The organism is Vibrio superstes, from assembly GCF_003569005.1.
GTDB classification, from domain to species: Bacteria; Pseudomonadota; Gammaproteobacteria; order Enterobacterales; family Vibrionaceae; genus Vibrio; species Vibrio superstes.
In genome coordinates, this window is sequence record NZ_BCUR01000004.1 from 173,015 (window position 1) to 288,357 (window position 115,343).

Consider the following 115,343-nt stretch of genomic DNA (forward strand, 5'->3'; position numbering starts at 1 on the left):
ACGGGTCTTATAAAAGCGTGCTGCCCATAACCATTTGTCTAGTCTTACTGACTCGGTATTGGAACTCATAGTGATTTTTGCTCTCTAAGTGTTATCCAGCAGCTTGATTAATGGTGACAGATATATCATTTTTCAAGTAAATGCATTTATTTACATTCGAATTTCTTGCCTGTCTAATTTTGGTAATGTTATTTATGTTACCCTGCGCACCTGTTTAACCCAGTAGCCCCAATGCCTCAGTGGCATATACTATGGAAGTCGGTATATCAAAAGGACCTGTTTTGTCTAAGTTTTCCACTTACTCGCACAAAGCCAATCAACTACTAAATAGTGTAGTGAATCAGCAGGCGATAATTGCCCGAGGATTGACTTTTGTTCTACTAGTCACCTCCGCTTGGCTGTGTGGTCATTTATTCTGGCATCTAATGGGCTCTGAATCAGGAGTTGAGCGCTGGAGTCCCTCAGCCGCTAACGTTGGCAATACTACTGCTCAACAACAAGGCACCGATATTGCACCTTTGCTTAATGCTAATCTGTTTGGTGAAGAGTCTGAAGAAGCCACCAAGGTTGTCGAACAAGTGGTTGATGCCCCTAAAACACGTCTAAATCTTGTGTTGGTCGGTGTGGTGGCCAGTAGTAATCAGAAAAGCAGTTTAGCGGTGATTGCTAACAGAGGAAATCAGGATACCTATGGTATTGGTGAGACGATCGATGGCACGCGAGCGCAGCTGCGTAACGTGCTAAAAGATAGAGTTATCATCGAAAACCAAGGTCGTAATGAAACCTTAATGTTAGAAGGGATAGAATATAAGCGCGTCGCCGATGTACAAGAGATCGCGAAGCAGCAACCTCAATCGAATGTTCAAGGTAACAATCCAGAAGTCGATCTAGGTGACCTAGATTCTATCAAAGCAGCAATATCAGAGAATCCTCAGCAGTTCCTCAAATACATTCGTCTATCTCAAGTTAACCGCGACGGTAAGCTGGTGGGTTATCGGGTACGCCCTGGGAGAGAGCGTGCTTTGTTTGACTCTGTGGGTCTGCAAGATGGCGATATTGCTGTTGAACTCAATGGCGCGGATCTTACGGAGCCGTCAGCTATGGGCGAAATTTGGAAGTCTTTGGGCGATTTAAGTGAGATTAACCTCACCGTTGAACGAGATGGTCAACGCTACGATATTTATTTACAGCTATAGTTTGATAACGGAGTTGTTATCCGCTAGGAAGCATCGGCTTAGCTATGAAAGCCATGCTAGGCAAGGAATGCCATTGATTTTTTTGGGAGTATTAAGTGAAAAGTTGGTTTAGCAAGAGCGCATGGTTGTTGATGGGAAGTTTGGCGTGTGCGCCAGCCTTCAGCGCCAATGAATTTAGTGCCAGCTTCAAGGGAACGGACATCGGCGAATTTATCAATATCGTCGGACGAAACTTAGAAAAAACCATCATTGTTGACCCTACGGTTAGGGGCAAGATCGATGTACGTAGCTACGATGTGCTCAACGAAGAGCAGTATTACCAGTTTTTCCTCAGTGTTCTTGAAGTGTATGGGTTTGCCGTTGTTGAAATGGAAAACGGTGTACTAAAGGTCATAAAAGCTAAAGATGCAAAAACCTCAGCAGTGCCTGTTGTAGGGGATGCCAATGTTAAGGGCGATGCGGTAGTCACTCGTGTCGTTGCAGTGCGCAATGTTTCCGTTCGTGAACTGTCTCCACTTCTGCGCCAGTTAAACGACAATGCCGGTGCTGGTAACGTAGTTCACTACGATCCCGCCAATATTATCTTGATTACTGGCCGTGCTGCGGTCGTCAATCGCTTAGCTGAAATTATTGAGCGCGTTGACCAAGCGGGTGACAAGTCTATTGAAGTTGTTGAATTGAAGAATGCATCAGCGGCTGAAATGGTGCGTATTGTCGAGGCATTGAACAAAACTACAGATGCAAAAAATACTCCCGCATTTCTGCAGCCAAAACTGGTAGCCGATGAGCGTACAAATTCGGTCTTGATTTCAGGTGACCCTCAAGTGCGTAAGCGTTTGAGAACAGTCGTCTCTCAATTAGATAAAGAGATGGCAGTGAAAGGGAATAACCAAGTTATTTACCTTAAAAATGCCAAAGCTGAAGATTTGGTTGATGTGCTAAAAGGCGTTTCAGATAACCTCGCAGCGGCTAAGAAGACCGCTAAGGGAGGTGCTGCCGCTGTTAGAAACCCAAACTCAGAAGTGATGATTTCGTCGCACCAAGGCACCAACTCATTAGTGATCACTGCCCCGCCGGATATTATGAAAGCACTGCGAGATATTATTGCGCAACTTGATATCCGCCGAGCACAAGTGCTTATTGAAGCCTTAATTGTTGAAATGTCAGAAGGTGATGGCATTAACCTTGGTGTGCAATGGGGTAACTTAGAAACGGGCTCTGTGATTCAATACGGTAATACAGGTGCTTCAATTGGTGCGGTGGGAATTGGCTTGGAAGAAGCGAAAGATTCTACTCGAACCGAAACTAGATACGATAGCAATGGTAATCCTTATGATGTCACATACACGGATGCAGGTGATTACACTGCCCTAGCGACTGCGCTAAGTGGTGTAAATGGTGCCGCTGTTAGTTTAGCTATGGGCGACTGGACTGCGTTAATCAGTGCTGTAGCAACCGATTCAAACTCAAACATTCTGTCATCTCCGAGCATTACTGTAATGGACAATGGAGAAGCATCGTTTATCGTGGGTGAAGAAGTACCAGTACTGACTGGCTCCACTGCTGGTTCAAGCAATGACAATCCGTTCCAGACGGTTGATCGTAAAGAAGTGGGTATCAAACTGAAAGTGGTTCCACAGATTAACGAGGGTGACTCTGTTCAGCTTCAGATTGAGCAAGAGGTTTCCAATGTGCTGGGTGCCAACGGAGCGGTGGACGTGCGTTTTGCAAAGCGTCAGTTGAACACCTCAGTTGTTGTTCAAGATGGTGAGATGTTAGTGCTAGGCGGACTTGTTGATGAGCGTGCTTTAGAGAGTGAATCCAAGGTACCAATCTTGGGGGATATTCCGTGGTTAGGCCAGCTGTTCAAATCGACCAGCACTCAAGTTGAAAAGAAAAACCTAATGGTATTCATCAAGCCAACCATCATTCGAGATGGGGTGACCGCTGATGGTATTACTCAGCGTAAATACAACTACATTCGTGCTGAACAATTATACAAAGCAGAAGAAGGCCTGAGATTGATGTCTGACGACTTGGTACCAGTGATGCCTAAATTTGGTGATGAAGCTCGTCGCCCTTCTGAGCTACAAGCCTTTATCGAGCAAGTGGAAGCGAAGTAATGGAGAGTGGTGCGTTTTCAAGGTTTGAGACGAGTATGACTCGCCTGCCATTTAGTTTTGCCAAGCGCTTTAATGTGGTGCTTGAGCCCAACGCGGATGCCAATGCTAACCAATTGTTTTTCATTGAACCGCTGCAGACCTCAACCTTGCTAGAGGTGACACGAGTGTCGTCGCTGCCTATTCAGTTGGTTGAGCTTGATAAGAAGAGTTTTGACTCAAAGCTTTCTGATGCATATCAACGTGACTCGTCTGAAGCGAGACAGCTAATGGAAGATATCGGCGCCGACAGCGACGATTTCTTCTCGTTGGCGGAGGAGTTACCACAAAACGAAGATTTGCTTGAGGCTGAAGATGACGCGCCGATTATTAAACTGATCAACGCCATGCTAGGTGAAGCCATCAAAGAAGGTGCCTCGGATATCCATATTGAGTCCTTTGAGAAGTCACTGTCCATTCGTTTCCGTGTGGATGGTGTACTGCGTGACGTCCTAGCGCCAAGCCGTAAACTAGCTCCACTGCTCGTGTCTAGGGTTAAGGTTATGGCTAAGCTTGATATCGCCGAGAAGCGCGTACCTCAAGATGGTCGTATCTCACTGCTGATCGGTGGGCGTGCGGTAGATGTGCGTGTATCCACCATGCCTTCGTCTCATGGCGAGCGAGTGGTGATGCGTCTTCTCGATAAAAACGCCACACAGTTGGACTTAAACAGCTTAGGTATGGCGCGCCACAACCACGTCAATTTCCAAACGCTTATCAAGCGACCTCACGGCATTATCTTGGTTACCGGTCCAACGGGTTCGGGTAAATCCACCACCTTGTATGCGGGCTTACAAGAGCTGAACAGTGCTGAGCGCAATATTCTAACGGTAGAGGATCCAATCGAATTCGATATCGACGGCATTGGACAAACTCAGGTAAACCCAAAGGTCGATATGACCTTTGCTCGCGGGTTGAGAGCTATCTTGCGTCAAGATCCTGATGTGGTAATGGTCGGTGAGATTCGTGACCTTGAGACTGCCCAGATTGCGGTGCAAGCGTCTTTGACCGGTCACTTGGTTATGTCAACACTGCACACCAATACCGCCGTGGGTACGATCACCCGATTGCGGGATATGGGTATAGAACCCTTTCTTATCTCCTCATCATTGCTAGGTATCTTAGCTCAGCGCTTGGTACGTACTTTGTGCCAACAGTGTAAGCAACCCTTCCAAGCCGATGCTGAGCAGAAAAAGCTGTTCCATCTGCAACCTGAAGATGATTTAGTTCTGCATAGACCCAATGGCTGTGAGCATTGTAACCATAAGGGCTACAAAGGCCGAACGGGTATTCATGAGTTGCTAGTGGTGGATGAAAAAGTACAAGAGCTTATCCATGGTGAGCAAAGCGAACAAGAGATAGAACTGGCCATTCGTGCGTCTACCCCAAGTATCCGTCAAGATGGTCTGGAAAAGGTGAGAGCCGGCAAGACCACCCTTGAAGAAGTAATGCGAGTGACTAGGGAAGAGTAATGGCGGCATTTGAATACAAGGCACTGGATGTCAAAGGGCGCCAGAAAAAAGGTGTTATCGAAGGTGATAATGCTCGTCAAGTTAGACACCGCCTGAAAGAACAAGGGCTGATACCGGTTGAAATAACCGAAACCAAAGCCAAGCAAGAAGCCGCTAAGTCTAAAGGCTTTCAGCGCGGAATAAGCACCCCTGATCTTGCTTTGTTAACTCGTCAATTATCCACCCTAGTGCAGGCAGGAATGCCACTTGAGGAGTGCCTCAGAGCAGTCGCTGAGCAATCAGAAAAAGCGCGTATTAGCAGCATGTTGGTGAGCGTCCGCTCTAAGGTTGTGGAAGGATACACTCTTGCTGACAGCATGCGCGAGTATCCTGCTATTTTTGATGATCTCTTTTGTGCCATGGTTGCTGCAGGTGAGAAATCGGGACACCTAGATGCGGTATTGGAGCGCCTGGCGGATTATGCAGAGAAACGCCAACAGCTTCGTTCTAAGCTACAACAAGCCATGATTTACCCGATCATGCTGACCCTAATAGCAGTAGGTGTTATCGGCTTTTTGCTGGCGACAGTGGTCCCTAAGATTGTTGATCAATTTATTCAAATGGGACAAGAACTGCCCACCTCCACTCAAATCCTGATCAACGCTAGTGACTTTGTTCAAGACTATGGCGTGATACTGGTTGGCAGTATTTTAGCCTTAATTGTGGGTACTAAGATTTTATTAAGAAAGCCTGCGCTTAGGTTAAGCTGGGATCATAAAGTACTCAAAGTACCGGTTATTGGCCGAGTGGCTAGAGGGCTCAACACCTCTCGCTTTGCACGTACTCTCGCGATCTGTTCCGCTAGCGCTATTCCACTTTTAGATGGCATGCGAGTCGCCGCAGACGTAATGGGTAATAAATTTTTTAAGAAACAAGTGTTTGAAGCGTCTGATAAGGTACGTGAAGGGGCAAGTCTTCGACATTCTCTGCAGCAAAGTAAGCTATTCCCACCGATGATGCTACATATGATTGCTAGTGGTGAACAGTCTGGTGAGTTAGAACAAATGCTGACTCGCGCGGCAGATAACCAAGACCAAGACTTCGAATCGCAAGTGAACCTTGCTTTGGGTATCTTTGAGCCATTACTTATCGTATTTATGGCAGGGATTGTATTGTTTATTGTGGTGGCGACTATGATGCCGCTACTTGAGTTGAATAATTTGGTTTCGGGCGCCTAATGTTTTTGCCTGAGTGTATGGAGAAAAAAATGAAATATAACAAAAAACAACAAGGCTTTACCTTGCTAGAGGTTATGGTCGTTGTCGTTATTCTAGGTATCTTGGCAAGTTTCGTTGTGCCTAACCTTTTGGGTAACAAAGAGAAGGCTGACCAGCAAAAAGCGATTACTGATATCGTCGCATTGGAAAATGCCCTTGATATGTACAAGTTAGACAACAGTGTCTATCCGAGCACAGATCAAGGTCTAGATGCATTGGTAAGTCGTCCAACGGGTTCTCCTGAGCCGCGTAACTACCGTAATGATGGCTACATTCGTCGTCTTCCATCCGACCCATGGGGCAATGAGTACCAATACCTGAGCCCTGGTGATAACGGCAACATTGATATCTTTACTCTAGGTGCTGACGGTCAAGAGGGTGGCGAGGGTGCCTCTTCTGATATCGGCAACTGGAATCTACAAGATTTCCAATAATACGTATCAATAGTGAGACGTGATAAACGACAGCGCGGCTTTACCCTCCTAGAGATCATGCTAGTCATGGTCTTGGTGTCGGTCAGCGCCATAGCGGTAGTGGTTAATTTGCCCACTAGCAGTTCAGATGCCGCAGAGACTCGCGCACAACAGCTTTATCTGCGTCTCAACCTATTGCATCAAGATGCAATACTGAATGGCTGGGATCTGGGTATTCGCTTTGATCCCGCGGGTAACAAGTATCGACTTTTGCAGCTGACTCGAGAGGGTTGGCAGGCATTAGAGCATCGCAGAATCCCTGCAGATACTGAGCTTGAAGATGGCCTAACACTCGCCTGGGAACTGGGTGATGGTGTTTGGGGCAAGAAAGACAGCTTGTTTGAAGATGGATCGCTGTTCGATGAGGAAATGTTTGCAGAGGAAGAAAACAAAGACAAAGAGGCGCCGCCTCAGGTCTTTATTTTGTCCAGTGGTGAACTGACGCCATTTGAGGTCTACATCCACCCAAGCTCAGAAGCTCAAGGTGACCAAAACTGGCGCGTGATGGCGCTAGAAAACGGCAGCTTTCGATTGCTGAAGCCTGGTGAGGAGTTCGATGATGAAATCCTCTAGAGGTATGACTTTGCTAGAGGTTTTGATTGCTCTAGCTATCTTTGCAACGGCTTCTATTAGTGTGGTTAGGGCTGTTACTCAACATATTAATAGTATCGGCTACCTTGAGCAAAAGACCTTTGCTGGCATGGTAGTCGACAATCAAATGGCATTGATGATGCTAGCCGAGCCTCCTAAGACAGCACGTAAAGGCACCTCTGAATTAGCCGGTTATACTTGGTATTGGTCTATTACACCCATCTCAACGAGTACCGCTTATTTACGAGCAGTTGACGTCAGTGTGGCCCTAGATGAAAAAATGGATAGCCCCCTAGTTACGGTAAGAAGCTATGTACCGTTATAAAAAGGCGAAAGGTTTTACCCTGATTGAGGTGCTGGTGGCGATTGCTGTGTTTGCTAGCCTCAGTATGGCTGCGTATCAGGTGGTATTTCAGACTCAGCTGAGCAATCAGCAGTCTCAAGAAAAATTAGGTCGCCTACAGCAGTTGCAAGCAGCCCTGGTCTATTTAGATAGTGATTTTCGTCAGATAGCGATTCGTCGCTTTCGCAATGACGGACAAGAAGCGGGTGAGTCGCTCATTTATTGGCAAGACAATCTGCTTGATTCCGATGAAAAGGGTGTGCTGTTTACTCGTTTAGGTTGGATTAACCCACAGCAACAGTTTCCACGTGGGGAAGTCACAAAAGTAGGCTACCGAATTAGAGACAACAAGCTTGAGCGAGTTTGGTGGCGATACCCAGACACTCCGGTTGGGCAGCAAGGTATCGTGACTCCACTTCTTGATAAGGTCGAGGAGTTTGATATTCGTTTTTATAACGGAGAAAGCTGGCTAGAAGAGTGGGAAGACAATGGTTCATTGCCAAAGGCAGTTGCCGTGCATATAACCTTAGAAGATTATGGCAAAATTGAGCGTATCTACCTAACTGCTGATGGTCAGCTAGAGAGGATTAATGAAGATACGTCTCAGTAATTCACAGCGAGTTAAAGGACAAGGTAAGCAGCAGGGCGTTGCCTTGCTAGTGGTATTACTGTTGTTGGCTATTATGACGGCCATCGCCGCCACCATGTCTGAACGCTTGGTGCTGGGAGTGGATAGGGCAAGCAGCCAGGTAAATAACCAGCAAGCTTATTGGTATGCCATCGGCGTTGAGGCATTAGCCAAATACGGTATCGAGGAGAGCTTAGAAGACGGTGATACGGTCAACCTAAGTCAGCCGTGGGCGCTAGAAGAACAATCCTACCCATTGGATTATGGTGAGGCGAGGGGTGTTGTTAGGGATATGCAGGCGTGTTTTAACGTTAATTCACTGGCCGCAGTGAATATCGACCCTACTTCCAGTTCTCGCCCATACTTGTTACAGGTGTGGCGAACCTTGCTAGAAGAGGTGGGACTCGATAGCTATCAAGCCGAGGTCGTTGCGGACTCCACATGGGAGTATTTAGATAAAGACGACGGTGTGATGACTCAGTCTGGTGTGGAAGATGCCACTTATGAGGGATTGTCTCCCTCCTATATGGCTGCCAATGGCTTGATTGCTGATTTGAGTGAGTTGCGCAGTATTTATCAGATGGATGGCCCATCAATGAGACGCATCTCATGGTTAGCATGCGCATTACCTACCGATGACTTGCGCATTAATGTGAATACACTTAGGCCATGGCAATCTAAGCTATTGGTCGCATTATTTGAGCCAGCCTTAAGTGAAGATCAGGCCAAACAGGTTATTGAAGACCGTCCATATGATGGGTGGGAGAGTACTGATGATTTCTTAGCGGAAGGCAATATCGCCAGTATCAGTGCCGAGATAAAAAATAAGGCAAAGGAATATCTGTCTGTAGACAGCCGATATTTTGAGTTAGACGCCGAAGTATTTGTGCAGGATGCCCGAGTTCGCTTGAGGAGCCTGCTTTATAGTGAAAATCAAGACGAATCGCGAGTAGTACGCCGACGATTTGGAGGAATTAGTGAGCGAAATCCTGACAGTTCGGCTCAGTAGGCAGAATTTAAAAACAATCCCATGGTTGGTTTGGTCGTCGACAGAGAACGAGATCATTGCCAGTGGTGAACTCGGTGGCTTAGAGGAAGTAGAAGCACTCACTTCCTATGCTAGCGAGCGAAGCGTTGTCCTGTTATTAGATGGCCAAGATGTGGCTTTACGAGAGGTTGGCGTACCTGCTGGTGCTTCACGCCAATTCTCAACCATGTTGCCATTCCTCTTGGAAGAAGAGCTGGCTCAAGACATTGATGAATTGCACTTCTCGATACTCAAGCAAACGGGCGATAAGGCTTGGATTGCGGCGGTCGATAGAGGCTATCTTCAGCAGTGTATTGAGCGTTTTTATGAGGCGGGCATTGAACTTCATCGCGTCTTGCCCGATGTATTATCTCTGCCTTTGGATGGTAGCACTATCAGCATGCTTCCTTGGCAAGGCTACTGCTTGATTCGCCAAGACGTCTATCAAGGCATAGTGCTACCAGAAGCGCTAGTACCGTATGCATTGTCTCGTCCTCCTTTTACCCTTGAGAGTGAAGAAGAGGAAGAATCACCTTCTGAAGAACCTGTTCATATTCAATGCTTTGGTTCTGTTCCGGAGTCAGTGGCTAGCATTGAAAACCCGAAGATTGAGGCCTTGCCTGCAGAGCTACCTATGGCTCTACTGGCTAAGAATGCACAGCTTTCGACGATTAACTTATTATCGGGTGAATTCAAGCGACAGTCATCGTGGCTTAAAAACATCAAGCTTTGGCAAGCTCCGGCTATTGCCGCCTTAGTGTTATTGGTTATTTTCGGTATCAATACCTATACCCAAGTCAGCCAAATAGAGACTCAGGCAACGGCGTATCGAGCTGAGAGTGAGCGAATTTTTAGAACGGTCTTCCCTGATAAAAATCGTATTCCAACAGTAAGCTACCTCAAGCGTCAAATGAGTGATGAAAAAACGCGATTGAGCGGTGGAACTGTGGATGCACCCTTGATGGTTTGGCTACTTGAGGTCCAAGTTGCCCTTAAAGATAGCGATAAAGTTAAAATACAGAGCCTCAAGTTCGATAGTGATCGCGAAGAGCTGCGAATCCAAGCACAAGCGAGTGACTTCCAAACCTTTGAGCAACTGAGAGTTGCCTTTTCTGAGAAGTTTTTGGTAGATCAAGGGCAGATCAACCGTAATGGTGATTTGGTCAGCAGCAGTTACGTACTGAAGGTGAAGTAATGCGAGGATTACAACAAGCTATCCTAGGGTATTGGAGCAGTATTAGCCTTCGTGAACAGCGTATGTTGATTATTGCGATTGGCTTTGGTGTTGCAGGTTTGCTGTATTGGGGTGGCTTTGCGCCACTCAAACAGAAGAATGAATTGGCACAGGCCCGCTTGATCAGTGAAACACAACTTTTGAGTTGGGTACAAAAAGAAGCTAACGCTATTACTGAGTTGCGTAAAACCAGTGGTGCGCCTTCTATCTCCAATGAACCCCTAAATCAACTGCTGTCGACTTCTACAGGGCGATTTAATATCGAACTGATTCGCCTTCAACCTCGTGACGATATGGTTCAGGTTTGGGTTCAGCCAGTGGCGTTTAATCGTCTGATGAATTGGTTACTGTATTTACGCCAAGAAAAAGGGGTAGACGTCGCCTTTTTTGATATCAACGAAACCGAAAAGAACGGGATTGTAGAGGTGAAAAGATTGCAGTTTAAGAGAGCAGGTAGTTAATGTTTGGTGTCAGTCTAAAGAAGATTTTTGCATACGGCTTGCTACTGTTAGCCGTATTCTTGTGCAGCGTTATCGTTCACCTACCAGCCAAGTTTGCAATAGAGCAGTTGCCTCGAATCAATGGCCTGAGTATCTCTGGTATCAGCGGTACCTTTTGGCAGGGAAGAGCAAAGAGCGTCTCTTGGCAGCAGTATGGTTTTGGCGAAGTGAACTGGGATCTACAAGCCTGGAAACTGATTCAGGGAAAGGCCGAACTTAATATCCGATTTGGTCGAAATAGTGAGTTGGGTTTAACAGGCAGAGGAACCGTAGGCTATGGCTTTAGCGGCCCTTACGCCAGTAACCTGATGGCCTCTATACCCGCAGAACAAGCACTGAAGTATGTGAATATCCCAGCTCCCGTTACCGCGGATGGACAGTTTGAGCTCATCGTCAAAGATTATAAGTATGCGTCACCTTGGTGTGAAAGGGGTGAAGCGAACCTAGTATGGAATCAAAGTGTGGTTTCATCGCCATTGGGTAATCTAGATCTAGGGACTATTATTTCTGATATTAGTTGTACAGACAGTCAGCTGGCAGCGAAGGGCAATCAAGAAACCGCTCAGGTTTCTGGCGCGTTTACCGCTTCTCTACAGCCTAATATGACCTACGACTTGGATGCATGGTTCAAGCCGGGTGCAGAGTTTCCACAAAGATTGAGTGAGCAATTAAAATGGTTAGGTGAACCCGATGGACAAGGGCAGTACCCTTTTGTCTATTCAGGGAAGCTTTAACCAACCCAACATGTAGGAATGTTTAGCAGTTTTCATTGCGGGCTTTTTTCCATATAGTGGTTGAGGCTTATACAAATGAATGATTGAAGAGGCTAACTAGGATGGCAGGCGAGAAAAAGCCAAAGATTTTAAACAAAACTGAGGTTGCGCGTTCGCGCTTGTTTAGCATCGAGGCTTTGGATTTAGAGTTCTCTAATGGAGAACGTCGAACCTATGAGCGAATGCGCCCAAGTGGTCGCGATGCGGTTATGGTGGTTCCGCTCACAGCCGAGGGGGATCTTCTGCTGGTTCGAGAATATGCCGCAGGCACTGAAAGCTACGAGCTAGGGTTTCCTAAAGGGCTTATTGATGCTGGCGAAACTCCAGTTGAGGCTGCCAATCGTGAATTAAAAGAAGAGATTGGTTTTGGTGCCAATCTCTTTGTTCCTTTAAAGCAAGTTGTTCTAGCCCCTTCTTATTTTTCCAGCAAGATGACTCTGTTTGTTGCGGAAGACCTTTATCCTGAAACCTTAGTGGGTGATGAGCCAGAACCTCTTACTTTGGTTCGTTGGCCTCTTGCTCAAGCCGACGAACTGCTAACGCATATGGACTTTTGTGAGGCTCGTAGTATCAGTGCCTTAATGTTGGCGCAGCGCTACTTCTCTCAGCAAAAGGGTGATCAATAATGAGACAAGACCTTTCCCATTTACTGCCTAATGTTATAGAGATTGCCCGCTCTGCTGGTCAGCTTATTCTCGATATCTATCAAAAGCGCAACTACGAAGAATTTACTAAGTCAGATGATACTCCGGTCACTAGTGCTGACTTGGCTGCACATAAACTGATTATGGAGCGCCTGCCTGAGCTAACGCCTGATATTCCGGTCTTATCTGAAGAGGACGCGGACATCAGCCTTGCTGAGCGTGAGCAGTGGGAGCGTTACTGGCTGGTGGATCCCCTAGATGGTACCCAAGAATTTATTGCTCGTAGTGGTGATTTTGCGACCATCATTGCGCTTGTTGAACATAACAAACCCGTTATGGGGGTTGTGTATGCACCAGTGTCTGGGGTGGTTTATTACGCCTATCATGGCAAAGGCGCGTGGAAGATTCCCGATATGGATGAGAGCATTCGTATCAATACCCACTCCCATGAGCTGATCAAACAAAACGTTGCTATTGCAATAAGCCGACGTCAGGACATTAACCGCATTACCGAATGCATGAGCAATGAATGGAATTACGAGTTGATTCCGCTAGGTTCAGCGGCCTTAAAAGCCTGCTTGGTCGCGGAGGGAAGCGCCGACTGCTATCTACGTCTAGGACCGACAGGCGAGTGGGATACGGCGGCCACACAATGTATTGTTGAAGAAGCCGGTGGCACTATCTTGGATACCGGACTTGAGCCACTTTCATACAATTTGCGTGAAACCTTAGAAAACCCTAACTTTATTGTCATAGGCGATCGCGACCTTCCTTGGAATAAGATCCTGACTCAGGATTAATCCCACCTAAAGCTGTTTTATCAAATCACAAAAGGCCTGTTTCTCGCTCATAAACGGAGCATGGGAGGAGGCCTTAAATATGTGCGAGCTTGCCTCCAATTGCTTATCTAACACTGTTGCAACCTTTACCGGTACTAGCCCGTCAAGACGTCCATAGAGGCGATGGATAGGCATAGATAGGGCATTGAGATGCTCGCGGTAATCAATGGTAGCTAACAATTCAAGACCAAGATGAAGCGCGTTTGGGTTCGGCATAGGGCGCGATAGAACTGCACTCTTCAATTGTTTTACATCTTGCCTTGCCGATGGGCTACCCATTGCCTGCAGTGCCATGAAGCGCTCAATGGTGCCTTGAAAGTCTTCGGTGAGCTGAGAGGTAAAGTCATTAAGTACACTAGGCGCGATGCCTCTCCATGTACGACCCTCAGCAGAGAAGCGTGGCGAACTCGCTAGCGTTACCAGTTTGGTGACTCTCTGGGCTTGGTGTAGAGCAACATGCGTTGCGATAAGGCCACCTAGAGACCAACCAAGCCATATGGCTTTCTCTGGCGCATCTTGCAGAACCTTATCGGCGATGTCAGCGATAGACTGGCCATGTACTTGATGACTATGTCCATAGCCAGGTAAGTCAACCACATGAACACGAAAGCTTTGGCTCAGCTCTTCAACCACCTGATGCCAAACAGCTCCATTCATTCCCCAGCCATGGATAAGAATGAGGCTCTCGCCCTCTCCATAAACATCCCAATGTAGCTTGGTCTCTGTGCTCATATTTCACCTGTATTTCATACCCTTTTAAGCCCTTTAGTGCTCGATCATGGACTAAAAATAAGGGGTAGTAACTAAAGACAATGAGAGCAGATTATTGGAAATCGACGATTAACTCAATGCTTGCATCGTTTCTTAGGTTGGATGCGACATGCTGCGTATACAGTGCTTGGCTCTAATTGCTACGGTTGCGGGAAGTCGTTGCAAGGTGAAACAAACCCTACTTGGTGCCCTGAGTGCCAAGATCTTTTAAAGCCAGTTTTTCGCTGTGGGACGTGTGGCACTTTGATGGAAAGGTCTGTGGAACGCTGTGGTGGGTGTATAAGCGACCCTCCTCCATGGGACCAACTTTACTGCGTAGGGGAGTACACCGAGCCATTATCTCAATATGTCCAGGGACTTAAGTATCGCCGTCAGGTCTGGCACGCCAGAGAGTTGGCATCACTGCTTGCCGAACGCTTAGAATCGCCCGCGCTTATATTGTTACCCATTCCACTGCATTGGAGGAGGCAAAGTGTACGAGGATTTAATCAAAGTGATTATTTGGCCGAGTACCTTTCACAAAGCTTGAAAGAGAAGGTTGGTGTTGAGTCGCAGGTTTTGTCAAAAGCAATAAAGCGCATCAAGGTCACGAAGACACAGATGGGGCTTAATCGTAGGCAGCGCTTAGTGAACCTTAAACATGCTTTTTCTTTGTCACCTCATTGCCTAACTAGAATACAAAATCAGCCTCACATTGCGCTGGTGGATGATGTGGTGACTACGGGAAGTACGGTGGCAGAGGTGTGTTTGTTGTTGAGAGAGCAGGGCGTGCAGCGAATCGATGTTTATTGTATTTGCAGGGCATCAAAGCCCATTTCATGACTATTACATGTTCATCTGTGTATTTTGACTGTCGTGTCACATTTGTGATTATCAAATAAATAGCGTTAATGGTTCATTGCTATTACATGTTTGAAAAAAAAATCTAACGGAGTAGAATACCGATAATAACCTACAGAATTACTCAGGTATTTATCGTGTCTAATACAATTACTATTACAGAAAATGCGCAATCGCACTTCGCTAACCTGCTGGCACAGCAAGCAGACGGAACCAACATTCGAGTATTCGTGGTCAACCCAGGTACGCAGAGTGCTGAGTGTGGCGTATCTTACTGCCCACCAGAAGCGGTAGAAGCAACAGATACTGAATTCCCATACGACGCTTTTTCTGCGTATGTGGACGAGTTAAGCCTGCCATTTTTGGAAGACGCTGAGATTGACTACGTCACTGATAAGATGGGTTCTCAGCTAACGCTGAAGGCGCCAAACGCTAAAATGCGTAAAGTGTCAGATGATGCGCCGCTATTAGAGCGCGTTGAGTACGTTATTCAAACTCAGGTCAACCCACAGCTAGCGAGCCACGGTGGTCATCTAAGCCTAGTGAAAATCACTGACGACGGCATCGCTCTAGTTCAATTTGGCGGCGGTTGTAATGGTTGTTCAATGGTTGATGTAACGCTAAAAGATGGTATCGAGAAACAACTGCTTCAAGAGTTTTCTGATGAACTGATTGCGGTTAAAGACGCAACAGAGCACGAGCAGGGCGCTCACTCTTACTATCAGTAAATCAAATGCTTGAAGTAAAAAGCCGAATTTCATAGTGAAATTCGGCTTTTTTGTATCTGAGAATAGTTACTTACTGTGATTGGTATTATTTATGATAAGCATCAAAGGTGAGTTTAACCCTCAAGCCACCTTCTTTTCGGTTTGACATCTCTATGCTGCCGTTATGTTCAGTAACGATGCGTTTAACGATAGACAGGCCAAGACCTGTGCCCTCACTACCTCGAGAAGTATCACCGCGAGTGAAGGGTTCAAATACCTTCTGCATCTGCTCATCATCAATGCCGGGTCCATTGTCTTCAACGGATATCCATACTTTCTTGTTGTGGTCTGAGACGCCAGTCTTAATACCAATCCATTTATCACCGTAGCGCTTTGAGTTCACTAGCAAGTTGCTTAATGTGCGTCTGATCGGGATATAACTGGCGTAGATATCGGGCAGATTTTCTTTTAAATCAATATCAAAGGTGTAGTTCAAGATATCTTGGTCAAGACCACTTTCTAGGGGGCCACCTGCCTCGTAGATCTTAAGTGCGCGTCTTAGTTCTTCCACCATTTCATTGAGGCTGATGTTACTAAAATCGGCGCGATCAACGGGCTTTAGATAGTCAATAAACTGAGCAATGATGTCATTACATTCATCGATGTCTTGGATAATCCCCTCAGAGAGGTAGTTGTCTGTTTCTGACATCATTTCAGTCGCCAATCGAATGCGAGTCAGTGGTGTTCGAATATCATGACTCACGCCTGCAAGCATTAAACGGCGATCGGTTTCGAGCTCTTCAATACCTCTAGCCATCTTGTTGAAGGCAGTAGTCACAGCGCGTATCTCAGTGGTTCCTTTCTCGGGAAGCGGTTCTGGAATCACCCCATTACCAACACTGATGGCTGCCGATTCTAGGTTTTTAAGTGGCCGGTTTTGCCAGCGTATAAAGCCCCATCCACCCAGTATTAAGAAAATGGTGATCAGTAAGCTATTGATAAACAACGGCTTAAATTCATTGTGAGTAAGCTCTGTGAGAGGAACCCTTAGCAGCCAGTTCGGCATGGCGTCGAGCTTGATCCACAGCAGGTAGCTTTCACTGTCGCGGGCAAGTCGAGCTTCTGCGGGAGAGCCTATTTCTTCGGTGATTTCATCGCTCATGAAATCAAGATAAAAGGCTTTTTGGTATTCTTCTTCAATGGTTCCTGCAAGTGGATGCACGCTAACGCCTAGCCTAAGCAGCAGGGCTTGCCTAAGTGGAGTAGTGCGTTCACTTTCAGGGATACCAAGCTCTGATTCTTGACGAATTCGAGCATACTCTTCCATCACGAGGTTGATCTCGTAGGAGAGGATTCGGTTGAACTGCTTGAGACTGGGAAGTAATGCGTAGTTAAAAATCGCGTAGTAAGAGAAGGCCTGACTAGCAATCAAAAGCGCTATAAAGCCAATGATTGTTTGGGTTATCGAACTACGCGATCGCATTAATAAAACCTAGTGCTTAAACTTTACGACCGTCTGGAACAAAGACATAGCCTAAGCCCCATACAGTTTGGATGTAGCGTGGGTGGCTTGGGTCTTCTTCAAGAATGCGGCGCAGACGAGAGATCTGTACGTCGATTGAGCGCTCCATTGCTGAGTATTCACGACCACGAGCTAGATTCATTAGCTTGTCGCGTGACATTGGTTCACGAGCATTTGTTACTAGGATCTTAAGAACCGCAAATTCACCAGAGGTAAGAGGAATTAACTCTTCACCACGATACATTTCGCGAGTCCCTAGGTTTAGCGCAAATTCGCCAAATTCTACGATAGCTTCTTCTGAGCTAGGCGCCCCAGGTGCTTCAACAGATTGACGACGCAATACCGCTTTTGCACGAGCTAGCAGCTCTCTTGGATTGAATGGTTTTGGTAGGTAATCATCCGCACCGACTTCTAAGCCAACAATTCTATCGATCTCATCACCTTTAGCGGTAAGCATCAGAATAGGTAGCATGTTATTGGCACTACGCAAACGACGGCAGATAGATAGCCCATCTTCTCCCGGCAGCATAAGATCCAATATCATTAAGTTAAAGTTTTCACGGGTTAGCAGGCGATCCATCTGATCAGCATTGGCAACAGAACGGACATGAAAGCCTTGCTCAGAAAGATAACGCTCTAACAGAGAGCGGAGGCGTGCATCGTCATCGACGACCAAAATCTTGAAATTTTCTTGCATTATAATAGACCTACTTAATCCAATTTTTTATTCTAAAAGTGGGAGTTGGCGAGTGCGATCAAGTAGTCCGTCACTATTTGCAAATTCGCTCCTTATCACACCTGACTGATAATACCCGTGGAAATGTAACAAAATTGGACTAATTATAGACGGCAAAAGTGTTAGATAATGTTAATAACACCCAATAATCATCATTTTAACTGATGTAACCGGTGGGTTTTAATCAGTTTTGCATTGATCTGGTGATTGGTAACTGATTTTGTTAACAAACCACTCTTTATTACCCTCTGGTGTTCTCACCACGACTTCGTCGTCAACTTCCTTTTTAAGCAATGCGCGTGCCATCGGAGAATCAATGGAGATATAGTGTTTCACTTCTTCACCATAAATCTCATCGGGCCCAACAATGCGAAAGTGCTTGGTGTCGCCTTCTTCGTTTTCTATTTCCACCCAAGCACCAAAGAACACTTTACCGTCTTGAGCTGCAGCGTAGTCGACAACCTTAAGGTCGGGTAGTCGCTTGCGTAGATAGCGAATTCGTCGATCGATTTGTCGTAATAAGCGTTTGTTGTATTGGTAGTCCGCATTTTCAGAGCGGTCACCTAGGCTGGCAGCCCAAGTGACTATTTTGGTGACCTCTGGACGACGTTCGTTCCACAGGTAATCGTGCTCTTGCTGTAGCTTTTCAAAGCCCTCGCGGGTAATTAAATTTGTCTTCATCTATGGCTATTGTTCATGCGTGATTACTTACCCAATAGATAAGTATTGTCGCTACCGACGACAACACCATTCTTCAAAAAGTTCTTTCCAAGAATCATGCTGTATTCAAAGCGGCTTCTGTCCTGCAGGTTAACACGAACGGTTTTGCTAACCTCGCCAAGTGTTACGTCCATCATGACCACTGGGCGCTCATTAGGTTTTTCTCCTGCTTTTGCTCGGATGCGCATGATATCGACCACTTCCTTGGTAAAGCTCTGCTCCAAGCCTTCGGCATTTTCATAATCAAAGCTCACCATCTCCTTGCCATCTTTTTCGAAGCGTTTGATGTTTAGGGCATTCATTGAGCTGATATCAGCACCGGTATCCAGTTTTACTGAGAACTTAAGCCCTTCAACCTGGGCTTTCTCAATGTAACCAGTATGGAACAATGGACGAGGGTCTAGAAGGTCTTCGGTACGCGTATTAACAAGCACGCCATCCTTTTTAAAGGCACGACCGATGGCAAAGTGGGGTTCATCGCCCTTGCCAATCGCTTCAAGAGCAAACTCAAGTGTCATCTCTTTACCGCCAATAACCACTTGCTCTTTTAGGATTGGTCGAACGCTCTCACCCACACGGATTTTACGCTCTACCTTTTTAATGACTTTTTTATCATTGCCGTCGCTGCTTGGAATGTAGAAGCTAACTTGTTCGCCATTTTTGCCTTTGCTTAGCTCAAAACCATCAACGAATAGCACTGGGGTGTTGATGGCAAAAGAAGGCTCGGCATTCACAGGTGTGCCGTCTAGGTAAATGATTTCGTGGGTCGCAACAACCAGTGGATCCCGCTTACTGAGCAGAGTTTCCAGCGTCATGTTTTCTGCGCGCAGTACATTCTTATCTTTAGTATCGATAATGAAGTATTTATTGAGCGTATTTTTACCTAAACGCAATTGAGAGCTGTACTTAGAGCGATCCTTCAGGTACGCCAAGATAGGCTTCTCAAAGTCGCCCGCCTTCACTGGAATAAATACAAGAGGTCGTTCTTCGCCACTGACTCTTAGCATGCGCTCTAGCGGTAGAGTCAGAGTTGTTTTTTCGCCAGATTTATTTGCAGTATCAAAAGTCACTGTACGTTTTTCTTCATCAATTTTGATGTCCATTGCGTGCATTTGACTGTAGCTGTTAGCTAGGGAGAAGCTGGTTTTTAGTGAGACACCATCAACAAAAAACTCTTCGCTGCGTCCAACGATACGAGCGTCATTTTGTGATTGAAGGTAGTCGTAACCGGCAAACACCCACGCATTTTGTTTAAGGAAGGTTTTACCAATTAGGATAGGTGCCGAGAAGTTGCTGCGGTCGGTCAGGTTAACGTCGGTATTGACGGTAATGCCCGCTATCTTAAGAGGGATATTGATAACAGGGCGATACAGTGGGATCTCACTGGTGCGACTACGAATAACACTGGTGCGAGCCAGAGGGCGTTCTAATGAGATGACTTCACCGGTCGTGGGGTGGCGAATATCGAATTTAACCACTCCTTGAATATTTCGCTCAGGGGTATCAAAGCTCTCAAGCCACCAATTGCTCTTAGGGCCACCAAACTCATCGACAATCGTCTGCATTAGTTCGGTATCTTGCATCCCTTTGTATTTCTCATTGTTGCTGTAGACGTGGATGTTTTCAGCATGCATTGAGGTGGTGTCAGCGCCGGTATCTATTTTACCAATGAAAGGCTGTTCAGTCAGACCATCAATATCTTGGTAGTAGACGTTTTCCACGCGCCCCAGTATGACCTTATCTTGCCATTCAAGGGCGGGATCTGCAGTGGTGTAGGCCTGCTTGTCGTTCTTCATCATTACGGCAGTATCATTCCCGTCAGCCAACAGAGGTAGGCTGACCATAGAGGCGATGAGCAGAGAGAGAGACTTGGTTATCTTTTTCATTATCAACATCCATATCTACCCAACTATTAGCAGCTAGGTTTTTTGTCGGGTTACTGGTTTTAATTCTAACTAATAATCAGTGGCTTGCAGGCAAATGTTAGGTTAAATCTTCAAATTAACTCATTGATCGTTGTTTATTCGAGCCATTGCCCCTTTAGCTATCTGGTTTTTCTGACATTTGCCCCCATAGTTAGTTTCAACCCCAAGGAAAAACAAGTGAATTAAGATGAGTCAGACGATTTTTCAAATTATCGCCGCTGAGCTAAATGTTGCTACGCAACAGGTTACTGCTACGGCGAACCTGATTGATGAAGGGAATACAGTACCGTTTATCGCTCGCTATAGAAAGGAAGTCACGGGAGGGCTTGATGATACCCAGCTGCGTGCCCTAGATAGTCGTTTGACTTATCTACGAGAATTGGCCGAGCGTAGGCAATCGATTCTTAAGTCCATCTCAGACCAGGGTAAGTTAACCCCTGAGTTGGAAAAAGAGATCAATCAGGCCGATAACAAGACTCGCCTTGAAGACCTCTACCTTCCATATAAGCCCAAGCGTCGCACTAAGGGACAGATAGCCATAGAGGCAGGTTTAGAGCCTTTGGCGGATGCGATTTGGGGTAATGCTTCACTTATACCAGAGGTGGAAGCTGAGAAATACTTGAATCCAGAGCAGGGTATCTCCGACACCAAAGCCGCATTGGATGGCGCTCGAGCCATTATGATGGAACGAATTGCTGAAGATGCCGATCTGCTAGAAAAGCTACGAAACTACCTCAATAAGCATGCACAGCTCCAATCTCGAGTGATTTCAGGCAAAGAATCTGAGGGAGAGAAGTTCAAGGATTATTTTGAACATGATGAAGCGATAAGCCGAGTACCTTCACATCGCGCTCTAGCCATGTTGCGAGGACGCAATGAAGGCTTTTTGCAGTTGTCTCTCAATGCTGACCCTGCACAAGACCCATCCATTCGTAGCTCATACTGTGAAAGCATTATCGCGGATCATTACCGAATATCATTAAGCGATGCCCCTGCCGATACGTGGCGCAAGCAAGTTATTAGCTTTGCTTGGAGAGTGAAGGTCTCCATGCACCTTGAAACAGAGCTAATGTCTGCCATGAAAGAGCGTGCGGAGATAGGCGCTATTGAAGTGTTTGCTACCAACTTGAAAGACTTGCTAATGGCAGCACCTGCAGGGCCTCGCGCAACATTAGGATTAGATCCTGGACTAAGGACGGGCTGTAAAATCGCAGTGGTCGACGGCACCGGTAAGGTATTGGCAACGGATGTTATCTATCCACATCCACCACAGAAGCAATACGACAAGTCGATGCAAACCATTGAGCGATTGATAAAACAGCACAATGTAGATTTGGTGGCGATTGGTAACGGCACGGCTTCACGTGAATCTGACACCTTTATTGGCGATATCATCAAGAAGGGCATCAAGGTACAAAAGATTGTGGTCAGTGAAGCGGGGGCATCTGTTTATTCAGCCTCTGAATTAGCGGCCAAAGAGTTTCCGAATATGGATGTGTCTTTGCGCGGAGCGGTATCTATTGCCCGTCGCTTACAAGATCCACTTGCAGAGCTTGTGAAAATTGATCCGAAATCTATTGGTGTGGGTCAATATCAGCATGATGTGAGTCAGTCGTCACTGGCAAAGCGTTTGGATGCTGTGGTTGAAGACTGTGTAAACGGCGTAGGTGTGGATGTAAACACGGCTTCAGCTGCACTGCTTAACCGCGTTGCGGGCTTATCGACTACTCTTGCTCAAAACATCGTGGCGCATCGTGATGATAACGGACGCTTTGAAAGCCGAGCTAGCCTTAAAAAAGTCGCCAGGATGGGACCTAAAGCGTTCGAGCAGAGTGCGGGCTTTCTGCGAATCATGAGTGGTCGCAACCCTCTGGATTCTTCATCTGTTCACCCTGAGGCATACCCAGTCGTCAAAGCGATAGCGGAGAAAACCAGCAAGCCTATCTCAAACCTTATCGGTGATAGCGCCTTCCTAGGTCAGCTAAACGCTATCGACTTTACCAATGAGCAATTTGGTCTGCCTACGGTCACTGACATTATCAAAGAGCTGGATAAGCCAGGTCGAGACCCAAGACCAGAGTTTAAAACAGCGACCTTCGCCGAGGGTATCGATAAGGTGTCAGACCTTGAGGTGGGCATGGTGCTTGAGGGCGTGGTCTCTAACGTAGCTAATTTTGGTGCGTTTGTTGATATTGGTGTGCATCAAGATGGCCTTGTTCATATCTCTGCGCTCACAGATAAATATGTGTCTGATCCGCGAGAGGTAGTGAAAACGGGAGATATTGTTAAGGTTAAGGTGATGGAGGTGGATATCCAGCGCAAGCGTATCGCTTTATCAATGCGTCTTAATGATCAGCCGGGTCAAGATAATCGTCCAAGCAGGCCGCAAAGCAGCCGAGACAACAAGCGACCAGCGAGAAATGAGCGTCTCGATAATCGTTCATCCACAGATAATGGCTTGGGCGGCGCTATGGCAGCGGCCTTCGCGAATGCAGGTAAAAAGCGACGCTAATTCCCATTGCTAGCAAAAAGAGCCCTATATAGGGCTCTTTTTATTTATGCCTTAGCATACTCATCACTGTTGACTATCCAGCGCTGAATGATGGCTTTTGCATTCTCTGGATATTGCTCATGAATAAAGCGAGCCATTTTTTGTACTTGGGGCACCAGGTGTTGATCTCTTACTAAGTCGGCAATCTTGAAGTCGGCGATGCCCGTTTGCTTAGTACCGAGTAGCTCACCAGGGCCTCTTATTTCGAGGTCACGTTGTGCAATAACGAAACCATCATTACTTTCTCTGAGCACCCCTAAGCGCTTTTGCGCTGTTTTAGATAGCGGTGCATGGTAGAGAAGCACACAATGGCTCGCCACTGTGCCACGCCCCACACGTCCACGTAGCTGGTGGAGCTGGGCAAGCCCAAGGCGCTCTGGGTTCTCTATGATCATCAAGCTGGCATTGGGCACATCTACGCCCACCTCAATAACCGTGGTTGCGACCAAGAGCTGAAGCTCATTGGCCTTAAACTGTGCCATTATGGCTTGTTTCTCAGCCGGCTTCATGCGGCCGTGAACGAGTCCAACCTTTAATTCTGGTAGCTTGGCCGTAAGCTCTTCTGCGATCTCTGCGGCTGCTTGTGCCTCAAGCACCTCTGATTCATCAATCAAGGTACAAACCCAATAGGCTTGCTTTCCTTCATGGGCGCAGGCTGCACGAATGCGTTCAATAATATCGGCGCGCTTGGTATCGGGAATAGCGACGGTTTGTATTGGCGTACGCCCTGGTGGTAGCTCATCAATCACAGAGGTTTCAAGATCGGCATAGGCCGTCATAGCAAGGGTTCTTGGGATAGGCGTTGCCGTCATGATCAATTGGTGAGGGTAGTGACCAGAAGCGGCCCCTTTTTCTCTTAGCTCTAGTCGTTGATGAACACCAAAGCGGTGTTGCTCATCGATGATAACCAGCGACAGATTGTGAAACTTCACCTGCTCTTGAAATAGCGCGTGTGTACCAACGACCATTTGCGCCTCGCCGCTAGTAATGGCCTCTAACTGGGCTTGTTTTGCCTTACCCGTTACCTTGCCTGCTAGCCAACCGACTTTTATTCCTAGCTGTTCAAACCAAGTAGAAAAGTTAATGGCGTGCTGCTCTGCAAGCAACTCTGTGGGTGCCATCATGGCAACCTGATAGCCCTGCTCAATGGCAGTTACAGCGGCAAGAGCCGCAACTAGGGTTTTACCAGAGCCTACGTCACCCTGAACAAGGCGCATCATAGGGTGAGGCTTGATAAGATCGCTCTCGATCTCTTTAACAACTCTCGACTGCGCGTTAGTCGGAGAAAAGGGCAGTAATTCAAGCAGCCCTGTTTTGAGACGTGATGAAGCGGGCAAAGGGATTGCATTATCTAATTGTCCTTTGCTTCTTAATGCCAGCATGGAAAGGTTCTGTGCCAATAACTCTTCGATGATCAGTCGCAATTGCGATGGGTGACGGCCTAAATCAAACTGTTCTAGGTCGATCTCTGGTTCAGGACGGTGAACAATATGCAGCGCTTGATTGAGAGACAACTGCGCATCATAAAGGCCATTCGGTAGCAGTTCATTAACCGCTGACTTATCTAGCAGCTCTAACGCTTGATCAGTAAGAGTGCGCAGGGTCAATTGACGCAGGCCATCAGTGGTCGGGTAGACTGGAGTGAGGCTGGATTCAGTAGCGACTGTTTTGCCTTCGTTGAAGAACTTAAAGTCGGGGTGAACAATCTCTAGACCTTGATTGCCTCTTTTTATCTCACCATAGGCATGCACTAACTTACCTTCACTGAAGTTATTCTTCATTCCTGCAGTAAAGTTAAAAAATCGCAGAGTGATGGTGCCATTGCCGTCGCTAATCTTAACGGTCAGCATTTTTCGTCTAGCAAATACAGTATCGACTGACATTACCTTGCCTTGCACCCCAGCCCACAGCCCTGCGTGCAAACTGGCCATTGGATAGACGCGAGTTCGGTCTTCATAGCGGTGAGGAAGGTGAAATAAAAGGTCTTGAACGGTAATTAGGCCTATCTTAGCCAATTTTTCGGCAACTTTAGCACCAACGCCATTTAGGGATGTCAGTGGGATTGCAGATAGGAGTTGCGACATTCTGACTCCGATAAGTGAATGATTTATATCAATATGGTGGCAGGCTTTACGTTATCTTAGGTTATCAATTTAACCTAGCCAAACACAAATAATCGCCAAGCTTAATTAAATATAGGGCGGATGGAGAATTAGTAGTTGTAGGGTGTAGGATTTCTGGTAACATACGCGCACTATTTTTGAACAATAATCAGCTCTGCTAAAAAAAGATCAGCGATTTATGCAAAAAGGATCTGTTCGGGTCTTGAGCAATTGCGATCAACTTAGTATAATGCGCGACCTTTGATAGCCTTGTATGGGTTTTCCATAACGGTTTTTGACCTCATAAGAGAGGTTCGGCCACCAAGGTTGATATCGAGCTGAAACGATTTGGAGAAGACATTCATGTCCCGAGTATGCCAAGTAACTGGTAAGCGTCCTGTAACGGGTAACAACCGTTCTCACGCACGCAACGCTACTAAGCGCCGTTTTCTGCCGAACCTACAAACTCATCGTTTCTGGGTAGAGAGCGAAAAACGTTTTGTTAAACTACGTCTAACTGCTAAAGGCATGCGTATCATCGACAAGAAAGGCATTGATGCTGTACTTGTAGATATTCGTGCACGTGGCGAAAACGTTTAAGAGGAATTGAGCAATGGCTAAAGGCATTCGCGAAAAAATCAAACTTGTTTCTTCTGCTGGTACAGGTCACTTCTATACTACAGATAAAAACAAGCGTAACATGCCGGGCAAATTTGAGATCAAGAAATTTGATCCAGTTGTTCGTCAGCACGTTATGTACAAAGAAGCTAAAATCAAGTAATTGATACTTCTTTAAGCAGAACATGAAAACCCAGCACTTGTTGCTGGGTTTTTTTGTGCCTGAAAAACGCTACAATCAAATTCTCTATGATTAATTTGAGCCACTCATGCCTGAGTTACCCGAAGTAGAAGTCTCCCGAATGGGCATCAGCCCGCACATTGTTGGCCAAACCATCGATCGTATCGTAGTCCGACAGCCCAAGTTGCGCTGGCCAGTGGCTCCTGAATTACAGGACTTGTCTGGTGTTGTTATCGAAGCGGTATCACGCAGAGCTAAATATCTACAGTTAGAGACTGTTAGTGGCAACATTATCATCCACCTAGGTATGTCAGGTTCACTCAGAGTACAACACTCGGACCTCGCGCCATCCAAGCACGATCATGTGGATCTCATTCTGCGAAATGGAAAAATGCTTAGGTATAACGATCCTCGGCGTTTTGGCTCATGGTTATGGGTCAGTAAAGATGATTCATTAACATTACTCGATAATCTTGGGCCTGAACCCTTATCCTCAGAGTTCAATGCCGAGTATATTTTACCCTTGGCACAAAAACGCCGTATTCCCGTCAAACAATTTGTTATGGATAATAAAATTGTTGTAGGGGTCGGTAATATTTACGCGAATGAGTCACTATTCAATGCTAGAATTCACCCATTAAGGCCTGCTAATTCATTGAGTTATGAAGAGTGGATCTTGTTGGTCGATGAAATAAAGCAGGTGTTGGCGAGTGCCATAAAGCAAGGCGGCACGACATTGAATGACTTTGCTCAACCTGATGGCAAGCCTGGCTACTTTGCACAGCAATTGCAGGTATACGGAAGAGCGGGTGAGGCCTGTCCCATATGCCAATCGCTGATTGGCCAAAAAATGGTTGGTCAAAGAAATACGTTTTGGTGTGATAAGTGCCAGTTAAGAGAAGAATAGTATGAAGTATTTAGTGACCGGAGCTGCGGGCTTCATTGGTAGCGCTGTCATCGAAAGACTGACAGATGCAGGGCATGATGTTGTGGGTATCGACAACATGAATGACTATTATCAGGTTTCTTTGAAAGAAGATCGTTTAACGCGCATCAAGCATGAGAAATTTGTGTTTAAAGTGTTAGATCTAGCCGATAGAGAAGGCATTGCGAATTTATTTGCTGAAGAGAAATTTGATAAAGTTATTCATCTAGCAGCACAAGCCGGTGTACGTTACTCCATCGATAACCCATTAGCGTATGCAGACAGCAACTTAGTTGGGCATCTCACTATTTTGGAAGGTTGCCGCCATCATAAGATTAAGCATTTGGTCTATGCATCATCGAGCTCCGTGTACGGCTTGAATAAGAAAATGCCATTTGATACGGCTGATTCTGTGGATCACCCTATATCTCTATATGCCGCAACAAAGAAATCGAATGAATTAATGGCACATACCTATTCTCATTTGTACGATGTTCCGACAACCGGTTTACGTTTCTTTACTGTTTACGGTCCTTGGGGTCGTCCAGATATGGCTTTATTTAAGTTTACTAAAGCGATAGTGAGTGGGGAGTCTATCGACGTTTATAACAACGGTGATATGCAGCGTGACTTTACTTATATCGACGATATTGTTGAAGGCATCATCCGCATTCAAGATGTGATTCCAAAAACCAATCCTGAGTGGAACGTAGAGCAAGGTTCTCCAGCTACGAGTTCAGCTCCTTATCGTGTATACAACATAGGTCATGGTAGCCCTGTAAAGCTTATGGAATACATTGAATCACTTGAAGACGCACTTGGTATAGAAGCGAACAAGAACTTCATGCCAATGCAACCCGGTGATGTGTATGCAACCTATGCTGATACTGAAGACCTATTTAAAGCGACCGGCTACACACCTAAGGTAAAAGTGAAAGAAGGCGTGAAGGCCTTTGCTGATTGGTATCGAGCTTACTACAAGCTGTAATAAGTAAACTTGATTGAGAAAGGTTTAGCGTATTGCTAAACCTTTTTTTGTATTTGTTGGAATACAGCAGCAGGAACAAACCCTTCGACATCGCCACCATGAATCGCGACTTCGCGAACTATGGTTGACGAAAGAAACGCAAACTCTTCGGAAGGTGTGAGGAAAATACTTTCTAATTCTGGCACTAGCTTTCGATACATACTGGTCAAGCCAAATTCATACTCAAAGTCCATCGTTGTGCGAAGGCCTCTTACTAGTAGGTTCGCTTTTTTTTGTTTTGCAAATTCCACTAATAAGCCAGAGAACCCTTCGACTTCGACGTTACCTAAATGAGCCACTGATTCCCGTAACATAGACACGCGCTCATCTAAACTGAACATGGTATTTTTGCTTGGGCTTGCGGCCACGCACACGGTGACTTTTTCGAATAAGTTGGCTGCACGAGTAATGATGTCCAGATGCCCATTGGTGAGTGGGTCGAAAGTGCCAGGGTATAAAACGTGGTTTTTCATAGATTGTTTATCTCAATTTAAAATCTTCAACAACATTATCAAACATAGTAATAACCTGCTCTGCCTTTATTCTAGACATGGCATTTTCATCTTTTACTCTAGTTCGCCAGTCTAACTTTTCTATTGGAACATTCGTTTCGGCTTTGATGGCTTCTTCGTAAGCAGATACCACATAGCTGAGGTAGTTATACGGGCCTGTTCGCTTTGGATTATGATGGGCGTAAAGCCCAATTACTGGTGTGTTCATGGCATTTGCCATGTGAGTTGGTCCTGTATCAGGGGCAATAACTAGATCAGCTCTATCTAGAAGAGCTAGCATTTGCAATAAACTGCTTTTCCCAACTAAGTTCAATACATTAACGGACACAGCGGAGAGCAACTCTTCGGCGAGATCAATTTCAACCTGAGCCGAGCTGCCTGCGAGAATCACGTTCCATCCACTATTTACGGCATGTTTGACTAATTGAGCGTAACCGCTGACAGTCCAATTCTTGTAGGCCTTGGAGGCTGCGGGAACCACGACTAGATTTCGCTTGTTGGGATAAAGTTGCTCCTGTGCCCAAGCTAGATCATCACTAGAATACCTTAATTTCCAGAATGCCGATGTATCTTGAACACCAATTTCATGAGCAAAAGCTCTCAGCCCATCTAAGACATGCATTGTCTTTGGAGAAGGGACCTTATGATTTGTAAATAGTGTCTGGAAGTCTTGGCTTCTTACCTTATCAAATCCGAGCTTATAATCAGCTTTGATGCCAAGGGTTGCGATACTGGCTCGAATTGCATACTGCATGTGCAGCAATGCATCGAATCTGCGATCACCCAGCTGTGCCCAAAGTTTTGTATATGCTCGGTGCCCTTCGTTTTTATTAAATACGACCACTTCAATATCAGGCACAGCCTTTAACAATTGAGCCTCGATCTTTCCGGTAATCCAAGTGATTTTAGTGTCGGGCCACTGTGATTGAATGCTTTGCACTACGGCGATGGTATTGCAGACATCTCCAATAGCGGATAAACGAAGAATGCACAGTGATTTAGGTGCTGATTTGAACAATGACATGCAGTTAACCAGTAAATTAGATAGATAAATTATGCAGGTGCTAGAGTTAATTGTAAAATTGGGAAGCTATTGATTTATATCGGAGTTGAAGATTGCAAATCTTAGAGAGTTCAAACGAAGTGATTTGGTATTATCCTGAGTTACTCAATGTACCACCAGAAATGTGTTTTGAAGTTCCTTATTGGTTTGTTCAGGACAAAGTGGTCGGGAGCGCAAAAGGACGTGGTACGACGTGGTTTGTTCAATTGGAGCGCCTACAAGGGGCACTGCGTCACTATCGACGCGGGGGGCTATTTGGCAAGTTAGTTAAAGATCAATATTTATTCTCAAGCTGGGAGCAAACTAGAAGCTTTCAAGAGTTCACTCTGCTCAATACTTTGATAGAGAGGGGCGTGAACGTGCCCAGACCTATTGCTGCTCGTGCTGATAAATTTGGACCGATATACACTGCAGACTTGTTGAGTGAGCGTATTCCAAATGCTAAAGATCTTGTGGCTAAACTGCAGCAAGGCGCTCTCTGCGCTGAGATATATGAAGCTATGGGTTTACAAATAAGAAAGATGCATGAGGCTCAGGTGAACCATACTGACCTCAATATTCATAATATCCTACTTGATAGCAGTGATAAAGTTTGGATCATAGATTTTGACAAATGCTCAGAGCAAGATGGAAATGACTGGAAAAAAGAGAACTTAGACAGATTAAAGCGCTCATTTCATAAAGAAGTGAAACGCGTTTCTATTCATTGGAATGAGAATGATTGGAAAATCTTGTTATCGGGATATTACAGCTGAAAGTGCATCTAGTGTTTTTTGAACAGCACCTTGATTTCGAGATACCACTTTTGAGGCATTTTTTCCCATTTCAAGCCGAAGTGCTTCATCATTAAATAGATTAATCAGTTGCCCTGCGATCTCTTCACTTGACTTACAGATTAGAAGACCTTTTTCATCTATTAACTGTTTAGTGATGTCTGTAAAATTAAAATAGCTAGGCCCGTTAAGTATTGGCTTACCCAGCGCTGCGGGCTCCAGCATATTATGTCCGCCTACCTTGTCACCAACTAAACTGCCCGCCATAAAGCAGATGTCAGATGCGCTAATAAGCGTCAACATCTCTCCCATAGTATCGCCTAGATAAACTTGAGTATTAGCACTGACCGTATGAGTACTGCTTCTTGATATGGTATGCAGGTTACGCTCTAAAGCCAACTTACTCACAGCTTTGAATCTTTCTGGGTGACGTGGAACAATAATAAGCAGTGCATTTGGTATGGCGCTTAAGAGAATTTGGTGAGCCTTTAACAACTGTTCATCCTCGCCAGAATGAGTACTAGCGGCTACCCAAATAGGTCGCTCATTTCCTAACTCTTCGCGTAACAAAATGCCTTGCTCTGAATTAAACTCAGGCACAGACATATCAAACTTAAGAGAGCCAGTAATTGTTACTTTGTTGCTAGCTAAGCCCAAACGTTGAAATCTTTGTGCATCTTCGCGGTGCTGACAGAGCACCTGATCTAGGTTTGATGATATTAAGCTAAAGAAGCCTTGGAGTTTTTGGTAACGAGAACAAGAGCGTTCAGATAACCTAGCATTAAGTACGGAGACTGGAATATTGGCTTTGGCTACCGTATGTAAAGTGTTCGGCCACAGCTCAGTTTCCATGATTAACATGCATTTAGGCTTAGTGTTTTTTAAAAAACCTCTCACACACCATGCGAAATCGATAGGCATGTATCTATGTTCTACAAGATCACCCAACCTTTCAGCTTGTTCAGCCCCAGTAGTTGTGGTCGTTGTGAGTAGAATACTCTGTTCGGGGAATTTGTTTTTTATCGCCTTTATCAGGGGCGTAGCTGCAATGGTTTCACCTACAGAAACCGTATGAATCCAGATGGGGTTGGTGTTTTTAACTTTTGGAGTGAAACCAAAGTATTCCTTCCAACGAGCACCAACACTTGGTTTACCCTGTTTAGATTTCAGTAAAGTGCATAGCAATAACGGTGATAATATAACAAGGACTATACTGTAAAGTGTCTGAATCAAACTATTGATCTTAATGAGTTAAGCTTAAAGTGTAGTTTGAAAGATTATGAAGTAAAATCAAGATAATTATAAAAACTAATCAATTTTGGATTTATCTGTTGCTTGGAAAATGGAGCGGAAGTTTTGCATATATGTCACGTTAATTTAGCTTCGGGTTTTAGTGGGGGTGAGAGACAAACGTTAGAAATGATCAAGCAACAGTTGAGGCTGGGCTTGAGGCTAACACTTGTGGTGAACCCCAAAAGCCCACTCTTTGAAGAAGTAAAAGGACTAGGTTGTCGTGTCTATACAGCCAAAAAATTTTGGAACCTACATTTAAGCTTGAGAAGTAATACTTTTGATATTGTTCATGTTCATGATGGGAAAGCAGTACATTGGGCTTATCTTCAAAACATACTTTATAGAGTACCTTATATCATTACTCGGCGTATTGATAATCCTGTAAAGACGAAATCTTACCGGCAGTATCGTGCTGCATCTGCACTCGTGGGACTTAGCTCTGCTATTTGTGATTGTCTTAAAGTAGCGAGTCCCAATTCAAGGATAGAGAAAATTCCCAGCTCTCCCGTTACTTACCCTGTTAATGATAGAAAGGTTCAGGAGATTAGGCGCAAATTTGATAATAAGTTATTGGTGATTCAAGCTGCAAATATGTACGAACATAAAGGTTTCGATGTTTCTATTCGGGCAGCTAAGATAGTTGGTAGGACTCATCCAAATGTGCAGTTTGTATTTCTTGGTGATGGCCGGATGAGACAAGAACTAGAAAAACAGGCAAGCACATTAACAAATGTATATTTCGCAGGCAAACAATCTAATATGGGAGATTGGTTTGTTGCTGCAGACTTAATGGTACACCCTGCTTATTCTGAAGGTTTAGGTTCGGTAATCCTTGAGGCTTTAGAATGCGATTTACCCGTGATCGCAACACGGGCGGGTGGTATTCCTGACATTATTGAAGATGGTGTTAATGGTATACTAGTTGATGTTGGAGATGCCGATGAACTGGCTGAAAAGATTCTATCATTTCTAGGGTCAGAGGCGAAGAACAGGTTAATGGTTAAAAATATTGCTAGTAGTTTGAAAGAGTTTCGAATTGAACATACTGCGAAGAAATACAATGAAATCTATCAATCCTTGAGTTGAGAACCTGTAGTGGATAAATTAAACAAGAAAATACAAGCAGCGTCTCATTCTGGCGCTAAATTAAATTTGAATAGGCGTGATGGCCGGTTTGTTGTTACTAAGGTAATTTATGACTCTATAGCTAGAGCAAATAATTCATTGACCAAACAAGCTCAATTTAATGAAATGCGAACAGGTGCTTATAACATTTGTTCTGTTCCTGTGAGTGATATTAGCCGACAACCAGATTGCCTTGAATTTACCATGCCATTTATTGATGGTATAGGTGGTGATGTCATAACATACAAAGGAAATAAATCGGTAGCAGATAGCTTAAGAGTAACGTTAAATGCTTACTTACTAAACGTACTCTCTATGGGCAAAGAAGAGGTTGTGCTCGGAGATAAATTCTCAGAGAAGCTGCAAGAAATAAAGGCTAAGTATACGGGAAGTAGTTTAGTTGTGCCGTTAGCCATAGACAAGGCCTACGAACTTGCCCAGCACAATTTTATCTTTCCTATGGGAGATTGCCATGGTGATCTTACTTTATCTAATATTAAAGTTACACAAGACAATAAACTATTTTTGTTTGACTTTTTAGAAGGGTTCATTGAAACACCATTACAGGATGTTGTTAAGCTTAAGCAGGACTTTGATTATGGTTGGAGTTTTAGACATGAGAAAAAAAATTTAGCACTGAAAGGAAAGATGTTTTGTGAATCGGCATATCCGGATATGATTTCCACTATATCACGCCTATACAAATCAGAAGTAGAACTGCTAGAACTAATAAACCTTCTTCGTATTGCACCCTATATAAAAAGTACGGATGAAATAACCCAAAATTGGTTAGACAATGCTCTTTCCAAAAATATTCATAGTAATTAAAGAGGATATTATGTTTTCACTGTTGTTACCTGTAGCTGGGCGCTCATCAAGATTCCCGAACATGAGACCTAAATGGTTGCTAACTATGCCAGATGGAAAGTTGATGCTTGAGAAAGCTGTAGAAGGCTTAGATCTTACAAAGTTTGATAACATCTTCGTTATATGTTTGAAAGAGCATCTAGAGCAATATGTAAACGAAAAATTCATAATTGAAAGCTTTGAATCAGCTACTGGTTTTAAGCCTACTTTATGTGTCTTAGATGAACCGACCTCTTCTCAATCAGAGACTATTTATGCAGCATTAGAGAAGTCTGGAATAGAAGGTGGTATTTTCATTAAAGATTGTGACAATATCTTTACCTGTGATCCTCAACCGATGAATACCGTGGCTACGATGAACCTCAATGAGGTTGATTTAGTCGACGCTAAAAATAAAAGCTATGTTGATGTAAATTCACTTGGTGTTATATCAAATATTGTTGAGAAAAATGTCATTAGTAACTCTTTCTGCTGTGGAGGGTACAGTTTTGAATCAGCTAATGAATTTAAAAAAACCTTTGAATCAATTTCTAGTGAGGAAGAGGTATATATTTCTCACATTATTTATAAAATGCTTTTAAATGGAGAAGAATTTAGAGAAATATATGCTTCTCATTATACTGATTGGGGTACGTTAAGAGAATATCGTCACTACTGTAAGAAGCATATAACTCTATTTTGTGATGTAGATGGTGTATTGCTAAAAAATGGTAGCAAATTCTCTAAAGATGGTTGGAAAACGAAAGCTATTGAAGAAAATTTAAAGAAAATAGCAAATTTGCAACAAGCAGGTTTACTATACTTAGTTTTAACGTCCTCTAGGCCTCAAAGCGAAGAAGAGTATACAGTAAATGAACTAAAGAAGTATGGCGTAAGAACTGATCGCCTAGTATTTGGGTTGCCCCACACACGAAGATATTTAGTAAATGATTATTCACCAACTAATCCATATCCTTCTGCAGTTGCAATCAATCTTGAACGAGATAGTAAGATATTAGACTCACTTTTTGATGATTAATTATGTTTGAAGATATTAGCGTTGTTGTACAAGGACCGGTACAGGCCCTATCTGACAGAAACCAGGATGAGGGCATCACTGATCGTAGTCTTAAATCCATCCGGAAATATTTGCCGGGCGCGACGATCATCTTGTCTACTTGGCATGGGCAAGACTTATCGGACTTAGATTATGATGAGTTAGTATTGTGTGATGACCCTGGGCAAAACATACGGCAGTTTAGTGCTAAAGGCGAACCTCATTATTTTAATAATAATAGGCAAATCGTTTCTACTCTCGAAGGGCTAAAAAAAGTAAAAACTAAATATGCGGTTAAACTACGCAGTGATAATTACTTGCAGAGTAATGAATTTGTTAGCTATCAGAGTAAATATAACCAGCATGGCGATAATAAGCTATTTGAAGAAAGAGTTGTAGTTTCAGATATATTTACAAGAAAATATGCGAAAGGTATTCGTGTATCCTTTCATATAAGTGATTTTTTCTACTTTGGAAGAACAAAAGATCTACTCACCCTTTGGGATATTGATTTTGAGGAAGACTACGTTCCTGAGTTAGGTAAAGAGAGAGATGCTTCATTTCCAAATTATCTGGTTGACTGTACTCAAATGTTGTTTATAAGATCGATATCTAAATTTAGTAATAATATAGTTTTTAATCATTTAACTGAAAGTAGATACCAAACATACTCTGATAAAATAATAGCAGATAACCTTATTATTTTGGATGAAGCACGATTAAATCTTGGAATGCCAAGTAAATTTCTAGGGAAAGCTCGTATCTCGAAAGAAAAAGGCCGATGTGCAATGTTTAGATTTTATGAATGGGAATATTTGTATAGGAAATACTGTGACCCTTCATATGATATATCCAGCTCATCTCAAGATATACTGACTAATACATTCAATAGACTTAGATATATTTTTCCTCGTAAATTTGAGACATATTTCAGTCTTCTAAAACGTCACTATATGTATTTTAGAAGTAGAAATAGAAGTAGACGTTGATGTAACTTTACTATTAACTAGAATTTATTTTAATATTTTTCTTGTTTGTATTTAATCCTGTGTTTTTTATTGTCCATTGTCATTAAGTTAAATTAACTATAAGAATAAATTACTCTATTTTTGTAATCTAGTGTACAAGTTATTAGCTAAGTCAGAATGAATTAGCTAATAATTTGTATGTGCCTCTATTAATTGGATAAAGATTAAGGTTATTTATGGTGATAAACTTATTGCTTAATGTATGTATTAAACACGGTGTCAAATTCAGAATAAATGTTTTTTTCTAGAATAAAATCCACATTTACAAGGCTAAGTTTTGACAGTTCATTGCTTATTTGTGGGTTCATCATTATTTCTTCGATTAACTTTGATATTACACTTGTATTCTCATTTGAGTAGATAAATTCTTTTGCTAACCCTGTGGCTAGTTCCGATGACCCTACATCTGAATTTGTTATTATTGGGCATCCACATGCCATAGCTTCGGCAACAACTCGCCCAAATTCTTCTATTCTTGATGGAAGTATAAAAACATCTAAAGCATTAAAGTAATCTTCAATGTTATCTTGTATAGGCAATAGCACTATTTTCTTTTCTACTTCACTTCCTTCTATTATGGAAAGGTAATCTTTTGGAATACTTTTCTCACCAATAAGTAGAACTTTTATTCTCTTTATATTCTCCTTTCTAATAGAAAGGAGAGCATTAAAGAATATATCCACTCCTCTCTTGTTAAAATCGCCTGAAGTGATTAAACCAACAAGGAATTCATTGCTTTCAATATGTAAAGATTCTCTTGTATTTTTTCGGGTAGATTCGCTTTTTTTATGAAATTTTTTCTCATTTACGGCAGGATAAACGACGGTTATGTTTGAGTTAGAAATATTGAATCGAGATACCAGGTCGCTTTTTGCTAAATTTGAATTAGCAATAATATGTTTAAATTTTTTATCTTCAAATATTGGAGTATGTATTTTATAGATTTCATTATTAAAAGGTATGCTTTTTTTGTGGATCTTTTCATAAGCGAGATGAACATTATTGTGGATACAATGAATGTCTGGGTTTTGATAATCACCGTGGCCAATCGTCAATCTAGGTTTGATTTTTTCTTTTATTTTGTCACACTGTTTTGAAAAAAATGCTCGGCGTTTATATCCAGAAAGCCAGGGTAATCGTAAGGTTTTGTGTGGAATAGCACCAAATAACTTAAGACTTTCAAGATCAAGAGATTCTGCTGCGATATGAACTTCAAATCCTTTTGATACAAAATATCGGATTTGTTCATATACATTGCGACTAGTCCCAGTATGCAACTTTTTTAGGTTTTTATTACAGATTAGTATCTTCATTTTTTGTCATATCTCTGACCCAAAGGTCTGCATAGCGAGTGAATACAGTATTTGCACTAAGTATAGCTAAAAGAAGGCCATGTTTGCCATCTAAGAAACCAAGCTTAATAATATACATTTTAAAGAACCTAAAAAAAGCGTGAGATATAGCTTTTCCTAGACTAGATTTTTTTTTCCCTTCTCTTTGATCTGCCCATGATTTTATATATAGATTTGTTTTTGATGTATATTGGGAAAGGCTATCCATGGTGAAATGAAGAAGATCTCCATTTAGTCTTTTCACTGTTGTATTTTCTGGGATAATAACACTTTCATGAACCTTAGCATTATTATAAGAAGTGTAATTTCTCGGATACAATCGAACTATTCGGTCAGGGTACCAACCAGAGTGTTGAATAAACTTTCCAAATGCTTTGGTTAATCGATTTAACGAAAAACATGTTTGAAGATTGGCAGAATTTACAGATTGCAAGATAGATGTTTTAAGTTCAGAAGTAACGACTTCGTCTGAATCTAGAGCTAAAATCCAGTCAGTGGTTAGGTAAGATTGAGCAACTTGCCTTTGAGCACCGAAACCTTCCCAGTTAGTTTTAGAATAAACTTTCTGAGTATACATTCTTGCAATGTTGAGGGTGTTGTCGGTACTGCCAGAATCTAGTATGACAATTTCATGCGCCCATTCCTGCACAGAACTTAAACACTTATCTAGGGTCTTTTCGGCATTTTTTGTTATTAATAGGATACCAATGGTCGCCATTACACTATCTTTTTTTTACTTATGGAGGCAAAATTATACAACAAATGTCGGGCTCAAGTGTAATTTTGAGGTGAATGATGTCAAGACGGAAAATTTTTTTTACTCCTACGCTGCTAAGGCGATTTAAAAATCACAATATTAGGGTAGCAAAATGGACTTTGTTTAAACGCTTTGTTGTACCTAAATCAAATGTAGTGATTGAAGAGAACTGTGCGTTCGAAATTGGAAATCGTCTCTGGACTATGGGAGCTTTTTCTTACTCTCGTTCTTGCTTGATTACTCATGCTCACTTGAGAATAGGCCGATATACGTCGATTGCTGATAATGTATCTTTTATGGGAGCAAATCATCCAATTGATCGTTATACAAGCTCACCTATAACGTATGATCACAAGTTCCTTAGTCTAGGAAACAATAACGTTCGTCCTACAAGCAAACAAAGTGACACATATATCGGAAATGATGTTTGGATAGGGGCTAATGTATTACTTAAACCTGGCGTTAATATTGGTGATGGGGCTGTCGTTGCAGCAAATTCAGTGGTTGTGAAAGATGTTGAATCTTACTCTATTGTAGGTGGTATTCCGGCTAAAAAAATCAAAATGAGATTCACAGAAGAACAGGTAAAGGCTCTAAGAGAGTTAAAATGGTGGGAGTATGATAGTCGAGATTTCGAAAACATAGAAGTCGATGCCTCAATCGACACATTCATTGAATGGTTTACAAAAGAAAAAGCTAAGGGTGAGCTGCCTGTATATCACCCCAGACAGCTTCGCTTCTAACTTAGTAGGTTGGTGAAATAGGCTAGGTGGTCATCTACACTTTTTTCTAGACTGAAATCTTTTGCCATTCTTTGTTTAGAAGCCTTACCCATAGATGTTAGATCCGATTCATCTGAGATAAAATAACTTATTGCTTCAGTCAGTTCTTTCTGGTTACCGGCTGTAACTACCTTGCCATTTATATCGTTAATTATAAGCTCGGGTGAACCGCCCGTCGTAGTCACAATCGAGGGTTTTGATACCACCATAGCCTCTATGATGGTTTTGGGCAAACCCTCACCGCTGATTGATGGTTGAATCTGAAAGTCTGACATAGCCATGAGATTAGATATGTCCTTTCTGAAACCCAGAAAGTGAATGCGCTCAGACATCTTAAAGTTTTTAGAGTACTCTTCTAATGCTTCCATGCCATTGCCAACAAGAACTAAATGGAACGTGGGATCGTTTATTTCTTTGATGGAGTCCAGAAGCAGTTTAACCCCTTTAGATGGTCTAGAATTTGCTACACATATACCAATTTTACTCTTATCTGGTATATTGAAGTCGGCTCTTGATAGCGGAGTAGGGTCGTACCACCTAACGTCATGGCCTTTATAAATAGTGACGATCCGAGTTTTTTTCTTCCACACCTTGGTGAGTACATCTTGTCTTACCGCATCGCTCACACAAACTATACCATCAACTCTAGGATGAAGAGCCGTTAGGTAGGAAGAAGGGTCGTGCCTATATAAGCCGCTTACTGTGCCTCTATAAGCGATTAGTTTTGCTTTGGTGCCAATACAAGCAAAAGCTGCATTAGGGATAGTTTTCGAATTGTAGGCGTAGCAAATCTCAATATTCTTACTTTTTATTATTTGCCTTATTTTTTTAATAGTTTTAAGGCATATCTTCTTTTCTGGATAACAATCAACTACATCTATTCCAAACTCTCTGAATCGTTGGACATATTCAGCATCACCTTGAGTCGCAATTGTTATGTTATGTCCTTTTTTCGCTAACTCAACAAATACCTCGGCTTCAGGTCTTACTGCATGCCAGTTACTTTTATATGAACTACAAATCAATATGTTCACTTTGATTTCCTCGAGGTAATTTAGCATAAAACAGAGCTGTAAAAATAATGAAATACAGTATCCCAGATTGATGATTGATAAAGTTCTGTGTTAAAGCGTACCCCATTGTAGATAAAACATGTACTCCCCCGAGAAGAGCATAGGCTGATTTTGTTGTCATATAATTCTTAGCAAATAGGAATAATGGACAACCAAAAAAACAAAATATAACCGCAAGACCGATGGAACCTTTGATTGATGCCTCTTCAATGTAAGTATTATGCAACCTATTGAACTTCAATATGCTTTTATCCGCAACTCCAGCTTCTATCGCCTTGTGCTTGCTCTTTATCCTATCTTCATATCCAGTGCCAAAAATAGGGTTGCTGATATACGCATGAATACCTGCTTTCCACATTTCGAAGCGATAGCCTACGGAGTTATTACTTTTGTCTTGGGTTAAGTAGTTATCAACTTGATTGTAAGCTACGGATGTACGCTTGCTTAATGAAGGGTAACCTGTAGTGACCGCAATAGTTGCTATGATAACGACGATGATTTTTATTTTAGTAGAAATTATCTTCCGGTATAGAAAAAAAACACCAATTGCAATAAAAGGGCTTATAACCCACCCTCCTCTTGCACTTGAAAGGAAACTTGCTGATATACCCAACAGGCATGCGAGCGAAGCAAGTATTATGATAGAAGGCCTTTTCTTAGTCTTTACTGACTCTAATGCGATTACTAAGGAGAATAGCCCTAAAGACATAGCAAAGTTACCAGATTGAATCACCATGAATCCATTTATACTGAAAGCTCGAACACCTATAATAAAATAATGATAATAAGCATGAAAACCTGTAAAGATACCTCCGATAATAATCCCCATTAATAAGGTGTTTTTAGCTGGCGGGTATTTTATTAACAATATTAATGTTGGGATAATTAACAAAGCCCGGCTTGGTGCATCTAAATTTTTTAATTCTCCTCCCATAATAACTAGGGAAAGGGCTGTGCAAAAGAAATAAAGAGCAAAACTGACAAATAAAACATGATCAGTTTTTTGGAGTTGAACATTTCTGGTGTGAGGAAATACAAGTAACCCTATAACCATCAAAGGTATGGCAAACCAAGAGTAGCTATTGTGGGCAACTAAGAAGAAACTAGGCACCAAGAATGCAAATAATGAGGTTAATCTAGGTAAAAAATTAGTCATGAATAAGTTTTCTAATATCTGTCGGTATGATGTCGTAAAGGCACTTTAGATGTCCTAAGGGACACTCACGTTTAAAGCAAGGTCTACATTCAATGTTTGTATTCACTATGTTTAGGCTGTCAGTGAGGGGGGGCGTATAATCGGGAGAAGTAGAACCGTAAATCCCAATAACGTGGCAACCAACAGCTGCAGCTATGTGCATGAGCCCTGAGTCGTTACTAACAACGTGTTTACAAAGCGATAGAAGATCAACCGCTTCCTCTAGTGAAGTTTGTCCAGCGAGATTCACGATATTTACTTTATTTAACTCTTTTTGTGAGGACACAATAGTCGATGTTGTATCTTCATCTTTTTTAGAACCAAATAACCATACTTGAAAACCATCATCAAGCAGTTGGTCTGCTAGTTGCGCATAGTGTTCCGTAGGCCATTTCTTTGCAGGTCCGAACTCAGCGCCAGGACAAAGACCAACAATGGGACGCCTAACATCTAAATTGAATTTCGTTGCTGTAGTACTTACTGAATTGCTATCTAATTGTAGTTGAGGCCAAGGGATACTTTCTAGTCCACCAAGGCTACTTGAATTCAACATGCTTCGCTTTGAATGTGCTAGTGCTACATACCGTTCCGCCATGTAGGTGAAAGACTTCTTGTTCAAACGAATATCATTCAATAAACCAAATCGACTTTCTCCTTTCCAACCTGTTCGAATGGGAATTCGAGCGAAGAATGGTATAAGTGCTGACTTGGCAGAATTGGGTAATATATAAGCGTGTGTATAGTGTTTAGAACGAAGTTTTTTACCTATCTGATATCTTTGTTTAAGGTTGAACTGTCCATGAGATAGAGGCATCTCAATTGCTTCGTTTATTTCTGTCATTCGAGAAAGTAAAGGTTTACACCAAGCAGGAGCTAATACATCTATTACACTATCTGGATGTTGTATTTTTAATTGTTTATAAAGTGATTGACTCATCACCATATCACCCACCCAGGAGGGACCTATAATCAGTATTTTTTTCATTTTAATTAATCACGCATAAGGCTGTTATAGATATATGAACCATCTTGCTGAGATAGAAGAAGCTTTAAGTTCCACATATACTGTTCAGGTTTATTTTCACAACATGTTTCTATAAATTGATTCATAGCTAATGCATCTCCTTCAGGAGTGTTTTTAGGAAAATCACTAAGTGCAGGATATACATCAATTTCAAATTGACCTGTGTCTACATTATATTCTGTCCATAATGGAATGATTTTCGATTTCGTTGCTTTGGCGAGAAATCCCATCACTGGAAGCGTTGCTTTAGTTGTTGCGCAAAAATCTACAAATACGCTTTTCTTAGGACCATGATCCTGGTCTGGTAAAAAATAACCAGTATAGCCATCGTTTACGGCTTTAATGAATGGTTTTATACCACCAGAGCGCTCGTAAAGCCTGCCGCCATAGTGTTTTCTTTGAGTAGACATTGCCCATTCGCTGAGTTCATTTTTTTGGCTTTTGACCATGGTGCACATAGGATGCCCCTGAGAGGCCAAGAGCATCGCAAACACATCGACAGACCAAGTGTGGGGTACCAAAAATATCACATTGTGATTATCTTGCTTTGCTTGAGTAAAATGTTCTAAACCATTAACCGTCGTATTGTTCGATAACCAAGTGCGACTGCGCAAGGTTAGCTGAGGAAAGCGCATCAAGTAGGTGCCTGCAGTGGTTAGCATTTTTGCTACGATGCTTTCTTTCTTCACTTCAGACATGCCAGGGTAGCAGTAACTCAAATTTACTCTAGCTCTATGTGCCTGACCTCGTGTTTTGGCCATTATTTTTTTAGTGGCGCGAGAGGCTAACCATCTATGCAGTGATAGCGGTGCGAAGCTGAAAGGTATAGCGAACAAGATACCGAGCCAAGTGGTCCAATATTTTGGAGCTAAAAACTCCCGTTTAAACTTCGGATTGTAAGCCTTAGGATCAAAGTCATTTCGAGATTTGGTCATCTAATTACTGCTGTTTTTAGTTGTTGATGATATTTAAATAGTCAGCAACGCCCTCGGCGACTGATTTGAACTGGTGCTTGCAGCCTGCTGCTCGAAGTTTGGTTAGGTCAGCTTGAGTGTACTCTTGGTAAGCACCTTTTAGATGCTCAGGGAAAGGAATGGTTTCAACCTCTCCCTTGCCATGGTGCTGGATAACCGCTTTAGCTACTTCATTGAAAGATTCAGCGTTACCAGTACCTAGATTAAATATGCCAGAGATTTTATTTTCAAAAAACCAAAGATTGACCGCGGCAACATCACCTACGTATACAAAATCACGTTTAAACTGCTCGCTACCTGCGAACAATTTTGGATTTTCTCCGGCATTAACTTGATTGTTTAGATGAAAAGCGACAGAGGCCATTGATGCTTTGTGTTGCTCACGTGGACCGTACACATTGAAGTATCTGAACCCGGTGATTTGAGATAAAGATTCCCCATGTGCCTTTGCGTCTTCGGTGAATCGGCGCACATAGTTATCAAACTGCTGCTTTGAATAACCGTAAACGTTCAATGCACCCTCGTACTTAGGTTCTTCGATAAAGGTGTCCGTCTCACCGTAGGTGGCAGCAGAAGAGGCATACAAGAATGGAATTTGTCGCTCTACGCAGTAATGGAGTAACTCTTTAGAATATTCGTAGTTATTCAGCATCATGTATTTGCCATCCCATTCGGTTGTTGCAGAGCATGCACCCTCGTGGAAAATAGCGTCTATAGGGCCAAAGTCGTCACCAGCCATGATTTGAGTTAGGAAGTCATCACGATCCATGTAGTCGGTAATATCCAAATCTACCAAATTGACAAACTTCTTACCGTTTTTTAGGTTGTCGACAACAAGTATATCGTTGATGCCCTTATCGTTAAGTGCCTTAACGATGTTGCTACCAATCATACCTGCGCCGCCGGTGACAATGATCATAATTCTAAATCCTTCAAAATATTGTTACGAGAGAGTATAACAAGGAACTAAAATCTAGGGAATTAAAGCACTATATATGAGAAACTTAAGTTAACAATAGACTCGAAACTAGGCGAAAATGTAGTAACGTTTAGTGTAGTGCCTTTCCTTACATTAAAATAACTGACGAAGATCAAAGAGAATAATAATGAAGATAGCAATTGCGGGAACGGGGTACGTTGGCCTTTCGAATGCGATGTTGTTGGCACAGAACCATCAGGTTGTAGCTGTAGATATCATTCCGGAAAAGGTTGAGCTGTTAAACAATAAAACATCCCCGATTGCGGATGTTGAAATTGAACAATTCTTGGCTGAGAAAGAACTTAACTTTACGGCAACTCTAGATAAAGAATTAGCCTACAAAGGTGCTCGATATGTTGTGATTGCGACGCCAACGGATTATGACCCACAAACTAACTACTTTAATACCTCTTCTGTAGAGGCTGTGATTAAAGAAGTAATGGCCATCAATCCAGATGCGGTAATGGTGATCAAATCTACAGTGCCTGTAGGTTACACTGTTCGTATTAAAGAAGAACTAGGTTGTGAAAACCTGATCTTCTCTCCTGAATTTTTGCGCGAAGGGCGTGCGTTGTATGACAACCTTCACCCATCGCGCATTATTGTGGGAGAGCGCAGTGAGCGCGCTAAGGTGTTTGCAGAACTTTTAGTTGAAGGGGCTCAAAAACAAGATATTGATGTTTTGTTTACAGACTCGACTGAAGCTGAAGCCGTTAAGCTGTTCTCTAATACCTACCTTGCACTTCGTGTTGCTTATTTTAATGAGCTGGATTCTTATGCAGAGGCTCATGGTCTAGATTCACGCCAGATTATTGAGGGTGTTGGTTTAGACCCTCGTATTGGTAATCACTATAACAACCCTTCATTTGGTTACGGTGGTTACTGTCTGCCAAAAGATACCAAGCAATTGTTAGCAAACTATGCGGATGTGCCGAACAATATCGTAGGCGCTATCGTTGATGCGAACCGCACTCGTAAAGATTTTGTGGCTGATTCCATCTTGAAGCGCAACCCTAAAATCGTGGGTATCTATCGTTTGATCATGAAGGCAGGCTCAGACAATTTCCGTGCTTCTTCTATTCAAGGAATTATGAAGCGATTAAAAGCGAAGGGTATTGAGGTTGTGGTTTATGAGCCTGTACTTGAAGATGAGCATTTCTTCCATTCTCGCAATATTCGTGATCTAGAAGAGTTTAAGCAGGTATCTGATGTGATTGTATCGAACCGCATGGTTGATGAGATCAAAGATGTGGAAGCGAAGGTTTATACTCGCGACTTGTTTGGTAGTGACTAAACATAGGTAGTTATAAATGAAAAGGAGGCACAATATGCCTCCTTTTTTGTTTTGAGCGAGCTAAGACGCTTATAGGATAAAGCGACTTAAGTCTTCGTCATCCACAAGCTTACCAAGCTTACTCTCAACGTAATCTGCGTCGATGGTTAGCTCAGAACCTGTTTTCTCAGTGGCTTCGTAAGAGATTTCGTCCATTAGACGCTCCATTACGGTATGCAAGCGGCGAGCACCAATGTTTTCGGTGGTCTCATTAACTTGCCATGCCGCTTCTGCGATACGCTTGATGCCGTCTTCAGTAAACTCTACGCTCACTTCTTCGGTTTTCATCAGCGCAACGTATTGTTCCGTTAGTGATGCGCGAGGCTCCGTCAGGATACGTTCAAAATCGTGGCTAGATAGCGCTTCAAGCTCAACGCGAATCGGCAAGCGACCTTGCAGTTCAGGAATAAGGTCAGAAGGTTTCGCTACCTGAAAGGCACCTGATGCAATAAACAAGATATGGTCAGTTTTCACCATGCCGTGTTTAGTTGAAACGGTACTGCCCTCAATCAATGGTAGTAAATCGCGCTGTACACCCTCGCGAGAGACGTCCGGGCCAGAGCTTTCACCGCGCTTACAGATTTTATCGAACTCATCGATAAACACGATGCCGTTGTTTTCAACGTTGAAGATAGCGTCTTCTTTTAGCTCTTCTTGATTAACTAATTTAACCGCTTCTTCTTCAACGAGAGCCTTGAAAGCATCCTTAATCTTCAGCTTGCGGCTTTTCTTGGTATTGCCAGCAAGGTTTTGAAACATGCCTTGCAGTTGGTTTGTCATCTCTTCCATACCAGGAGGGGACATGATCTCAACGCCCATTTGTGGAGCAGCAACCTCAATATCAATCTCTTTGTCGTCAAGCTTACCTTCTCGTAGCTTTTTGCGGAAGATTTGACGAGTGTTCGAGCTGGATTCTTGCGGTTTCTCGTTTTCTCCCCAAGAGTCACGTGCAGGGGGTAGCAGGGCATCTAAGATGCGTTCTTCTGCTTGTTCTTCAGCTCGGAACTTAACTTTTTCCGTCGCTTGTTGGTGAGTCATCTTCACCGCAACATCGGTTAGATCACGGATGATGGTTTCAACTTCTTTACCAACGTAACCCACTTCAGTGAATTTAGTTGCTTCAACCTTGATGAAAGGGGCATTAGCTAGCCTAGCTAATCGGCGAGCTATCTCGGTTTTACCAACACCCGTAGGACCAATCATTAGAATGTTTTTAGGGGTCACTTCTGCGCGTAGGCTTTCTTCAAGTTGCATGCGACGCCAGCGATTACGCAGTGCAATCGCCACTGAACGTTTAGCATTTTCTTGGCCGATGATGTGTCGGTTTAGTTCGTGAACGATCTCACGAGGAGTCATTTCGGACATGTTTTTTCCTTAGTACTCAAGCTCATCAACAGTGTGATGATGGTTGGTGAATACACAGATATCGCCAGCAATATTCAATGATTTTTCTGCGATTTCTTTTGCGTCTAATTCGGTGTTCTCTAACAGTGCTATTGCGGCAGCTTGTGCAAAATTGCCACCAGAGCCAATTGCGATAAGATCATTCTCCGGCTGAACGACATCGCCGTTGCCCGTAATGATCAGAGAGGCGGTTTCATCGGCAACGGCTAATAGAGCTTCAAGGCGACGAAGAGCGCGGTCACTGCGCCAGTCTTTTGCCAGTTCAACGGCTGCGCGAGTTAGGTGGCCTTGGTGCATTTGTAGCTTGCTTTCAAAACGCTCAAATAGCGTGAATGCATCGGCGGTACCGCCAGCAAAACCTGCCAGTACTTTGCCATTGTAGAGTCGGCGAACTTTCTGTGCATTGCCTTTCATGACGGTATTGCCTAGAGATACTTGTCCATCACCAGCGATGACAACTTTATTATTTCGGCGTACGGATACTATGGTAGTCACGAGGTTTCCTTCTTATTTCACCAGTGAGATAGAAATAGAATGGGGATCGTCGTAAGCAAATTCAAGGTAAGTGGATTGCAGAGATAGTGCAAGGTTGTTGACTCGTCAGAAAAAAGCCTCAGTGATTACTGAGGCTATAAGGGATTTTTAGTTACCAGTGTCTTTCCAAATGACACAAGGCTCAATCTTGGCGCGTTGCAGTTTATGCTTGTCGCGCTCAGCGTCTCGCTTGCGGTCATAAGGGCCCAACACTACGCGATACCAGCTGCTACCTTCTCGTTGCTTAACCTGGCTATTCAGACCTTGGAAGGCAATATCCATCTTTCTTCCATCTGCCTGAGAGCGAGTCTTGTAGGCACCACATTGCATCACATAAGGGATCTCTGAAAGTACTTCTTCCTTAGGAACGACCTTCACCTCACGCTCGGGAAGCGTCTTCACATACTCCCATTGTTCTTCGGGAGGCGGTGGAAGAAGCTCTGAGTTATCTACCTCAGGAGCCTTAGTTTTTGAGCGGTCTACCTTGACGGGTTTTGGTGGCTCCGGGTCTTGGCTTAATACGTAAAGCCCATAGCTAAATCCTCCCAGCATTAGGCCTGCTAGGATGATCGCTTTCCATGGTTTTTTTGATTGGGCAGGTTTACGCGTATTCTTTGCTTGCGTACGGCCGCCCTTCACATAGTCTTTTCTTGCCACTCGATTAGTCTATTCCGTTGTTAACCCTATCTATGTTAATGCAGAAGTCGCCCAGTTAATAGAGCTTAGTAACTCGGCGGTAAGGTACTTTCTCTTACCACTAGCTCTGTATCGAGAAGTCGTGAGCCTGAATTGATCTCATTGCCATTAAGAAGTTCGAACAACATTTGAGTGGCTTGATAGCCGATATCGTAGCGAGGTTGGGATACAGTGGTCAGTGGTGGATCGCAGTATTCGGAAAACTCGATATTATCGAATCCGATAAATGAGATGTCTTGTGGAACTCTAAGCCCCATATTTTTGGCTTCTTTGATTGCGCCAATCGCCATCATATCGTTGTGACAAAAAACAGCGCTTGGTGGTGAGCCGGCACTCATCAGTTTACGCAGTGCCAGCGCCCCAGATTCGAAGCTAAAGTCACCACTGGCAGAGTTGGTCAAATCAATGCTAAGGCCTGCGCGTCGCAACGCTTGCTGGAAGCCCTGGCTTCGGAAGCTAGATAGCGGCGCATTGTCCGGACCACGGATTTCTCCGATGCGCTTGTGTCCCAATTTAGCCAGATAGTTCACCGCTTGAAAAGATGCTGTGAGGTTGTCTATATGTACAGTAGGCAGTTCTAGCTCAGGCGCGTATTCGCAAGCCATCACCATAGGAGGAAGGTTTCTTTGTTCGGATTTGCTGGCATCGATAGGTAAATCAGTGCCTAGCAAGATCAAACCATCCGCTTGCTTAGAATAGATAAGATTGACCAGTGAGTTATCTCGACATTTTTGCTGCGAACTGTCGCCGTGCAGTATTAGGTAGCCCTGTTCTGAAGCCGCCGCTTCGATACCACGAATGATTTCAGAAAAGTAGGGATCGCATAAGTCAGGAACTATGACTACGAGGGTTCTTGATTCGTTACGTTTCATGCTACGCATCATAGCGCTTGGGCAGTAACCCGACTCGATAACCGCCTCTTCTACTCGCTTACGAGTTGAGGAGGAAACCTTTTCTGGGTTCATTAACGCTCTTGATACTGTCGCAGTGGAAACGCCAGCGAGTTCAGCAACATCCTTCATGGTCGCCATAGTACACCTATCCTCTATGATAATTTTTGCGTGCTTGATTCAATCCGTGAAACAAGATGGTATTAAATACTCACGTCTTAATGTATGTGAAAAATAAGTGTAAACATTTTTTTCCGTACAGTTTACGGGACATGTAGCAAAAATGAACAACTTGGTGTGAGATGACTCTCATTTCGTCATATGCACGCAGTTTAACTTAAATCTTGTGGCTCGACATCTATGTTCCAACGTACTTTTTTTGAGTTGGGTAACATTTCGATTGCAGGTTTTGCACTCATTAGCAGTTTTTGCATGGTCGAGCGCAACTGGCATTGCAAAATAAGTTGCCAACGAGATTTTCCTGCGCGCTTGGCCATTGGGGCTGGAGTTGGCCCTAATACCCAGCAATGTTCATCAAACAATGGGTGGGCTTCAAGGGTATGGCGCACCTGCCTCAAGAAGTCTTCAGCGAGTTGGGAGTGGTTTGATTCTGCACGAAATAGTGACAGGCTGGCGTAAGGTGGCAATTGCGCTACTCGTCGCTCCATGAGAGCCCCTTGGGCGAACTCTGGATAGCCTTTGTGAAGCAAGGCTTGCAGCAATGAATGCTCTGGGTGGTGCGTTTGCAACACCACATACCCAGGCTTACTGGCGCGTCCTGCACGTCCTGCCACTTGGATGAATAGTTGTGCAAGTTTCTCAGACGCTCTGAAGTCACTGCTGTACAGGGATGAGTCGACATCTAATAGTGCTACTAAGGTGACGTCAGGGAAGTGATGTCCCTTTGCTAGCATTTGGGTACCAATGAGAATCTGATACTCCCCTTTGCGGATAGACTCAAGCGCCGCTTCTAAACTGCCTTTTCGGCGAGTATTGTCTCTATCAATACGTATGGTCTTGTATTCAGGGAATAGGGTCTCAAGGTGGGTTTCCAGTTGCTCTGTGCCCACACCAACGGTCACCAAGTGGGTAGAACCACAGCTTTGACATTGGTGTACGACGGGCTTTTGCGAACCACAGTGGTGACAGCGCATCTCACTGCTACCTTGATGGAAGGTATAATAGGCATCACATCGATGACACTCTGCAATCCAACCACATTCATGACACATCATCGCCGGAGAGAACCCGCGACGGTTCAAAAACAGCATGACCTGGTTGCCGTGCTGCAAGTGCTTTCGCATCTGTGCAATCAAGGGAGCACTCAAGCCGCTTTCTAGGTATAAACCTTTGACGTCTATAACGCTGTTCTTTGCTGGTTTCGCGCCTCCAGCCCGCTCTGTCAGTTGCAAGTGCAGATACTTGTTGGATAAAGCGTTGTTTAGGGTTTCTAAAGATGGTGTTGCAGAGCCCAGCACAATAGGGATGGATTCGGAATGAGCGCGCATTATCGCCATGTCTCGTGCATGATACCGTAAGCTGTCCTGCTGTTTATACGAGGAGTCGTGCTCCTCATCGACAATGATAATGCCAAGCTTGGCAAACGGAGTCAGTAGGGCAGAGCGGGTGCCAATAAGGATCCCACACTCTTTATTCTTTGCTGCAAGCCAAGCATTTAGTCGCTCAGTGTCATTGAGACCAGAATGGATGGTTGCAATAGGAACATTAAATCGTCGCTTAAATCGATTGATAGTTTGTGGTGTCAGGCCTATTTCTGGGACCAGTACCAAGGCTTGCTTGCCTTGGTTGACGACCTTTTCAATCAACTGCAGGTAAACCTCAGTTTTTCCTGAACCTGTCACACCATCCAACAAGGCACATTCGTAGCCCTCAATATGATTAACAGTCACAACCGCTAGCATTTGCTCGTGATTGAGTTCTCGTTTGTTGTCTTCGTTGACTCGAACCTCTTGCCATTGGTCGTTGATCTCAAGGACTTCTGAAGACGTTATCCACTCTTTATCTTGTAATGCTTTTAAAACCGAGCTCGATATTTCCATATCCACTAGCTCGTGATGGGGTAAAGGACCGTGTTGTAAGGCGTTCATTACCTTAGCTTGCTGCACCGCTCGCCCAAAGCCTTGCATCAATTGATTGCGACCAGACTCCGTGAGTTGCCAGGTTTTTTGAGGCTGCTTTTGCGCCAACTTGCCTTTGCGCAGCGCACCTGGCATTGCTCCGTTTAAGGTATCGCCCAAAGGATATTGGTAAAATCGGCTGCCCCAATGGATTAACCGATAAAGCTTCTCTGGCCATATGGGCTCTTGGTCAAGAACCTCTGTTAAGGGCTTAAGCTTGTTAATATCATATTCTGATTGATGGGTTAGAGCTGTGATCACACCAAGGAGTTTTTTTGGACCAAATGGAACCCATACGCGCACACCCACCACGGGGAAAAGGTGGGCAGGGATGATGTATTCAAATTCTTTATCCAGAGGTACAGGTAGGGCAACTCTGGCAATGGTTGGTCGCATGAGATCTCTTTGGGGTTTTGCAATCAAGAACAGATAGTCATGATAATACTAGAGAAAAGCCCGTAAGATTACGATAATTGAATATAGGTGAATCCAGCTCACCTGCGTAACTCTTTAATATAAAGAGTTACGGTGAAAAAAGTGGCGAAAAAAGGGACAAATAAGTTGATCCCAACAGACTATTTCATTAGTATACTGCGCCTTGAAGATGTCGTATTAAACGATATCACTGTTAGAAACTACGTGTGGTGTTCAGCATAGAACTGGATAGCGACACGGCCTATAAATGAGGTTTTCCCATGAAAGCAGGTATCCATCCTGAGTACAAAGCAGTTACTGCAACATGTTCTTGCGGCAACACTTTTGAGTTCAACTCAACTCTAGCTAAAGAATCTATCCACCTAGACGTATGTGATAAATGTCACCCGTTCTACACTGGTAAGCAACGTATCGTTGATACTGGCGGCCGTGTTGATCGCTTTAACAAGCGTTTCGGTGCTCTTTCTTCTAAGAAGTAATCTTAGTTGTAAAGAAACAGAAAAAGGTCGCTTAGGCGGCCTTTTTTGATCTCAGCTGAAAGCAAAGATTACAATTCATACTCTTGCTACCTTGTAGCACATTAAGTCTTTTTTAATTACACTTAACGCTTCTTTTGTTCCTCCACACCCTTAAGGAATTTCCTTCGATGTCTGATGACCAACCTGTAAACGATTTTCGCCAGCAAGCTCTTGATTATCATGAGTTCCCTAAACCGGGAAAGATTGCTGTTGAGCTGACTACTCCTGCTGATTCTGTGCATGACCTTGCTTTGGCATATAGCCCAGGTGTTGCAGAACCAGTGCGCGAGATTGCTCAAAACGTGGATAACGTTTACAAGTACACTGCGAAAGGAAACATGGTTGCGGTTATCTCAAACGGCACCGCGATTCTGGGTCTAGGTAACCTAGGTCCTATGGCTTCAAAACCAGTCATGGAAGGTAAGGCGTTACTGTTCAAGCGTTTTGCCGGTTTAGACTCAATCGACATTGAAGTAAAGCACCGCACTATCGATGAATTCGTAGATACTGTAGCGGCGATTGCCGATACCTTTGGTGGTATTAACCTAGAAGACATCAAAGCCCCAGATTGCTTTGAGATTGAAAGTCGCCTGATTGAACGTTGTGACGTGCCAGTCTTCCATGATGACCAGCACGGTACTGCGATTGTTACCGCAGCGGGTATGTTGAATGCCATTGAGCTACAAGGGAAGCAACTGTGTGACTCTACCATTGTCTGTCTAGGCGCGGGCGCAGCAGCAGTTGCTTGTATGGAGCTGTTGATTAAATGTGGTGCTCAGCGTGAAAAAATCTACATGCTTGATCGTAAGGGTGTCATTCACACTCGTCGTGATGACTTGAATGAATACAAACAGCTGTTTGCCAACAATACCGACAAACGCACGCTAGAAGATGTGATTGAAGGTGCAGACTTATTCTTGGGTGTATCAGGGCCAAATCTATTGTCTCCAGAAGCGCTGGCACTCATGGGCGACAAGCCTGTGGTATTCGCTTGTTCAAACCCAGATCCAGAGATTAAGCCAGAGCTTGCTCATAAAGTACGTACTGACCTTATCATGGGTACAGGTCGTTCTGATTACCCAAATCAGGTAAACAATGTTATCTGCTTCCCATTCATCTTCCGTGGTGCGTTGGACGTTCGTGCCAGTGAAATCAATATCGAGATGAAACTTGCTGCAGTAGAAGCGATTCGTCAGTTAGCGAAAGAGCCTGTTCCTGCTGAAGTATTGAAAGCAGCGGGTGTCGAGTCTTTAGAGTTTGGTACTGGTTACATTATTCCAAAGCCTATGGATCCTCGTTTGCTTCCTCGTGTTGCAAGAGCGGTAGCTGAGGCTGCTGTTGAATCTGGTGTGGCGCGCATTGAGCTACCAGAAGGCTACATGCAGGGCTAATATCCCGAAAATGTAAAAAGGGGGTTAGAGTACGCGTACTCTAACCCCCTTTTGTTATTTACTCATTGGTATATCAAATTATTAGTCGTCAAATACTTCTAGCTCGATACCTAGATCAGACATGATTTGCTGAGCTTCAGCTGGGATCTCATCAGGGTGGTCTTTTCTAAGGTCTTCGTCAGTAGGTAGAGGCTGTCCTGTGTAAGCGTGTAAGAATGCTTCACACAGTAGCTCACTATTGGTTGCATGACGCAGGTTGTTCACCTGGCGACGAGTGCGCTCGTCAGTCAGAATTTTAAGAACCTTAAGCGGAATAGACACAGTGATCTTTTTAACTTGAGTACTTTTTTTACCGTGCTCAGCATATGGGCTGATGTAATCGCCATTCCAGTCTGCCATTGGAAACCTTTTATTACCTAATATAAGAGTTAATACCTAATTCTAGCGATATTGACTGCTATATGTAAAGGCATTTAGACGTCTAGATGTGTTGATGTCTGATGGTTATCGGGGTAATCTATGAACAGAATTAGATTAATTTGATTGGTATCAAACTACGCCAGTCATTGTCAAAGGAAAGGACAAGAAAATGAGCAGTAAACACAAGTCATCGACGATTGCCGTTCGTACCGGTATCGAATCTGATACCCAACACCATGCTGTTGTTCCCCCAATTTATCTGTCCACCAACTACGGTTTTCCTTCATTCGGAGATGTACCAAAGTACGACTATACCCGCTCAGGAAATCCAAATCGAGGATTACTAGAGACGGCACTGTTTGAGTTGGAATCAGGTAAAGGTGCGGTGGTGACAAACTGCGGCACGTCGGCTCTCAATCTATGGGTTTCAGCATTTTTAGGCCCTGATGATTTAATTGTTGCACCGCATGACTGCTACGGCGGGACCTACCGTCTATTCAATACTCGCTCGTTAAAGGGTGACTTCAAGGTCGAATTTGTCGATCAATCTGATGAACAAGCACTTGCCGCGGCAATAGCTAAAAAGCCTAAGCTTATTCTTATCGAAACGCCGTCTAACCCGCTGGTTCGCGTAGTGGATATTGCAAAAGTATGTCAGCAAGCGGCTGAAGTTGGCGCACTAGTGGGCGTCGACAACACCTTTTTGACACCGATATTCCAGAAGCCTCTAGAACTGGGCGCGGACTTCGTTATTCACTCAACCACCAAGTACATCAATGGTCACTCTGACGTTATTGGTGGCGTAGTGATCACTAAAACAGAAGAGCACGCAGAAGAACTTGGCTGGTGGGGCAACTGCATCGGTGCGACAGGCACTCCATTTGATAGCTACATGACGCTGCGTGGCATTCGTACCTTGGGCGCTCGAATGCGTGTTCATGAAGAAGGCTCACAGCAGATCCTAAACTATCTTCAGTCGCAAAAACGCGTTAATACCATCTACCACCCAAGCCTTCCTGAGCATCCTGGGCATGAGATTGCTAAGCGCCAACAGTCTGGTTTTGGCAGTATGCTGAGCTTTGAGTTTGATGGCAGCATGGAAGAGCTAAAAACCTTTGTGGGTGGCTTGAAGCTATTCTCATTGGCAGAGTCTCTAGGTGGAGTAGAAAGCTTAATTTGCCACCCAGCGACTATGACGCACCGTGCCATGGGTGAAGAAGCCCTAGCCGAGGCGGGCGTTTCTCATTTCTTGTTGCGTTTATCTGTCGGTCTTGAAGACGCTGATGATCTGATTGATGACCTGATCCAAGCATTTGACCTAGTGGAGAAATAACCATGGGAAACCTAAAGCAGCTTCATAAATTTGGTGGTAGTAGCCTTGCCAATGCTGAGTGTTTTAGTCGCGTAGCCAATATCTTGGCGGAATATTCCAATGTGGGCGACCTGGTTATCGTTTCAGCAGCGGGTTCTACCACAAACAATTTGCTACGTTGGTTGGCTGCATTAGAGAAGGATGGGCGAATTGCTCATGAAATCTTGCTTGAGCTGCGTGCCTATCAGAACCAATTGATTGTAGACCTGCTTCCAGAAGATAAAGCCGAGCCACTACAAGAAGTGCTCAATAGTGAATTTACAGCCCTTAGTGCCTTAAACGCGCCGATGAGCGAATCACAGAAATCGGCAGCGCTTGGTCATGGTGAGGTGTGGTCGTCTCGTCTTCTAGCTGCTCTTCTTAGCGATAAAGATATGGAAAGTGTGGCTATCGACTCTCGTGATTTCTTACGCGCTGAAATCGGTACACAGCCAGAGATTGACCGAGGATTATCGTGGCCGTTGGCGAAATCAGTGGTCGCACAGCATCCGCATCGACGACTCGTGGTTACCGGCTTTATGGCTCAGAACCAACAGGGCGAAACCGTTCTGCTTGGGCGCAATGGCTCTGATTATTCGGCAACGATAGTCGGTGCATTGGCAGAAGTTTCTAAGGTGACTATTTGGAGTGATGTAGCGGGTGTTTACAGTGCCGATCCTCGCATTGTCAGTGATGCTTGCTTGCTGCCATTACTTCGCCTTGATGAAGCAAGTGAACTGGCACGCTTAGCTGCGCCAGTATTGCACAGCCGCACATTGCAGCCGGTCGCGCAGAGCACTATGGATATGGAACTGCGCTGCAGTCATCAACCTGAGTCTGGCTCAACGCGCATTGAGCGCGTACTCGCTTCTGGACGTGGTGCGAAGATTGTTACCTCGCTAGATGACGTTAACCTTATTGAGTTAACCCTAAGCCACGCGCACGACTTTGAGCGCTTAGAGCCTCAAGTGTTATCTTTGCTGAACAAAGCTCAACTTGCACCGTTAGCTTACGAATCTCAATCGGATAACTACTGTCTGCGTTTGGCTTACACCAGTGAGTTGCTTGCGGGTGCGTTAGCGTGCATTGAATCTGCTCACCTTGAGGTTGGCGTGGAGGTCAAATCAGGCATGTCCTTGATCGCTGCCGTTGGCGCGGGTGTGACTAATAATGCCAACCACTGCTTTGGTTTTTATCAAACCCTCAAGGGAGTACCGGTTGAGTTCATGTTTGAGACAGACTCAGAGCTGAGCTTGATTGCTGTGGTGAGAACCAACAAGGTACCTGAGCTACTTGAATCTTTACACAGCCAACTATTCCAAGCGCAAAAGCGTGTTGGCATTGTGCTGTGTGGCAAAGGCAATATTGGTTCCAATTGGATTGAGTTATTTGCACAGCAAAAAATCGAACTAGAAAAGCGTCGAGGCATGAGCTTTGACCTGATTGCTGTTGTGGCTAGCAATCGCTATTGGTTTGATGAGAATGGCATTGATGCTGGCACGCTAAATACACATTTTGCTGAAGAGGCGGTGGTCGATGAAGAAGACTGGGTTTCTTTAGTCCGAAGACAGTCGAGCTATGATGAGATTGTGGTACTGGATGTCACTGCTAGCCAAGCGGTATCGGACCGTTATCTTGAGTTTGCTGAGCATGGTATGCATGTTATTTCTGCAAATAAGCTAGCAGGCTCTGCGCCAAGCGAGTTTTATCATCAAGTACAAGATGTCTTTGCCAAAACCGGACGTCATTGGCTCTATAACGCAACAGTGGGTGCTGGCCTCCCAGTAAACCATACCGTGCGAGATCTGCGCGAAAGTGGCGACCAGATTGTGGCGATCTCAGGGATCTTCTCTGGCACTCTCTCTTGGTTATTCCAGCAATACGATGGTTCGATTCCGTTTAGTGAACTGGTTGATCTTGCATGGCAGCAAGGACTGACTGAACCAGACCCTAGGGCTGATTTAGATGGCACTGATGTCATGCGTAAGCTGGTTATCTTAGCGCGTGAATCAGGGCTAGAGCTTGAGCCCGAGGGCGTTAAGGTAGAGTCTCTGGTACCAAAAGAACTTTTGCACCTATCGATGGATGATTTCTTCCATCAAGCACATATGCTCAATGAGTTGCTGGCTGAGCGTCTGGATAAGGCTCAGAGCGAAGGTAAGGTGCTTCGTTATGTTGCACGTCTATCGAAAGATGGAGAGGCTACAGTGGGTGTAGAGGCGCTTGATGAGCGTCATGCTCTGGCGAACCTGCTCCCTTGTGACAACATCTTTGCTATCGAGAGCAAATGGTACAAAGATAACCCATTGGTTATCCGCGGACCTGGCGCTGGTCGTGAGGTGACTGCAGGCGCATTGCAGTCTGATCTTAACCGACTCTCTGGTTTGTTATAAATCTACCAGCTAAAACATCCGGTGCCTTTGGGCACTGGATGCCTTCCTTCAAAAAATCACTCAAAGTTTGCACGAATTTTTGTTGACATCCCCCTCATAAATTTACATTATCTAGACATATAGACGTCTAAACGTTCAGAGTTATGAGATTGTGCTGACGCACAGGGAGAATAAATATGGGATACACACACGCAAGCCACATCGATGCATTGAATCAAAATATCGCTGAGCTTTCCGACAACATTAATGTCTCTTTTGAGTTCTTCCCTCCGAGTAGTGAAAAAATGGAGGAGACTCTGTGGAACTCTGTGCATCGCCTTAAAACCCTGCAACCTAAATTTGTCTCCGTAACCTATGGCGCAAACTCTGGTGAGCGTGACCGTACCCACTCCATCATCAAGGAAATCAAAAGCCAAACGGGTTTGGTTGCGGCTCCGCACTTAACCTGCATTGATGCTTCTCGTGAAGAGTTGATCACTATTGCTGATGATTACTGGAAGAATGGCATTGAGAGTATCGTTGCACTGCGAGGTGATATTCCGCCGGGTGGCGGTCATCCTGATATGTATGCATCAGACCTTGTTGAGCTGCTGAAATCACGCCATGACTTTGATATCTCGGTAGCGGCTTTTCCTGAGGTTCACCCTGAAGCAAAAAGCGCACAGGCAGACCTATTGAACCTGAAGCGTAAAGTCGACGCAGGCGCAAACCGTGCAATCACACAGTTCTTTTTTGATGTAGAGAGCTACCTTCGATTCCGCGACCGCTGTGCGGCAACAGGTATTGATGTAGAGATCGTTCCGGGCATTCTACCAGTATCAAACTTCAAGCAGGCATCGCGCTTTGCGGCGATGAATCATGTGAAGGTACCAGGCTGGATGGCGCAGCAGTTTGAAGGTCTAGATGATGACCCAACAACTCGTCAGTTAGTAGGTGCAAGTCAAGCGATTGATATGGTGCGTACTTTGAGCCGAGAAGGGGTTAAAGACTTCCACTTCTACACTCTAAACCGTGCTGAAATGACTTACGCGCTTTGCCATACACTGGGTGTTCGTCCTCAGCAAGTCGCTGTTTAAACTCTATAAACCAAATAAAAACAAAGGACCTAGTGCATAATGTGCTAGGTCCTTTTGTTTATCAGCTAAGCAATCTCGCCCAGCACTTCTTCTGCCCATTCATTCCACGCTTCGCGAGTAAGAAGGTTGCGGCGCAGTGTCAGGCGCTCAATCTTCTCTTTTTGGTTCAAAAGGCGAGTATCGGAGTAATGGGTACCCTCGATCTCTTTGTAGAACTGAACCAGTTTACGAGAGTCATTTAGTGCATGTTGCAGCTGGTCTGAAAAACCTTCCGCAGGCTGAACTTCACAAGCGTAAAGTTTAGCGGCAAACTCATCTCGCACCGTTGGATGTGAGATAGGTTGATCAAACCACTTAGCTAGAGCCTCGCGGCCGAGCTCTGTGATGGAGTAAATCTTTTTATCTGGTTTTCCTGATTGAGGTTGCAACTCACAAGTCACTAATTCATTTGCGGCCAGCTTGTTCAGCTCACGATAAACCTGTTGGTGGCTGGCTTTCCAGAAATAACCGATGCTATAAGAAAACTCTTTTGTAATGTCGTAACCGGTAGCATCTCGTGTGCTTAGTACGGTCAATATAACGTGTGGTAATGACATGTTTTTCTTCCATATACTGCATATAAAAAACAACGCACCGATCTGACTCTATATTGGTCTTAATTGAAGAGTGCGAGCCACTCAAGATTTCCTTGAGCGCATGTATTACCTTTTAAGCCATTCTCACCTGAGAAAATTGATTTTATTATGTTCAATAGACAGGGGATATTGTGTCTCTGATTTTGTTGTTGAAACCCAAGATGCCCTATCTATAAGCTAGCAGTTTACTATGATTTGGTAACGTTAGATTAACGCAAAATAAGTATTACAAAAACATGTTTACGGCTTCTAGTCTCATATTGCCAACTGGATCATAAAGACGAAAAAAAGCCCCACCTCAAATAGAGATGGGGCTAGGATAGCTATCACAATATGCGGTTGAACAATTAGCCTGTATTGCGCATACCAGCAGCAATGCCTGCAATTGTGATCATAAGCGCTTCTTCTAGGTCAGGATTATTTTCTTCCGTTTTTCTTGTGCGCTTAAGAAGCTCCACTTGAAGCATGTTCAATGGATCTACGTAGATATTACGCAAACGAATTGACTCAAGGCCCCATGGGTCGCTTTGCATCAGGTTCTCGTTGTTCTCAACCTTTAGCACCGCTTGGATGTCTTTTTGCAGTTGTGTACGTAGGCTCTCACCTAGGCGCCATAAAGATGGGTCTGTCAGCTTCTCATCATAAAGCTTGGAGATATCCATACTGCACTTGTAGTACACCATCTCCAGCATACCTAAGCGTGTAGAGAAGAATGGCCACTCACGACACATCTCTTCTAGTAGTTCAAGGTGGCCTTCATCGATTGAGTATTGAATGGCTTCACCGGCACCCAACCACGCTGGAAGTACCAGACGGTTTTGGCTCCAGGAGAAGATCCATGGAATAGCACGTAAGCTCTCAACGCCACCATTTGGGTTACGCTTTGAAGGACGAGACCCTAGAGGCAGCTTGCCTAGTTCAAGCTCTGGTGTAGCTGCACGGAAGTAAGGAACAAAGTCAGGTTCGCCGCGAACAACGCCACGATAGGCCTCACAAGACACCTGTGATAGCACCTCCATGAGATCACGCCAATCTTTCTTCGGCTCTGGTGGTGGAAGCAGGTTCGCTTCTAGAATCGCACTGGCGTATAAGTTTAGGCTGTTTACCGCTACCTGAGGAAGGCCCAGCTTAAAGCGAATCATCTCGCCTTGCTCTGTTACACGTAGGCCGCCTTGCAAGCTTTTTGGTGGCTGAGACAGCAGTGCAGCGTGCGCAGGAGCGCCACCACGACCGATAGTACCGCCACGACCGTGGAATAGAGTCAGATCGATATTCTGTGCGTCACACACCTTAACCAGCTTGTCCATCGCGTCATACTGAGCCCAACCAGCCGACATAACGCCCGCATCTTTCGCTGAATCAGAGTAACCGATCATGACCATCTGCTCGCCTTGGATAAATCCACGGTACCAGTCGATATTGAACAGTTGCTGCATAACCGCTTCAGAGTTGTTCAAGTCATCCAGTGTTTCAAACAGAGGACAAACCCCTAGGCGGAACTTACAGCCTGCTTCGCGAAGCAGTAGGTGAACGGCTAGTACATCAGAGGCTGTGCGCGCCATTGAGATAACATACGCACCAAAGGCTTCAATTGGATGTTCAGCAATGGTCTTACAGGTGTCAATCACCTCTTTAACTTCAGCTGACGGCTCCCAGTTGTGCGGGATAAGAGGGCGGTTAGAGCTTAGCTCTTTAACTAAGAATGCAACCTTGTCTTGTTCGCTCCATTGGTCGTAGTCACCCAGACCAAGGAAGCGAGTCACTTCAGATAATGCATCTGAGTGGCGCGTGCTTTCTTGACGGATATCCAAACGAACGAGATGCACACCGAAACACTTGATGCGTCGCAGGGTATCAAGCAGTGAACCTTCTGCAATTACACCCATGCCACACTCATGCAAAGAGGTGTAGATGGTGTGTAGCGGGTTCCAAAGCTGATCTGCACTTTCAAGGATTGGTAGATTAGGAACCGTAGAGCCTAACACCTTAGCGTCGATCACTTGCTGAGTGTTGCTCAGAAGAGTACGAAGCTCTTTAAGGATCGCACGGTACGGTTCATGGCTGTCACCAGCAAGCTCACGTACAGTTTCATTGCATTTGGTCATTGAAAGCTCAGTGATCAGCTCTTCAATGTCTGCATGATAAAGGTCTGCCGCTTTCCAGCGAGATAACCACAATACTTCTTGAGTAATGTTGTGAGTGACAAATGGGTTGCCGTCTCGGTCACCACCCATCCATGAAGAAAAGTGTACTGGGCGAGCATCGATAGGCAGACGCTCATCGAGATGTGTTGAGACACGGTCGTCCAACTCACGTAAGAAGTCTGGAATGGCTTCCCAAAGAGAATTTTCTACTACCGCAAAACCCCATTTAGCCTCATCAAGAGGGGTAGGGCGCTGCTGGCGAATAACGTCTGAGTGCCAACTTTGAGCAATCAGTTGCTCCAGGCGGCGCTCTGTTTTTACGCGTTCAGAGTGGCCGATATCGCTAAGCTCTAGCTTAGATAAACAATCGTTTATCTTAAGAAGCTTGTTGATCATGGTACGACGCGTCACTTCAGTCGGGTGAGCCGTCAATACCAATTCGATGTTGAGGTTGTTGATGGCCTCTGACGCTTCAGCTTTTGAGATGTCTTGAGAGTTCAGTTTGCTGAAAAGGGTTTGAATGACATCGGGTTCACAAACCTGCTCTTCGCAATGACGAGAAATAGTGTGGTACTGATCGGCGATGTTAGTCAGATTCAAAAATTGGTTGAATGCGCGAGCGACAGGAATGAATTGATCATCCGGCAGGTTTTCAATCTCATTGATTAGGGCTTGTCGATCTTCTTGGTTGCCACTGCGAGCTGATTTGGACAGTTTACGAAGGGTCTCAACTTTGTTGAGAATGTCCTCTCCGTGGGCATCTTTGATGGTTCTGCCAAGTAGATTGCCAAGCATCTTAACGTTACTTGTGAGTGCAGAATATTTCTTGTTCATTACATTGAGCCTCGTAAATAAATTACATACCGTTCCTTGAGTTGGTATCCAATCTATCCAAGAAAAGGGGCAAGAGTCAAACTTTGAACAAAATTGTTTGAAAAACCAGCATTGAAATTGATTTCAATCATAACCGCTGGTTTTTGTAAACTTAGTGTTGAAAGTTTATTTCACAAATTGTTACGGTTTGTCTGAAAAACAGTACTGATTTATGGATTTCTTGAGTATTGCAATCGTTGGGTCAATAAAATCTAAGCTGAGATACTCATCAGGTTGATGAGCTTGATCGATAGAACCTGGCCCCATGACTAAGGTCGGGCACAACTCCTGTAAAAACGGCGCCTCGGTGCAATAGTTGACGGTTTGAGATTCTGTTTCGCAAATGTCCTGCATCTGATGAATAAAATGATGCTCAGCGCTGCACTCATAACCAGGTATTGGCTCGTGCAGAGGCGTAATATCCAAGCGACCCGGCCACTTTTGCATAATTGGCTGTAGATACTCTTGAAGAAGCTGATCAAGGCTCTCAAGGCTTAAACCTGGCAAAGGCCTAAGGTCATAGTGCAGTTCACAGCAGCCACAGATACGGTTGGCACTATCACCACCATGAATATGCCCAAGATTTAGCGTAGGGCTTGGGATGGCAAAGCCAGGGTGATGGTAATCTTTTACCAGTCGCTGTTTTAATTGCATCAACGAATACATCACCTCATGCATGATTTCAATGGCATTAATACCTAAGGCAGGATCAGAGGAGTGCCCTGATTTACCTGTGATACGAATGGAGTTAGCAATATGCCCTTTATGACCACGCACGGGTACTAAGCTAGTTGGCTCGCCGATGATGCAGTAGTCAGGCTTAAATGGCGCTTCTTTGGTAAAATGCCTTGCCCCGAGCATAGTGGTTTCTTCATCACAGGTAGCAAGAATATATAGGGGCTTGGTTTGCGCGCTCCAATCAGTGCCACTGGCTTTCATCTGCTTTACCGCATCAAGAATAAAGGCAAAGAAGCCTTTCATGTCCGCAGTACCTAGACCGTAGTAGCGATTATCCGCCAACGTCAGTTGATGTGGGTCGAAATTCCAGCGTCCTTCATCAAAGGGCACAGTATCCGTGTGTCCAGCGAGAAGAAGTCCTCCCTCGCCGCTACCCAATTGAGCCATCAGGTTTACCTTGCCCGGCTCTATTTCTTCCGTGGTGACGGTAAAGCCTAGGTCCTCAAACCAGGTGGCCAGTTTAGCGATAACTTGAGCGTTACCTTCATCCCATTTCAGGTCGCTTGAACTAATGGAGGAGGTGCTTATCAAGCCTTGGTAAATATCAACAAATTTAGGTATTGGCATATTATCTTCGTATCCACTATTGACAGATAACTAACGAAAGGTTAAAACACATACTAAGTCACAAAAAATGAATAAAAAAGCAAAATAAGCAATTTTTATTACATTTATAATCAAAAATGCAGAGTCGGTTGATGAGTAACGAAAAACAACTAAAAGTAGCGATTATCGGAGCTAGCGGCTATACAGGCGCTGAACTCGCAAATATGGTGTTTAAACATCCTAGCCTCACGCTATCAGGTTTGTACGTGTCAGCCAACAGCCTAGACGCAAATAAGCCTATAAGTCAGTTACATGGCAAGCTACTAGGTAAGATTGATATGCCGTTATTGCCTCTAGAAGATGTAGAAGCAGTGGCTCAATCGGTCGATGTGGTTTTCCTTGCTACGGCTCACCAGGTAAGTCACGACCTAGCGCCATTGTTGCTAGCTCAAGATTGCCAGGTATTTGATTTATCGGGTGCTTTCAGAGTTCAGGCTGAAGGTTTCTACCCAGAATACTACGGCTTTGAGCACCAGCACCCAACAGAGCTTGATAATGCCGTGTATGGCCTAGCGGAGTGGAACAAACAGCAGATTGCGCAAACCGATCTTGTTGCTGTGGCGGGCTGTTATCCCACTGCTTCACAGTTGGCTATTAAGCCAGTGCTGGAAGCTGGGTTGGTAGACTCTCATCAGTGGCCTGTTATTAATGCGGTCAGCGGTGTATCAGGTGCTGGCATCAAAGCGAGCCAAGTTAACAGCTTCTGTGAAGTGAGCTTGCAGGCTTATGGCATATTTACTCATCGTCACCAACCGGAAATTGCCAGCCATTTAGGTCAGGAGGTTATTTTTACTCCGCACCTAGGTAACTTTAAGCGTGGCATCCTAGCGACCATCACCATTAAGTTGGCTGACGGTGTATCGGCTGAGCAGGTTGAGCAAGCATTTGAAGCAGCGTATGGCGATGCGCAACTGGTAAGACTAAAACACCAAGTAATGCCAAAGATTCAGGATGTAGAGCATACCCCGTTCTGCGATATCGGCTGGAGCGTTAAAGGCTCTCATTTAATCGTGGTATCTGCTATCGACAATCTATTGAAGGGTGCATCTTCACAGGCGATGCAGTGTTTGAATATTCGTAACCAATTCCCAGAAACAACGGCGTTGTTTTAATCAATGGCAAAGGAACTAGCTATGAGCACATTACCATTAGTCATTAAATTAGGTGGGGCAGCACTGGAGTGCAGTGAAACGCTATCTAAATTGTTTAAGGCCATTGAGCTAGCATCGCAACAGTCTCAGCGTTCAATCGTGATTGTGCACGGTGGTGGTTACTTAGTGGATGAGTTGCTAAACAGCCTGCAATTAACCTCTACCAAGAAAAATGGATTGCGTGTCACGCCAGTTGAGCAGATCCCCCTTATTGCGGGTGCACTAGCGGGTACCGCTAACAAAATGTTGCAAGGTGAGGCGATCAAGGCAGGCTTAAAAACCATTGGTTTGTGCTTAGCTGATGGTGGATTGTGTAAGGTTGAGCAACTGGATCCTGAGCTTGGCGCGGTAGGCAAAGCAGCTCCGGGAGACTCAAGCCTATTGCAAGGGATTTTGGCGACGAATACACTGCCTATCATCAGCTCAATTGGTCTAACCAATAGCGGTCAAATGATGAACGTTAACGCAGACCAAGCTGCGGTTGCTGTAGCAGGTGCACTGGATGCCGAGCTGGCTCTGCTTTCGGATGTAAGTGGAGTGCTCGATGGCAAAGGCCATCTGCTAGAGAGTCTCAATGAACAACAAGCTGATGCATTGATTCAAGGACAAGTCATCACCGATGGAATGATCGTTAAGGTTCAAGCTGCATTGCAAGCTGCAAGCGATTTGGGCCGACCTATTCAAGTAGCCTCGTGGCGATACCCAGAAAAATTAGACCAACTATTTGCAGGGCAAAACGTTGGCACCCTTTTTCAGCCTGAATAACAGGCATTTACATTTAGTGAACGGAAATTACTAGGGATGTTGCAAGAACAGCCTTCCTACTTATCGGAGAATTTATTATGAGCAAAGTAAGCGTAAATAAGGTTGTCGTTGCCTATTCAGGTGGTTTGGACACTTCAGTAATCATTCCTTGGCTTAAAGAAAACTATGACTGTGAAGTTGTTGCATTCGTTGCTGATGTAGGTCAGGGCGAAGAAGAGCTACAAGGCATTGAAGAGAAAGCCAAAGCTTCAGGGGCATCTTCTTGCTACATTGCTGATCTTAAAGAAGAGATGGTTGCCGATTACATTTATCCAACCCTTAAGACAGGTGCATGCTATGAGGGTAAATATCTGCTAGGTACGTCGATGGCTCGTCCTATCATCGCAAAAGCGCAGGTAGAAGTGGCCCGTAAAGTGGGTGCTGATGCACTGTGTCATGGTTGTACTGGTAAGGGTAATGATCAAGTTCGCTTTGAGGGCGCGTTTGCCGCTCTAGCGCCCGATCTTCATGTGATTGCCCCTTGGCGTGAGTGGGATCTAGTGAGTCGTGAAGAGTGCCTAGACTACCTTGCTGAGCGTAATATTCCTTGTTCTGCATCACTGACCAAGATCTACTCTCGTGATGCAAACGCATGGCATATCTCAACAGAAGGCGGCGTGTTAGAAGATACGTGGAATGCGCCAAACGAAGATTGCTGGGCATGGACAGTAGATCCAGAGCAAGCGCCAAACGAGTCAGAGACGGTGACCGTTAAGGTTGAAAAAGGCGAAGTGACTGAGATTGATGGCGAGAAAATGACGCCATACAACGCGCTAGTTTACCTAAATGAAAAAGGTGCTAAACACGGCGTAGGCCGTATCGATATCGTTGAAAACCGTCTTGTGGGCATGAAGTCTCGTGGCTGTTACGAAACTCCTGGTGGCACTATCATCATGGAAGCGCTGCGAGCAGTAGAGCAACTGGTACTTGATAAAGCCGCCTTTGAATTTCGTGAAGAGTTGGGCGTTAAAGCCTCTCACCTAGTGTACGATGGCCGTTGGTTTACTCCGCTATGTAGCTCAATTCTTGCGGCTACAGAAGAGCTAGCTCAAGATGTTAACGGTGAAGTGGTTATCAAATTGTACAAAGGGCACGCAACTGTCATTCAGAAGCGTTCTGACAATAGCCTTTACTCGGAAGAGTTTGCTACATTTGGCGAAGATGAAGTGTACGACCAGAGTCATGCGGAAGGCTTTATCCGTCTGTACTCGCTTTCAAGCAGAATCCGCGCTCTTAACGAACTAAAGAAATAGCGTCAAAAATAGAATACAGTAAGCACTAGACCAAGGAATTTCAGGAGAAAACAATGGCATTATGGGGCGGTAGATTTACCCAAGCAGCAGACACTCGGTTTAAACAGTTCAACGATTCACTTCGCTTTGATTACCGATTGGCTGAGCAAGACATTGTAGGCTCGATCGCTTGGTCTAAGGCTCTGCATTCTGTTGATGTCCTGACCGAAGAAGAACAGCAGAAGCTTGAACTGGCTCTTAATGAGTTAAAGCTTGAAGTGATGGAGGATCCAGAGCAGATCCTCCATTCTGACGCTGAAGATATCCACTCTTGGGTAGAGCAGCAGCTTATCGGTAAGGTGGGCGATCTCGGTAAAAAATTGCATACCGGTCGTTCTCGTAATGATCAGGTAGCTACGGATCTAAAACTTTGGTGTCGTCAGCAAGGCAACCAATTGCTGATTGCTCTTGATAAGCTGCAAACCAAGATGGTTTCAGTCGCTGAGCAACATCAAGGTACTGTTTTACCTGGCTACACGCACTTACAACGTGCACAACCAGTGACATTTGCTCACTGGTGTCTTGCGTATGTCGAGATGCTTGAGCGCGATTACTCAAGATTAAGCGATGCTATCAAGCGCCTTGATACTTGTCCTTTAGGCTCTGGCGCTCTTGCGGGTACCGCTTACCCAATGGATAGAGAGCAGCTGGCTCATTCTCTTGGCTTTCGTCGCGCCACCCGTAACAGCTTAGATTCAGTATCAGATCGTGACCATGTGATGGAGCTAATGTCTATTGCATCACTCTCTATGCTGCATCTATCTCGCCTAGCTGAAGATATGATCTTCTACAACTCTGGCGAATCTAATTTTATTGAATTAGCTGATACAGTGACCTCAGGTTCATCACTGATGCCTCAGAAGAAGAACCCTGATGCACTAGAGCTAATTCGTGGTAAGTGTGGTCGTGTGTACGGCTCTTTGGCTGGCATGATGATGACGGTTAAGGCTCTGCCACTGGCTTACAACAAAGACATGCAAGAAGACAAGGAAGGCCTATTCGACGCCTTAGATACTTGGAATGACTGCATGGAGATGGCAGCACTGTGCTTTGAGGGAATCAAGGTTAACGGTGAGCGCACGCTTGAGGCCGCTAAGCAAGGTTATGCTAACTCAACTGAGCTTGCAGACTACCTAGTTGCGAAAGGCATACCATTCCGTGAGGCGCACCATATTGTAGGCGTAGCAGTTGTTGCCGCTATTTCTAAGGGCTGTGCGCTGGAAGAACTTACCCTCGAAGAGCTGAAACAGTTCTCAGAGGTCATTGAAAATGATGTGTACGATATTCTGACCATAGATTCTTGTCTTGAAAAACGTTCTGCTCTTGGTGGCGTGAGTCCAACACAAGTCGCTTACGCAGTAGATCAAGCTCAGCAACGTTTAGAGCAAAGAGACACCTCTGGCGTGAAAGTGCGTGCGGCTCGTTTAACGGATATCGATACCCTAGAAGGTATGGTGGCTTACTGGGCTGGCCTTGGTGAGAACCTACCTCGTAACCGTAGCGAGCTTATTCGCGATATCGGCTCCTTTGCGGTAGCTGAGCATCATGGTGAAGTGACGGGTTGTGCATCCTTGTATGTCTATGACTCAGGACTTGCTGAGATTCGCTCTCTTGGTGTTGAAGCTGGCTGGCAAGGTCAAGGGCAGGGCACTGCTATCGTGCAGCACCTAGTTGATCGTGCGCGTCAAATGGCAATTAAGAAGGTCTTTGTACTGACTCGTACACCAGAGTTCTTTATGAAGCACAGCTTTATCCCTACCTCGAAGATGCTGTTGCCTGAGAAGGTACTCAAAGACTGTGAGCAATGCCCTCGTCAGCACGCTTGTGATGAGGTGGCTCTTGAATTCAATCTTAATGAGCAAGTGATCGTTAAAGTGAATGTGGCTTAAGCAATACCAAAGCTCGAAAAATTGAAATTAAAAGGAACTCATTTGGAAGGGCTGGGTCTATTACTGTACCACTGCTTTTCTTAGACAGTTTCTAAGACGGCCCTTGAACAGAGATAGTTCAGGGGCCTTTTGTTTTCTATGCAGTCCACTTCTCAAATCCCTTCTTTTTGACATCAAATGCCTATCCTTTCGGCTCAAATATTCCTTACAATGCATTTTTTGTTTTAAAGAGAGCAACACCTCATGATTGAACGCCAACAAACCAAACAGCGCATGAGTCGCATCGTAAAGCACAACGGTACGATTTACCTTTGTGGTCAGGTCTGTGCAGATGCAACTCAAGGCATCACGGAACAAACCCAAACCATGTTGGATAAGGTTGAGGAGCTATTGCTAGAATCAGGTAGTGATAAAGAGCATATGCTTTCAGCCACTATCTATCTGAAAGATATGCAATATTTTCAAGAGATGAATGCAGTGTGGGACGCATGGGTTCCAGAAGGGCATGCTCCGGCGAGAGCCTGCGTGACTGCGGATATGGCAAGAGATGCCTTGCTGGTGGAAATTTCAGTGATTGCCGCTGAAAAATAAAAAAAGCCTGCAACACTTGTTGAAAGAAAAATGTCGCAGGCTAGATCGATTCAAATTGGGTGATTAACAGCCAGGACCACAGTCTAGGCAATGCTTAATCATCTCTGGGCCTAGGTGCAGTTTAGCGTTTAGGTCCCTTAATGCGGTTCGAACACCCTCTTCGATCACTGGGTGATAGAAAGGCATATCCAGCATTTGAGAGATGGTCATCTTGTTCTGATGCGCCCAAGCAAGTAGATGTGCTAAATGCTCTGCGTTGGGTCCCATCATCTCCGCCCCCAAGAAACGTCCAGTTCCTTGCTCACCATAGACATTCAAGATGCCCTTGTTGCGTAGCATAACGCGAGAGCGGCCTTGGCCTTCAAAGGATACGGTTCCTGTTTCAAAGCAGCCACAAGTGCCCAGACGCTGTGAGATTTGACGGAAAGATTCACCCACCATTGCAATCTGCGGATCACTGAATACTGCCGATATAGTCGAGCGACGTAAGCCTGCTCTGATATCAGGGAAGCGTCCCGCGTTATCGCCAGCGATACGTCCTTGATCTGCCGCTTCGTGAAGCAATGGGATCTGGTTGCTTGCATCACCCGAGATAAAGATGTTCTCTACCGAGGTCTGCATTGTGTATGGGTCAGCAGTGGGTACACCTTTCGCATCCAGTTCAACCGGGGTGTTTTCTAACCCTAGACTATCAACATTCGGGCGACGGCCAGTAGCAGCCAAAACGAAATCCACTTCAAAGCGTTCTGTTTCACCCGAGCGGTTGATGAAGTCGATCTCAACTTTGTCTTCATTGCGAACCATTCTCTCTACTTTTACATCAGCATCCAGATAGAACTCTTCTTGGAAGGTTTTATCTGCGTATGCCATTACTTCTGGGTCGGTTAGTGGGCCAACTTGCCCGCCTACACCAAACACCTTCACTTCAACGCCTAAGCGGTGCAGAGCCTGACCTAGCTCTAGGCCAATCACGCCTGGACCAAATACAGCCACTGATTGAGGAAGGTCATCCCAATCGAAGACATCATCATTGATGACCAGTCTATCGCCTAGTTCATTCCAAACCGCTGGATAAGCGGGTCTTGAACCTGTCGCAATGACAATGCGCTGTGCATTGATGTGTGTGTGACCGTCTACAACTAATGTCGAGTTATCAATAAATTGTGCGTAACCACGAATTTTGTCTTCCGCAGGGATCTCATCGACACTCTCTAGAACAAACCCAACAAAGCGGTCGCGTTCGCTCTTAATGCGCTGCATAACCTGCTTGCCATCAATACGGATATCACCTTGAGGATGCACACCAAATTGCGGTGCTTTCTCAATCTGGTGGACGCTCTCAGCCGCTGCAATCAGCAACTTAGAAGGCATGCAACCTACTCGTGCACAGGTTGTACCGTAAGGGCCACCTTCAATCATCACGACTGAATTTGTGTGAGCTTTCGCAGCACGATAAGCGCCAAGGCCAGCTGTACCACCACCAATTACCGCTACGTCGACGTTCAATGTCTTCATAAAACCCCCTAAAAATCTGTATTAGTTCATATAACCAAGTGTTAACTCATATCTAGATCAGCTTGGCTTAATATCACTTGGGTATATCAACTAGGCCCGCTGTGTAGCGGGCCTTCTATTGATTTCGTTCTATATGAACGAAATATTTACGCTAGGTATGTCTCTAGCTCTTCGCTACCACCGATGTGTTTACCAGCAATGAAAATCTGTGGCACGGTAGAGCGACCAGTGATGGCACGTAGTGAAACCGTCGTTGCATCTTTGCCTAAAACAACTTCTTCATACTGAAGACCTTTGTCGATAAGGTTTTGCTTCGCTTTTGCACAGAAAGGACATCCTGGCTTAGTAAATACAGTGATTGATTCTTGAACTTTGTAATCAGGTGCGATGTAGTTCAGCATAGTATCTGCATCAGAAACCTTGAACGGGTCGCCTGGCTCGTTTGGCTCGATGAACATTTTCTCTACAACGCCGTTCTTAACCAGCATGCTGTAGCGCCATGAGCGTTTGCCAAAGCCTAGTTCTTTTTTATCAACTAGCAGACCCATACCATCCGTAAAGTCGCCGTTACCATCCGGGATGAAGCGAATGTTTTCTGCTTCTTGGTCTTCTTTCCAAGCGTTCATTACGAAGGTATCGTTGACTGATACACATACAATTTCATCAACGCCGTGCTCTTTGAATACCGGGAACAACTCGTTGAATCGAGGTAGATGGCTAGATGAACATGTTGGAGTAAACGCGCCTGGTAGGCTGAATACAATAACGGTTTTATCTTTAAAGATGTCATCAGTGGTGACTTGAGTGAATGCGTCACCAACACGAACTGGGAATGTAACTTGTGGTACAGGCTGACCTTCTTTAGATGCAAACATAGTAATGTCCTTTTAAATATTTAAGTTAGGGACGTAGCCCTTTTCTGTTTTGTTGGAGCCATTATTAGCGATTTCTTTTGATAGGTATAATCGTTTGATGCTATGGTTTCAATAGATTAATCTTATCGAGATCAAAGAGATGAACATTAGAGACTTTGAATACTTGGTGTCTTTAGCTGAGCATAAGCACTTTCGAAAAGCCGCAGAGGCATGTTTTGTCAGTCAACCAACCTTGAGTGGACAGATCCGCAAGCTAGAAGATGAATTAGGCGCCGCCTTATTGGAGCGTAGTAGCCGCAAGGTGTTGTTTACTGATGCTGGACTCTTGTTGGTGGAGCAGGCCAAGAAGATACTGGCAGAGGTAAAGCAGTTCACTGAGATGGCGAGTGCACAGGGAGATTCGATGGAGGGGCCGATACATATAGGCTTTATTCCTACAGTAGGTCCATACCTGATGCCGTTGATTGTCCCGAAGATAAAACAAGACTTCCCTGATCTAGAGTTGTTCCTGTATGAAGCGCAAACCCATCAATTGGTGGCGCAGTTAGAAGAAGGGAAGTTAGACTGCCTTATCTTGGCGGCAGTTAAGGAGACGGAGCATTTTAAGGAACTTGAGATCTACGAAGAGCCATTGATGATTGCGGTTCCTGAGAATCATCCATGGGGAGGGTTATCGAGTTTTGATATGCAGAAACTCAATGGCAATACCGTGCTTTCATTAGGGGATGGGCACTGCTTGAGAGATCAAGCACTAGGATACTGCTTTGCCGCTGGTGCTGAAGACGATCAGCGATTTAAGGCAACCAGCTTAGAAACCTTAAGGAATATGGTTGCAGCAGGCAGTGGTATTACCTTATTGCCTGAGCTTGCCGTGCCCCATGAAAAATCTAAAGATGGGGTGAGTTATATTCCGGCGGAAAACCCAACGCCGTGTCGCAAGTTAGTGTTGGCTTATCGCCCAGGCTCACCGTTCAAACCACGGTTTGAATCCTTGGCTCGCTACATTTCAGATTGCCTGAACTAAAAAGAAAAGACCCGGCCAAATGAGCCGGGTCTTTATTACTGTTCGTTAGAACAAGCTTCCACTGTCTTCGCTGTCCTCATCATCTGAGGCGCCACTGGAGAAAATATCGTCTCCGTATAGGCTATTGCTCGAATTGTCTGGCTCATATTCAGTTGGCGCTGTGCCTTGCAAGAAGTACTCAAAGCGAGACGTTTCATCTGCTTTTTGAGTCAGTAATCCAGAGCTACGATCAATACGTGCTTGAATAATCTTGCGTGGTACACGCTTGCGTTGTACGGGTGTATCTTCTAACGCCACCTTCATGAAGTCGACCCATGCTGGTTGAGCGGTTCGAGCGCCGGCTTCACCACCAGAAACCTGACTCTTACCTAGGTTAGAGTTTCTCTCACTACGGCCAAGGTTACGATCATGGCTATCGAAGCCCACCCAAGTTACCGCAACTACGTTTGGACCATAGCCGCTGTACCAAGCATCTTTCGAAGAGTTGGTAGTACCTGTCTTACCGCCAACATCTCGACGTTTTAAGGCTTGAGCGCGGAAACCTGTACCGTTCCAGCCAGTACCTTTAGACCAATTACCGCCACCCCAAACATTGCTGTACATCATTTCACGCACGAGGAATGCCGTTTGTGGTGTGATAACTCGAGGTGCATAGCGAGGCGTGTCGTCTACCGATTCTACCTTTTCGCCTTCCTCATTGGTCAGCTCAGTAAGCTCAATGTCTTTGTTTTCTGCATACTCAGAAACATCGCTTACTAACTCGTTGTCACAGTTCTTTTTACAGATAACCGTTGGGTTTGCTTCGAAGCGCACTTCACCGTAAGGGTTTTCAACGCGTTCAATGTAGAAAGGCTCTACATAGTAGCCGCCGTTGGCAAATACTGAGTAGCCCTGCGCCATCTGTACCGGCGTTAAGCTACCAGCACCTAAAGCTATAGTCTCTGAGCGCGGAGTATTCTTTTTAGCAAAACCAAATCGAGTGAGGTAGTCACGTGTATCGTCAAGACCTACTGAGCGCAATACACGAACCGCCATTACGTTTTTTGATTGAGCAAGACCGATACGAAGACGTGTTGGTCCAAGGTAGGTTGGTGGCGAGTTCTTAGGGCGCCATGCCGTACCTGCACTTTCATCCCATTGGTTGATAGGGGCGTCGTTGATCAAGGTCGCTAGAGTCATACCATCATCAATTGCCGCAGAGTAGATGAATGGTTTGATGCTAGAGCCCACCTGACGTAGAGACTGAGTGGCACGGTTAAACTTGTTATGTACAAAGTTAAAGCCACCGACCAGAGAGGTAACACGACCTGATGTAGGTTCAATGGACACCATCGCCGTATTTGCATTCGGGATCTGGCTTAAACGCCACACGATAGGTTGTTGTTCTTCTGCCACTTCTTCCTCTGCCTCAGTGGTAGGGGCAGGTGTTAAAGCGCGTGCAATATCGGTTGGACGAACCCACACTTGCTGACCCACTTCGATAATGTCAGAAGCACTTTTTGGTGCGGGGCCTTGCCTTTCATCTGTTTTGTAGCGGCGAGCCCAACTCATGCCATCCCATTCTATGGTTTGGTAGCCATGACTCTTTACAAATACCTGAGCGGTTTTGCCTTCTACTTTGGTGACGACTGCTGGGCGCATAGCGCCATAGCTAGGTTGAGAACGAAGGTATCTTTGAATTTCATCTTGGTCCATTGCTGTCGCAGAGGGTTCCCAGACAACCTTTTCTTCACCGCGATAACCGTGACGTTCATCGTAGCTAACAAGGTTATTCACCGCGGCGATATTGGCAGCGTTTTGAAGTTTCGAATCAACGGTTGTGTAGATGCGCATCCCAGAGGTGTACGCTTCTTCTTCACCAAATTTCTTCACCATCCATGCACGAGCAATCTCTGCTACATAGGGTGCACGTACTTGAATCTCTGCGCCGTGCGCTTCGCCAGTTAGATCCTCTGCACGGGCTTCATCAAATTGCGCCTGAGTGATTTTTCTCTCACTTAGCATGCGACCTAACACTACGTTTCGACGGGTGGTTGCACGATCGATAGAGTAGATTGGGTTCATGGTTGATGGCGCTTTAGGTAGACCTGCAATTACAGCAAGTTCACCTAGGCTCAAATCTTTCAGCTCTTTACCGAAATAAACCTGCGCCGCAGCACCAACACCGTAGGAACGGTGTCCTAGGTAAATTTTGTTCAGGTAAAGCTCAAGGATTTCTTGCTTAGTCAACAGTTGCTCAATATGAACTGCGATAAATATCTCTTTGATTTTACGCATTATTTTCTTCTCGTTGGACAAGAAGAAGTTTCTGGCTAACTGCTGGGTAATAGTACTTGCACCTTGGCTGGCAGAACCTGTTGAGATAACAGCTATTGCGGCGCGGGTAATACCAATTGGGTCAAAACCAAAGTGTTCGTAGAAACGGCTGTCCTCGGTGGCGATAACCGCATCGACTAACTCTTGCGGTATTTCGTCCAATGTAAGAGGAATACGGCGCTTTTCACCAAACTGAGCAATCAGTTTTCCATCGTGTGTATACACCTGCATCGGTGTCTGTAGTTCAACATCTTTCAACGTTGCCACATCTGGCAATTGTGGTTTTAGATAGTAATAAAAACCAAAAATTGTACCCAGCCCAAGAACTATGCAAGCCAGTGCAAGGACCAATGTAATCTTTATGAACTTCACCCAAGTTTCCTTGTTTTTGGAAGATTGAAATTTGCTCAGTTTTATAACGAGCGTAAACAATAACTTAGTGTAACTCCTTTTTTACCCTGCTACCTATATTTTTGATCTTTATCGCATTTAATAGGGATTTGTATGCTTTATTCCACGTTTTCCGGCATTTCGGTGCGCCAAAATAAGCTTGATTGTGTCGTGATCCGCCGTCGCAAAACTGGCTGGAAAATAGACGCTTCCTTCACTTTTTTATGCGAAGAAAAACAAGACTGGAAAAGCGCATGGGCAAAGTTAAAAAAGAGGTTACCTAGATGGCGAAATTGTGTGTCAATAAGCCTTAATTTTGAAGAGGTGTTAAGTAAAAGTTCTGTAATAAATGCATCGTTATCCGAAGACGAGACAGTATTACAGGTTCAGGAGCAGCTCTCTAGCGCCATTATCAAGGAGGAATTGGTACACGATTACAGAATGAGCGAGGTTATTAATGGTGAACAGAAGCTTGAGCTCTACATTGGTAAAAAGGAAGCACTTACTGGCTTGTTGCAACGATGTGCATTATCGGTAGATGTTGTGGGCTGGGTATTGACTGATCTGCAGGCATTGAGCAAAGAGCTTGAGTTACCTAATGAAAATAAGGCGGATGGTTTTATCGAAATAACCGAGGGTCGAATGGTGGTGGTATCACTTAATCAACAAAGCCTGCCAATGGTTTTTGATATTACAAAGCAGAGTCTATCTGAGTTTTTTCAGAGCCTAACTCATACCTTTGCCAGCTTATCAGCCGATACGGATCAGGAGAGCGTAACTTTGCTGGTCTATGGGGCTGCAGATAGGATTGCTAAGCTCAATAAGTTGTTCATCCATAACCCAGAAATCAATTTAGTTGATGCGTCGCTTACCCCTAGTGTGAAAGGTTTGACTTCGTTTGCTAGCTGTTATCCAGCGCTAGCGTGCGCAATGGGCGCTTACTGTTGGTCTAAGGGTTCTCAATGATTAACCTACTTTCCTGGAGAGAGCGACAAGCACATCAGCAGAAGTGGAGGTTCTTCACTCGAGTTAGTGTGCCAAGTTTACTTATCATACTAGGGTTTATAGCCGTTTCTTTTCTGGAGCGGCAGTATCAACACAATCTCGAGTTTGAGTTGAAAGCCCTTCAATTAGAAGTAACCAAGGTAAAGCAAATTTATGCAAATGAAATCAAGGAGAACAACGAGCAAGCGCTATGGCAAAAGAAGCTTGCTCGATTGCAAACCCAGCAACGCCTCAGACAGTTACCTTTACCTATCGATGTGTTGCCAGACAAATCTTCAATAGAGGGTGTCAGCTTGCTAGCGCTTCATTGTCTGATGCAAGAATGCGTCATAGAAGGAAGTGTCGAGGCTCTTTATCAGTTGAGGCCATTTATCGATAGCTTAGGCCGTGAGGCTCAGGTAAAGAATCTACAAATTGAGCAGTTGATGCCAATAATGACCGAAAAAGGCGAAGGTTCAAATCAGTTCAAAATTTCATTCCAGCTAGGCAGTGATCCATTGTGAGTTGGCTGCTGTTTTATGATTGGCGACGTTTATTCCAGCTTCCTACAAAGTGGGTCAATACCTTAGGCCTTACTATGGGCGTTATTATTGGAGGTATCCTTTGGGGGGTGTTTGGGCAACACAATAAGGTCATTCAAGCGCAGCTACTCGATGAACTTGCTTTGCAACAGCAAAGCCACCTTATGTATCTGAGAAAGATGAAGCAGCTGGATGACCAGAAAATTGATTATCGAGATAGGTATCGAAAGCTAGCTGTCTTTGTACCTAAGCCGCAATCCAAAACTGTTGTGTTTAACTACCTATCATCAGGTCTGACTGATTCATCAATGGAGGTATCATCTTGGCAGTGGGAGCAAGAGCAGCATAGCCAGCATTTAGTGGTAGACCTTAAAGGAAACTTCTCTGAGATAGCGCAGTTCTTGAGAAGATGTCTTCGCTTTTCTGAAATAGTTACCTTTAAGGAATTGAGTCTTTCTCGGCACTCTGTTGATACGACAGAGATTGATGGACGATTAAGGCTGAGCTTTTTTATAGTTGAAAGCGCAGAGTTACAATAATATGCGCTTGATTTATTTACTCGTTATCACCTTATCTTTCGGACCACTTTCTTTGGCTTCCGAGCCTCAATGGTTCTCTTCATTAGATGACCAAGCAGAACCGTCACCCGTCGTGCTTGAGGAAGTCCCACTATCGTTATTACTCTCTGAGTCTGACTTACCAACAGTAAACCCGCCGATCAAACTCGAATCTCAATTGTTTGCGATTAAATACGCTAAGGCATCGGATATCGCCTCTATTCTCGATCATCACCGCAGGGTAGGCACGGTTTCTGAGCTTGGGTCGATTGCAGTGGATGAAAGAACCAATGCTCTATTAATTTACGATCACCCTGACAATCTGCTACGAATCACCGAGATCATCGACTCGCTCGACATCCCTGTTAAGCAAGTCCAAATAGAAGCCAGAATAGTGACCATTAATGAGGGTGAGCTGGATGAGATAGGGGTGCGATGGGGCTTTACTAATATCAATGTCGACTCAAAAATCACCCCAAGTATTGAGGCATCAAGGGGCAGCGTGGAACTTGAGGACCATTTAAATGTAAATCTAGGTCTTGCTAACCCGAACGCGTCAACTTTAGCCTTTCAATTGGCAAAGCTAGGCTCTGACACTCTTTTAGATCTAGAGCTTTCTGCTCTTCAAGCTGAATCACGAGCGGAAATTATCTCTAGCCCTAGACTCATCACCACTAATAAGCAGCCAGCTTATATTGAGCAGGGGTCTGAGATCCCCTATCTAGAGGCAGCTTCGAGTGGCGCCACATCCATATCCTTTAGAAAAGCGGTGCTCAGTTTAAAGGTGGTGCCTCAAATTACACCGGACAATAAGTTGGTTCTGGATCTGCATGTTACCCAAGATAGACCAGGCCAAGTGGTGAAAACGGGGATCGGTGAATCTGTGGCCATCGATACCCAGCGTATTCAAACGCAAGTTTTAGTGAATAATGGTGAGACCATAGTGTTAGGTGGGATTTATCAGAAAACCATCACTCGCAATGTGGAGAAGGTGCCCTATCTATCTGATATTCCTTGGCTTGGGCGTTTTTTTAAACGCACTTCTGACAAGTTTGGGCGTAGTGAGTTGCTGATATTTGTCACGCCTTCCATCCTGTTTCCAAAAAAAGATAAAATATAATTTGCATTGTTGATGGCAAATCCAGATAATTTCGGGTCTTATCACGATTCATCTGTGAGGAACTTGGCGCCACTCATCAACACTGACTTTTATAGCAGTGACAGAGATGGCGATGTAATTTGACTTTAACGTTGTAATATACTGCTGAACATGGCTGAGAAACGTAATATTTTCCTTGTTGGCCCAATGGGCGCCGGCAAAAGCACAATAGGTAGACACCTAGCACAACAACTTCACATGGAGTTTGTTGATTCTGATACTGAAATCGAAGACCGCACTGGCGCTGATATCGCTTGGGTTTTTGATGTGGAAGGCGAAGAAGGCTTCCGTAAGCGTGAAGAGGGTGTTATCAACGACCTTACCCAAGAACAGGGTATCGTTCTTGCGACTGGTGGCGGCTCAGTAATGAGTAAAGAAAACCGCAACCGTCTATCTGCACGTGGTGTAGTAGTGTATTTAGAAACTACTATCGAAAAACAACTTGCTCGTACTAACCGCGATAAAAAGCGTCCGCTTCTGCAAACTGATGAGCCTCGTGAGGTTCTTGAGGCTTTGGCTGCACAGCGTAACCCACAGTATGAAGAAGTTGCAGACTACACAGTTAAAACTGATGATCAGAGCGCAAAAGTAGTTGCAAATCAGATCGTTAAAATGTTGGAAGAGCGTTAATCTTCCAACGTTAATCTTACTGAGGAGTGCATCCCATGGAACGGATCACGGTAAGTTTAGGGGAGCGAAGCTACCCGATTTCAATTGGCGCTGGGTTATTGGGTGACCCAGCCCTCTTTTCAAGCCTTTTCCCATCATCTAAAGACCTATCACAACAACAAGTTGTTATTATCACTAATACAACTGTAGGTCCTCTGTACGCTGAAAAAGTTAAACATCAATTTGTTGAGCTAGGGTGTAAAGCCCGAGTGCTAGAACTTCCTGACGGTGAGCAGTTCAAATCGTTAGAAACCTTCAACGATGTAATGAGCTTTTTGCTTGAAGAAAATTACAGTCGCGATGTGCTGTTGGTAGCACTGGGTGGCGGTGTAATTGGTGACTTAGTCGGTTTTGTCGCTGCATGCTATCAACGTGGCGTTGATTTCGTTCAGATCCCAACCACTCTATTGTCTCAGGTGGATTCTTCCGTTGGTGGTAAAACGGCGGTCAATCATCCCCTAGGCAAGAACATGATTGGTGCCTTCTATCAACCAAAATCAGTGATCATTGATATCGATACCTTAGCAACCCTACCTGACAGAGAGTTTGCAGCTGGCATGGCAGAGGTAGTTAAGTACGGTATTATTATTGATAAGCCTTTCTTTGAGTGGATTGAACAGCATATTCAGTCTTTAACCGCACTGGAAAGCACATCAATCATTAAAGCGATAGCGAATTGCTGTCAAATTAAGGCTGATGTCGTTGCTCAAGATGAAAAAGAGTCAGGTGTTCGAGCATTATTGAATCTGGGTCATACTTTTGGTCATGCTATTGAGGCTGAATTGGGTTATGGTAAATGGTTGCATGGTGAGGCTGTTTCTTCTGGTACTGTGATGGCCGCAAGAGCTGCAGCTCACGCAGATATGCTCGATTCTATTGATGTAGATAGAATAAAATCATTACTGGAAGCCTGTCATTTACCTGTGCATACCCCGGCGAGTATGTCGGGCGAAGACTTCATGAAGCATATGATGCGAGACAAAAAAGTTTTATCAGGTCGTCTACGCTTAGTATTACCAGACGCAATTGGCAGTTCTAAGGTTGTTAGCGATATTGATCTAGAGCATGTCTACCAAGCAATTGAGGACGGGCGAGGGTAAAGTAACACATAGGGATAGTTAATGAGCAAGGCTCAGAAAACAAGGACATTAGAATTACAGTCTCAGTCGCAGCTGCTTGATAAGCTGCGTCTAATGACTCGATTTGGTTCAAATCTCGTTACGTTTAATGGTGCAAGGGGAGCAGGTAAATCTTGGCTCCTCAACCGTTACTTCTCGCACTTCGTCTCTACTCGTTATAAAGCTAAATTATTAGCTGATGCTTCGTTGTCCGAAAAAGACATTAAGCAAACTATACTCCAACAACTTATCCCTAATGGCACAATCGATGTCGACCTCAGCCTTTTTGACAATCTCGATAACGAACTAGGATTGCAGACCACCGAATTTGTTATCTTGGTCGATGATGCAGGTTTGCTCTCGGAAGAAAACTTGCTACAGCTTTGGAGCTTGGTGGAGCGTATTCAAGCGCATCCCACTTGGACTTTGAGTTTGATTTTGGCTAGCGGCCCTGACTTGTTAAGCAAGAGAATATTGCCACTTAGTCAGCAATTTAATGTGCAGCCTACAGAACTTCAAATTGCGCCGCTTCGCCAAAGTGAAGCTGAGTTCTTTTTAGAGTTGATAGTGCTTCGAAAATTTGAAAGTTTAAAAAAACGAGACAAGATCCGTAAAAAAGCAGATCGATGTGTTCGATATCCGGGTGAGCTCATTGCACTAGGAAATAAAGTGAAATCAACTAAATCAGCCCTGCCTTCGCATAATGGTTCTGCCAAATCAGGCGTTATTATTACCTTGCTGGTGATTCTATTGGGTCTCATCGCTTGGTGGTTGCTATCGGGATCAGGGAAACCGGCCAATAATGAGCCAGTTCCAATAACACCTTCTGAAAGCGTAGATAATAAAGGTGACCTATCGCTCTCTAGTGAAAGCAGTGAAGTTGTGGATATTTCGGTTAAGGAACAAGATACCCTCACCGAAGACACCAAGGAGTTGCCTCCTCCAGTGACCGATAAAACGGTTACCTTGGCTGACAATAGTAATGGCAGACATCGTGTGGTCGTTCCTGATGAGGTTGTGGATTCACTAATAAAGACTGAAAGTCAGGTTGTGCAGCCAGCCTATGAAAAAGCGGAACCTAAGATAAAAAGCGAAGATAAACCGGCAAATAGTGCGGTTAATTTTTCATTTGCTAGAGAGGAATTAATGGGAATCAGCGCGAAGCGCTACACCATTCAGCTTGGCGCTTTAAGAACTATGCGCGAGGTACAATCCTTCCTTGATACCCATCAAATGCAGGATGAAACTCGAATCTACCCTACGCTTCGCTCAGGAAAGAAGTGGTACATCATCACTCATGGTGACTATCGTTACGTGAAGCAAGCTAGCCAAGGCATTGTGCAATTGCCAGAGGCGGTTCAAGAGGTAGGGCCTTGGGTTAAGTCAATGGCACAAGTACATAAAGAGATTGAAGCGGGAAAATAACACTGAGATGAACTTCGTTTTATGTTACATTCCGCGTCCTATAAATTATGGGTAGTGAAGACCGGCAATGAAAAAACAACGTGCCTTTTTAAAGTGGGCAGGTGGTAAATATGGACTCGTTGATGATATTCAGCGTCATCTGCCACAAGCAAAAAAGCTGGTTGAACCTTTCGTTGGTGCAGGCTCGGTTTTCTTAAATACTGACTACGAGCAGTATTTGCTTGCAGACATTAACCCAGACCTTATCAATCTTTATAACCTTTTGAAGAATGATCCGCAGCCCTATATCAATGAGGCTAAGCGTATGTTTACGCCTGAATACAACCAGAAAGAGGTGTATTTGGAGGTTCGTAGACAGTTTAATGCTACCGATGACATTCTGTTCCGCTCGGTCGCTTTTTTGTATATGAATCGATTTGGTTTTAATGGCTTGTGTCGATACAACAAGAAAGGCGGGTTCAATGTACCTTTTGGTTCCTATAAAAAACCTTATTTCCCAGAACAAGAACTAGAGTTTTTTGCTGAAAAGGCGAAAAAGGCAACCTTTGTCTGTGAGGGTTATTTAGAAACCTTCAAGCGTGCTCGTAAGGGAAGTGTGGTGTATTGCGATCCCCCTTATGCTCCTTTGTCTACGACCGCTAACTTCACAACCTACTCGGGCAATGGGTTTTCTCTAGATGATCAAGCTGCTTTGGCTGATGTTGCTGAGCGTACTGCAACCAAGCGTGGCATACCGGTATTGATCTCTAACCACGATACTATGTTGACTCGTCGTCTATACCACGGTGCTGAGCTTAATGTGGTTAAGGTTAAGCGTACGATCAGTCGCAATGGTGCAGGGAGAAATAAGGTTGATGAACTGTTGGCTCTGTTTAACAGCGTCGACTAATTTAGTCTCTGTTATCGCAACTATCCCAATGATTTCAAATTTGTTCTTTTAGTTTATCGTTTGCTTTTGTAGAATTGCGCGCAAATTGAACGCCTTATACAGGGGACAGGTATGACCGATTTTCTTATTGCTCCATCTATTTTATCCGCGGATTTTGCTCGCTTAGGTGAAGATGTTGAGCGTGTGCTCGCAGCTGGTGCCGATGTGGTGCATTTTGATGTGATGGACAACCACTATGTTCCAAACCTGACCTTTGGTGCCCCGATTTGTAAGGCACTACGTGACTACGGAATTACTGCACCTATCGATGTGCATCTAATGGTTAAGCCGGTAGATGCTATTGTCCCTGAGTTTGCCAAAGCTGGTGCAAGCATGATCACCTTCCACGTTGAAGCGTCTGAGCACGTTGACCGTACTTTGCAGCTCATCAAAGAACATGGCTGTAAGGCGGGTGTGGTGCTCAATCCGGCAACACCACTTTCTCACCTCGACTACATCATGGATAAGGTTGATATGATCTTGCTGATGTCGGTAAACCCGGGCTTTGGCGGCCAATCTTTCATTCCAAATACTCTGGATAAACTGCGTGCTGTGCGTGAACGTATTGACGCAAGTGGTCGCGATATTCGCCTAGAGATTGATGGTGGTGTGAAGGTAGACAATATTCGTGAGATTGCTGAAGCGGGTGCAGATATGTTTGTCGCAGGCTCAGCTATCTTTAACCAGCCTGATTACAAGCAAGTGATCGATGAAATGCGCGCTGAACTGGCGAAGGTGAAATAACTTGTCATCAAATACTATTAAGCTTCTCGCATTTGATCTCGATGGAACGCTACTTGATAGCGTTCCTGATTTGACCGCTGCTCTTGACCTAGCAATGAAGGCCGTAGAACGCCCTGGGGTGTCAGAGACTCAAGTGAGAGAGTGGGTCGGCAATGGTGCTGATATCCTTGTTGCGCGTGCTTTGAGCCAGAATATCGAGATTGATGCGAGTCTGACGGATGAAAGCAAAAGCGACGCGAGAGAGCTTTTCGACCGCTTTTACGCCGAGTGTGGCCACTCGAACAGCACGCTTTACCCGACAGTGAAAGAGTCATTAATTGGCTTGCAGCAGGCAGGTTATCGATTAGCGATTATCACCAATAAACCATACCAATTTGTGCCAGAGATTCTTCAGCAGCACGGCATTGCGGATCTATTTGTTGATGTCTTAGGTGGCGATAGCTTAGCTAAGAAGAAACCTGACCCAATGCCACTGACTCACTTGATGGACAAGCAGCAGGTTTCTCAATCAGAGATGATCATGATTGGCGATTCTAAAAACGACATCTTGGCAGCTAGGAATGCGGGAGTTATGTCTGTTGCTTTGCCATACGGCTATAACCATGGCGAACCTATCGAGCAGGCGAACCCAGATCACCTGATTCAAGACCTCTCTCAACTATCCGAGTTGCTCACTCGCTGTTAGAGACAGTAATGAGCCTGAAATCTCAACTTAGGCTCATTTTCCTGTTTTTTTTCTTCCAATATACTCATCGATGAGTACACTGCTTTATCGTATAAAATTTTTATTCTAGAAGTATTGAGGAAGTAATTATCATGACCACTAAACCAATAGTGTTGAGCGGTGTTCAGCCGTCTGGTGAATTAAGCATTGGCAACTATCTTGGTGCTTTGCGTCAGTGGCATCAGATGCAAGATGATTACGACTGCCAGTACTGTGTTGTTGACCTTCATGCCATTACCGTTCGTCAAGACGCAAAGGCACTGCACGAAGCAACGCTAGACGCACTCGCTATCTGTCTTGCAGTAGGCGTAACGCCAGAGAAAAGCACGCTGTTTGTTCAGTCTCACGTACCTGAGCATGCTCAGCTGGGGTGGATTCTAAACTGCTACACCCAAATGGGTGAGCTAAACCGCATGACGCAGTTTAAAGATAAATCTCAGCGCTACGCAAATGACGTTAATGTGGGCCTATATGACTACCCTGTATTAATGGCTGCGGATATTTTGCTATACGGTGCACACCAAGTGCCAGTGGGTAACGACCAGAAGCAACACCTGGAGTTGGCTCGCGATATCGCAAACCGCTTTAATAACATCTACAGCACACCAGAAGCGCCAATCTTCCAAGTGCCTGAGCCGTACATCCCAACAGTGAACGCTCGAGTAATGAGCCTTCAAGATGCAACTAAGAAAATGTCTAAGTCTGATGATAACCGTAAGAACGTCATCACCCTTCTTGAAGAGCCAAAATCTATCATTAAGAAGATTAACAAAGCGCAAACGGATCCAGATAACCCACCTCGTATCCTTCATGATATCGAGAACAAGGCTGGTATTGCTAACCTAATGGGACTGTACTCTGCGGCGACGGGTAAAACCTTTGCTGAGATCGAAGCGCAGTACCAAGGCGTTGAAATGTATGGTCCTTTCAAGAAGGATGTGGGTGAGGCGGTGGTTGCTATGCTTGAACCAATCCAGTCTGAATACCACCGTATTCGCCAAGATATGCCGTACCTAAACGAAGTAATGAAAGCCGGTGCTGAGAAAGCATCAGCGAGAGCAGCAGTGACTCTAGATAAGGTTTTCGAAGCGGTTGGCTTTGTTAAGCGTCCGTTTTAAGAGCCCCTTGGTCAAATAAGTTGTGATAGAATGCCATCGCCGTCAAGGTGGTGGCATTTTTAGTTTGGACTCTGGCATGCTGTTGATCATTGATAATTACGACTCCTTTACTTACAACCTATATCAGTACTTTTGTGAGTTAGGGTGTGACACTAAGGTCGTTCGTAACGATGCGATTACCATTGCTGAGATCCACGCACTGCAACCGCAAGCCATCGTTATCTCGCCGGGTCCTTGCACCCCAAATGAAGCTGGCATTTCTCTGCAAGTCATTCAAGAGTTTATGGGACAGTTGCCTTTGCTCGGCGTATGCCTTGGACATCAAGCGATCGCCCAGGTGCTTGGTGGAAAGGTGATTCGCGCAGATAAAGTTATGCACGGTAAAACCTCCCCAATACAACATACCAGCACAGGTGTATTTTCTGGGCTTAATAACCCGCTAACGGTCACCCGTTATCACTCCTTGATTGTAAAGAAAGAAACCCTTCCAGAATGTCTTGAGGTAACCGCCTGGACCCTCGACGAAAAAGGGCAACAAAAAGAGATTATGGGGTATCGCCATAAGACGCTACCTATTGAGGCGGTGCAGTTTCACCCAGAATCGATAAAAACAGAACAGGGTCATGAGATCCTAGCTAACTTCCTTACTCGCATCCCCCAAACATAAAGCATATCTATTGAAATTCCTTGCATAACATTTTTGTTACTTATTCTTCGTGAAAATGAGGTTTGTTATGCAACATGATCACTTTTTCTTTCCTGTTGCTCGAATAGCGTCACACCGCTCACATTTCGCACGGTAATTTAGTCTATTTAGACGTATTTTTCTCTTGAAATGGTTAATAAATTGTAAATACAATGCCTGTACAGAGGAAATGTCTCCAGCAATGCATAAATAGCGAATTTTTTAATTGCGAGGAGAGTGCATAAAGGAGTGCAGAATATGACAGATGTAACGCGTAAAGATTTCGATGAAGTAATGGTCCCTTGTTATAACCCGATGTCGGTAATTCCGGTTCGAGGTGAAGGGGCGCGAATCTGGGATCAGCAAGATAAGGAATACGTTGATTTTGCTGGTGGTATCGCGGTGAGTTGCTTAGGTCATTGTCACCCTGTGATGGTAGAGGCGCTCACTAAGCAAGCGAATCAGTTATGGCACCTTAGTAATGTAATGACCAATGAGCCCGCTTTGCGTCTGGCTAAAAAACTGGTCGAACTGAGCTTTGCAGACAAGGTCTTCTTCGCTAACTCCGGTGCAGAAGCCAATGAGGCTGCACTTAAATTGGCTCGTCGCTATGCTGTGGATGAGTTTGGTGAGCACAAATCTAAGATCATCGCCTTCAATCAAGGCTTCCATGGTCGTACCTTCTTTACTGTGACTGTGGGTGGCCAATCGGCTTACTCGGATGGCTTTGGTCCTAAACCGGGTGATATCGACCATATCCCATACAACGATATTAAAGCATTCGAAGCTGCTATCTCCGATGAAACCTGTGCGGTCATGATGGAGCCTCTACAAGGGGAAGGTGGCATCATTGCTCCGACTTCTGAATTTGTACAAACGGTCCGTGAACTGTGTGACAAGCACAATGCATTATTGATCTTTGATGAAGTACAGACCGGTAACGGTCGTACTGGTGATTTCTACGCATACCAAGGCTTGGGAGTCACACCTGATATCTTGAGCACCGCTAAGTCTCTTGGTGGGGGCTTCCCGGTTGGCGCTATGATGACGACAGAGAAATTGGCTAAGCACCTTAAGATTGGCACTCACGGCTCGACGTACGGTGGAAACCCACTAGCGTGTGCGGTTGCTGAAGCCGTCGTTGGACATGTTTCTCAACCTGATGTTCTACAAGGCGTAAAAGAGCGTGAAGGGCTATTTCGTACAGAGCTAGAACGCATTAATGCTAAATACCCAATCTTTGCTGAGTTCAGAGGCAAGGGTTTGCTGCTTGGCGCTGAGTTGAACGATGACTGGAAGGGTCGCTCTCGTGACGTATTGGTTGCTGCGGGTGAAGAAGGCCTGATGGTGCTGATTGCTGGCGCTAATGTGGTTCGTTTCACTCCTTCGCTGGTGATCACGCCAGAGGAAATCAAGCAAGGATTTGAGCGCTTTGAGGCGGCTGTCGCTAAGTTATACAACGCGTAGTTTTCTATCAGGAGGATAGTGGGATGTTAGTAGTACGCCCAATTTTAAAGGATGATTACGATGCATTGCACATGTGCGCAGAGGAGTCTGGTCACGGATTTACCTCTTTGCCAGTCAATGAAGGGTTGCTTACGAATAGAATTGACCACTCGGTGAATAGCTTTCAAAAACCAGAGGTGACTGAACCCGGTGACGAAGGCTACCTGATGGTCGGTGTTGATTGTGATACAGGTGAGGTAGCAGGGACTACTGGTATAGAAGCCTCGATAGGCTGGGATGCTCCTTTCTATTCGTACCACATCAGCAAGGTTGTACATTCGTCGCCAAAACTGGGCGTGAATAATGTCGTGAAGCTACTGACCTTTGGTAACAACTACACCGGGTGCAGTGAAATCTGCACCTTGTTCCTGCGCCCTAAGTTCCGTGGTGGACTGAATGGTCGATTGTTGTCTAAGTGCCGCTTTTTGATGTTAGCGGAGCATCCTCATCGATTCTCTAAGACTATCTTTGCGGAGATGAGAGGGGTCTCTGATGAAAAGGGCAATTCTCCATTTTGGGAGTGGTTGCAGGAGCACTTCTTCTCTATCGATTTCACTATGGCCGATTACCTCACTGGCATTGGCAAGAAAGGCTTTATTGCTGACCTGATGCCAAAGCTGCCGATCTACATCAATCTATTGAGTAAAGAGGCACAGGCGGTGATTGGTGAAGTACACGATAATACCCGCCCAGCATTGAAACTGCTTGAGAACGAGGGCTTTACTTGTCGAGACTACGTCGACATCTTCGATGCAGGTCCAACGGTGGAGTGCGACCTTCGCAATATTGATACTGTGCGCCATTCATTTAGGGCTCAAGTGTCGGTTGCAGAGCATGGTAGCTCTACTAACTATCTCATTAGTAATACCTCGTTTGAGAATTTCAGAGCCGTAGCTCAACAAGCGGCATTTGATGCTGAAACTCAAAGTGTCATTCTCAGCCCTAAAGTCGCAAACGCTCTTCAAGTTGAGAGCGGTGATTGGGTTCGAATGGCGGCAGTGTAAACAGAACAACAAGGACGAATTAGATGGAAACGCATTTTATCGCGGGTGAGTGGATTTCAGGGCAAGGCCATGATGTTGACTCTTTATCTCCTTACAACAGTGAGGTTATCTGGCAGGGGCACTCTGCGAGTAAAGGGCAGGTGGAGCTGGCCGTATCAAGTGCACGACATGCGTTTTTGAGCTGGAAAAAATACTCTTTTGAACAGCGTGAGCAAATCGTATTTCGCTTTGCTGAACTGGTTAAAGAAAACGCCGAGTTGATTGCCGAGACGGTAGCTAAAGAGACGGGTAAACCTTTATGGGAAACTCGCACTGAAGCCGCTGCGATGGCTGGCAAGATTGCTCTATCGATTAAGTCGTATCATGAGCGAACAGGGACCAAGCATAAGCAGGTTGCTGGCAATGATGTCACCTTGCAGCATAGGCCTTTGGGTGTATTAGCCGTATTTGGTCCTTATAATTTCCCTGTGCACCTTCCTAATGGGCATATCGTGCCAGCGCTGTTGGCAGGTAATACTGTAGTCTTCAAGCCTTCGGATCTAACGCCACTGTGTGGCGAGCTTGCAGTGAAGCTTTGGCATGAAGCAGGCCTGCCCAATGGTGTCATCAACCTAGTCCAAGGCGGTAAAGATACCGGTATTGCACTGGCTGATTCTGCGCAGATTGATGGGTTGTTGTTTACTGGTAGTGCTAACACCGGTCATATCTTACATCGCCAGTTTGCTGGGCAACCTGAAAAAATGCTGGCGCTGGAAATGGGTGGCAATAACCCTCTGATTGTCGGTGAAGACTTTGGTGAGCTGGACGCTGCGGTTCACACTGTAGTGCAGTCTGCCTTTATTAGTGCGGGGCAAAGATGTACCTGTGCTAGACGCTTGTATGTTGCTAGAGGTGACGCGGGCGATAAACTCATTGCCAAGTTAGTGAAGGTGACATCTCAGTTAAAAATGGACCAGCCATTTGCTAAGCAGCAACCCTTTATGGGTACCCTTATCTCACGCACGGCAGCGGAGCAGATTGTGGCGGCGAAACAGTCTTTGATAGACCTTGGCGGCAAGCCTTTGTTGGATGGAAAGCTGCTGGATGATGCCTTTGTTGAACCGAGTATTCTAGATGTTACTGATATCAAGGCACTGCCTGATGAAGAATATTTTGGTCCTTTGCTACTGATCGTTCGCTACAACGACTTTGCCGAGGCCATAGAGCTTGCGAACAACACTAAATATGGTCTATCAGCGGGTCTGATTTCTATTGATGATACTCAGTGGGAGCTCTTCTCTGACGAAATCCGTGCTGGCATAGTCAACCGTAATCGTCCTATCACGGGCGCGAGCGGTGATGCGCCATTTGGCGGCCCTGGTGCGTCAGGTAATCTTCGTCCAAGTGCATTCTATGCCGCAGATTACTGTGCATATCCTATGGCTTCGATAGCAGGAGATGCGCCAATAATGCCTGAAACACTGTCTCCAGGTATTCAATTCGACTAACACAATCAAGGAGGGGTTATGGGTGTCCAAAAGCTATTTGACCAACTGTGGAGTGATTTTAATGGCAGACTTTGTCCGTCATCACACACTATTCATGAGCTATTAAAGCAAGATAAGGCGCTGATCAATGATCATATTGCGCTGCGTACCTTCAATTGTTCACCCATAGGCCTAGAGGTATTGGCAAAGCCATTTATCGAGCTTGGCTACCAAGAGGGTGGCGACTATGTCTTTAAAGCGAAAAAGCTGGTTGCTAAGCACTATCAACATCCAGACCCTAATATGCCTAAGGTATTCATTAGCCAGTTGCAGCTTGAGCAGTGCTCAAGTGAGTTGCAGGCAATTGTGAAAAAACTGTCGGAACAAATTGATCCAAGTAAATTGCAAGACTCTGCGTTTTTACATGGTGGTCGTTTGTGGGAATTGAGCTTTGAAGATTACCAAAGCCTAGCCAAAGAAAGTGAGTATGCCTCATGGGTAGCCGCACATGGCTTTGGTGCCAATCACTTTACCGTGAGCGTCAACCAACTGGCTCAGTTTGGAGAGGTCTTCGAGGTGAATACCTTTTTGAAGGACAATCATTTCGCTATCAACGCTGCTGGCGGAGAGGTGAAGGGCTCTCCTGAGGTACTGTTAGAGCAATCCTCTACGATGGCGGACAAAGTAAAGGTTGTATTTTCTGATGGTGTACAGAGCGTCCCAGGTGGCTTCTATGAGTTCGCCAAGCGCTATGAGATGTCGGCAGGAAATCTATATCAAGGCTTTGTTGAAGCGTCAGCAGATAAGATCTTTGAGAGTACGAATAATTAAGTAATTAGCTGTCAGCTTAAAGTTATAAAAAAACCGCTGTCATGCATGACAGCGGTTTTTTGTATCTGGCTGCTTTAGAGTGGATTAGCGAGTGCCGTAAACCACAATAGTTTTACCGTGTGCAGAGATCAGGTTCTGCTCTTCAAGCATCTTCAAGATACGACCAACGGTCTCACGAGAACAACCTACAATCTGACCAATCTCTTGACGAGTGATCTTGATTTGCATGCCGTCTGGGTGAGTCATTGCATCAGGTTGCTTCGCTAGGTTCAGTAGAGTTTGCGCGATACGACCAGTAACGTCTAGGAACGCAAGATCACCTACTTTCTGGCTAGTTACCTGCAGACGATTAGCCATTTGCGAAGAAAGACGCATTAGGATGTCTGGGTTAACCTGAATTAGCTGACGGAATTTTTTGAATGAGATTTCAGCAACCTCACATGGTGATTTAGCTCGTACCCAAGCAGTACGCTCTTGATCATCTTCAAAAAGACCTAATTCACCGATGAAGTCACCTTGGTTTAGGTAAGAAAGAATCATTTCTTTCCCTTCTTCATCTTTGATCAGTACGGCAACCGAACCCTTAACGATGTAGTAAAGAGTTTCTGCTTTTTCACCAGCATGGATCAGTGTGCTTTTTGAAGGGTATTTGTGGATGTGGCAGTGTGACAAAAACCATTCTAACGTTGGATCTGTTTGAGGTTTACCTAAAACCATATTCTTATCTTCCTCTTTCAGCGAGTATAATTATGTTCCCTGACCTCGCCATATAAGGGGAGCGGGGTGTAGTTGCTGCTACTACTTCAAATTTTATCAGTACGAATAGTATCTTTTTTTTATGTACATTTCTTGATTTTGATCGGTTTGAATTGTCGATTTTACAAGCAAAACCGTGTCCTCAATCACACTCTGAGACAAGAGTGCGACTCAGGTTCAAAATTAGCCGATCTTACCCGTCTCTAGCAGTTGTTGCAGGATAGGGCGAATAATCAATTCCATAGCAAAACTCATTTTTCCTCCTGGGACAACCAAAGTATTGTGACGAGACATAAATGAACCATCGATCATTGCCAATAGATAAGGGAAGTCGACATTCTTAAAGCCACGCATACGAATGACTACAAAGCTTTCATCTAAACTAGGGATTCCTTTGGCGTTTAGAGGGTTTGAGGTGTCAACGGTAGGCACTCGCTGGAAGTTGATGTGTGTGCGCGAAAACTGTGGGGTAATGAAGTTCAGATAGTCGTCCATTGAGCGCACAATGGAGTCCATGACCGCTTCACGTGAATGCCCTCGATCGCGAGTATCGCGAACGAACTTTTGAATCCACTCAAGGTTAACGATAGGCACCATACCAATCAGCAAATCAACATGCTTAGCAACGTTACAGGTGCTGTCTACGACGCCACCGTGCAAGCCTTCATAGAAGAGAACGTCACTTTCTTGTGGCAGCTCTTGCCATGGGGTGAAGGTACCCGGCATTTGATTGTATGGTACGGCTTCGTCGAAGGTATGCAGATAGCGGCGCACCTTTCCTTCGCCTTTTTCGCCGTAGTCCTTAAAGAAATTTTCGAGTGCTGGGAAGTCATTGGCTTCAGGGCCAAAGTAACTAATGTGTCGCCCTTGCTCTTTCGCTTTTCGAATAGCCACATCCATTTCTGGACGAGTGAAACGGTGGAAGCTGTCGCCTTCAACCCAGGCGGCCTTTGCATTCATCATATTGAACATTTTGCGAAAGGCTTCTGATGTAGTGGTGGTCCCGGCTCCTGAAGAGCCTGTTACCGCTATAATAGGGTGCTTGGCTGACATGACTTTCCTTGTCTTGTGAGTGAATAAAGGTCAATTGTATACAAATCGAGTTTAACGATTGGGTGCTTATAAGAGTTTTGCGTCGTGGCTCACTTTTATATCGATGCTCTCATGTAGCTCTGAATACACAATAACAGCTGTACCTTGTTGTAGCTGCCATTTGATTTGGTCTATCTTATCTTGGAGTGAGATCTCTACGTCTCCGTAGTCTGTCCCTTCTCTGAGAACAAATTCTTTTATCAGGCTATCCAGTGTTTCAGGAGCGATTTCTTTCCAAGGTACGATCATGGCTGAGGCTTATTAGATTAATATGTCTGGGAGGTGAATTTATCATAAAAGCTTGGTACAGCCACCTCCAACCAGAAATAGGGATTGTTAAATGTGCCGCCAATAAAGCCAACATGCCCTCCGTTAGCAACCAGGTGATAGTCAATATTGTTGTTGAGCTTAAACTTAGGGACGACTTCATCGGTCATAAATGGATCATCCTTGGCGTGAATCACGTTAATAGGGATGGTCACACTATTGAGCTTTGGAAGCCCCGAACAACGAGTATAGTAGTCGCTGGCATTGGCGTAGCCATGCAATGGTGCGGTAATGGCATTGTCGAATTGATGTAAGAAACGCATGTTCTTTACGGTATCTACATCGATCTCCAGTGCCTCTTCCAATAAATGAATCTTTTGCAAAGCCGTCTGCTTTAAAGAATCCAACAGATAGTGATGATAGAGCCTTGAGAAGCCCTGCTCGATGCGTCGAGAGCAAGCGGCAAGATCAAGAGGAGCGCAAATGATGGTCGCCTCATCTATGATTGGTTGATCTGCGTACCGAGCCAAGTAATTCACCAGCATGTTTCCCCCCAGTGAGATCCCAACCGCTATCTTAGGGTTATTGGGAAATCGACGATTGAGGTGTTCGAGGAAAAATCTTGCATCCTCAGTCTCGCCAGAGTGATAAGCACGCGCTTGCTTGTTGGGCTTACCGCTACAACCTCGAAAATGCATCATCACAGATAACCACCCTTTCTCAGAAAAAGAGTGCATCAGCCCATGTGCATAAGGACTGTTAAAGCTACCTTCTAAGCCATGAAATAAGATGAAGATAGGCTTGTTAGCGACAGAATCACATTGCCAATCATCACTCCAAGCTAAGTCAATAAAGTCATTATCTGGTGTGATTAGTGTTTCCCAAGCAGGTGTGAACAGCGGTTGTTTGCGAATAAACCGCGGCATTAGTGTTTGAAGGTGAGGGTTCTTCATTGCCCAAGAGGGAGAGAAGGATTTCATTATGGCCTTTGCTTATTAAAGATAACTGCTAAATGCTCAGCCCCTAGTTGATGACAATAGTCGTCTGCAAGGTGTGGCGCTTCCACCTGAGTGAGCTCAATTCGATGAATAATATCTATGATGTCAGCCTGTTGCTGGCGCTCAAGTTGCAGTTCGAATTGCAGTGAGTCTCTATACAAAGACTCTGGTAGGTGTTGCTTACTTTTACGTCTTAACTCACGAAAATGAAGCAATAGAGCTTCAGTGCGTCCCAAGCTCTGTATTACCTGTGGCCACTGAGAGGCCGGAAAAGTAAGTCCATGCTCATCAAGCCACTTCAATGCCAACAGTAAGTTTACGTTGCCATGGAAGTGGTTTTGCAGGTTAAGACACGCCTCTTTTATCTCCCGCATCGAGTAATACTGCAAACTGAATTGCCAAAGGCTGTCAATGGTTAGGTGACTATTAGGCGCGTTGTTGCTCATTCTGCGTCGAGGTTAGCCTGCATCTCTTCAAGGGATTCTTGCTCGGTCATCCATTCCATCTCCACATCCTCAAGCTCTGACTTAGCACTAGCCTGCTGGCTAAGCACTTGAGTAAGTTTAGACTTATTTTCTGCTTGATACAGTTCAGTATCACCAAGTTGCTCTTCACACAGCTCTAACACACTGTTGAGCTTATCCATTTTCTTTTCTAAAGCCGTGATATTTTTGCGAATCGGAGCGGTGAGTTTTCGAAATTCCGCCTCTTTTCTTTTCTGGTCTTTCTTGGCCGAGGCAGAATTAACGCTCGATTTAACCACTTCCTTTGATTGCGCTTTCTTGATTTCTTTCTGTTGCTCGGTTAACCACTTGTAGTAGTCACTCAGATCACCATCAAAAGGCTCTACCTGCTTGTCGTGCACAAGATAAAGATCATCGGTGGTCGCGCGCAGCAAGTATCTATCGTGGCTTACGATAACCATTGCCCCCTCAAAGGTTTGCAGGGCTAGGGTTAGCGCTTGACGCATATCGAGATCAAGGTGGTTGGTGGGCTCATCGAGAAGTAAAAGGTTAGGCTTTTGCCAAACCAGTAATGCCAATACTAATCGGGCCTTTTCGCCCCCGGAGAATGGCGCCACCTTATCCAGAGCTTTTTCACCCTGAAAGCCAAAGCTACCTAAGTAATCACGAAGCTGTTGCTCTGTATGATTTGGGGCAATCTGCATCAAATGCTGCAGGGGCGTTTCTTCTGGATGAAGCGTTTCCAGTTGGTGCTGAGCAAAGTAGCCAATCTTCACGCCCTGCGAATAAGTAAGTTCACCGCTCTTTGACGCTAACTCACCAGACAGCAACTTGATCAGGGTAGATTTACCGGCGCCGTTACGTCCTAATAATCCAATGCGACTACCAGGAACGAGATTCAAGCGGATCTTATCTAAGATCAAGGTATCATCGTAACCTGCGGATACCTGGTCCATCATCACGATAGGGTTAGGTAGAGCGGTCGGTTCGCGAAACTCAAAGCTAAATGGATTATCAAACTGAGCGGGTAAAACCTGCTCCATTTTTTCTAGCGCTTTGATTCGACTTTGTGCCTGACGCGCCTTAGAGGCTTTATAGCGGAAGCGGTCGATATAGCTCTGCATATGTGTCATCTGCTTTTGCTGCTTCTGGTACATAGCCTGTTGCAGTACGAGTTTTTGGGCTCGCTGGGTTTCAAATGACGAGTAGTTACCCGTGTATTCGTTGAGAGCTTGATTTTCGATATGGATAATGCGCCCCACTACAGGGTCTAAGAAGTCTCTATCATGAGAAATCAGTACCAAGGTGCCTCTATAATTTTGCAGCCAACGCTCAAGCCACATTACGGCATCGAGATCCAAGTGGTTGGTGGGCTCATCGAGAAGCAGCAAGTCTGAGCGACATAACAGTGCTTGAGCTAGGTTCAAGCGCATACGCCAACCCCCCGAGAACTGAGTCAGATTCCACTCCATTTGTGCTTGAGAAAAACCTAAACCGTCGAGAAGTTCAGCCGCTCGAGCACGAATGGAGTAGCCACCAATGGTCTCTATCTTCCCATGCAACTCAGCTACCTTAGTGCCGTTGTCGTCTTTTTCAGCTTGGACTAAGTCAGCCTCTAGCTGGCGATATTCTCTGTCGCCATCGATAACATATTCAATTGCTGTGCGTTCAAGGGCAGGCGTTTCCTGTGCAACCCAAGCGAGCTCCCAATGCTTTGGTTGCTTGAAGTCACCCGCATCAATGCTGAGTTCATCCTTCATCAAAGCAAACAGGGTTGATTTACCACACCCATTTTTCCCAACAAGGCCGACTTTGTCGCCGGGATGAATTGTGGCAGAAGCGTCTTGCAGAAGGGCTTTGCCTCCGCGCAATAATTGAATGTCTGAAATCGTAATCATGAGAATGCTGAGCGTTAATCAAATATGTTGGCTCGCATATTAGGTGGAATAGGGGTAAAAGTCGATCTCTTGGCGTGATAGGATAAACCTAACGTAACAGTTAAGGAATGTGTCAAGGAATGACAAAGCTGTCTGCTTACCCGCCGAATATCCCAAGAGTGCTAGTCATATACGCGCATCCCGAGCCAGACAGTTCGGTTGCCAACCAGTGCATGATCGAAAAAATTAAAGATCTTCCAAATGTGACTGTGCATGACTTATATGCAGAATACCCTGACTTCTTTATTGATATCGCCCTTGAGCATCAGCGCCTCTTAGAGCATGACTTGATTGTGTTTCAGCACCCGATGTTCCTTTATTCCTGCCCATCACTGCTCAAAGAGTGGATGGATCGTGTATTGGATAAAGGATTTGCCTTCGGCTCTCAATGTGCCTTGAAAGATAAACACTGGCGTAGCGTGATTACGACAGGTGGACAAAAGTCGGCATTTTCTCCCGGGGGGTACAACAAATATCCCTTAGAGCAGATCCTGCAGCCCTTTGAACTGACTGCAGCCCTTTGCCAGATGAACTGGATGGAGCCTTTGGTGTTGTATTGGTCGAGAACCGTACCTGATACCACTCGTGAAGAGCATGCGCTTCAATATAGACAGTGGTTATCGGACCCCTTTGCGACTCAACCTAGTCTGGAGGAGTACACCGATGGCCATGAATAACGAGCTGATAGAAAGTGGAGTACTGTTTCTTGGTGCCGCAGTTGTTGCTGTTCCATTGGCGCAACGCCTTGGGTTGGGCAGTGTCCTAGGCTATTTGCTGGCGGGTGTGGTTATTGGTCCGTGGGGGCTTTCCTTGATCAGCGATGTCGATGCAATACTGCACTTCTCTGAGCTAGGGGTTGTACTGCTACTATTTCTGATTGGTTTAGAGCTTAACCCGAAAAAGCTGTGGGCGATGCGAATGCCCATATTGGGCTTGGGCGGCGCTCAAGTCATAGTGACCACTTTATTCCTTTCTATGGTGGCCTATCTTCTGGGTCAGTCGTGGATGAGTAGTCTTGCCATTGGTATGGGGCTGGCACTGTCTTCTACCGCCATTGCGCTGCGGGTTATTGATGAACAGGGGTTGGCTGGCTCCGAAACTGGCCAGTCAGGCTTTGCGGTCTTACTGTTCCAAGATATTGCCGTTATTCCAATGCTGGCGTTATTACCATTGCTTGCAGGAGAGGTGGCAGGCAATTGGGCTGATGTAGGCCTAAAGCTATCTGCGGTCGTTGCCTTGCTGGTGGCTGGCCACTTTTTGTTAAGACCCTTGTTTAGGTTTGTACTTTCTACGGGCACCCGAGAACTGTTTACCGCTGCGGCACTTCTGGTGGTGTTTGGCATTGCCGTATTTATGCAGCACCTTGGTTTATCGATGGCGCTAGGGACATTCTTAGCTGGAGTACTGTTGGCTGAGAGCGAATACAGGCACGAGCTAGAGATCACGATTGAGCCGTTCAAAGGGTTGCTACTGGGGTTGTTCTTCATCTCGGTAGGCATGTCCGTTAACCTAGGTTTGTTGATAGAGAACCCATTACTAATTTTGGCAACGGTTGTTGGACTCGTTACAGCAAAAGGGTTGATCTTATATGTGCTAGCGCGACTGTTTGGCACCAAATCCAAATCCAGAAGTCGAATGGCGGCCATACTTAGCCAAGGGGGGGAGTTTGCCTTCGTCATATTTACCGCAGCCCTTGGTTTCGGATTGCTTTCGGTGCCTGTTGCGAGCTTCTTGTTAGTAGTAGTGAGTCTATCTATGGTGACCACACCCTTGATTCTGAAAGTACAGACTTGGGTGTATTCACGCAGTATTAACACACCCGAAGAAACGGAATCCCATGAGCAGGTACAAGATCGCAGACCAAGAGTGATAGTGGCAGGATTTGGCCGCTTCGGTCAGGTGGTGGGTCGATTGATGTATGCCAATAAGGTGAAGATTACCATCTTGGAAAGTGATGCCAGTCAGATAAAGCTATTGCGTAAGTTTGGCTACAAGGTGTATTACGGAGAGGCCACCAACATTGATTTGTTGAGGGCTGCAGGGGCACATAATGCAGAGGCAATTGTATTGTGTACCGATGATCCGGATGAAATTATCCAAACCATCGAGCTGTGTCAGCAACACTTCCCGCACCTTAAGATATTAGCCCGCGCTCGAAGTCGTGTTGAGGCTTATCAATTGTTAAACCATGGTGTCACCAGCTACTCTAGAGAAACTTTCTTAGGCGCTTTGGATCTTGGACGCCAATTGCTCATTGCTCTTGGCATGCACCCGCATCAAGCCTCTAGAGCAGAAAAGCACTTCAATAAATTGGATAACACTATGTTGAAAGAGCTGCTGCCTCAACACAGTGATGAGAGTAATTTAGCCTTGCGTGCCAAAGAAGCACGTAAAGAGCTAGAAGAGATCTTTGATCGAGAAATAGAAAATGAGCGTCAATCGAGCAATTACTGGAACAAAAAAGATGAAGATTAAGAAGCGATTTATTGCGGGCGCAGCTTGCCCAGAGTGCAGCGATACCGATAGCCTGCGCTGGTGGGAAGAGAATAATGTTGAATGGGTAGAGTGTGTTAGTTGTGATTTCAAAGAGCAGCGTCTTCCTGCTGATCAGCAAGAGCAAGTGGGCGAGCAAGACCTGATTGGGATCTTTAAACCTGAATAACATTAAGCGCTAGCCATAGCAGAGGTTAATCTGTATTATTGCGCCTCTTTTTTGAACAGTTAAATAACCAACTTTTTGGAGTGACTATGAAAATCGACAATAACTCAGTAGTAAGCCTAGCGTATCAAGTAAAACTTGAAGAAGGCGTAGTTGTTGATCAAGCGGGTGTTGATGCACCATTGGATTATCTACACGGACACAACAACCTAGTAGTTGGTTTAGAAAAAGCCCTTGTTGGCCGTACTATTGGTGACAAGTTCAGCGTAACGGTAGCTCCAGAAGAAGCATACGGTGAGCATAGCGATGCTATGGTTCAGCGTGTTCCTGCTGATGTATTCCAAGGCGTTGACCAAATCGAAGTGGGCATGCGTTTCTTAGCTGACACTGACCAAGGTCCAATCCCTGTAGAAATCACTGAAGTAGACGGTGATGAAGTAGTGGTTGACGGTAACCACATGCTAGCTGGCCAAACTCTTACTTTTGACGTTGAAGTGGTAGCAATCCGCGAAGCAACTGAGTCTGAGATCGAACATGGTCACATTCACAAAGAAGGTGGCTGTGGCCACGGTCATGACCACGGTGATGATCACGAATGTTGTGGTGGCAAAGGCGATTGCGGTAAAGGCGACGATTGCTGCTCTAACGACTAAGCGGTTTTTACAACCTTAATGTGCTAAAAGCGCATTTCGAGATTGTTTCGCTATAATGAGCCTCCCACCCAGTGGGAGGCTTTTTTGGTTTTAAGACGAAGGAAATGTTATGCAGCCACCAATCAGTATTGCTATCCATGGCGGAGCCGGCACTATATTGCGCAATAAAATGAGCGAACAACTTAAGCAAGAGATGCTTGCGGTATTAGAGGCCTCCGTTCGCGCTGGCTATGAAGTCTTGCTGGCCAATGGTGATGCTGCCGATGCTACGATAGCAGCAGTAAAGGTAATGGAAGATTCTCCTCATTTTAATGCAGGCAAAGGCTCTGTATTGACCCATGAAGACTCCATTGAAATGGATGCCTCTGTTATGCACGGCAAAGCCCTCAATGCTGGTGCAGTGGCTGGGATTAAAGGCATCAAAAATCCCATCGAACTTGCTAATGCAGTGATGTTGAACAGTGATCATGTGTTTTTGATAGCCGATGGCGCTCATCGATTTGCTGAGTCACAAGGCTTTGAGTTTCTGGATGAAGAGTACTTTGTAACAGAGCGCAGACAACAACAACTGCAGAGCATGAAAGAAAAGGGCATCTTTGCCTTATCTGAGAGCAAGTACCCTGACGATAAAAAATTTGGCACTGTAGGTGCGGTTGCTCTGGATTGCGTTGGGAATCTTGCGGCAGCGACAAGTACTGGTGGTGTAACCAACAAAAAATTTGGTCGGGTAGGCGATAGCCCAATCATAGGTGCGGGTACTTATGCTGAAAACGGCAATGTGGCGGTATCGACGACAGGTGTCGGTGAGTACTTTATCCGTAAAACAGTGGCATCAGATCTTGCTGCGCGGATGCGTTATCTTAAAGAGGACGTCCACACTGCAAGTGAGCAAGTCATTCATGGTGAGCTCGAAGCTATGGGTGGAGAAGGCGGTTTGATTGCCTTGGATTCTAACGGTGATATTCACTTTGCAATGAACAGTTCAGGTATGTATCGCGCCAGCATTGATGCCCAAGGTTCTTTTACCGTGAAAATCTATGCTGACGAGTAAATAGTGAGTCGTAGCGCCTTCAGTTCGCCTCTTTAGTAATGAGGAGGCGGTGTTTCTTCTGTGGGATCCGCTAGGTTAGAGGCATCAATATTTTTAACCTTACCCACAACATACTTCATCTGGTGCTGCATCTTAGATATAAGGAGTTGTTGCTGACCAAGGGCATCATTGAGCTCTTCGATGGTTTGTTCTTGGAATGCAGCCTTGCACTCAAGATCATCAATCTTTTGATTGAGTTGCTGAATTAAAGTAGAAATCTCAGTCGTGTTGGACATCAATGCGAGCCTATAAAGTCGATAATGGTTCGCAGTTTACCCCAGATCATCATTCCCTTCATCTTTTAGGGAACTATTATAAATTACTGTGTCTAAAAGCCCATCGCTCGCAATTTTACTTAGAAATGACAATTAATAGTTGTCTACACGCAATTATAATTCGTACACTGATCTGTAATTTGCTAATTTTAATAAGATTAGCGATAAATAATCTGCACTAAAAAGTGCTCGTAGCAAATGGCGCAGCCATGATTTGGAGAACTCAATGAAACCAATGCTAAAACTTTCTCTGCTTGCAGCAACTGTTGCTCTAGCAGTAGGTTGTCAAAAAGAAGAAGCACCAAAGACAGAAACTGCAGCAGCAGCTCCAGCAGAAGCAGCAGCAATGCAATTCAACTCTGACGAAGATAAAGCGGCATACGCAATCGGTGTTTCGTTCGCTACTTACCTAAAAGCAAGTGTAGAGAAGCCTCAAGAAATCGGCATTGAACTTAGCGATGAGATGGTACTTAAAGGTATTACTGATGCGTTTGGTGGTAATGCAGGTCTTAACGAAGATGAAATCCGTCAAGCTCTTGAAGGCCTTGATGCTCGCGTAAGTGAGCAAATGGCGGCTCAGGCTGCAGAGAAATCAGCTGCTGCAATCAAAGCAGGTGAAGACTTCCGTGCAGAATTTGCTAAACAAGATGGCGTAATGCAAACAGAGTCAGGCATTCTTTACCAAGTAGAGAAACAAGGCGACGGCGCAACACCTAAAGAAACTGACGTTGTTAAAGTGCACTATGTGGGCACACTAACAGACGGCACTCAGTTCGACAGCTCAATTGAGCGTGGCGAACCAGCGACATTCCCTCTTAATCGAGTGATTCCTGGTTGGACCGAAGGCGTTCAGCTAATGCAAGTGGGTTCTAAGTACAAGTTTGTTATTCCACCAGAGCTTGCATACGGTGACCAAGAGTCTCCAGCTATCCCAGCTAACTCAACACTAGTGTTTGAAGTTGAACTATTGGATATCGAAGCTCCAGCTGCACAGTAACAGTTGAAAAATACTTATGAAACCGAGGCTTGCCTCGGTTTTTTTGTATTTTGTTTATGACTCAGATCAGAATATTGCGGTGTTGACTCAGGCAGGACTCTCTTTTTTAAAATATTCTGATAAACTTTGACTTAATATTTGAATTCTGAACATGGACAAGCGCGTGAACACAGAAACTCTTGATACAGAATCGCTTTTAGAGTTGGAATCCGTTGATGTAAAGCCCTTTACGGAACATGACAAGATCATCCTGCGCTCTTATGAGGCAGTGGTTGATGGCATCGCGAGCTTAATTGGACAATTCTGTGAGATCGTTCTTCACTCTCTAGAGGATCTCAATACCTCTGCTATCCGTATCGCCAATGGTGAGAATACCGGTCGCCAAGTGGGTTCACCGATTACCGACCTAGCGTTGAAGATGCTGAAAGACATCGAAGGCTCTGAGCGTAACTTTTCTCGTGCTTACTTTACCCGCGCTAAAGGCGGAGTATTGATGAAGTCTATTACCGTTGCTATTCGCAATGGCGATAATCGAGTGATTGGCCTTTTGTGTATGAATGTCAACTTAGACGCGCCCTTCTCTCAAGTGCTGCACTCGTTCATGCCAACAGAAGAAGCTGAGGCTGCTGCATCATCGGTAAACTTCGCTAGTGATGTAGAAGAACTGGTGGACCAAACCGTTGAGCGCACCATTGATGAAGTCAACGCGGACAAGATGGTCTCTAACAATACCAAGAATCGTCAGATCGTTATGGAGCTGTACGATAAGGGTATCTTCGATATTAAGGATGCCATCAACCGTGTAGCGGATCGTCTCAACATCTCTAAACACACCGTTTATCTCTACATTCGTCAGCGTAAGACTGAGGAAGAGTAGTTTGAGCCTATCGTATACCTTAGTGGTCAGTGGGGAGGTTTATGGTGAGCAATCTAGTTTAAATGCTTACCAATTTGCTGAAGCACTGATAAAAAAGGGACACCGTTTAGTAAGTGTGTTCTTTTATCAACAAGGAGTAACGAACGGCAATGGCCTAACCGTTCCGGCGAACGATGAGTTTGATCTAGTTTCTGCCTGGCAGCAGTTGGCTGCTGAACATGGTGTGCTATTGCAAACCTGTGTAGCCGCGGCATTGCGAAGAGGCATTGTCGGCAAGGAAGAATCTGAGCAACATCAGCTTGCACAGTCAAATCTTGCGGATGGCTTTGAACAATCGGGTCTAGGTAGTTTGGCTGAGGCTTTATTGACTCAGGATAGGGTAGTGCAGTTTTGAAAAAGATTACCTTTGTATTCACTAGCACCCCGCACAGTACAGCGCATGGTCGAGAAGGCCTAGATGCGATTTTCGCAACGTCTGCTTACAGTGAGAACCTACAACTGGTCTTTGCTGGGGATGGGGTGAGTCAACTATTAAAACAGCAACAGCCACAATCTATCCTTAGCCGAGATTACATCTCTGCATTTCGTTTGCTGGATCTCTATGAAGTCGAAGAGGTTTATGTGTGCAGCGAAAGCCTGAATGAATTAGGCTTTACTCAGCAAGAACTGTTCTTGGATGCAGAGCTTCTAGATAGCGAAGGGATAGCACACAAGCTTGCCACTTCAGATGTCGTACTAAGGTTTTAGTCATGCTTCATATTGTTTCTCGTTTACACAGCCTAGAGACTCTATCTCGCTATGTTTCAGCCAAGGACACCTTGTTATTGGTGGAAGAAGCGGTGTACGCAACGAACCCTAAACACAAAAAACACGCACTATTACCCTCTATTGAGGTTAAAGCGCTTCAGCCTGACATCATAGCTCGAGGTTTAGAGAGTGTAGGTGCTTCGCATATCGAAGCGGTCGACTTTCCAGGATTTGTGGATCTCACCGCCGAACACAGCAAATCCATTACTTGGTAAGCACTTTTCTGCGTGTTTATGTCCGATCTAGGCACGATCTGATAAGGATCTGCCTGCTGGTTAAAAAAGATCTGTATATTTCTTGACACCCCCCCCATCCCCGAATAGAATTTCGCGTCCCTAATTGCACTAGTGTGATAGGGCTTAGATTTTTCACAAAGCTTACTTTAAGTAATCAGGAGCTAGTTAATGGCAACTATTAACCAGTTGGTACGTAAGCCTCGTGCAAAGCAAGTTGTTAAAAGCAACGTGCCTGCACTAGAAGCGTGCCCACAAAAACGTGGTGTATGTACTCGTGTTTACACTACTACACCAAAAAAACCTAACTCAGCACTTCGTAAGGTTTGCCGTGTTCGTCTAACGAACGGCTTTGAAGTGACTTCGTACATCGGCGGTGAAGGCCACAACCTTCAAGAGCACAGTGTTGTTCTTATCCGTGGCGGTCGTGTTAAAGACCTTCCAGGTGTGCGTTACCACACTGTTCGCGGTGCACTTGACTGTGCAGGCGTTAACGACCGTAAACAAGGTCGTTCTAAGTACGGTGTGAAGCGTCCTAAGTCTTAATGGATTCCGTTAAGTAAGGCCAAACACTAAATTAAATTTTAATTTTGAAGAAACTGTAAAGTTTTGGATAACCTGAAGAAGACAACGGAGAATTCCTATGCCACGTCGTCGCGTTATTGGTCAGCGTAAGATCCTTCCAGATCCTAAGTTCAAATCTGAACTGCTGGCAAAATTCGTTAACATCCTTATGGTTGACGGAAAGAAATCTACTGCAGAGAAAATTGTTTACACTGCACTAGAAACTATGGCTGAGAAGTCTGGTAAAGACCACTTAGCTGTATTTGAAGAAGCTCTTGAAAATGTTCGCCCAGCGGTAGAAGTTAAATCTCGCCGTGTAGGTGGTTCAACTTACCAAGTACCTGTAGAAGTTCGTCCGGTTCGCCGTAACGCTCTTGCTATGCGTTGGTTGGTTGAAGCTGCGCGTAAGCGTGGTGAAAAATCTATGGCTCAACGCCTAGCTGCTGAAATGCTAGACGCGTCTGAGAACAAAGGTACTGCGGTTAAGAAACGTGAAGACGTTCACCGCATGGCTGACGCTAACAAAGCGTTCGCACACTACCGCTGGTAATCCCTCGGTAATACCTTTAGTGCAGCGAGCTTTGCTCGCTGCATTTCTCTATTTTTCAGAAAGGAAAAATAGGGTCTATTCATATTTTTAAAGTTCTTTTTAAAATATTAATAGTCCCTAATAAGAGGATACAATCGTGGCTCGTAAAACTCCTATTGAGCACTACCGTAATATCGGTATCGTGGCTCACGTAGATGCAGGTAAAACAACCACAAGTGAGCGTATTCTATTCTATACCGGTCTCTCCCATAAAATTGGTGAGGTTCATGACGGCGCAGCAATCATGGACTGGATGGAGCAAGAGCAAGAGCGTGGTATTACTATCACATCTGCGGCTACCACCACCTTTTGGCGCGGTATGGAAGCTCAATTCCCAGATCATCGCATCAACATCATTGATACCCCAGGACACGTTGACTTCACTATCGAAGTAGAGCGCTCATTGCGCGTACTTGATGGCGCAGTAGTGGTATTCTGTGGCGCGTCTGGTGTTGAGCCTCAATCTGAAACCGTTTGGCGTCAAGCTGATAAATACGGTGTTCCTCGTCTAGTGTTCGTTAACAAAATGGATCGCACGGGTGCAGATTTCTTACGTGTTGTCGATCAAATTGAAGAGCGTCTTGGCGCTACTCCAATTCCAATCCAACTAAACGTAGGTACGGAAGAAGAGTTTGCTGGCGTTGTTGACCTTATCAAGATGAAGCGCATCAGCTGGAATGAAGCTGATCAAGGGATGTCTTTCTCTTATGAAGAAGTCCCGGCTGACATGCTTGAAAGTGCTGAAGAGTGGCGCACTAACTTGGTTGAGGCAGCAGCTGAAGCCAATGAAGAGTTAATGGACAAGTACCTTGAAGAGGGTGAACTAAGCGAAGCTGAGATCAAGCAAGGTCTACGCATTCGTACCCTTAACAATGAAATCGTATTGGCAACGTGCGGAAGTGCTTTCAAAAACAAGGGTGTTCAAGCTGTACTTGATGCTGTTGTTGACTTCCTACCATCTCCAGTCGATGTTCCTGCGATTCAAGGCGTAGACGAGAACGAAAAAGAAGTTGAGCGTCATGCCGACGACAAAGAACCGTTTTCAGCACTAGCATTTAAGATTGCGACAGACCCGTTTGTAGGTACGTTGAGTTTTGTGCGTGTCTACTCTGGTGTTGTCAAAACCGCAGATACGGTCTACAACTCAGTAAAACAGAAAAAAGAACGTCTTGGTCGTATTATGCAAATGCACTCGAACAAGCGTGAAGAAGTAAAAGAAGTACGAGCAGGCGATATCGCTGCTGTAATCGGTCTTAAAGACGTAACCACAGGTGATACCTTGTGCGATATGAACCACAAAGTGATTCTAGAGCGCATGGAGTTCCCAGATCCAGTTATTCAGATTGTGGTTGAGCCAAGATCTCAAGCAGACCAAGATAAGATGGCCATTGCTTTAGAGAAACTTGCTGCGGAAGACCCTTCTTTCCACGTGGAAATGGACGAAGAAACAGGTCAGACACTGATCTCTGGTATGGGTGAACTTCACCTTGATATCATCGTCGACCGTATGAAGCGTGAATTCAATGTTGGCTGTAATGTAGGTAACCCTCAAGTGGCTTACCGTGAAGCGATTCGTGGTACAACTGAGATTGAAGGTAAATTTATTCGCCAAGGTGAGCGTAACCAATACGGTCACGTATGGCTTAAACTTGAGCCGTCTGAACCCGGCGAAGGTTTTGTTTTTGAAAACGATATTGTGGATGGTGTGGTTCCAAGTGAATACATCAATTCGGTATCGAAAGGTATCGAAGAACAAATGATCAATGGTGTGCTTGCTGGCTATCCTATGCAGGATGTCAAAGCGACTTTGTTCGATGGTTCTTACCACGATGTTGACTCAAGTGAGATAGCGTTTAGAATCGCTGCCTCAATGGCGTTCAGGGATGGTGCTCTTAAGGCACAACCAGTTCTCCTTGAACCAATGATGAAAGTTGAAGTAACTACTCCAGAAGACTGGATGGGTAGTGTAGTGGGTGACCTAAACCGTCGCCGCGGCATTATTGAAGGCATGGAAGATGGTACTGCAGGACTCAAAGTAGTCCGTGCGCAGGTTCCACTGTCTGTCATGTTTGGTTATTCAACTGACTTGCGTTCGGCGACACAAGGCCGTGCTTCTTACTCTATGGAGTTTAGTGAGTACGCTGAAGTGCCGAAGAATGTGGCTGATGCTATTATTGCCGAGCGTGGTTAATAGTTTAGGCGTTGTATAGACCTGATGAAATTTTCAGATCAGCACGCCTAAATATTGCGCTAAAGGCGTTTGATGCTTAAAATAGCAAATTCTGGCGCGCCTCGACTATGTCTGGTCGCGGCGAATCATAACTAGGAAGGAACACGATCGTGTCTAAAGAAAAATTTGAACGTACGAAACCGCACGTAAACGTTGGTACTATCGGCCACGTTGACCACGGTAAAACAACTCTAACTGCAGCTATCTGTACTACTCTTTCAAAAGTATACGGTGGTGAAGCTAAAGATTTCGCATCTATCGATAATGCTCCTGAAGAGCGTGAGCGCGGTATCACAATCGCTACTTCTCACGTTGAGTACGATACTCCTGATCGTCACTACGCACACGTAGACTGTCCTGGACACGCCGATTATGTTAAAAACATGATCACTGGTGCTGCTCAAATGGACGGCGGTATCCTAGTTGTTGCTGCGACTGATGGCCCTATGCCTCAAACTCGTGAGCACATCCTACTTGGTCGTCAGGTTGGTATCCCTTACATCATCGTATTCATGAACAAATGTGACATGGTTGATGACGAAGAACTACTTGAGCTAGTAGAAATGGAAGTTCGTGAACTTCTTTCTGAGTACGATTACCCAGGTGATGATCTACCAGTAATCCAAGGTTCTGCTCTTGGCGCTCTAAACGGCGAGAAAGAGTGGGAAGACAAGATTGTTGAGCTTGCAGAAGCACTAGATTCTTACATTCCACTTCCAGAGCGTGCTGTTGACCAACCGTTCCTACTTCCTATTGAAGATGTATTCTCAATTCAAGGTCGTGGTACTGTTGTAACTGGTCGTATCGAGCGCGGTATCCTACGCGTAGGTGACGAAGTAGAAATCGTTGGTATCAAAGAAACTACTCTTACTACTTGTACTGGTGTTGAAATGTTCCGTAAGCTGCTTGACGAAGGTCGTGCAGGTGAGAACGTTGGTGCACTTCTACGTGGTACTAAGCGTGATGACGTTGAACGTGGCCAAGTACTTGCTGCTAAAGGTTCTATCAACCCACACACTAAGTTTGAGTCTGAAGTATACGTACTTTCTAAAGACGAAGGCGGCCGTCACACTCCTTTCTTCAAGGGTTACCGTCCACAGTTCTACTTCCGTACAACTGACGTAACAGGCGACATCACTCTACCTGAAGGCGTAGAGATGGTAATGCCAGGTGACAACGTTCAAATGACTGTTGAGCTAATCGCTCCAATCGCAATGGACGAAGGTCTACGTTTCGCAATCCGCGAAGGTGGCCGTACTGTAGGTGCTGGTGTTGTTGCTAAGATCTTTGACTAATATTTAGTTAAAATCTTGCGATACTCTTCCTCGGAAGAAACCGCATTTGAAAAGGGAAGCTTCGGCTTCCCTTTTTGTATTTAATAGCAGCGAGCTTTTAGCCGTTAGCTGCAAGGTTGATATCCCCCCTAAAGGCTTGAAGCTACCAGCTTGTAGCTGATCCTCCGATTATTTTTCACACACCCCTTGCATACCCTTCTGCGATCTGTATAATGCCTCCCACTGACTTAGGTCGGTTTGTGAACCAATGAGCACTGAGGGGCTAGGTTTTTCCTAGGTAACGTATACTCAGCTTATGTTCGCGGTTAATACAATTAATAAATAGCGTTAAGCTACAAGTTAATCGAAAATTAACTGACAATGCTTCCTGATTTTGGAGGCTACGGTTTCACATAAATCAATCGGCATTCCCTTATCTTTTTAAGCGTGAGTGGCGATATTGTTTGTGTATTTAATTATTAATTGGAGCTCTGTCTCATGCAGAACCAACGTATTCGTATCCGCCTTAAAGCTTTCGATTATAAACTAATCGATGCTTCAACTGCGGAAATCGTTGAAACAGCAAAACGTACTGGCGCACAGGTTCGTGGTCCTATTCCACTACCTACTCGTAAAGAGCGTTTCACTGTTCTAACTTCCCCACACGTTAACAAAGACGCACGTGACCAGTACGAAATTCGTACACACAAGCGTTTGATCGACATCGTTGAACCAACTGACAAGACTGTAGATGCACTTATGCGTCTAGATCTTGCTGCTGGTGTTGATGTTCAAATCAGCCTAGGTTAAGGGAGTTAGAATAATGATTGGTCTAGTCGGACGTAAAGTGGGTATGACCCGCGTATTTACCGAAGAAGGCGTTTCTATCCCAGTAACTGTAGTGGAAGTAGAAAATAACCGTGTATCACAAGTTCGTACTCTTGATACTGATGGTTACTCTGCAATCCAGATTACAGCTGGTGCTAAGAAAGCTAGCCGCGTAAACAAAGCTGAAGCAGGTCACTTTGCTAAAGCTGGCGTTGAAGCAGGTCGCGGTCTTTGGGAATTCCGTTTGGAAAACGGTGAAGAGTTTGAAATTGGCGCTGAGCTAAATGTAGAACTTTTCAACGAAGTTAAAAAAGTAGACGTTACTGGTACATCTAAAGGTAAAGGCTTCCAAGGCGCTATCAAGCGTTGGAACTTCTCTACTCAAGATATGACTCACGGTAACTCCTTGTCTCACCGTGCACCGGGTTCAATTGGCCAATGCCAAACTCCAGGTCGCGTATTTAAAGGCAAGAAAATGGCTGGTCACATGGGTGCTGAGCGTGTAACGACTCAAAACCTAGAGATCGTACGTGTTGACGCTGAACGCAATCTGCTTCTTATTAAAGGTGCAGTACCGGGTTCAATCGGCGGCAACGTTATCGTAAAACCAGCTGTTAAAGCATAACGTCTAGGAGTAAGTAATGGAATTGATGGTTAAAGGTGCTGATGCACTAACTGTTTCCGAGACTACTTTCGGACGTGACTTCAACGAAGCTCTTGTACACCAAGTAGTTGTTGCTTATGCAGCAGGTGCTCGTCAAGGTACTCGTGCTCAAAAGACTCGTTCTGAAGTATCTGGCGGTGGCGCTAAGCCATGGCGTCAAAAAGGTACTGGCCGTGCACGTGCTGGTACAATTCGTAGCCCAATCTGGCGATCAGGTGGTGTTACTTTTGCTGCGAAACCTCAGGATCACAGCCAAAAAGTAAACAAAAAAATGTATCGCGGTGCTATGAAAAGCATTCTTTCTGAGCTTGTTCGTCAAGAACGCCTAGTTGTTGTAGACAACTTCTCAGTAGAAGCACCAAAAACTAAAGAGCTGCTAGCTAAGCTTAATGAACTTGAGCTTAACGATGTTCTGATCGTAACTGGCGAAGTAGATGAAAATCTATTCTTAGCTGCTCGTAACCTATACAAAGTTGACGCACGTGACGTTGCTGGCATTGATCCAGTAAGTCTAATCGCGTTTGACAAGGTTCTAATAACTGCTGACGCAGTTAAGCAAGTTGAGGAGATGCTGGCATGATCACTGAAGAGCGTCTACTAAAAGTTCTACGTGCTCCACATATCTCTGAAAAAGCAACTATGGCTGCAGAGAAAGCGAACACTATCGTTTTCAAAGTAGCAAAAGATGCAACTAAGAAAGAGATCAAAGCAGCTGTAGAAAAGCTATTTGAAGTTGAAGTTAAGTCTGTAAATACTCTTGTTCTTAAGGGTAAGACCAAACGTCAAGGTATGCGTGAAGGCCGTCGTTCAGACGTGAAAAAAGCTTACGTTACCTTGAAAGAAGGTCAAGATCTTGACTTCGTTGGCGGCGCGGAATAACAGGAGTAGTTAAGAATGGCTATTGTTAAATGTAAGCCGACTTCCCCTGGTCGTCGTCACGTAGTTAAAGTTGTTAACACTGACCTGCACAAGGGTAAGCCATACGCACCACTTCTAGAGAAAAACTCTAAGAACGGTGGTCGTAACAACAACGGTCGTATCACAGTACGTCACATCGGTGGTGGTCACAAACATCACTACCGTCTAGTTGACTTTAAACGTACTAAAGATGGCATTCCAGCGAAAGTTGAGCGTCTAGAATACGATCCAAACCGTAGCGCAAACATTGCTCTAGTTCTGTACGCAGACGGTGAGCGCCGCTACATTATCGCACCTAAAGGTATTTCAGCTGGTGATACAGTCCAGTCTGGTGTTGATGCGCCAATCAAAGCAGGTAACACCCTGCCGATGCGTAACATCCCAGTTGGTTCAACTGTTCACTGTGTTGAGCTTAAGCCTGGTAAAGGTGCACAAATTGCTCGTTCTGCAGGTGCATACGCACAAATCATCGCTCGCGATGGTGCATATGTAACTGTACGCCTACGTTCTGGCGAGATGCGCAAAGTTCTTTCTGAAGGTCGTGCAACGATCGGTGAAGTTGGTAACTCTGAGCACATGCTACGTGAACTAGGTAAAGCTGGTGCTTCACGCTGGCGCGGCGTACGTCCAACCGTACGTGGTGTAGTAATGAACCCGGTAGATCACCCACACGGTGGTGGTGAAGGTCGTACATCTGGTGGCCGTCATCCAGTATCACCTTGGGGTCAGCCTACTAAAGGCTTTAAGACTCGTAAGAACAAGCGCACTGACAAGTACATCGTACGTCGTCGTAACAAGTAATCTATAAAGAGGAATCGCCATGCCACGTTCTCTCAAGAAAGGTCCTTTTATTGACCTGCACTTGCTGAAGAAGGTAGAGAAAGCGGTAGAGAATAGCGACAAAAAACCAATTAAAACTTGGTCTCGCCGTTCAATGATCATCCCAACAATGATTGGTTTGACTATCGCTGTCCATAATGGTCGTCAGCACGTACCAGTATTCGTTACCGAAGAAATGATCGGTCACAAACTGGGCGAATTCGCACCAACTCGTACTTATCGCGGCCATGCTGCAGATAAGAAAGCTAAGAAGAAATAAGGAGTAGATGATGGAAGCTTTAGCTAAACATAACTTTGCTCGTATTTCTCCACAGAAAGCGCGCCTTGTAGCGGATCAAATCCGTGGCAAGAACGTTGATCAAGCACTAGAAATCCTAACTTTCAGCAACAAAAAAGCTGCTGAACTAGTTAAGAAAGTTCTTGAATCAGCTATCGCGAATGCTGAGCATAACGAAGGTGCAGATATCGACGATTTAAATGTCGCTAAAATCTTCGTAGATGAAGGTCCTATCATGAAGCGTATTATGCCTCGTGCTAAAGGCCGTGCCGACCGTATCTTGAAGCGTTCTTGCCACATCACTGTTGTTGTTGCAGACGTTTAAGACTAGGAGATAAGCAATGGGTCAGAAAGTACATCCTAATGGTATTCGTCTTGGCATCGTTAAGCCTTGGAATGCTACATGGTTTGCTAACACCAAAGATTTCGCTGACAACCTAGACGGCGACTTCAAGGTACGTCAGTTCCTTACTAAGGAACTTTCAAAAGCGTCTCTTTCACGTATCGTTATCGAGCGTCCTGCTAAGAGCATTCGTGTGACTATTCACACTGCTCGTCCAGGCGTTGTGATCGGTAAGAAAGGCGAAGACGTTGAGAAGCTACGCGCAGCTGTAGCTAAAATCGCAGGTGTACCAGCGCAGATTAACATCGCTGAAGTACGTAAGCCTGAGCTTGATGGTCAACTAGTAGCTGATAGCATCGCTTCTCAGCTAGAGCGTCGTGTTATGTTCCGTCGTGCTATGAAGCGCGCAGTTCAAAACGCAATGCGTCTAGGTGCCAAGGGTATCAAAGTAGAAGTAAGCGGCCGTCTTGGCGGTGCTGAAATCGCGCGTACTGAATGGTACCGTGAAGGCCGTGTGCCACTACATACCCTACGTGCTGACATCGATTACGCAACTTCTTCGGCTCACACCCAATACGGTGTGATCGGCATTAAAGTCTGGATCTTCAAAGGTGAAATCCTAGGCGGAATGCCAGCTGCAAATGCAGTAGAGCCAAAGGCTGACAAGCCTAAGAAGCAGCGTAAAGGCCGTAAGTAAGGAGTCGACAGATGCTACAACCTAAACGTACTAAGTTCCGTAAGGTTCAGACAGGTCGTAACCGTGGCCTAGCTAAAGGTACTGAAGTAAGCTTCGGCGAATTCGGTCTTAAAGCTGTTGGTCGTGGACGTATTACTGCTCGTCAAATCGAAGCGGCGCGTCGTGCAATGACACGTCATGTTAAACGTCAAGGTCAAATCTGGATTCGTATCTTCCCAGACAAACCGATTACTGAAAAACCTCTTGAAGTTCGTCAAGGTAAAGGTAAAGGTAACGTAGAGTACTGGGTTGCTCAAATCCAACCTGGCAAGGTTATGTACGAAATGAATGGCGTACCTGAAGAGTTGGCACGTGAAGCGTTCCGCCTAGCGGCACGTAAACTGCCTATCAAAACAACATTTGTAACGAAGCAGGTGATGTAATGAAAGCACAAGAGCTACGTGAAAAAAGCGTTGAAGAGCTTAACGCTGAGCTATTAAATTTGCTACGTGAACAGTTCAACTTGCGCATGCAAGCTGCAACTGGTCAACTACAGCAGACACATACTCTTAAAGCTGTACGCCGTGATATCGCACGTGTTAAAACCGTATTGACTGAGAAGGCAGACGCATAATGAGCGACAAAACCCGTACTTCACTTGGTCGTGTTGTTAGTGACAAAGGCGATAAGTCTATTGTTGTTGCTATCGAGCGCATGGTTAAACACCCAATTTACGGCAAGTTCGTAAAGCGCACGACTAAGATTCACGCACATGATGAAAACAACGAGTGTGGCCTAGGCGATACTGTTGAAGTTCAAGAATGTCGTCCACTGTCTAAGACTAAGTCTTGGACTTTGGTGAAAGTTGTAGAAAAAGCGAAAATCTAATTTTCGTTAATTTTTAACAACTTAAAGCGGCTTCCAGGTTTTTTTGGAAGCCGCTTATTTTTTGTCTACCCAATTGCGAAAAAGGGTGGTACAATTCGCGTCCCTTTAAAGAGGCAGCCCGACCCGAGAGGGTCTAGTTTTTAATATTTAGCGGAGCACTAACAATGATCCAAATGCAAAGTACACTTGACGCTGCAGATAACTCTGGCGCGCGCAAGGTAATGTGTATTAAGGTTCTGGGTGGCTCACACCGTCGTTATGCACATATCGGAGACGTCATCAAAGTTACTGTGAAGGAAGCAATTCCTCGCGGTAAAGTAAAAAAAGGTGATGTTCTGAAGGCGGTAGTAGTTCGCACCCGTAAAGGCGTTCGTCGTCCAGACGGTTCTGTCATTCGCTTCGACCGTAATGCTTGTGTATTGTTGAACGACACTACTGAGCAACCAGTCGGCACTCGTATCTTTGGCCCAGTGACTCGTGAACTTCGTAATGCGAAATTCATGAAGATTGTTTCACTGGCTCCAGAAGTACTATAAGGAGCACTTAAATGGCAGCTAAAATCCGTCGTAACGACGAAGTAATCGTTCTTGCTGGTAAAGATAAAGGCAAGAAAGGTAAAGTAACTAAGGTTCTAGCAACCGGTAAAGTTATCGTTGAAGGTATCAACCTTGTTAAGAAACACCAGAAGCCTGTACCGGCAATGGGTGTTCAAGGTGGTATCGTAGAGCAAGAAGCAGCAATTGATGCTTCAAACATTGCAATCTACAACGCAGCTACTGGTAAAGCAGACCGTATCGGTTTCCGTTTCGAAGATGGCAAGAAAGTTCGTTTCTTCAAGTCTAACAACGAAATCGTTTCTAACTAAGAATAGAGTAATTTGGAGTGAACTATGGCGAAACTGCATGATTACTACAAGTCGTCTGTAGTCGCTGAACTGACCAAAGAGTTCAGCTACACAAGCGTCATGCAAGTCCCTAGAATCGAAAAGATCACCCTTAACATGGGTGTGGGTGAAGCAATCAATGATAAGAAGCTTCTAGAAAACGCAGCATCTGATATGGCAACGATCTCTGGTCAAAAGCCACTTATCACTAAAGCGCGTAAATCTGTTGCAGGCTTTAAAATCCGTGAAGGCTACCCAATCGGTTGTAAAGTAACCTTGCGTGGCGAACGTATGTGGGATTTCCTTGAGCGTTTGATTAACATCGCTCTACCACGTGTACGTGACTTCCGTGGTGTTAGCGCTAAGTCTTTTGACGGACGCGGTAACTACAGCATGGGCGTTCGCGAGCAAATCATCTTCCCGGAAATCGACTTTGATAAAGTTGATCGCGTTCGTGGTCTTGATATTACTATCACGACTTCTTCGAACACCGATGAGGAAGGCCGAGCTCTGCTGGCTGCCTTTAACTTCCCATTCCGTAAGTAAGGTGAAGGGTTACTGTTATGGCTAAACAATCTATGAAGGCACGTGAAACAAAACGTGCAAAGCTAGTAGCAAAATTCGCTGAAAAGCGTCGTGCGCTAAAAATCACTATCAGTGATGTTAACGCATCTGAAGAAGAGCGTTGGGACGCAGTACTTAAGCTGCAATCTCTTCCACGTGATTCAAGTGCATCACGTCAGCGTAACCGTTGCAACCAAACTGGTCGTCCACACGGTTACCTACGTA

At 44.9% G+C, this 115,343-nt stretch carries 119 protein-coding genes and 1 pseudogene (2 of these 120 running past the window's edge); 84 read left to right on the forward strand and 36 right to left on the reverse strand.

The genetic code is table 11. From position 1 onward, the window contains the following. Window positions 1-69: the start of a ribosome-associated heat shock protein Hsp15 gene (gene hslR / locus D5I41_RS08750; protein ID WP_119009484.1), read on the reverse strand. The gene continues 318 nt to the left of window position 1, outside the view; 69 of the gene's 387 nt are visible here — the first part of the coding sequence; its start codon is at window positions 67-69; its stop codon lies beyond the left edge, outside the window. A gap of 182 nt (window positions 70-251) precedes the next feature. Between hslR and gspC the strand changes: the two genes are divergently transcribed. The 14 genes from gspC (at window position 252) to cysQ (ending at window position 13,096) form a co-directional block, all read left to right on the forward strand. Next, complete coding sequence (gene gspC / locus D5I41_RS08755; protein WP_119009485.1) at window positions 252-1,196, forward strand: type II secretion system protein GspC; 945 nt, start codon at window positions 252-254, stop codon at window positions 1,194-1,196. A 95-nt stretch (window positions 1,197-1,291) separates the two neighbouring features. Beyond that, window positions 1,292-3,319, forward strand: coding sequence for a type II secretion system secretin GspD (gspD, locus tag D5I41_RS08760; protein WP_119009486.1), 2,028 nt, complete (start codon window positions 1,292-1,294; stop codon window positions 3,317-3,319). Further along, window positions 3,319-4,827: a type II secretion system ATPase GspE gene (gene gspE / locus D5I41_RS08765; RefSeq protein WP_119009487.1), complete on the forward strand. Its 1,509-nt coding sequence runs from the start codon at window positions 3,319-3,321 to the stop codon at window positions 4,825-4,827. Before gspD ends, gspE begins: the two co-directional genes overlap by 1 nt. Then, window positions 4,827-6,044, forward strand: coding sequence for a type II secretion system inner membrane protein GspF (gspF, locus tag D5I41_RS08770; protein ID WP_119009488.1), 1,218 nt, complete (start codon window positions 4,827-4,829; stop codon window positions 6,042-6,044). Before gspE ends, gspF begins: the two co-directional genes overlap by 1 nt. Window positions 6,045-6,073: 29 nt before the next feature. Further along, entirely contained in the window at window positions 6,074-6,517 is a 444-nt protein-coding gene (gene gspG / locus D5I41_RS08775; RefSeq protein ID WP_119009489.1) for a type II secretion system major pseudopilin GspG, read from the forward strand. 12 nt (window positions 6,518-6,529) lie between these two features. Continuing rightward, complete coding sequence (gene gspH, locus D5I41_RS08780) at window positions 6,530-7,129, forward strand: type II secretion system minor pseudopilin GspH (RefSeq protein WP_119009490.1); 600 nt, start codon at window positions 6,530-6,532, stop codon at window positions 7,127-7,129. Next, complete coding sequence (gene gspI, locus D5I41_RS08785; protein WP_017029366.1) at window positions 7,116-7,472, forward strand: type II secretion system minor pseudopilin GspI; 357 nt, start codon at window positions 7,116-7,118, stop codon at window positions 7,470-7,472. Before gspH ends, gspI begins: the two co-directional genes overlap by 14 nt. Beyond that, on the forward strand, window positions 7,459-8,100 hold the full coding sequence (gene gspJ, locus D5I41_RS08790) for a type II secretion system minor pseudopilin GspJ (protein WP_119009491.1): 642 nt from the start codon (window positions 7,459-7,461) through the stop codon (window positions 8,098-8,100). The genes gspI and gspJ overlap by 14 nt, the downstream gene beginning before the upstream one ends. After that, a complete protein-coding gene (gspK, locus tag D5I41_RS08795) occupies window positions 8,081-9,127 on the forward strand; it encodes a type II secretion system minor pseudopilin GspK (RefSeq protein ID WP_119009492.1) in 1,047 nt (348 codons plus the stop codon). The genes gspJ and gspK overlap by 20 nt, the downstream gene beginning before the upstream one ends. Beyond that, complete coding sequence (gspL, locus tag D5I41_RS08800) at window positions 9,096-10,340, forward strand: type II secretion system protein GspL (RefSeq protein WP_186811069.1); 1,245 nt, start codon at window positions 9,096-9,098, stop codon at window positions 10,338-10,340. The genes gspK and gspL overlap by 32 nt, the downstream gene beginning before the upstream one ends. Further along, on the forward strand, window positions 10,340-10,840 hold the full coding sequence (locus tag D5I41_RS08805; RefSeq protein ID WP_119009493.1) for a type II secretion system protein M: 501 nt from the start codon (window positions 10,340-10,342) through the stop codon (window positions 10,838-10,840). The genes gspL and D5I41_RS08805 overlap by 1 nt, the downstream gene beginning before the upstream one ends. Then, window positions 10,840-11,613, forward strand: a complete 774-nt coding sequence (locus D5I41_RS08810) for a type II secretion system protein N (protein ID WP_119009494.1) — start codon at window positions 10,840-10,842, stop codon at window positions 11,611-11,613. The genes D5I41_RS08805 and D5I41_RS08810 overlap by 1 nt, the downstream gene beginning before the upstream one ends. Before the next feature lie 101 nt (window positions 11,614-11,714). Continuing rightward, window positions 11,715-12,278 (forward strand): ADP compounds hydrolase NudE, encoded by a 564-nt coding sequence (nudE, locus tag D5I41_RS08815; RefSeq protein ID WP_119009495.1) that lies wholly within the window; start codon window positions 11,715-11,717, stop codon window positions 12,276-12,278. Next, window positions 12,278-13,096 carry a 3'(2'),5'-bisphosphate nucleotidase CysQ gene (gene cysQ, locus D5I41_RS08820; protein WP_119009496.1) on the forward strand — a complete coding sequence of 273 codons (819 nt, stop codon included), beginning with the start codon at window positions 12,278-12,280 and terminating at the stop codon, window positions 13,094-13,096. Before nudE ends, cysQ begins: the two co-directional genes overlap by 1 nt. A 6-nt stretch (window positions 13,097-13,102) precedes the next feature. Here cysQ and bioH read toward each other — a convergent pair whose 3' ends face one another. Then, a complete protein-coding gene (gene bioH / locus D5I41_RS08825) occupies window positions 13,103-13,867 on the reverse strand; it encodes a pimeloyl-ACP methyl ester esterase BioH (protein WP_119009497.1) in 765 nt (254 codons plus the stop codon). Window positions 13,868-14,152: 285 nt separating this feature from the next. Here bioH and D5I41_RS08830 point away from each other — a divergent pair, with 285 nt between their 5' ends. Both D5I41_RS08830 and nfuA read left to right on the forward strand, forming a co-directional pair. After that, window positions 14,153-14,728: a ComF family protein gene (locus D5I41_RS08830; RefSeq protein ID WP_235868896.1), complete on the forward strand. Its 576-nt coding sequence runs from the start codon at window positions 14,153-14,155 to the stop codon at window positions 14,726-14,728. Window positions 14,729-14,883: 155 nt separating this feature from the next. Then, a complete protein-coding gene (nfuA, locus tag D5I41_RS08835; protein ID WP_119009498.1) occupies window positions 14,884-15,474 on the forward strand; it encodes a Fe-S biogenesis protein NfuA in 591 nt (196 codons plus the stop codon). A gap of 85 nt (window positions 15,475-15,559) precedes the next feature. On the opposite strand, the gene envZ is transcribed toward nfuA, so the two are convergent. From envZ to D5I41_RS08855, 4 genes are all read right to left on the reverse strand, one after another. Then, window positions 15,560-16,936, reverse strand: coding sequence for a two-component system sensor histidine kinase EnvZ (gene envZ / locus D5I41_RS08840; RefSeq protein WP_119009499.1), 1,377 nt, complete (start codon window positions 16,934-16,936; stop codon window positions 15,560-15,562). 16 nt (window positions 16,937-16,952) lie between these two features. Next, window positions 16,953-17,672: an osmolarity response regulator transcription factor OmpR gene (ompR, locus tag D5I41_RS08845; RefSeq protein ID WP_017029378.1), complete on the reverse strand. Its 720-nt coding sequence runs from the start codon at window positions 17,670-17,672 to the stop codon at window positions 16,953-16,955. Between the two features lie 219 nt (window positions 17,673-17,891). Continuing rightward, entirely contained in the window at window positions 17,892-18,392 is a 501-nt protein-coding gene (greB, locus tag D5I41_RS08850; RefSeq protein ID WP_119009500.1) for a transcription elongation factor GreB, read from the reverse strand. A 23-nt stretch (window positions 18,393-18,415) separates the two neighbouring features. Next, window positions 18,416-20,317, reverse strand: a complete 1,902-nt coding sequence (locus tag D5I41_RS08855) for an ATP-dependent zinc protease family protein (protein ID WP_119009501.1) — start codon at window positions 20,315-20,317, stop codon at window positions 18,416-18,418. Window positions 20,318-20,543: 226 nt separating this feature from the next. Here D5I41_RS08855 and D5I41_RS08860 point away from each other — a divergent pair, with 226 nt between their 5' ends. Continuing rightward, window positions 20,544-22,868, forward strand: a complete 2,325-nt coding sequence (locus tag D5I41_RS08860; protein WP_119009502.1) for a Tex family protein — start codon at window positions 20,544-20,546, stop codon at window positions 22,866-22,868. A gap of 44 nt (window positions 22,869-22,912) precedes the next feature. Here D5I41_RS08860 and recG read toward each other — a convergent pair whose 3' ends face one another. Next, window positions 22,913-24,991: an ATP-dependent DNA helicase RecG gene (gene recG / locus D5I41_RS08865; protein ID WP_119009503.1), complete on the reverse strand. Its 2,079-nt coding sequence runs from the start codon at window positions 24,989-24,991 to the stop codon at window positions 22,913-22,915. A 381-nt stretch (window positions 24,992-25,372) separates the two neighbouring features. On the opposite strand from recG, the gene rpmB reads away from it, so the two are divergent. From rpmB to D5I41_RS08885, 4 genes are all read left to right on the forward strand, one after another. Beyond that, window positions 25,373-25,609, forward strand: coding sequence for a 50S ribosomal protein L28 (rpmB, locus tag D5I41_RS08870; RefSeq protein WP_004728407.1), 237 nt, complete (start codon window positions 25,373-25,375; stop codon window positions 25,607-25,609). 13 nt (window positions 25,610-25,622) lie between these two features. Further along, window positions 25,623-25,790: a 50S ribosomal protein L33 gene (gene rpmG / locus D5I41_RS08875; protein WP_017029383.1), complete on the forward strand. Its 168-nt coding sequence runs from the start codon at window positions 25,623-25,625 to the stop codon at window positions 25,788-25,790. Window positions 25,791-25,896: 106 nt separating this feature from the next. Beyond that, the gene (mutM, locus tag D5I41_RS08880; protein WP_119009504.1) at window positions 25,897-26,715 is read left to right on the forward strand and encodes a bifunctional DNA-formamidopyrimidine glycosylase/DNA-(apurinic or apyrimidinic site) lyase; all 819 of its coding nucleotides are present in this window, start codon (window positions 25,897-25,899) and stop codon (window positions 26,713-26,715) included. 1 nt (window position 26,716) lies between these two features. Next, entirely contained in the window at window positions 26,717-27,721 is a 1,005-nt protein-coding gene (locus D5I41_RS08885) for an NAD-dependent epimerase (RefSeq protein ID WP_119009505.1), read from the forward strand. Between the two features lie 35 nt (window positions 27,722-27,756). On the opposite strand, the gene coaD is transcribed toward D5I41_RS08885, so the two are convergent. Both coaD and D5I41_RS08895 read right to left on the reverse strand, forming a co-directional pair. Then, window positions 27,757-28,233, reverse strand: coding sequence for a pantetheine-phosphate adenylyltransferase (gene coaD / locus D5I41_RS08890; protein WP_119009506.1), 477 nt, complete (start codon window positions 28,231-28,233; stop codon window positions 27,757-27,759). Between the two features lie 7 nt (window positions 28,234-28,240). Further along, complete coding sequence (locus D5I41_RS08895; protein WP_119009507.1) at window positions 28,241-29,296, reverse strand: glycosyltransferase family 9 protein; 1,056 nt, start codon at window positions 29,294-29,296, stop codon at window positions 28,241-28,243. 92 nt (window positions 29,297-29,388) lie between these two features. On the opposite strand from D5I41_RS08895, the gene D5I41_RS08900 reads away from it, so the two are divergent. Beyond that, window positions 29,389-30,090, forward strand: coding sequence for a 3-deoxy-D-manno-octulosonic acid kinase (locus D5I41_RS08900; protein ID WP_119009508.1), 702 nt, complete (start codon window positions 29,389-29,391; stop codon window positions 30,088-30,090). Here D5I41_RS08900 and waaA read toward each other — a convergent pair. Next, complete coding sequence (gene waaA / locus D5I41_RS08905; protein WP_119009509.1) at window positions 30,070-31,341, reverse strand: lipid IV(A) 3-deoxy-D-manno-octulosonic acid transferase; 1,272 nt, start codon at window positions 31,339-31,341, stop codon at window positions 30,070-30,072. The genes D5I41_RS08900 and waaA overlap by 21 nt on opposite strands. A 102-nt stretch (window positions 31,342-31,443) precedes the next feature. Between waaA and D5I41_RS08910 the strand changes: the two genes are divergently transcribed. The 4 genes from D5I41_RS08910 to D5I41_RS08925 are packed head-to-tail and all read left to right on the forward strand — an operon-like array spanning window position 31,444 to window position 35,418. Next, on the forward strand, window positions 31,444-32,487 hold the full coding sequence (locus D5I41_RS08910; protein WP_235868897.1) for a glycosyltransferase family 4 protein: 1,044 nt from the start codon (window positions 31,444-31,446) through the stop codon (window positions 32,485-32,487). A 9-nt stretch (window positions 32,488-32,496) separates the two neighbouring features. Continuing rightward, on the forward strand, window positions 32,497-33,354 hold the full coding sequence (locus tag D5I41_RS08915; RefSeq protein WP_119009511.1) for a phosphotransferase: 858 nt from the start codon (window positions 32,497-32,499) through the stop codon (window positions 33,352-33,354). A 10-nt stretch (window positions 33,355-33,364) separates the two neighbouring features. Then, a complete protein-coding gene (locus tag D5I41_RS08920) occupies window positions 33,365-34,411 on the forward strand; it encodes an NTP transferase domain-containing protein (RefSeq protein ID WP_119009512.1) in 1,047 nt (348 codons plus the stop codon). 2 nt (window positions 34,412-34,413) lie between these two features. Then, window positions 34,414-35,418 carry a WavE lipopolysaccharide synthesis family protein gene (locus D5I41_RS08925; protein WP_119009513.1) on the forward strand — a complete coding sequence of 335 codons (1,005 nt, stop codon included), beginning with the start codon at window positions 34,414-34,416 and terminating at the stop codon, window positions 35,416-35,418. Window positions 35,419-35,645: 227 nt separating this feature from the next. On the opposite strand, the gene D5I41_RS08930 is transcribed toward D5I41_RS08925, so the two are convergent. Both D5I41_RS08930 and D5I41_RS08935 read right to left on the reverse strand, forming a co-directional pair. Beyond that, the gene (locus D5I41_RS08930) at window positions 35,646-36,770 is read right to left on the reverse strand and encodes a glycosyltransferase family 4 protein (RefSeq protein WP_119009514.1); all 1,125 of its coding nucleotides are present in this window, start codon (window positions 36,768-36,770) and stop codon (window positions 35,646-35,648) included. Continuing rightward, window positions 36,751-37,527 carry a glycosyltransferase family 2 protein gene (locus tag D5I41_RS08935; RefSeq protein WP_119009515.1) on the reverse strand — a complete coding sequence of 259 codons (777 nt, stop codon included), beginning with the start codon at window positions 37,525-37,527 and terminating at the stop codon, window positions 36,751-36,753. The genes D5I41_RS08930 and D5I41_RS08935 overlap by 20 nt, the downstream gene beginning before the upstream one ends. Window positions 37,528-37,685: 158 nt before the next feature. Between D5I41_RS08935 and D5I41_RS08940 the strand changes: the two genes are divergently transcribed. Beyond that, on the forward strand, window positions 37,686-38,309 hold the full coding sequence (locus D5I41_RS08940) for a CatB-related O-acetyltransferase (protein WP_235868898.1): 624 nt from the start codon (window positions 37,686-37,688) through the stop codon (window positions 38,307-38,309). Here D5I41_RS08940 and D5I41_RS08945 read toward each other — a convergent pair. Genes D5I41_RS08945 through rfaD form a run of 5 tightly spaced genes read right to left on the reverse strand, consistent with a single transcriptional unit; the run spans window position 38,306 to window position 43,533 of the window. Beyond that, window positions 38,306-39,382 carry a glycosyltransferase family 4 protein gene (locus D5I41_RS08945; protein ID WP_119009517.1) on the reverse strand — a complete coding sequence of 359 codons (1,077 nt, stop codon included), beginning with the start codon at window positions 39,380-39,382 and terminating at the stop codon, window positions 38,306-38,308. The two genes, D5I41_RS08940 and D5I41_RS08945, sit on opposite strands and share 4 nt — an antisense overlap. Next, window positions 39,363-40,577, reverse strand: coding sequence for an O-antigen ligase family protein (locus D5I41_RS08950; RefSeq protein WP_119009518.1), 1,215 nt, complete (start codon window positions 40,575-40,577; stop codon window positions 39,363-39,365). The genes D5I41_RS08945 and D5I41_RS08950 overlap by 20 nt, the downstream gene beginning before the upstream one ends. Further along, window positions 40,570-41,601: a lipopolysaccharide heptosyltransferase II gene (gene waaF / locus D5I41_RS08955; RefSeq protein WP_119009519.1), complete on the reverse strand. Its 1,032-nt coding sequence runs from the start codon at window positions 41,599-41,601 to the stop codon at window positions 40,570-40,572. The genes D5I41_RS08950 and waaF overlap by 8 nt, the downstream gene beginning before the upstream one ends. Before the next feature lie 5 nt (window positions 41,602-41,606). Further along, entirely contained in the window at window positions 41,607-42,575 is a 969-nt protein-coding gene (gene lpxM / locus D5I41_RS08960) for a lauroyl-Kdo(2)-lipid IV(A) myristoyltransferase (protein ID WP_119009520.1), read from the reverse strand. A gap of 16 nt (window positions 42,576-42,591) precedes the next feature. Continuing rightward, on the reverse strand, window positions 42,592-43,533 hold the full coding sequence (gene rfaD / locus D5I41_RS08965; RefSeq protein WP_119009521.1) for an ADP-glyceromanno-heptose 6-epimerase: 942 nt from the start codon (window positions 43,531-43,533) through the stop codon (window positions 42,592-42,594). A gap of 187 nt (window positions 43,534-43,720) precedes the next feature. Between rfaD and D5I41_RS08970 the strand changes: the two genes are divergently transcribed. Further along, on the forward strand, window positions 43,721-44,887 hold the full coding sequence (locus tag D5I41_RS08970) for a nucleotide sugar dehydrogenase (protein ID WP_119009522.1): 1,167 nt from the start codon (window positions 43,721-43,723) through the stop codon (window positions 44,885-44,887). Between the two features lie 69 nt (window positions 44,888-44,956). Here D5I41_RS08970 and hslU read toward each other — a convergent pair whose 3' ends face one another. The 5 genes from hslU to priA all read right to left on the reverse strand — a co-directional run bounded on the left by hslU (window position 44,957) and on the right by priA (window position 50,984). Further along, window positions 44,957-46,291 (reverse strand): ATP-dependent protease ATPase subunit HslU, encoded by a 1,335-nt coding sequence (gene hslU / locus D5I41_RS08975; RefSeq protein ID WP_119009523.1) that lies wholly within the window; start codon window positions 46,289-46,291, stop codon window positions 44,957-44,959. Between the two features lie 9 nt (window positions 46,292-46,300). Beyond that, complete coding sequence (gene hslV, locus D5I41_RS08980; RefSeq protein ID WP_017029410.1) at window positions 46,301-46,825, reverse strand: ATP-dependent protease subunit HslV; 525 nt, start codon at window positions 46,823-46,825, stop codon at window positions 46,301-46,303. Window positions 46,826-46,972: 147 nt separating this feature from the next. Continuing rightward, window positions 46,973-47,521: an SPOR domain-containing protein gene (locus tag D5I41_RS08985; RefSeq protein ID WP_119009524.1), complete on the reverse strand. Its 549-nt coding sequence runs from the start codon at window positions 47,519-47,521 to the stop codon at window positions 46,973-46,975. 65 nt (window positions 47,522-47,586) lie between these two features. Continuing rightward, on the reverse strand, window positions 47,587-48,591 hold the full coding sequence (gene cytR, locus D5I41_RS08990; protein WP_017031415.1) for a DNA-binding transcriptional regulator CytR: 1,005 nt from the start codon (window positions 48,589-48,591) through the stop codon (window positions 47,587-47,589). Between the two features lie 191 nt (window positions 48,592-48,782). Then, window positions 48,783-50,984 (reverse strand): primosomal protein N', encoded by a 2,202-nt coding sequence (gene priA, locus D5I41_RS08995; protein WP_119009525.1) that lies wholly within the window; start codon window positions 50,982-50,984, stop codon window positions 48,783-48,785. Window positions 50,985-51,283: 299 nt separating this feature from the next. Between priA and rpmE the strand changes: the two genes are divergently transcribed. Both rpmE and D5I41_RS09005 read left to right on the forward strand, forming a co-directional pair. Beyond that, entirely contained in the window at window positions 51,284-51,502 is a 219-nt protein-coding gene (rpmE, locus tag D5I41_RS09000) for a 50S ribosomal protein L31 (protein WP_004737142.1), read from the forward strand. A 167-nt stretch (window positions 51,503-51,669) separates the two neighbouring features. Further along, window positions 51,670-52,932 carry a malic enzyme-like NAD(P)-binding protein gene (locus D5I41_RS09005; RefSeq protein ID WP_017031413.1) on the forward strand — a complete coding sequence of 421 codons (1,263 nt, stop codon included), beginning with the start codon at window positions 51,670-51,672 and terminating at the stop codon, window positions 52,930-52,932. 81 nt (window positions 52,933-53,013) lie between these two features. Here D5I41_RS09005 and metJ read toward each other — a convergent pair whose 3' ends face one another. Beyond that, window positions 53,014-53,331 (reverse strand): met regulon transcriptional regulator MetJ, encoded by a 318-nt coding sequence (gene metJ, locus D5I41_RS09010; RefSeq protein ID WP_017029415.1) that lies wholly within the window; start codon window positions 53,329-53,331, stop codon window positions 53,014-53,016. A 190-nt stretch (window positions 53,332-53,521) separates the two neighbouring features. On the opposite strand from metJ, the gene D5I41_RS09015 reads away from it, so the two are divergent. The 3 genes from D5I41_RS09015 to metF all read left to right on the forward strand — a co-directional run bounded on the left by D5I41_RS09015 (window position 53,522) and on the right by metF (window position 58,172). Further along, entirely contained in the window at window positions 53,522-54,685 is a 1,164-nt protein-coding gene (locus D5I41_RS09015) for an O-succinylhomoserine (thiol)-lyase (protein ID WP_119009526.1), read from the forward strand. 2 nt (window positions 54,686-54,687) lie between these two features. Beyond that, complete coding sequence (locus D5I41_RS09020) at window positions 54,688-57,096, forward strand: bifunctional aspartate kinase/homoserine dehydrogenase II (protein WP_119009527.1); 2,409 nt, start codon at window positions 54,688-54,690, stop codon at window positions 57,094-57,096. A 176-nt stretch (window positions 57,097-57,272) separates the two neighbouring features. Beyond that, a complete protein-coding gene (gene metF / locus D5I41_RS09025) occupies window positions 57,273-58,172 on the forward strand; it encodes a methylenetetrahydrofolate reductase (RefSeq protein WP_119009528.1) in 900 nt (299 codons plus the stop codon). A 65-nt stretch (window positions 58,173-58,237) separates the two neighbouring features. Here metF and D5I41_RS09030 read toward each other — a convergent pair whose 3' ends face one another. From D5I41_RS09030 to argE, 3 genes are all read right to left on the reverse strand, one after another. Next, window positions 58,238-58,768, reverse strand: coding sequence for a PadR family transcriptional regulator (locus tag D5I41_RS09030; protein WP_017029419.1), 531 nt, complete (start codon window positions 58,766-58,768; stop codon window positions 58,238-58,240). A 386-nt stretch (window positions 58,769-59,154) separates the two neighbouring features. Continuing rightward, the gene (gene ppc, locus D5I41_RS09035; RefSeq protein WP_065209398.1) at window positions 59,155-61,785 is read right to left on the reverse strand and encodes a phosphoenolpyruvate carboxylase; all 2,631 of its coding nucleotides are present in this window, start codon (window positions 61,783-61,785) and stop codon (window positions 59,155-59,157) included. Between the two features lie 180 nt (window positions 61,786-61,965). Next, window positions 61,966-63,129, reverse strand: a complete 1,164-nt coding sequence (gene argE, locus D5I41_RS09040) for an acetylornithine deacetylase (protein ID WP_119009529.1) — start codon at window positions 63,127-63,129, stop codon at window positions 61,966-61,968. Window positions 63,130-63,260: 131 nt separating this feature from the next. Between argE and argC the strand changes: the two genes are divergently transcribed. From argC to D5I41_RS09065, 5 genes are all read left to right on the forward strand, one after another. Beyond that, a complete protein-coding gene (gene argC, locus D5I41_RS09045; RefSeq protein ID WP_119009530.1) occupies window positions 63,261-64,280 on the forward strand; it encodes an N-acetyl-gamma-glutamyl-phosphate reductase in 1,020 nt (339 codons plus the stop codon). 21 nt (window positions 64,281-64,301) lie between these two features. Beyond that, window positions 64,302-65,084, forward strand: coding sequence for an acetylglutamate kinase (argB, locus tag D5I41_RS09050; protein WP_119009531.1), 783 nt, complete (start codon window positions 64,302-64,304; stop codon window positions 65,082-65,084). A 77-nt stretch (window positions 65,085-65,161) separates the two neighbouring features. Then, the gene (locus D5I41_RS09055) at window positions 65,162-66,376 is read left to right on the forward strand and encodes an argininosuccinate synthase (RefSeq protein WP_119009532.1); all 1,215 of its coding nucleotides are present in this window, start codon (window positions 65,162-65,164) and stop codon (window positions 66,374-66,376) included. A 53-nt stretch (window positions 66,377-66,429) separates the two neighbouring features. Next, on the forward strand, window positions 66,430-68,304 hold the full coding sequence (gene argH / locus D5I41_RS09060; protein ID WP_017029425.1) for an argininosuccinate lyase: 1,875 nt from the start codon (window positions 66,430-66,432) through the stop codon (window positions 68,302-68,304). Between the two features lie 243 nt (window positions 68,305-68,547). Then, on the forward strand, window positions 68,548-68,895 hold the full coding sequence (locus D5I41_RS09065) for a RidA family protein (protein WP_119009533.1): 348 nt from the start codon (window positions 68,548-68,550) through the stop codon (window positions 68,893-68,895). A 63-nt stretch (window positions 68,896-68,958) separates the two neighbouring features. Here D5I41_RS09065 and D5I41_RS09070 read toward each other — a convergent pair whose 3' ends face one another. Both D5I41_RS09070 and D5I41_RS09075 read right to left on the reverse strand, forming a co-directional pair. After that, a complete protein-coding gene (locus D5I41_RS09070; RefSeq protein WP_119009534.1) occupies window positions 68,959-70,410 on the reverse strand; it encodes a dihydrolipoyl dehydrogenase in 1,452 nt (483 codons plus the stop codon). Window positions 70,411-70,556: 146 nt separating this feature from the next. After that, window positions 70,557-71,285, reverse strand: a complete 729-nt coding sequence (locus D5I41_RS09075; RefSeq protein ID WP_119009535.1) for a glutathione peroxidase — start codon at window positions 71,283-71,285, stop codon at window positions 70,557-70,559. Between the two features lie 139 nt (window positions 71,286-71,424). Between D5I41_RS09075 and oxyR the strand changes: the two genes are divergently transcribed. Beyond that, a complete protein-coding gene (gene oxyR / locus D5I41_RS09080; RefSeq protein WP_119009536.1) occupies window positions 71,425-72,309 on the forward strand; it encodes a DNA-binding transcriptional regulator OxyR in 885 nt (294 codons plus the stop codon). A 45-nt stretch (window positions 72,310-72,354) separates the two neighbouring features. Here oxyR and D5I41_RS09085 read toward each other — a convergent pair whose 3' ends face one another. Then, entirely contained in the window at window positions 72,355-74,997 is a 2,643-nt protein-coding gene (locus D5I41_RS09085) for a penicillin-binding protein 1A (protein WP_119009537.1), read from the reverse strand. A 315-nt stretch (window positions 74,998-75,312) separates the two neighbouring features. On the opposite strand from D5I41_RS09085, the gene D5I41_RS09090 reads away from it, so the two are divergent. The 16 genes and pseudogenes from D5I41_RS09090 (at window position 75,313) to D5I41_RS09165 (ending at window position 90,475) form a co-directional block, all read left to right on the forward strand. Next, the gene (locus D5I41_RS09090) at window positions 75,313-75,981 is read left to right on the forward strand and encodes a hypothetical protein (RefSeq protein WP_235868899.1); all 669 of its coding nucleotides are present in this window, start codon (window positions 75,313-75,315) and stop codon (window positions 75,979-75,981) included. Beyond that, window positions 75,978-76,523 (forward strand): PilN domain-containing protein, encoded by a 546-nt coding sequence (locus D5I41_RS09095; RefSeq protein WP_119009539.1) that lies wholly within the window; start codon window positions 75,978-75,980, stop codon window positions 76,521-76,523. The genes D5I41_RS09090 and D5I41_RS09095 overlap by 4 nt, the downstream gene beginning before the upstream one ends. Beyond that, window positions 76,520-77,080: a type 4a pilus biogenesis protein PilO gene (locus D5I41_RS09100; RefSeq protein WP_119009540.1), complete on the forward strand. Its 561-nt coding sequence runs from the start codon at window positions 76,520-76,522 to the stop codon at window positions 77,078-77,080. Before D5I41_RS09095 ends, D5I41_RS09100 begins: the two co-directional genes overlap by 4 nt. A gap of 181 nt (window positions 77,081-77,261) precedes the next feature. Beyond that, window positions 77,262-78,218: pseudogene (locus D5I41_RS09105) on the forward strand (type IV pilus secretin PilQ); the annotation flags it as partial. A 150-nt stretch (window positions 78,219-78,368) separates the two neighbouring features. Continuing rightward, complete coding sequence (gene aroK, locus D5I41_RS09110; RefSeq protein ID WP_119009542.1) at window positions 78,369-78,887, forward strand: shikimate kinase AroK; 519 nt, start codon at window positions 78,369-78,371, stop codon at window positions 78,885-78,887. Window positions 78,888-78,922: 35 nt separating this feature from the next. Further along, window positions 78,923-80,026: a 3-dehydroquinate synthase gene (aroB, locus tag D5I41_RS09115; RefSeq protein ID WP_119009543.1), complete on the forward strand. Its 1,104-nt coding sequence runs from the start codon at window positions 78,923-78,925 to the stop codon at window positions 80,024-80,026. A 21-nt stretch (window positions 80,027-80,047) separates the two neighbouring features. Continuing rightward, a complete protein-coding gene (locus D5I41_RS09120) occupies window positions 80,048-81,469 on the forward strand; it encodes an SPOR domain-containing protein (RefSeq protein ID WP_119009544.1) in 1,422 nt (473 codons plus the stop codon). Between the two features lie 67 nt (window positions 81,470-81,536). After that, window positions 81,537-82,358, forward strand: coding sequence for a Dam family site-specific DNA-(adenine-N6)-methyltransferase (locus tag D5I41_RS09125; protein ID WP_119009545.1), 822 nt, complete (start codon window positions 81,537-81,539; stop codon window positions 82,356-82,358). 111 nt (window positions 82,359-82,469) lie between these two features. Next, window positions 82,470-83,141 (forward strand): ribulose-phosphate 3-epimerase, encoded by a 672-nt coding sequence (gene rpe, locus D5I41_RS09130; protein ID WP_017029439.1) that lies wholly within the window; start codon window positions 82,470-82,472, stop codon window positions 83,139-83,141. Between the two features lies 1 nt (window position 83,142). Next, window positions 83,143-83,826 (forward strand): phosphoglycolate phosphatase, encoded by a 684-nt coding sequence (locus D5I41_RS09135; protein ID WP_119009546.1) that lies wholly within the window; start codon window positions 83,143-83,145, stop codon window positions 83,824-83,826. Between the two features lie 131 nt (window positions 83,827-83,957). After that, window positions 83,958-84,983 carry a tryptophan--tRNA ligase gene (gene trpS / locus D5I41_RS09140; protein ID WP_119009547.1) on the forward strand — a complete coding sequence of 342 codons (1,026 nt, stop codon included), beginning with the start codon at window positions 83,958-83,960 and terminating at the stop codon, window positions 84,981-84,983. 76 nt (window positions 84,984-85,059) lie between these two features. Next, window positions 85,060-85,650, forward strand: coding sequence for an aminodeoxychorismate/anthranilate synthase component II (locus D5I41_RS09145; RefSeq protein ID WP_119009548.1), 591 nt, complete (start codon window positions 85,060-85,062; stop codon window positions 85,648-85,650). Window positions 85,651-85,926: 276 nt separating this feature from the next. Beyond that, window positions 85,927-87,135 carry an aspartate aminotransferase family protein gene (locus D5I41_RS09150; protein ID WP_119009549.1) on the forward strand — a complete coding sequence of 403 codons (1,209 nt, stop codon included), beginning with the start codon at window positions 85,927-85,929 and terminating at the stop codon, window positions 87,133-87,135. A 23-nt stretch (window positions 87,136-87,158) separates the two neighbouring features. After that, complete coding sequence (gene astA, locus D5I41_RS09155; protein WP_119009550.1) at window positions 87,159-88,178, forward strand: arginine N-succinyltransferase; 1,020 nt, start codon at window positions 87,159-87,161, stop codon at window positions 88,176-88,178. 23 nt (window positions 88,179-88,201) lie between these two features. Next, window positions 88,202-89,665, forward strand: a complete 1,464-nt coding sequence (gene astD / locus D5I41_RS09160) for a succinylglutamate-semialdehyde dehydrogenase (RefSeq protein WP_119009551.1) — start codon at window positions 88,202-88,204, stop codon at window positions 89,663-89,665. A gap of 18 nt (window positions 89,666-89,683) precedes the next feature. After that, window positions 89,684-90,475, forward strand: coding sequence for a DUF1338 domain-containing protein (locus tag D5I41_RS09165; RefSeq protein ID WP_119009552.1), 792 nt, complete (start codon window positions 89,684-89,686; stop codon window positions 90,473-90,475). 84 nt (window positions 90,476-90,559) lie between these two features. Here D5I41_RS09165 and crp read toward each other — a convergent pair whose 3' ends face one another. From crp to D5I41_RS09195, 6 genes are all read right to left on the reverse strand, one after another. Then, window positions 90,560-91,192 (reverse strand): cAMP-activated global transcriptional regulator CRP, encoded by a 633-nt coding sequence (crp, locus tag D5I41_RS09170; protein WP_017029447.1) that lies wholly within the window; start codon window positions 91,190-91,192, stop codon window positions 90,560-90,562. A gap of 222 nt (window positions 91,193-91,414) precedes the next feature. After that, window positions 91,415-92,284 (reverse strand): phosphoribulokinase, encoded by an 870-nt coding sequence (locus tag D5I41_RS09175; protein WP_017031392.1) that lies wholly within the window; start codon window positions 92,282-92,284, stop codon window positions 91,415-91,417. A 66-nt stretch (window positions 92,285-92,350) separates the two neighbouring features. Then, window positions 92,351-92,572 carry a YheU family protein gene (locus D5I41_RS09180; RefSeq protein ID WP_017029449.1) on the reverse strand — a complete coding sequence of 74 codons (222 nt, stop codon included), beginning with the start codon at window positions 92,570-92,572 and terminating at the stop codon, window positions 92,351-92,353. A 17-nt stretch (window positions 92,573-92,589) separates the two neighbouring features. Next, window positions 92,590-93,570, reverse strand: coding sequence for a hydrolase (locus D5I41_RS09185; RefSeq protein WP_186811070.1), 981 nt, complete (start codon window positions 93,568-93,570; stop codon window positions 92,590-92,592). Further along, window positions 93,570-94,034, reverse strand: a complete 465-nt coding sequence (locus D5I41_RS09190; RefSeq protein ID WP_119009554.1) for a TIGR02444 family protein — start codon at window positions 94,032-94,034, stop codon at window positions 93,570-93,572. The genes D5I41_RS09185 and D5I41_RS09190 overlap by 1 nt, the downstream gene beginning before the upstream one ends. Then, a complete protein-coding gene (locus D5I41_RS09195; RefSeq protein WP_119009555.1) occupies window positions 94,031-95,950 on the reverse strand; it encodes an ABC transporter ATP-binding protein in 1,920 nt (639 codons plus the stop codon). Before D5I41_RS09195 ends, D5I41_RS09190 begins: the two co-directional genes overlap by 4 nt. A 119-nt stretch (window positions 95,951-96,069) precedes the next feature. Here D5I41_RS09195 and kefG point away from each other — a divergent pair, with 119 nt between their 5' ends. From kefG to D5I41_RS09220, 5 genes are all read left to right on the forward strand, one after another. Next, the gene (gene kefG / locus D5I41_RS09200) at window positions 96,070-96,666 is read left to right on the forward strand and encodes a glutathione-regulated potassium-efflux system ancillary protein KefG (protein WP_119009556.1); all 597 of its coding nucleotides are present in this window, start codon (window positions 96,070-96,072) and stop codon (window positions 96,664-96,666) included. Beyond that, entirely contained in the window at window positions 96,653-98,464 is a 1,812-nt protein-coding gene (gene kefB / locus D5I41_RS09205) for a glutathione-regulated potassium-efflux system protein KefB (RefSeq protein WP_017031388.1), read from the forward strand. Before kefG ends, kefB begins: the two co-directional genes overlap by 14 nt. Next, entirely contained in the window at window positions 98,454-98,651 is a 198-nt protein-coding gene (locus D5I41_RS09210; RefSeq protein WP_017029455.1) for a YheV family putative zinc ribbon protein, read from the forward strand. The genes kefB and D5I41_RS09210 overlap by 11 nt, the downstream gene beginning before the upstream one ends. Before the next feature lie 86 nt (window positions 98,652-98,737). After that, on the forward strand, window positions 98,738-99,301 hold the full coding sequence (gene slyD / locus D5I41_RS09215) for a peptidylprolyl isomerase (protein ID WP_119009557.1): 564 nt from the start codon (window positions 98,738-98,740) through the stop codon (window positions 99,299-99,301). 109 nt (window positions 99,302-99,410) lie between these two features. Continuing rightward, window positions 99,411-100,352 carry an isoaspartyl peptidase/L-asparaginase family protein gene (locus D5I41_RS09220; protein ID WP_119009558.1) on the forward strand — a complete coding sequence of 314 codons (942 nt, stop codon included), beginning with the start codon at window positions 99,411-99,413 and terminating at the stop codon, window positions 100,350-100,352. A gap of 32 nt (window positions 100,353-100,384) precedes the next feature. On the opposite strand, the gene D5I41_RS09225 is transcribed toward D5I41_RS09220, so the two are convergent. Further along, window positions 100,385-100,627, reverse strand: coding sequence for a SlyX family protein (locus D5I41_RS09225; RefSeq protein ID WP_119009559.1), 243 nt, complete (start codon window positions 100,625-100,627; stop codon window positions 100,385-100,387). Between the two features lie 265 nt (window positions 100,628-100,892). Between D5I41_RS09225 and fkpA the strand changes: the two genes are divergently transcribed. The 24 genes from fkpA to rpsN form a co-directional block, all read left to right on the forward strand. Then, on the forward strand, window positions 100,893-101,663 hold the full coding sequence (fkpA, locus tag D5I41_RS09230) for an FKBP-type peptidyl-prolyl cis-trans isomerase (protein ID WP_119009560.1): 771 nt from the start codon (window positions 100,893-100,895) through the stop codon (window positions 101,661-101,663). 151 nt (window positions 101,664-101,814) lie between these two features. Next, window positions 101,815-102,540 carry a helix-turn-helix transcriptional regulator gene (locus tag D5I41_RS09235; protein WP_017029460.1) on the forward strand — a complete coding sequence of 242 codons (726 nt, stop codon included), beginning with the start codon at window positions 101,815-101,817 and terminating at the stop codon, window positions 102,538-102,540. A 1-nt stretch (window position 102,541) separates the two neighbouring features. Then, window positions 102,542-102,934 carry a sulfurtransferase complex subunit TusD gene (tusD, locus tag D5I41_RS09240; protein WP_017031384.1) on the forward strand — a complete coding sequence of 131 codons (393 nt, stop codon included), beginning with the start codon at window positions 102,542-102,544 and terminating at the stop codon, window positions 102,932-102,934. Continuing rightward, on the forward strand, window positions 102,931-103,287 hold the full coding sequence (gene tusC / locus D5I41_RS09245; protein ID WP_119009561.1) for a sulfurtransferase complex subunit TusC: 357 nt from the start codon (window positions 102,931-102,933) through the stop codon (window positions 103,285-103,287). Before tusD ends, tusC begins: the two co-directional genes overlap by 4 nt. A gap of 2 nt (window positions 103,288-103,289) precedes the next feature. Continuing rightward, a complete protein-coding gene (gene tusB / locus D5I41_RS09250) occupies window positions 103,290-103,562 on the forward strand; it encodes a sulfurtransferase complex subunit TusB (protein ID WP_119009562.1) in 273 nt (90 codons plus the stop codon). Between the two features lie 189 nt (window positions 103,563-103,751). Further along, entirely contained in the window at window positions 103,752-104,126 is a 375-nt protein-coding gene (rpsL, locus tag D5I41_RS09255) for a 30S ribosomal protein S12 (RefSeq protein ID WP_004399892.1), read from the forward strand. A 97-nt stretch (window positions 104,127-104,223) separates the two neighbouring features. Beyond that, a complete protein-coding gene (gene rpsG, locus D5I41_RS09260; RefSeq protein WP_017029464.1) occupies window positions 104,224-104,694 on the forward strand; it encodes a 30S ribosomal protein S7 in 471 nt (156 codons plus the stop codon). A 136-nt stretch (window positions 104,695-104,830) separates the two neighbouring features. Next, window positions 104,831-106,924, forward strand: a complete 2,094-nt coding sequence (gene fusA / locus D5I41_RS09265) for an elongation factor G (RefSeq protein WP_119009563.1) — start codon at window positions 104,831-104,833, stop codon at window positions 106,922-106,924. Window positions 106,925-107,073: 149 nt separating this feature from the next. Beyond that, the gene (tuf, locus tag D5I41_RS09270) at window positions 107,074-108,258 is read left to right on the forward strand and encodes an elongation factor Tu (RefSeq protein ID WP_119009564.1); all 1,185 of its coding nucleotides are present in this window, start codon (window positions 107,074-107,076) and stop codon (window positions 108,256-108,258) included. Between the two features lie 477 nt (window positions 108,259-108,735). Next, on the forward strand, window positions 108,736-109,047 hold the full coding sequence (gene rpsJ / locus D5I41_RS09275; protein WP_004736761.1) for a 30S ribosomal protein S10: 312 nt from the start codon (window positions 108,736-108,738) through the stop codon (window positions 109,045-109,047). A 13-nt stretch (window positions 109,048-109,060) separates the two neighbouring features. Continuing rightward, entirely contained in the window at window positions 109,061-109,690 is a 630-nt protein-coding gene (gene rplC, locus D5I41_RS09280; protein ID WP_017242792.1) for a 50S ribosomal protein L3, read from the forward strand. Between the two features lie 16 nt (window positions 109,691-109,706). After that, a complete protein-coding gene (rplD, locus tag D5I41_RS09285; protein ID WP_119009565.1) occupies window positions 109,707-110,309 on the forward strand; it encodes a 50S ribosomal protein L4 in 603 nt (200 codons plus the stop codon). Then, the gene (gene rplW, locus D5I41_RS09290) at window positions 110,306-110,608 is read left to right on the forward strand and encodes a 50S ribosomal protein L23 (protein ID WP_017029101.1); all 303 of its coding nucleotides are present in this window, start codon (window positions 110,306-110,308) and stop codon (window positions 110,606-110,608) included. The genes rplD and rplW overlap by 4 nt, the downstream gene beginning before the upstream one ends. Window positions 110,609-110,623: 15 nt before the next feature. Beyond that, on the forward strand, window positions 110,624-111,448 hold the full coding sequence (gene rplB, locus D5I41_RS09295; protein WP_119009566.1) for a 50S ribosomal protein L2: 825 nt from the start codon (window positions 110,624-110,626) through the stop codon (window positions 111,446-111,448). A gap of 19 nt (window positions 111,449-111,467) precedes the next feature. After that, entirely contained in the window at window positions 111,468-111,746 is a 279-nt protein-coding gene (gene rpsS, locus D5I41_RS09300; RefSeq protein ID WP_017029099.1) for a 30S ribosomal protein S19, read from the forward strand. Between the two features lie 10 nt (window positions 111,747-111,756). Beyond that, window positions 111,757-112,089, forward strand: a complete 333-nt coding sequence (gene rplV / locus D5I41_RS09305; RefSeq protein ID WP_119009567.1) for a 50S ribosomal protein L22 — start codon at window positions 111,757-111,759, stop codon at window positions 112,087-112,089. A 16-nt stretch (window positions 112,090-112,105) separates the two neighbouring features. Continuing rightward, entirely contained in the window at window positions 112,106-112,804 is a 699-nt protein-coding gene (gene rpsC / locus D5I41_RS09310) for a 30S ribosomal protein S3 (RefSeq protein ID WP_017029097.1), read from the forward strand. 11 nt (window positions 112,805-112,815) lie between these two features. Further along, window positions 112,816-113,226 carry a 50S ribosomal protein L16 gene (gene rplP, locus D5I41_RS09315; RefSeq protein WP_017029096.1) on the forward strand — a complete coding sequence of 137 codons (411 nt, stop codon included), beginning with the start codon at window positions 112,816-112,818 and terminating at the stop codon, window positions 113,224-113,226. Continuing rightward, window positions 113,226-113,417 (forward strand): 50S ribosomal protein L29, encoded by a 192-nt coding sequence (gene rpmC / locus D5I41_RS09320; RefSeq protein ID WP_017029095.1) that lies wholly within the window; start codon window positions 113,226-113,228, stop codon window positions 113,415-113,417. The genes rplP and rpmC overlap by 1 nt, the downstream gene beginning before the upstream one ends. Further along, complete coding sequence (rpsQ, locus tag D5I41_RS09325; protein ID WP_017242791.1) at window positions 113,417-113,671, forward strand: 30S ribosomal protein S17; 255 nt, start codon at window positions 113,417-113,419, stop codon at window positions 113,669-113,671. The genes rpmC and rpsQ overlap by 1 nt, the downstream gene beginning before the upstream one ends. A gap of 164 nt (window positions 113,672-113,835) precedes the next feature. Next, window positions 113,836-114,207: a 50S ribosomal protein L14 gene (rplN, locus tag D5I41_RS09330; protein ID WP_017029093.1), complete on the forward strand. Its 372-nt coding sequence runs from the start codon at window positions 113,836-113,838 to the stop codon at window positions 114,205-114,207. 11 nt (window positions 114,208-114,218) lie between these two features. After that, complete coding sequence (gene rplX, locus D5I41_RS09335; protein WP_017029092.1) at window positions 114,219-114,536, forward strand: 50S ribosomal protein L24; 318 nt, start codon at window positions 114,219-114,221, stop codon at window positions 114,534-114,536. 24 nt (window positions 114,537-114,560) lie between these two features. After that, entirely contained in the window at window positions 114,561-115,100 is a 540-nt protein-coding gene (gene rplE / locus D5I41_RS09340) for a 50S ribosomal protein L5 (protein WP_017029091.1), read from the forward strand. A gap of 17 nt (window positions 115,101-115,117) precedes the next feature. Then, window positions 115,118-115,343: the 5' portion of a 30S ribosomal protein S14 gene (gene rpsN, locus D5I41_RS09345; protein ID WP_017029090.1), read on the forward strand. 80 nt of this gene lie beyond the right edge of the window; only the first 226 of its 306 coding nucleotides appear in the window; it begins with the start codon at window positions 115,118-115,120; the stop codon falls past the right edge of the window.

Bases quoted from the DNA above. Each gene is read 5' to 3' on its own strand.
- gspC (WP_119009485.1), top strand. From the start codon at position 252: ATGGAAGTCGGTATATCAAAAGGACCTGTTTTGTCTAAGTTTTCCACT.
- gspE (WP_119009487.1), top strand. From the start codon at position 3,319: ATGGAGAGTGGTGCGTTTTCAAGGTTTGAGACGAGTATGACTCGCCTG.
- gspF (WP_119009488.1), top strand. From the start codon at position 4,827: ATGGCGGCATTTGAATACAAGGCACTGGATGTCAAAGGGCGCCAGAAA.
- gspG (WP_119009489.1), top strand. From the start codon at position 6,074: ATGAAATATAACAAAAAACAACAAGGCTTTACCTTGCTAGAGGTTATG.
- gspI (WP_017029366.1), top strand. From the start codon at position 7,116: ATGAAATCCTCTAGAGGTATGACTTTGCTAGAGGTTTTGATTGCTCTA.
- gspJ (WP_119009491.1), top strand. From the start codon at position 7,459: ATGTACCGTTATAAAAAGGCGAAAGGTTTTACCCTGATTGAGGTGCTG.
- gspK (WP_119009492.1), top strand. From the start codon at position 8,081: ATGAAGATACGTCTCAGTAATTCACAGCGAGTTAAAGGACAAGGTAAG.
- D5I41_RS08805 (WP_119009493.1), top strand. From the start codon at position 10,340: ATGCGAGGATTACAACAAGCTATCCTAGGGTATTGGAGCAGTATTAGC.
- D5I41_RS08810 (WP_119009494.1), top strand. From the start codon at position 10,840: ATGTTTGGTGTCAGTCTAAAGAAGATTTTTGCATACGGCTTGCTACTG.
- nudE (WP_119009495.1), top strand. From the start codon at position 11,715: ATGGCAGGCGAGAAAAAGCCAAAGATTTTAAACAAAACTGAGGTTGCG.
- cysQ (WP_119009496.1), top strand. From the start codon at position 12,278: ATGAGACAAGACCTTTCCCATTTACTGCCTAATGTTATAGAGATTGCC.
- bioH (WP_119009497.1), bottom strand. From the start codon at position 13,867: ATGAGCACAGAGACCAAGCTACATTGGGATGTTTATGGAGAGGGCGAG.
- D5I41_RS08830 (WP_235868896.1), top strand. From the start codon at position 14,153: ATGGAAAGGTCTGTGGAACGCTGTGGTGGGTGTATAAGCGACCCTCCT.
- envZ (WP_119009499.1), bottom strand. From the start codon at position 16,936: ATGCGATCGCGTAGTTCGATAACCCAAACAATCATTGGCTTTATAGCG.
- ompR (WP_017029378.1), bottom strand. From the start codon at position 17,672: ATGCAAGAAAATTTCAAGATTTTGGTCGTCGATGACGATGCACGCCTC.
- greB (WP_119009500.1), bottom strand. From the start codon at position 18,392: ATGAAGACAAATTTAATTACCCGCGAGGGCTTTGAAAAGCTACAGCAA.
- D5I41_RS08855 (WP_119009501.1), bottom strand. From the start codon at position 20,317: ATGAAAAAGATAACCAAGTCTCTCTCTCTGCTCATCGCCTCTATGGTC.
- D5I41_RS08860 (WP_119009502.1), top strand. From the start codon at position 20,544: ATGAGTCAGACGATTTTTCAAATTATCGCCGCTGAGCTAAATGTTGCT.
- recG (WP_119009503.1), bottom strand. From the start codon at position 24,991: ATGTCGCAACTCCTATCTGCAATCCCACTGACATCCCTAAATGGCGTT.
- rpmB (WP_004728407.1), top strand. From the start codon at position 25,373: ATGTCCCGAGTATGCCAAGTAACTGGTAAGCGTCCTGTAACGGGTAAC.
- rpmG (WP_017029383.1), top strand. From the start codon at position 25,623: ATGGCTAAAGGCATTCGCGAAAAAATCAAACTTGTTTCTTCTGCTGGT.
- mutM (WP_119009504.1), top strand. From the start codon at position 25,897: ATGCCTGAGTTACCCGAAGTAGAAGTCTCCCGAATGGGCATCAGCCCG.
- D5I41_RS08885 (WP_119009505.1), top strand. From the start codon at position 26,717: ATGAAGTATTTAGTGACCGGAGCTGCGGGCTTCATTGGTAGCGCTGTC.
- coaD (WP_119009506.1), bottom strand. From the start codon at position 28,233: ATGAAAAACCACGTTTTATACCCTGGCACTTTCGACCCACTCACCAAT.
- D5I41_RS08895 (WP_119009507.1), bottom strand. From the start codon at position 29,296: ATGTCATTGTTCAAATCAGCACCTAAATCACTGTGCATTCTTCGTTTA.
- D5I41_RS08920 (WP_119009512.1), top strand. From the start codon at position 33,365: ATGTTTTCACTGTTGTTACCTGTAGCTGGGCGCTCATCAAGATTCCCG.
- D5I41_RS08925 (WP_119009513.1), top strand. From the start codon at position 34,414: ATGTTTGAAGATATTAGCGTTGTTGTACAAGGACCGGTACAGGCCCTA.
- D5I41_RS08930 (WP_119009514.1), bottom strand. From the start codon at position 36,770: ATGAAGATACTAATCTGTAATAAAAACCTAAAAAAGTTGCATACTGGG.
- D5I41_RS08935 (WP_119009515.1), bottom strand. From the start codon at position 37,527: ATGGCGACCATTGGTATCCTATTAATAACAAAAAATGCCGAAAAGACC.
- D5I41_RS08950 (WP_119009518.1), bottom strand. From the start codon at position 40,577: ATGACTAATTTTTTACCTAGATTAACCTCATTATTTGCATTCTTGGTG.
- waaF (WP_119009519.1), bottom strand. From the start codon at position 41,601: ATGAAAAAAATACTGATTATAGGTCCCTCCTGGGTGGGTGATATGGTG.
- lpxM (WP_119009520.1), bottom strand. From the start codon at position 42,575: ATGACCAAATCTCGAAATGACTTTGATCCTAAGGCTTACAATCCGAAG.
- rfaD (WP_119009521.1), bottom strand. From the start codon at position 43,533: ATGATCATTGTCACCGGCGGCGCAGGTATGATTGGTAGCAACATCGTT.
- D5I41_RS08970 (WP_119009522.1), top strand. From the start codon at position 43,721: ATGAAGATAGCAATTGCGGGAACGGGGTACGTTGGCCTTTCGAATGCG.
- hslU (WP_119009523.1), bottom strand. From the start codon at position 46,291: ATGTCCGAAATGACTCCTCGTGAGATCGTTCACGAACTAAACCGACAC.
- cytR (WP_017031415.1), bottom strand. From the start codon at position 48,591: ATGGCGACCATGAAGGATGTTGCTGAACTCGCTGGCGTTTCCACTGCG.
- priA (WP_119009525.1), bottom strand. From the start codon at position 50,984: ATGCGACCAACCATTGCCAGAGTTGCCCTACCTGTACCTCTGGATAAA.
- rpmE (WP_004737142.1), top strand. From the start codon at position 51,284: ATGAAAGCAGGTATCCATCCTGAGTACAAAGCAGTTACTGCAACATGT.
- D5I41_RS09005 (WP_017031413.1), top strand. From the start codon at position 51,670: ATGTCTGATGACCAACCTGTAAACGATTTTCGCCAGCAAGCTCTTGAT.
- metJ (WP_017029415.1), bottom strand. From the start codon at position 53,331: ATGGCAGACTGGAATGGCGATTACATCAGCCCATATGCTGAGCACGGT.
- D5I41_RS09015 (WP_119009526.1), top strand. From the start codon at position 53,522: ATGAGCAGTAAACACAAGTCATCGACGATTGCCGTTCGTACCGGTATC.
- D5I41_RS09020 (WP_119009527.1), top strand. From the start codon at position 54,688: ATGGGAAACCTAAAGCAGCTTCATAAATTTGGTGGTAGTAGCCTTGCC.
- metF (WP_119009528.1), top strand. From the start codon at position 57,273: ATGGGATACACACACGCAAGCCACATCGATGCATTGAATCAAAATATC.
- D5I41_RS09030 (WP_017029419.1), bottom strand. From the start codon at position 58,768: ATGTCATTACCACACGTTATATTGACCGTACTAAGCACACGAGATGCT.
- ppc (WP_065209398.1), bottom strand. From the start codon at position 61,785: ATGAACAAGAAATATTCTGCACTCACAAGTAACGTTAAGATGCTTGGC.
- argE (WP_119009529.1), bottom strand. From the start codon at position 63,129: ATGCCAATACCTAAATTTGTTGATATTTACCAAGGCTTGATAAGCACC.
- argC (WP_119009530.1), top strand. From the start codon at position 63,261: ATGAGTAACGAAAAACAACTAAAAGTAGCGATTATCGGAGCTAGCGGC.
- argB (WP_119009531.1), top strand. From the start codon at position 64,302: ATGAGCACATTACCATTAGTCATTAAATTAGGTGGGGCAGCACTGGAG.
- D5I41_RS09055 (WP_119009532.1), top strand. From the start codon at position 65,162: ATGAGCAAAGTAAGCGTAAATAAGGTTGTCGTTGCCTATTCAGGTGGT.
- argH (WP_017029425.1), top strand. From the start codon at position 66,430: ATGGCATTATGGGGCGGTAGATTTACCCAAGCAGCAGACACTCGGTTT.
- D5I41_RS09065 (WP_119009533.1), top strand. From the start codon at position 68,548: ATGATTGAACGCCAACAAACCAAACAGCGCATGAGTCGCATCGTAAAG.
- D5I41_RS09070 (WP_119009534.1), bottom strand. From the start codon at position 70,410: ATGAAGACATTGAACGTCGACGTAGCGGTAATTGGTGGTGGTACAGCT.
- D5I41_RS09075 (WP_119009535.1), bottom strand. From the start codon at position 71,285: ATGTTTGCATCTAAAGAAGGTCAGCCTGTACCACAAGTTACATTCCCA.
- oxyR (WP_119009536.1), top strand. From the start codon at position 71,425: ATGAACATTAGAGACTTTGAATACTTGGTGTCTTTAGCTGAGCATAAG.
- D5I41_RS09095 (WP_119009539.1), top strand. From the start codon at position 75,978: ATGATTAACCTACTTTCCTGGAGAGAGCGACAAGCACATCAGCAGAAG.
- aroK (WP_119009542.1), top strand. From the start codon at position 78,369: ATGGCTGAGAAACGTAATATTTTCCTTGTTGGCCCAATGGGCGCCGGC.
- aroB (WP_119009543.1), top strand. From the start codon at position 78,923: ATGGAACGGATCACGGTAAGTTTAGGGGAGCGAAGCTACCCGATTTCA.
- D5I41_RS09120 (WP_119009544.1), top strand. From the start codon at position 80,048: ATGAGCAAGGCTCAGAAAACAAGGACATTAGAATTACAGTCTCAGTCG.
- D5I41_RS09125 (WP_119009545.1), top strand. From the start codon at position 81,537: ATGAAAAAACAACGTGCCTTTTTAAAGTGGGCAGGTGGTAAATATGGA.
- rpe (WP_017029439.1), top strand. From the start codon at position 82,470: ATGACCGATTTTCTTATTGCTCCATCTATTTTATCCGCGGATTTTGCT.
- trpS (WP_119009547.1), top strand. From the start codon at position 83,958: ATGACCACTAAACCAATAGTGTTGAGCGGTGTTCAGCCGTCTGGTGAA.
- D5I41_RS09145 (WP_119009548.1), top strand. From the start codon at position 85,060: ATGCTGTTGATCATTGATAATTACGACTCCTTTACTTACAACCTATAT.
- D5I41_RS09150 (WP_119009549.1), top strand. From the start codon at position 85,927: ATGACAGATGTAACGCGTAAAGATTTCGATGAAGTAATGGTCCCTTGT.
- astA (WP_119009550.1), top strand. From the start codon at position 87,159: ATGTTAGTAGTACGCCCAATTTTAAAGGATGATTACGATGCATTGCAC.
- astD (WP_119009551.1), top strand. From the start codon at position 88,202: ATGGAAACGCATTTTATCGCGGGTGAGTGGATTTCAGGGCAAGGCCAT.
- D5I41_RS09165 (WP_119009552.1), top strand. From the start codon at position 89,684: ATGGGTGTCCAAAAGCTATTTGACCAACTGTGGAGTGATTTTAATGGC.
- crp (WP_017029447.1), bottom strand. From the start codon at position 91,192: ATGGTTTTAGGTAAACCTCAAACAGATCCAACGTTAGAATGGTTTTTG.
- D5I41_RS09175 (WP_017031392.1), bottom strand. From the start codon at position 92,284: ATGTCAGCCAAGCACCCTATTATAGCGGTAACAGGCTCTTCAGGAGCC.
- D5I41_RS09180 (WP_017029449.1), bottom strand. From the start codon at position 92,572: ATGATCGTACCTTGGAAAGAAATCGCTCCTGAAACACTGGATAGCCTG.
- D5I41_RS09185 (WP_186811070.1), bottom strand. From the start codon at position 93,570: ATGAAATCCTTCTCTCCCTCTTGGGCAATGAAGAACCCTCACCTTCAA.
- D5I41_RS09190 (WP_119009554.1), bottom strand. From the start codon at position 94,034: ATGAGCAACAACGCGCCTAATAGTCACCTAACCATTGACAGCCTTTGG.
- D5I41_RS09195 (WP_119009555.1), bottom strand. From the start codon at position 95,950: ATGATTACGATTTCAGACATTCAATTATTGCGCGGAGGCAAAGCCCTT.
- kefG (WP_119009556.1), top strand. From the start codon at position 96,070: ATGACAAAGCTGTCTGCTTACCCGCCGAATATCCCAAGAGTGCTAGTC.
- kefB (WP_017031388.1), top strand. From the start codon at position 96,653: ATGGCCATGAATAACGAGCTGATAGAAAGTGGAGTACTGTTTCTTGGT.
- D5I41_RS09210 (WP_017029455.1), top strand. From the start codon at position 98,454: ATGAAGATTAAGAAGCGATTTATTGCGGGCGCAGCTTGCCCAGAGTGC.
- slyD (WP_119009557.1), top strand. From the start codon at position 98,738: ATGAAAATCGACAATAACTCAGTAGTAAGCCTAGCGTATCAAGTAAAA.
- D5I41_RS09220 (WP_119009558.1), top strand. From the start codon at position 99,411: ATGCAGCCACCAATCAGTATTGCTATCCATGGCGGAGCCGGCACTATA.
- D5I41_RS09225 (WP_119009559.1), bottom strand. From the start codon at position 100,627: ATGTCCAACACGACTGAGATTTCTACTTTAATTCAGCAACTCAATCAA.
- fkpA (WP_119009560.1), top strand. From the start codon at position 100,893: ATGAAACCAATGCTAAAACTTTCTCTGCTTGCAGCAACTGTTGCTCTA.
- D5I41_RS09235 (WP_017029460.1), top strand. From the start codon at position 101,815: ATGGACAAGCGCGTGAACACAGAAACTCTTGATACAGAATCGCTTTTA.
- tusB (WP_119009562.1), top strand. From the start codon at position 103,290: ATGCTTCATATTGTTTCTCGTTTACACAGCCTAGAGACTCTATCTCGC.
- rpsL (WP_004399892.1), top strand. From the start codon at position 103,752: ATGGCAACTATTAACCAGTTGGTACGTAAGCCTCGTGCAAAGCAAGTT.
- rpsG (WP_017029464.1), top strand. From the start codon at position 104,224: ATGCCACGTCGTCGCGTTATTGGTCAGCGTAAGATCCTTCCAGATCCT.
- rpsJ (WP_004736761.1), top strand. From the start codon at position 108,736: ATGCAGAACCAACGTATTCGTATCCGCCTTAAAGCTTTCGATTATAAA.
- rplC (WP_017242792.1), top strand. From the start codon at position 109,061: ATGATTGGTCTAGTCGGACGTAAAGTGGGTATGACCCGCGTATTTACC.
- rplD (WP_119009565.1), top strand. From the start codon at position 109,707: ATGGAATTGATGGTTAAAGGTGCTGATGCACTAACTGTTTCCGAGACT.
- rplW (WP_017029101.1), top strand. From the start codon at position 110,306: ATGATCACTGAAGAGCGTCTACTAAAAGTTCTACGTGCTCCACATATC.
- rplB (WP_119009566.1), top strand. From the start codon at position 110,624: ATGGCTATTGTTAAATGTAAGCCGACTTCCCCTGGTCGTCGTCACGTA.
- rpsS (WP_017029099.1), top strand. From the start codon at position 111,468: ATGCCACGTTCTCTCAAGAAAGGTCCTTTTATTGACCTGCACTTGCTG.
- rplV (WP_119009567.1), top strand. From the start codon at position 111,757: ATGGAAGCTTTAGCTAAACATAACTTTGCTCGTATTTCTCCACAGAAA.
- rpsC (WP_017029097.1), top strand. From the start codon at position 112,106: ATGGGTCAGAAAGTACATCCTAATGGTATTCGTCTTGGCATCGTTAAG.
- rplP (WP_017029096.1), top strand. From the start codon at position 112,816: ATGCTACAACCTAAACGTACTAAGTTCCGTAAGGTTCAGACAGGTCGT.
- rpmC (WP_017029095.1), top strand. From the start codon at position 113,226: ATGAAAGCACAAGAGCTACGTGAAAAAAGCGTTGAAGAGCTTAACGCT.
- rpsQ (WP_017242791.1), top strand. From the start codon at position 113,417: ATGAGCGACAAAACCCGTACTTCACTTGGTCGTGTTGTTAGTGACAAA.
- rplN (WP_017029093.1), top strand. From the start codon at position 113,836: ATGATCCAAATGCAAAGTACACTTGACGCTGCAGATAACTCTGGCGCG.
- rplX (WP_017029092.1), top strand. From the start codon at position 114,219: ATGGCAGCTAAAATCCGTCGTAACGACGAAGTAATCGTTCTTGCTGGT.
- rplE (WP_017029091.1), top strand. From the start codon at position 114,561: ATGGCGAAACTGCATGATTACTACAAGTCGTCTGTAGTCGCTGAACTG.